Source organism: Bacillus methanolicus PB1, from assembly GCF_000262755.1.
In the GTDB taxonomy this organism is placed as follows: Bacteria; Bacillota; Bacilli; order Bacillales; family Cytobacillaceae; genus Bacillus_Z; species Bacillus_Z methanolicus.
In genome coordinates this window covers 1-115343 of record NZ_AFEU01000001.1, presented here as the reverse complement: position 1 = coordinate 115343, position 115343 = coordinate 1, and the positions used below count along the sequence as shown (strand labels likewise).

General features: G+C 36.9%; 91 protein-coding genes and 10 pseudogenes (1 of these 101 running past the window's edge). 75 read left to right on the top strand and 26 right to left on the bottom strand.

The genetic code is table 11. The annotated features are described in order from the left end of the window. The 6 genes from PB1_RS00450 to PB1_RS00425 all read left to right on the top strand — a co-directional run. Positions 1-386, top strand: partial view of a Dph6-related ATP pyrophosphatase gene (locus tag PB1_RS00450; RefSeq protein ID WP_003350061.1) — the 3' portion only. It extends 295 nt beyond the left edge of the window; only the last 386 of its 681 coding nucleotides appear in the window; its start codon lies beyond the left edge, outside the window; it ends in the stop codon at positions 384-386. Between the two features lie 66 nt (positions 387-452). Then, on the top strand, positions 453-890 hold the full coding sequence (locus tag PB1_RS00445; RefSeq protein ID WP_003350060.1) for a DMT family transporter: 438 nt from the start codon (positions 453-455) through the stop codon (positions 888-890). 42 nt (positions 891-932) lie between these two features. Then, complete coding sequence (gene coaW / locus PB1_RS00440; RefSeq protein ID WP_003350059.1) at positions 933-1742, top strand: type II pantothenate kinase; 810 nt, start codon at positions 933-935, stop codon at positions 1740-1742. Between the two features lie 124 nt (positions 1743-1866). Beyond that, entirely contained in the window at positions 1867-3747 is a 1881-nt protein-coding gene (selB, locus tag PB1_RS00435) for a selenocysteine-specific translation elongation factor (RefSeq protein ID WP_155816359.1), read from the top strand. Positions 3748-4055: 308 nt separating this feature from the next. After that, entirely contained in the window at positions 4056-4919 is an 864-nt protein-coding gene (locus PB1_RS00430; RefSeq protein WP_003350057.1) for an SDR family oxidoreductase, read from the top strand. Between the two features lie 140 nt (positions 4920-5059). Further along, positions 5060-6055, top strand: coding sequence for an LLM class flavin-dependent oxidoreductase (locus tag PB1_RS00425; RefSeq protein ID WP_003350056.1), 996 nt, complete (start codon positions 5060-5062; stop codon positions 6053-6055). A 224-nt stretch (positions 6056-6279) separates the two neighbouring features. On the opposite strand, the gene hxlB is transcribed toward PB1_RS00425, so the two are convergent. Then, a complete protein-coding gene (gene hxlB / locus PB1_RS00420; protein ID WP_003350055.1) occupies positions 6280-6834 on the bottom strand; it encodes a 6-phospho-3-hexuloisomerase in 555 nt (184 codons plus the stop codon). 5 nt (positions 6835-6839) lie between these two features. Further along, complete coding sequence (gene hxlA / locus PB1_RS00415; RefSeq protein ID WP_003350054.1) at positions 6840-7475, bottom strand: 3-hexulose-6-phosphate synthase; 636 nt, start codon at positions 7473-7475, stop codon at positions 6840-6842. A gap of 371 nt (positions 7476-7846) precedes the next feature. Here hxlA and zwf point away from each other — a divergent pair, with 371 nt between their 5' ends. From zwf to PB1_RS00390, 5 genes are all read left to right on the top strand, one after another. Next, positions 7847-9301 (top strand): glucose-6-phosphate dehydrogenase, encoded by a 1455-nt coding sequence (gene zwf, locus PB1_RS00410; RefSeq protein ID WP_003350053.1) that lies wholly within the window; start codon positions 7847-7849, stop codon positions 9299-9301. Between the two features lie 186 nt (positions 9302-9487). After that, positions 9488-10975, top strand: coding sequence for a spore germination protein (locus PB1_RS00405; RefSeq protein ID WP_003350051.1), 1488 nt, complete (start codon positions 9488-9490; stop codon positions 10973-10975). A 4-nt stretch (positions 10976-10979) separates the two neighbouring features. After that, on the top strand, positions 10980-12095 hold the full coding sequence (locus tag PB1_RS00400; RefSeq protein ID WP_003350050.1) for a GerAB/ArcD/ProY family transporter: 1116 nt from the start codon (positions 10980-10982) through the stop codon (positions 12093-12095). A 2-nt stretch (positions 12096-12097) separates the two neighbouring features. Next, the gene (locus PB1_RS00395) at positions 12098-13183 is read left to right on the top strand and encodes a Ger(x)C family spore germination protein (protein ID WP_003350049.1); all 1086 of its coding nucleotides are present in this window, start codon (positions 12098-12100) and stop codon (positions 13181-13183) included. A gap of 314 nt (positions 13184-13497) precedes the next feature. Beyond that, positions 13498-13899 (top strand): IDEAL domain-containing protein, encoded by a 402-nt coding sequence (locus PB1_RS00390; protein ID WP_003350048.1) that lies wholly within the window; start codon positions 13498-13500, stop codon positions 13897-13899. Between the two features lie 164 nt (positions 13900-14063). Here the strand turns inward: PB1_RS00390 and PB1_RS00385 are convergent, their stop codons facing one another. The 3 genes from PB1_RS00385 to PB1_RS00375 form a co-directional block, all read right to left on the bottom strand. Next, positions 14064-14534: a hypothetical protein gene (locus PB1_RS00385; RefSeq protein ID WP_003350047.1), complete on the bottom strand. Its 471-nt coding sequence runs from the start codon at positions 14532-14534 to the stop codon at positions 14064-14066. A 75-nt stretch (positions 14535-14609) separates the two neighbouring features. Continuing rightward, positions 14610-15173 carry a hypothetical protein gene (locus PB1_RS16510; RefSeq protein ID WP_003350046.1) on the bottom strand — a complete coding sequence of 188 codons (564 nt, stop codon included), beginning with the start codon at positions 15171-15173 and terminating at the stop codon, positions 14610-14612. 339 nt (positions 15174-15512) lie between these two features. Further along, on the bottom strand, positions 15513-16505 hold the full coding sequence (locus PB1_RS00375; RefSeq protein WP_003350045.1) for an NADPH:quinone oxidoreductase family protein: 993 nt from the start codon (positions 16503-16505) through the stop codon (positions 15513-15515). A gap of 207 nt (positions 16506-16712) precedes the next feature. Here PB1_RS00375 and PB1_RS00370 point away from each other — a divergent pair, with 207 nt between their 5' ends. The 8 genes and pseudogenes from PB1_RS00370 to PB1_RS00330 all read left to right on the top strand — a co-directional run bounded on the left by PB1_RS00370 (position 16713) and on the right by PB1_RS00330 (position 26270). Next, positions 16713-17024, top strand: a complete 312-nt coding sequence (locus PB1_RS00370) for a DUF3219 family protein (protein ID WP_003350044.1) — start codon at positions 16713-16715, stop codon at positions 17022-17024. A gap of 180 nt (positions 17025-17204) precedes the next feature. Further along, positions 17205-17515, top strand: a pseudogene (locus PB1_RS00365) (iron-sulfur cluster assembly accessory protein). Between the two features lie 351 nt (positions 17516-17866). Beyond that, positions 17867-19789: an oxidoreductase gene (locus tag PB1_RS00360; RefSeq protein WP_003350041.1), complete on the top strand. Its 1923-nt coding sequence runs from the start codon at positions 17867-17869 to the stop codon at positions 19787-19789. Positions 19790-20268: 479 nt separating this feature from the next. Next, positions 20269-21339 (top strand): 2,3-butanediol dehydrogenase, encoded by a 1071-nt coding sequence (locus tag PB1_RS00355; RefSeq protein WP_003350039.1) that lies wholly within the window; start codon positions 20269-20271, stop codon positions 21337-21339. A gap of 285 nt (positions 21340-21624) precedes the next feature. After that, positions 21625-22665, top strand: a complete 1041-nt coding sequence (locus PB1_RS00350) for a zinc-dependent alcohol dehydrogenase family protein (RefSeq protein ID WP_003350036.1) — start codon at positions 21625-21627, stop codon at positions 22663-22665. A 316-nt stretch (positions 22666-22981) separates the two neighbouring features. Continuing rightward, positions 22982-24337 (top strand): aspartate aminotransferase family protein, encoded by a 1356-nt coding sequence (locus tag PB1_RS00345; protein ID WP_034644696.1) that lies wholly within the window; start codon positions 22982-22984, stop codon positions 24335-24337. A gap of 249 nt (positions 24338-24586) precedes the next feature. Continuing rightward, positions 24587-25363, top strand: coding sequence for a TraR/DksA C4-type zinc finger protein (locus PB1_RS00340; RefSeq protein WP_003350034.1), 777 nt, complete (start codon positions 24587-24589; stop codon positions 25361-25363). A 604-nt stretch (positions 25364-25967) separates the two neighbouring features. Then, entirely contained in the window at positions 25968-26270 is a 303-nt protein-coding gene (locus PB1_RS00330) for a hypothetical protein (RefSeq protein ID WP_003350032.1), read from the top strand. A gap of 397 nt (positions 26271-26667) precedes the next feature. On the opposite strand, the gene PB1_RS00325 is transcribed toward PB1_RS00330, so the two are convergent. Continuing rightward, the gene (locus PB1_RS00325) at positions 26668-26853 is read right to left on the bottom strand and encodes a hypothetical protein (RefSeq protein ID WP_003350031.1); all 186 of its coding nucleotides are present in this window, start codon (positions 26851-26853) and stop codon (positions 26668-26670) included. A 197-nt stretch (positions 26854-27050) separates the two neighbouring features. Here PB1_RS00325 and PB1_RS00320 point away from each other — a divergent pair, with 197 nt between their 5' ends. The 8 genes from PB1_RS00320 to PB1_RS00285 all read left to right on the top strand — a co-directional run bounded on the left by PB1_RS00320 (position 27051) and on the right by PB1_RS00285 (position 37588). Then, a complete protein-coding gene (locus PB1_RS00320; RefSeq protein ID WP_003350030.1) occupies positions 27051-27683 on the top strand; it encodes a LysE family translocator in 633 nt (210 codons plus the stop codon). 62 nt (positions 27684-27745) lie between these two features. Next, positions 27746-27979, top strand: coding sequence for a hypothetical protein (locus tag PB1_RS00315; RefSeq protein WP_003350029.1), 234 nt, complete (start codon positions 27746-27748; stop codon positions 27977-27979). 292 nt (positions 27980-28271) lie between these two features. Next, positions 28272-31694, top strand: coding sequence for a hypothetical protein (locus PB1_RS00310; protein WP_003350027.1), 3423 nt, complete (start codon positions 28272-28274; stop codon positions 31692-31694). Between the two features lie 344 nt (positions 31695-32038). Then, positions 32039-33421 carry a sugar phosphate nucleotidyltransferase gene (locus PB1_RS00305; protein WP_003350025.1) on the top strand — a complete coding sequence of 461 codons (1383 nt, stop codon included), beginning with the start codon at positions 32039-32041 and terminating at the stop codon, positions 33419-33421. 34 nt (positions 33422-33455) lie between these two features. Continuing rightward, the gene (locus PB1_RS00300; RefSeq protein ID WP_155816358.1) at positions 33456-34463 is read left to right on the top strand and encodes a glycosyltransferase; all 1008 of its coding nucleotides are present in this window, start codon (positions 33456-33458) and stop codon (positions 34461-34463) included. Between the two features lie 51 nt (positions 34464-34514). Beyond that, positions 34515-35642, top strand: a complete 1128-nt coding sequence (locus PB1_RS00295; protein ID WP_003350022.1) for a glycosyltransferase — start codon at positions 34515-34517, stop codon at positions 35640-35642. A gap of 60 nt (positions 35643-35702) precedes the next feature. Then, positions 35703-36668, top strand: coding sequence for a GDP-mannose 4,6-dehydratase (gene gmd / locus PB1_RS00290; protein WP_003350021.1), 966 nt, complete (start codon positions 35703-35705; stop codon positions 36666-36668). Continuing rightward, positions 36665-37588: a GDP-mannose 4,6-dehydratase gene (locus PB1_RS00285; RefSeq protein ID WP_003350020.1), complete on the top strand. Its 924-nt coding sequence runs from the start codon at positions 36665-36667 to the stop codon at positions 37586-37588. The genes gmd and PB1_RS00285 overlap by 4 nt, the downstream gene beginning before the upstream one ends. A gap of 78 nt (positions 37589-37666) precedes the next feature. On the opposite strand, the gene PB1_RS00280 is transcribed toward PB1_RS00285, so the two are convergent. From PB1_RS00280 to PB1_RS00270, 3 genes are all read right to left on the bottom strand, one after another. Then, a complete protein-coding gene (locus tag PB1_RS00280) occupies positions 37667-39358 on the bottom strand; it encodes a glycosyltransferase (RefSeq protein WP_003350019.1) in 1692 nt (563 codons plus the stop codon). Positions 39359-39468: 110 nt separating this feature from the next. Next, positions 39469-39792 (bottom strand): alpha-helical endospore appendage domain-containing protein, encoded by a 324-nt coding sequence (locus PB1_RS00275; RefSeq protein WP_003350018.1) that lies wholly within the window; start codon positions 39790-39792, stop codon positions 39469-39471. Positions 39793-39879: 87 nt separating this feature from the next. Continuing rightward, on the bottom strand, positions 39880-41073 hold the full coding sequence (locus PB1_RS00270) for a glycosyltransferase family 2 protein (protein WP_003350016.1): 1194 nt from the start codon (positions 41071-41073) through the stop codon (positions 39880-39882). Between the two features lie 151 nt (positions 41074-41224). Between PB1_RS00270 and PB1_RS00265 the strand changes: the two genes are divergently transcribed. The 9 genes from PB1_RS00265 to PB1_RS00225 all read left to right on the top strand — a co-directional run bounded on the left by PB1_RS00265 (position 41225) and on the right by PB1_RS00225 (position 49709). Further along, complete coding sequence (locus PB1_RS00265) at positions 41225-42667, top strand: glycosyltransferase (protein WP_003350014.1); 1443 nt, start codon at positions 41225-41227, stop codon at positions 42665-42667. A gap of 270 nt (positions 42668-42937) precedes the next feature. Next, on the top strand, positions 42938-43804 hold the full coding sequence (locus tag PB1_RS18370) for an alpha-helical endospore appendage domain-containing protein (protein WP_003350013.1): 867 nt from the start codon (positions 42938-42940) through the stop codon (positions 43802-43804). 253 nt (positions 43805-44057) lie between these two features. Continuing rightward, on the top strand, positions 44058-44456 hold the full coding sequence (locus PB1_RS00255) for an alpha-helical endospore appendage domain-containing protein (protein ID WP_003350012.1): 399 nt from the start codon (positions 44058-44060) through the stop codon (positions 44454-44456). A gap of 15 nt (positions 44457-44471) precedes the next feature. Further along, positions 44472-44912 carry a hypothetical protein gene (locus tag PB1_RS00250; RefSeq protein WP_003350011.1) on the top strand — a complete coding sequence of 147 codons (441 nt, stop codon included), beginning with the start codon at positions 44472-44474 and terminating at the stop codon, positions 44910-44912. A 311-nt stretch (positions 44913-45223) separates the two neighbouring features. Further along, the gene (locus PB1_RS00245; RefSeq protein ID WP_003350010.1) at positions 45224-46258 is read left to right on the top strand and encodes a coiled-coil domain-containing protein; all 1035 of its coding nucleotides are present in this window, start codon (positions 45224-45226) and stop codon (positions 46256-46258) included. A gap of 455 nt (positions 46259-46713) precedes the next feature. After that, positions 46714-47451: a sugar phosphate nucleotidyltransferase gene (locus tag PB1_RS00240; protein WP_003350009.1), complete on the top strand. Its 738-nt coding sequence runs from the start codon at positions 46714-46716 to the stop codon at positions 47449-47451. Beyond that, complete coding sequence (gene rfbB / locus PB1_RS00235; RefSeq protein WP_003350008.1) at positions 47448-48407, top strand: dTDP-glucose 4,6-dehydratase; 960 nt, start codon at positions 47448-47450, stop codon at positions 48405-48407. The genes PB1_RS00240 and rfbB overlap by 4 nt, the downstream gene beginning before the upstream one ends. Before the next feature lie 4 nt (positions 48408-48411). Further along, positions 48412-49254: a dTDP-4-dehydrorhamnose reductase gene (gene rfbD, locus PB1_RS00230; RefSeq protein ID WP_034644689.1), complete on the top strand. Its 843-nt coding sequence runs from the start codon at positions 48412-48414 to the stop codon at positions 49252-49254. After that, entirely contained in the window at positions 49251-49709 is a 459-nt protein-coding gene (locus PB1_RS00225; protein WP_003350006.1) for a dTDP-4-dehydrorhamnose 3,5-epimerase family protein, read from the top strand. The genes rfbD and PB1_RS00225 overlap by 4 nt, the downstream gene beginning before the upstream one ends. Before the next feature lie 298 nt (positions 49710-50007). Here PB1_RS00225 and PB1_RS00220 read toward each other — a convergent pair. Further along, positions 50008-50379: pseudogene (locus PB1_RS00220) on the bottom strand (ATP-binding protein); the annotation flags it as partial. A gap of 845 nt (positions 50380-51224) precedes the next feature. On the opposite strand from PB1_RS00220, the gene PB1_RS18475 reads away from it, so the two are divergent. The 11 genes and pseudogenes from PB1_RS18475 to PB1_RS18660 all read left to right on the top strand — a co-directional run bounded on the left by PB1_RS18475 (position 51225) and on the right by PB1_RS18660 (position 55792). Continuing rightward, complete coding sequence (locus tag PB1_RS18475) at positions 51225-51533, top strand: transposase (RefSeq protein ID WP_420796285.1); 309 nt, start codon at positions 51225-51227, stop codon at positions 51531-51533. A 133-nt stretch (positions 51534-51666) separates the two neighbouring features. Continuing rightward, the gene (locus tag PB1_RS18470) at positions 51667-51885 is read left to right on the top strand and encodes an IS3 family transposase (protein WP_420796284.1); all 219 of its coding nucleotides are present in this window, start codon (positions 51667-51669) and stop codon (positions 51883-51885) included. A gap of 29 nt (positions 51886-51914) precedes the next feature. Beyond that, a pseudogene (locus PB1_RS18465) lies at positions 51915-52112 on the top strand (DDE-type integrase/transposase/recombinase); the annotation flags it as partial. Positions 52113-52213: 101 nt separating this feature from the next. Next, a complete protein-coding gene (locus tag PB1_RS18460; protein WP_420796283.1) occupies positions 52214-52366 on the top strand; it encodes an IS3 family transposase in 153 nt (50 codons plus the stop codon). A 351-nt stretch (positions 52367-52717) separates the two neighbouring features. After that, positions 52718-53407 (top strand): class I SAM-dependent methyltransferase, encoded by a 690-nt coding sequence (locus PB1_RS00210; RefSeq protein ID WP_003350000.1) that lies wholly within the window; start codon positions 52718-52720, stop codon positions 53405-53407. Positions 53408-53736: 329 nt separating this feature from the next. Then, a pseudogene (locus PB1_RS18265) lies at positions 53737-53882 on the top strand (ATP-binding protein); the annotation flags it as partial. A gap of 438 nt (positions 53883-54320) precedes the next feature. Continuing rightward, complete coding sequence (gene tnpA, locus PB1_RS18455; RefSeq protein ID WP_081485576.1) at positions 54321-54599, top strand: IS66 family insertion sequence element accessory protein TnpA; 279 nt, start codon at positions 54321-54323, stop codon at positions 54597-54599. 59 nt (positions 54600-54658) lie between these two features. Further along, positions 54659-54952, top strand: a complete 294-nt coding sequence (gene tnpB, locus PB1_RS00205; RefSeq protein WP_081485575.1) for an IS66 family insertion sequence element accessory protein TnpB — start codon at positions 54659-54661, stop codon at positions 54950-54952. Between the two features lie 162 nt (positions 54953-55114). After that, a complete protein-coding gene (locus PB1_RS18670) occupies positions 55115-55291 on the top strand; it encodes an IS66 family transposase (protein ID WP_155816380.1) in 177 nt (58 codons plus the stop codon). An 84-nt stretch (positions 55292-55375) separates the two neighbouring features. Then, positions 55376-55453 (top strand): hypothetical protein, encoded by a 78-nt coding sequence (locus PB1_RS18665; RefSeq protein ID WP_337999015.1) that lies wholly within the window; start codon positions 55376-55378, stop codon positions 55451-55453. A gap of 54 nt (positions 55454-55507) precedes the next feature. Then, entirely contained in the window at positions 55508-55792 is a 285-nt protein-coding gene (locus PB1_RS18660; RefSeq protein WP_155816354.1) for an IS66 family transposase, read from the top strand. Here PB1_RS18660 and PB1_RS17635 read toward each other — a convergent pair. Continuing rightward, positions 55737-56000: a Mu transposase domain-containing protein gene (locus PB1_RS17635; RefSeq protein WP_050979081.1), complete on the bottom strand. Its 264-nt coding sequence runs from the start codon at positions 55998-56000 to the stop codon at positions 55737-55739. The genes PB1_RS18660 and PB1_RS17635 overlap by 56 nt on opposite strands. 1108 nt (positions 56001-57108) lie before the next feature. After that, positions 57109-57765 carry a glycosyltransferase family 2 protein gene (locus tag PB1_RS00195; protein ID WP_003349994.1) on the bottom strand — a complete coding sequence of 219 codons (657 nt, stop codon included), beginning with the start codon at positions 57763-57765 and terminating at the stop codon, positions 57109-57111. A gap of 328 nt (positions 57766-58093) precedes the next feature. Here PB1_RS00195 and PB1_RS18445 point away from each other — a divergent pair. The 4 genes and pseudogenes from PB1_RS18445 to PB1_RS18255 all read left to right on the top strand — a co-directional run. Beyond that, positions 58094-59106 (top strand): annotated as a pseudogene (locus PB1_RS18445) (transposase); the annotation flags it as partial. A 90-nt stretch (positions 59107-59196) separates the two neighbouring features. After that, positions 59197-59487 (top strand): transposase, encoded by a 291-nt coding sequence (locus PB1_RS00185; protein ID WP_003349991.1) that lies wholly within the window; start codon positions 59197-59199, stop codon positions 59485-59487. A 601-nt stretch (positions 59488-60088) separates the two neighbouring features. After that, a pseudogene (locus PB1_RS18260) lies at positions 60089-60202 on the top strand (transposase); the annotation flags it as partial. Positions 60203-60314: 112 nt separating this feature from the next. Continuing rightward, positions 60315-60431: pseudogene (locus tag PB1_RS18255) on the top strand (transposase); the annotation flags it as partial. Between the two features lie 388 nt (positions 60432-60819). On the opposite strand, the gene PB1_RS00180 reads toward PB1_RS18255, so the two are convergent. Next, the gene (locus PB1_RS00180; RefSeq protein ID WP_003349990.1) at positions 60820-62403 is read right to left on the bottom strand and encodes a glycosyltransferase; all 1584 of its coding nucleotides are present in this window, start codon (positions 62401-62403) and stop codon (positions 60820-60822) included. Between the two features lie 816 nt (positions 62404-63219). On the opposite strand from PB1_RS00180, the pseudogene PB1_RS17240 reads away from it, so the two are divergent. The 4 genes and pseudogenes from PB1_RS17240 to PB1_RS16500 form a co-directional block, all read left to right on the top strand. Beyond that, positions 63220-63297 (top strand): annotated as a pseudogene (locus PB1_RS17240) (sugar phosphate nucleotidyltransferase); the annotation flags it as partial. A 75-nt stretch (positions 63298-63372) separates the two neighbouring features. Continuing rightward, positions 63373-64482: a glycosyltransferase family 4 protein gene (locus PB1_RS00175; RefSeq protein ID WP_003349988.1), complete on the top strand. Its 1110-nt coding sequence runs from the start codon at positions 63373-63375 to the stop codon at positions 64480-64482. Between the two features lie 489 nt (positions 64483-64971). Beyond that, entirely contained in the window at positions 64972-66264 is a 1293-nt protein-coding gene (locus PB1_RS00170) for a glycosyltransferase (RefSeq protein WP_003349987.1), read from the top strand. A 107-nt stretch (positions 66265-66371) separates the two neighbouring features. Then, a complete protein-coding gene (locus tag PB1_RS16500; RefSeq protein ID WP_003349986.1) occupies positions 66372-66581 on the top strand; it encodes a hypothetical protein in 210 nt (69 codons plus the stop codon). A 615-nt stretch (positions 66582-67196) separates the two neighbouring features. Here PB1_RS16500 and PB1_RS00160 read toward each other — a convergent pair. From PB1_RS00160 to PB1_RS00145, 4 genes are all read right to left on the bottom strand, one after another. Continuing rightward, entirely contained in the window at positions 67197-68027 is an 831-nt protein-coding gene (locus PB1_RS00160; protein WP_003349985.1) for a glycosyltransferase family 2 protein, read from the bottom strand. A 131-nt stretch (positions 68028-68158) separates the two neighbouring features. Then, the gene (locus PB1_RS00155) at positions 68159-73861 is read right to left on the bottom strand and encodes a coiled-coil domain-containing protein (protein WP_003349984.1); all 5703 of its coding nucleotides are present in this window, start codon (positions 73859-73861) and stop codon (positions 68159-68161) included. 424 nt (positions 73862-74285) lie between these two features. Continuing rightward, entirely contained in the window at positions 74286-75566 is a 1281-nt protein-coding gene (locus PB1_RS00150) for an IS110 family RNA-guided transposase (RefSeq protein ID WP_003349981.1), read from the bottom strand. Positions 75567-75902: 336 nt separating this feature from the next. Then, complete coding sequence (locus tag PB1_RS00145; RefSeq protein ID WP_003349979.1) at positions 75903-76784, bottom strand: glycosyltransferase family 2 protein; 882 nt, start codon at positions 76782-76784, stop codon at positions 75903-75905. A gap of 229 nt (positions 76785-77013) precedes the next feature. Here PB1_RS00145 and PB1_RS16490 point away from each other — a divergent pair, with 229 nt between their 5' ends. Next, the gene (locus tag PB1_RS16490) at positions 77014-78225 is read left to right on the top strand and encodes a hypothetical protein (protein ID WP_003349978.1); all 1212 of its coding nucleotides are present in this window, start codon (positions 77014-77016) and stop codon (positions 78223-78225) included. Positions 78226-78307: 82 nt separating this feature from the next. Further along, complete coding sequence (locus PB1_RS00135) at positions 78308-79057, top strand: GT-D fold domain-containing protein (RefSeq protein ID WP_003349977.1); 750 nt, start codon at positions 78308-78310, stop codon at positions 79055-79057. Between the two features lie 170 nt (positions 79058-79227). Here PB1_RS00135 and PB1_RS00130 read toward each other — a convergent pair whose 3' ends face one another. Further along, a complete protein-coding gene (locus PB1_RS00130) occupies positions 79228-79617 on the bottom strand; it encodes a M67 family metallopeptidase (RefSeq protein WP_003349976.1) in 390 nt (129 codons plus the stop codon). A 482-nt stretch (positions 79618-80099) separates the two neighbouring features. Further along, complete coding sequence (locus PB1_RS16485; protein WP_155816347.1) at positions 80100-81188, bottom strand: BMQ_0737 family morphogenetic spore coat protein; 1089 nt, start codon at positions 81186-81188, stop codon at positions 80100-80102. Positions 81189-81697: 509 nt separating this feature from the next. Here PB1_RS16485 and PB1_RS00115 point away from each other — a divergent pair. Continuing rightward, positions 81698-82504, top strand: a complete 807-nt coding sequence (locus tag PB1_RS00115; RefSeq protein WP_003349973.1) for a CsxC family protein — start codon at positions 81698-81700, stop codon at positions 82502-82504. Between the two features lie 135 nt (positions 82505-82639). On the opposite strand, the gene PB1_RS00110 is transcribed toward PB1_RS00115, so the two are convergent. The 3 genes from PB1_RS00110 to PB1_RS00100 form a co-directional block, all read right to left on the bottom strand. After that, positions 82640-84703 (bottom strand): hypothetical protein, encoded by a 2064-nt coding sequence (locus tag PB1_RS00110; RefSeq protein ID WP_034644682.1) that lies wholly within the window; start codon positions 84701-84703, stop codon positions 82640-82642. A gap of 175 nt (positions 84704-84878) precedes the next feature. Further along, positions 84879-85670: a CsxC family protein gene (locus PB1_RS00105; protein WP_003349971.1), complete on the bottom strand. Its 792-nt coding sequence runs from the start codon at positions 85668-85670 to the stop codon at positions 84879-84881. A gap of 341 nt (positions 85671-86011) precedes the next feature. Further along, a complete protein-coding gene (locus PB1_RS00100) occupies positions 86012-86797 on the bottom strand; it encodes a CsxC family protein (protein ID WP_003349970.1) in 786 nt (261 codons plus the stop codon). A gap of 217 nt (positions 86798-87014) precedes the next feature. Here PB1_RS00100 and PB1_RS00095 point away from each other — a divergent pair, with 217 nt between their 5' ends. The 4 genes from PB1_RS00095 (at position 87015) to PB1_RS00080 (ending at position 91338) form a co-directional block, all read left to right on the top strand. Further along, the gene (locus PB1_RS00095; RefSeq protein WP_003349969.1) at positions 87015-88205 is read left to right on the top strand and encodes a ParM/StbA family protein; all 1191 of its coding nucleotides are present in this window, start codon (positions 87015-87017) and stop codon (positions 88203-88205) included. Positions 88206-88210: 5 nt separating this feature from the next. Further along, on the top strand, positions 88211-88582 hold the full coding sequence (locus PB1_RS00090; protein WP_003349968.1) for a hypothetical protein: 372 nt from the start codon (positions 88211-88213) through the stop codon (positions 88580-88582). 356 nt (positions 88583-88938) lie between these two features. After that, positions 88939-90126, top strand: a complete 1188-nt coding sequence (locus PB1_RS00085; RefSeq protein WP_003349966.1) for a glycine C-acetyltransferase — start codon at positions 88939-88941, stop codon at positions 90124-90126. 261 nt (positions 90127-90387) lie between these two features. Beyond that, positions 90388-91338: an L-threonine 3-dehydrogenase gene (locus PB1_RS00080; RefSeq protein WP_003349965.1), complete on the top strand. Its 951-nt coding sequence runs from the start codon at positions 90388-90390 to the stop codon at positions 91336-91338. A gap of 663 nt (positions 91339-92001) precedes the next feature. Here PB1_RS00080 and selD read toward each other — a convergent pair. Then, positions 92002-93054: a selenide, water dikinase SelD gene (gene selD / locus PB1_RS00075; RefSeq protein WP_081485574.1), complete on the bottom strand. Its 1053-nt coding sequence runs from the start codon at positions 93052-93054 to the stop codon at positions 92002-92004. Positions 93055-93271: 217 nt separating this feature from the next. Here selD and PB1_RS16640 point away from each other — a divergent pair. Beyond that, a pseudogene (locus PB1_RS16640) lies at positions 93272-93454 on the top strand (Rdx family protein); the annotation flags it as partial. 167 nt (positions 93455-93621) lie between these two features. On the opposite strand, the gene PB1_RS00070 reads toward PB1_RS16640, so the two are convergent. Continuing rightward, the gene (locus PB1_RS00070; protein ID WP_003349962.1) at positions 93622-94011 is read right to left on the bottom strand and encodes an Hsp20/alpha crystallin family protein; all 390 of its coding nucleotides are present in this window, start codon (positions 94009-94011) and stop codon (positions 93622-93624) included. Positions 94012-94121: 110 nt separating this feature from the next. Between PB1_RS00070 and selA the strand changes: the two genes are divergently transcribed. Next, positions 94122-95528, top strand: a complete 1407-nt coding sequence (gene selA, locus PB1_RS00065; protein ID WP_003349960.1) for an L-seryl-tRNA(Sec) selenium transferase — start codon at positions 94122-94124, stop codon at positions 95526-95528. Positions 95529-95872: 344 nt separating this feature from the next. Here the strand turns inward: selA and PB1_RS00060 are convergent, their stop codons facing one another. Then, complete coding sequence (locus PB1_RS00060) at positions 95873-96016, bottom strand: small acid-soluble spore protein P (RefSeq protein WP_003349659.1); 144 nt, start codon at positions 96014-96016, stop codon at positions 95873-95875. A 112-nt stretch (positions 96017-96128) separates the two neighbouring features. Between PB1_RS00060 and PB1_RS00055 the strand changes: the two genes are divergently transcribed. Continuing rightward, positions 96129-96392 (top strand): hypothetical protein, encoded by a 264-nt coding sequence (locus PB1_RS00055; protein ID WP_003349957.1) that lies wholly within the window; start codon positions 96129-96131, stop codon positions 96390-96392. 115 nt (positions 96393-96507) lie between these two features. Here the strand turns inward: PB1_RS00055 and sspO are convergent, their stop codons facing one another. Then, entirely contained in the window at positions 96508-96657 is a 150-nt protein-coding gene (gene sspO / locus PB1_RS00050; protein ID WP_003349956.1) for a small acid-soluble spore protein O, read from the bottom strand. 331 nt (positions 96658-96988) lie between these two features. On the opposite strand from sspO, the gene acnA reads away from it, so the two are divergent. The 10 genes and pseudogenes from acnA (at position 96989) to brxL (ending at position 114572) form a co-directional block, all read left to right on the top strand. Beyond that, a complete protein-coding gene (gene acnA, locus PB1_RS00045; RefSeq protein WP_003349955.1) occupies positions 96989-99697 on the top strand; it encodes an aconitate hydratase AcnA in 2709 nt (902 codons plus the stop codon). Positions 99698-99845: 148 nt separating this feature from the next. Then, positions 99846-101200, top strand: a pseudogene (locus PB1_RS00040) (IS1182 family transposase). Positions 101201-101285: 85 nt separating this feature from the next. After that, positions 101286-101561 (top strand): TIGR04540 family protein, encoded by a 276-nt coding sequence (locus PB1_RS00035; protein ID WP_003349954.1) that lies wholly within the window; start codon positions 101286-101288, stop codon positions 101559-101561. Positions 101562-101589: 28 nt separating this feature from the next. After that, the gene (locus PB1_RS00030; RefSeq protein ID WP_034644786.1) at positions 101590-102189 is read left to right on the top strand and encodes a DUF1819 family protein; all 600 of its coding nucleotides are present in this window, start codon (positions 101590-101592) and stop codon (positions 102187-102189) included. Then, positions 102190-102756, top strand: coding sequence for a DUF1788 domain-containing protein (locus PB1_RS00025; RefSeq protein WP_003349952.1), 567 nt, complete (start codon positions 102190-102192; stop codon positions 102754-102756). Between the two features lie 21 nt (positions 102757-102777). Further along, complete coding sequence (locus PB1_RS17930; RefSeq protein WP_238533071.1) at positions 102778-103083, top strand: DUF6079 family protein; 306 nt, start codon at positions 102778-102780, stop codon at positions 103081-103083. After that, complete coding sequence (brxC, locus tag PB1_RS00020) at positions 103055-106315, top strand: BREX system P-loop protein BrxC (protein WP_238533070.1); 3261 nt, start codon at positions 103055-103057, stop codon at positions 106313-106315. The genes PB1_RS17930 and brxC overlap by 29 nt, the downstream gene beginning before the upstream one ends. Before the next feature lie 14 nt (positions 106316-106329). Continuing rightward, positions 106330-109863 carry a BREX-1 system adenine-specific DNA-methyltransferase PglX gene (gene pglX, locus PB1_RS00015; RefSeq protein ID WP_003349951.1) on the top strand — a complete coding sequence of 1178 codons (3534 nt, stop codon included), beginning with the start codon at positions 106330-106332 and terminating at the stop codon, positions 109861-109863. Positions 109864-109937: 74 nt separating this feature from the next. Then, on the top strand, positions 109938-112496 hold the full coding sequence (pglZ, locus tag PB1_RS00010) for a BREX-1 system phosphatase PglZ type A (RefSeq protein ID WP_003349950.1): 2559 nt from the start codon (positions 109938-109940) through the stop codon (positions 112494-112496). A gap of 21 nt (positions 112497-112517) precedes the next feature. Then, positions 112518-114572, top strand: a complete 2055-nt coding sequence (brxL, locus tag PB1_RS00005) for a protease Lon-related BREX system protein BrxL (RefSeq protein WP_003349949.1) — start codon at positions 112518-112520, stop codon at positions 114570-114572. Positions 114573-115343 lie beyond the last annotated feature (771 nt).

Sequence of the window (115343 nt, the reverse complement as noted above, 5' to 3'; positions counted from 1 at the left end):
TTTATTTGGATGAACACCGCGAGTGGGGGGGAAAAACGGCGAACGCAAGCGGTTTAGAGCCGATCTATCCGTTGTGGATGAAACAATCGGAAGCGCTTCATGCTTTAGAAGCATTTATACATTCAGGCTATAAAGCAAAAGTGATCAGAGTGCGGAAAGATATGCTGGAAGATTCTTGGCTCGGAAGAGAGGTAAATGACCGGTTCCTCCATGACATCGTGAAGAAGAATGTTTGCCCGATGGGGGAAGCGGGTGAATATCATACGTTTGTTTATGATGGTCCGTTATTTAAGAAAAAAATCAAAGTAAGAGATGGAGAAGTCATTTCTCACGACCATTCGACCAGGCTTGAATTAGAAGATGGAGTCTTAATATATAAAAATTGAATATAAGCATTTAACGGGGGCTGTGTTAATGAGCGGACTTTGTATGAAAAAGGGGAGAAATCATAAATGAAATGGCTGTTTTCATTTTTTGCACTGCTTGGGGGAATCGCAATCGGTTTGCAAGCTGTCATTAATGGCGGACTTGGGAAAAAAGTCGGCGCAGTTGAAGGGGCATTTATTTCTTTTGTAATCGGTACCCTCGCATTATTTTTTGTCGTGATTTTTTTCGGAAAAGGGAATATCTCTGCCGTATCTAATGTTCCAAAATGGCAGCTGGTCGGCGGTTTACTTGGGGCTTTATATGTTTTTATCATGGTTCTTGTTGTTCCAAAAATAGGCGTGGCGCCGGCATTGATTACTGTCATAGCAGGACAGCTGCTGATTGGTGCGGTTATTGACCATTTCGGCTTGTTCGGCGGTATCAAAATGCCGCTTGATTTTAAAAAGATACTCGCTATTTTCATGCTTTTCGGATCTATATTGTTATTTCATTTCAATAAATAAATAATTATAATGTAAGGGATTTTACCATCTAGGGGGACAAGAATGAATATCAAAAAAGTTGGGATTGATGCCGGTGGTTCTTTAGTGAAAATCACTTATGAAGAAAGCGGCGTCTTTCATTACAATAAATATCCGATTAGAGAGCTTGCATCTGCTCTCGAATGGCTGAAAATAGTTGCGCCAAATGCAGCAGTGGCTTTGACAGGGGGAAAAGCCGCTATTATGAAGGATCAATTTTTCCCTGAAGGCAAGATTGTTCCCGAATTCGATTCAACTTGTGAGGGAGCCATGTTCTTATTAAAAGAGGCCGAAATCGATACTACCAAGAAATTGATTATTGTAAATATCGGAACAGGAACTTCATGGTTTGTCGCAGAAAAAAACAATTACACTCGGATTTTTGGGAGTGGAATCGGCGGCGGAACGTTGATGGGACTTGGTGCTTTGCTCACAGGCGAAACGGATTTTTCCAAACTGGTTGAATTAGCGTCTAATGGAAATAAAGGGAATGTTGATTTATTAGTCAAAGACATTTATTTTCCGCAGGAACCGCCAATTGACGGAAACTTAACTGCAAGCAATTTTGCGAAGGGTGTTATCAATCCAAATAGTTCTAAAGAGGATAAGGCAGCTGCTGTTATCAACATAATCGGGGAAACCCTTGTTTTATTGAGCATGCAGGCAGTATCAGCCCATGGTGCGGATCGCCTTGTTTATATCGGGAGCACTCTCGCTGGGAATGAACCGCTAAAACAATGCCTTTCTTCCTACAAAAAGATGGTGGGAATCGATCATGTGTTTTTGGATCATGGCGAATATGCCGGTTCGCTCGGTGCGCTCTTGCAATTGTAAATCTTTTTGTTAGATTAGTGCGGTGAATGCTATAATAGTGTGTATTGAACATGATGAAATACTTAAAAGGCGATCTTTTCGAGATCGTCTTATTTTTTCAGAAAAAATAAAGAAGGTGGAGCCATTGAATAAAAGGTTTTTTACAATTGGAATGGCAGGGCATATCGATCACGGCAAAACATCACTAACGAAAGCTCTTACAAACGTTGACACCGACCGTCTGAAAGAGGAAAAAGAGCGGCAAATCTCCATTGAACTTGGTTTTGCACCTTTATATGATGATGGAGAAATTCAAATATCCGTTATCGATGTTCCCGGTCATGAGCGGTTTATCCGCCAAATGATCGCCGGGGTTGCCGGGATTGATTTAGTTATCCTTGTTGTGGCAGCTGATGAAGGCGTCATGCCGCAAACGCAGGAGCATTTGGATATACTTGGTTTTCTCGGAATCAGCAATGGGATTGTTGCGATCACCAAAATTGACCGGGTTGAGGAAGAGTTTATTGACCTTGTCAAAGATGATATTTTAGAAGAGTTAAAAGGGACTGTTTTTGAAAATTTTCCGTTCGTATTGGTTGACAGCCTGTCGAAAAAAGGGATTGATGAGCTGAAAAGTTTGATAATTCATACGTTAAAAAAACAAGAAACAAGGGATGCAAAAGGATCTTTCCGCCTTCCTATTGACCAGGTTTTTACCGTAAAAGGCCAGGGAACGGTGGTAAGGGGTACGGTTTATGAAGGCACTGTTGAAGAAGGACAGTCTTTAATAATTCTGCCGAAGGGAATTGAAGTTCGCGCCCGCCAGATTCAAGTGCATCACCAGCCTGCCGAAAAAGTATTTGCAGGGCAGCGTGCGGCCATTAACCTTTCCGGGGTCTCAAAGGAAGATTTAGAACGGGGAGATGTTCTTGTAACTTCAGAGCATTTCACCGTGACAAAAACGATTGATGTGGCGATTCGAATTGTGGAAAACCTTGAATATGAAGTGAAGCAAAGAACACTGATCAAATGCCATATCTGTACGGCTGAAGTAATGGGACGAATTGTTTTCTTTGACCGGAACGAACTAAAGGAGGAAAAAGGCGAAGTTCTTTGTCAACTACTGCTAGATGAAGAGATTGTTGCGAAACGGGGCGACCGATTTATTTTAAGGCGGCCGAGCCCGCAGGAAACAATCGGCGGCGGCTGGGTCATTGATCCAAACGGGAAACAGTATCGGTTTAGAATGAAAACAGTTGAAGAGCTTGAAAAAAAGAAGGAAGGAACTCCTAAAGAACGAGTAATAAGAGTTTTAACCGAGTCAATAAGTGCCGGGTTACAGGAGCTTTTGAAGGAGACTTCCCTTGATGAAGAAACGTTAATACATGTGCTGGAAGACGAAACATTTGTCATTTATAACGGAAAAGAATATACGTTAGCGTCATTTGTCAATGCAATTGAAGATGAAATTTACGGCCGTTTGAAAGAATTTCACGCAGTGTCTCCGATGAAGCAAGGGGTAAATAAAGCTGAATTGCTGCATATGCTGCAAAAAACTTATCCTCGTACATTAATAAAGCATGTGCTGGAAAGGGGAGTTGAAAGCGGTTTGTTCGGCCGCCGCGGGCAATTTGTATTTCTCGGAGAGTTCGTACCTCATATACCGGAAAATTGGCAAAATCGGGTAGAGAATATGCTTGAGGAATTGAAAACTGATGGCTTAAAGGTTCGTTATTTAACGGATTATATTGCGGGAGCCGGCATTCCTGACAGCCTTGCTGAAGACTTGAAAAAGCACTTAGAAGAACAGGGGTTTATCGTACCGCTCGATGATCATTATTATTGGCATAGCGGTCATTTCAAAGAAGCAGTAAAAAGGCTTAAAGAACACACCGGAACAGATTTTGAAATAGGAGATGCGAAAGAAGTATTAAATTTATCGCGGAAATATATGATTCCATTCCTTGAACGCCTCGACGCACTCGGATTCACAAAACGAGTCGAGAACAAACGAATATGGCAATAAGAAAGGGGTCTGGCCCCCTTATTAGTTTAACGCGTTAAAGCGATGCGGGTCAGGCCCTCAATCTTTTAACGCGTTAAAGCGATGCGGGCCTAACCCTCATTCGATTAATGCGTTAAAGTATTAAAGCGGCGGGCGAATGACCCCCTAATGTATTTTCCTTGACTTTCTTTTTCTGTTGAAACTATAATGGTTACATCGAGAAGGGAAATGAGTAGTAATTAGCTGCTCAATATTTTTTTTATATGGTTGTAACTGATTGTGTTACAGCTAAAACTTCTTGAGAATTTATTTGAAAGGAAGGATAATCTATGTCAATGGTTGTGACAGGAGCTACAGGCATTTTAGGAGGTCTTGTTATTGAACATCTTCTTAAAAAAGTGCCTGCGAATGAAATTATTGCAAGTGTTCGAAATGTGGAGAAAGCTTCAAAACTTGCCGATCTTGGCGTGGAAGTTCGCCATGGGGATTATATGGATATGGAGTCTATGAAGAAATCGTTTGAAGGAGCTTCAAAGGTGCTCTTTATCTCAAGCCCGGATTCTGATAATACCCTTCGTGTCCGCCAACATGCGAATGTCGTTCAAGCAGCAAGAGATGCGGGGATAAAATATATTGCCTATACTGGGTATGCCTTTGGTGAACAATCTCAAGTGCCTCTTGCATTCGTCCATATGGCTACGGAATATGCAATTCGTACGACGAATATTCCTTATACATTCTTGCGTAATTCCCTTTATACTGAAGTTTTTGTCAATCCTGGGCTCAATGCAGCAATAGAGAGTGGAGAATTAGTTACTAATGCAGGAAATGGAAGACTTAATGCTGTGACTCGGAATGATCTTGCACGTGCTGCTGCAACTGTTCTCACTGAGGAAGGTCATGAAAACAAAAACTACAACCTCGTAAACCCAAAGCCTTGGAGCTTCGATGAACTTGCACAAATACTCACTGAAGTTACTGGCAAAAAGGTTGTGCATCGATCTATTGCATTTGATGAAATGAAGGAATACCTCGTAAAAGCCGGACTGCCGGAACCTGTCGCTGAGCTTTCTGCAAGTATTTATGATGCAGTATCAGAAGGTGAGACGGCAAAAACATCCGATGATCTAACTAATCTAATTGGAACCCCGACTTCGCTTAAAGAAGTTGTGAAACAAACGTTTCAAGGATAAAATAACATTATTCTGTAAAAGAGGCTGACTTAATTGTAAAGGGCCTGACCCCTTCAATAGAGTCAGCCCCTTTTCTGCAGGTACTTCTGCACTTAAAAAAATGTAAAGTTCGTTATCATTCAGAAAGAAGGAATTACACAATGAAATTAAGTATTTTAGATCAATCCCCAATCTCTTCCGGAACAACAGCCGCGCAAGCATTGCAAGAATCATTGAAACTTGCGCAAATTGGAGAAAAATTAGGCTTTACTCGTTACTGGATAGCTGAGCACCATGATCTCCCTGGACTTGCTTGTTCAGCCCCTGAAGTCATGTTAGGATACATAGGGGCAAACACAGAAAAAATTCGTATTGGAGCTGGAGCTGTATTACTCCCTCATTATAAACCTTATAAGATTGCCGAAACTTTTAATATGCTTGCAACCTTATTTCCGGGTCGCATTGACTTAGGGATTGGCAGAGCTCCGGGAGGATCTGCTGAAGCTACGATGGCTCTTTCAGATAACTTTTTGGAACAAGTTCGGAACATGCCTGATTCTTTCAATAATCTCCTCCAATTTTTACAAAATGATTTTCCTTCTGATCATATGTTTTCAAAAATTTCTGCTTCCCCGAAACCCGAGATCTCGCCTGAACCTTGGATTCTCGGAACGAGTGAAAAAAGTGCAGTACTTGCAGCAGAAACCGGAACTGCGTATGCATTCGGCCACTTTATGAGTGAAAAAGAAGGACCGAGCATCATGAAAAACTATATGAATAATTTTAAAGCAAATGACAGGCTGCAACGGCCTAAATCAATTGTTGCAGTTTCTGCCATTTGTTCCGAAACAACAGAAAGAGCAGAGGAAATAGCCTTAAGTAATCTTTTGTGGGAAATACAACTTGAAAAAGGTGAAGGAAGACAAGGGGTACCTTCAATAGAAGAAGCAAAACGGTATTCTTTAAATAGCGATGAAAAAAAGAAAATCAAAAATATGAGAAAAAAAATGGTGATTGGTAATCCGCGCGAAGTTAAGCAACAGCTTATCGAATTACAAACTTTATACGAAGCGGACGAAATCATGATTATTACCATTACACATAGTTATGAAGAGCGTATTCAATCTTATAAACTGATTGCTAATGAAGTTTTATAGAACTTTGAGCCGTTATTCAAGTTAACGAGTCTTTAATTTGATATATGAGCCTTATTTCTGATTTATGAGCTTTTATGTCGATATATTAGCCCTCTTTCCTATATATGATTTATAAGCTTTCGCTCCAATACATGAGCCTTCAGAAAAAACTCCGCACATTTTTATAAAAATAAAAAGGAAAGACCGCGAAGTTTTTCGGGTCTTTCCTTTTCTTAATTCCAGGCCTACTCAAGATTTGCATGTCTTCCATACATTGTTTTTGTATCCAAGCCCTTTTTTTCCATGAATCTCAAAATGACTGCATCATAGAACAATAATAATGTTTGCTCGAAAAGGGATCCCATTGGTTGAATAGTTTCCCTTGCTTCTGATTTGTCTTTAGGCGAACCTGGCATTTTAATAACGATATCAGCCAATTGCCCAATGGTTGATTCAGGGTTAATAGTAACAGCCGCGATGGTTCCGCCAATGCTTTTTGCTTTTTGAGCCATGGAAACGAGGCCTTTTGTTTCTCCTGAGCCGGATCCAATAATTAAAATGTCCTCTTTTTCATAGTTAGGAGTTACGGTTTCGCCAACGACATAGGCATCAATTCCCATGTGCATCATCCGCATCGCAAAGGATTTAGCCATAAAACCGGATCTTCCTGCACCGGCAACAAATACTTTTTTTGATTGAAGAATCCCGTTTACCAGTGCTTCGGCTTCTTCATCGGCGATTTGGTTAACCGAACTATTTAATTCTTTTACGATTTCAGATAAAAATTCAGTTGTCAGCATGCTGATCATAACCCTTGTTTAACTAATTTATTAATTTTTTCAGCTGCTGCTTTTTTATCAGTTTGGTTAGCAATACCGCCGCCAACAATGACAAGATCCGGTTCTGCTTTGATAACTTCAGGTAATGTTTCTAATTTGATTCCGCCTGCAATAGCAGTTTTTGCATTTTTCACGACAGCTTTAATTCTCTTAAGATCTTCTAGAGGGTTTTTACCTACTGCTTGAAGATCGTATCCAGCGTGCACGCAAATGTAGTCTACGCCCATTTCATCCACTTGTTTTGCACGCTCTTCTAGGTTTTTAATTGCGATCATGTCAACAAGGATTTTTTTGCCAAGTTTTTTCGCTTCTTCTACAGCACCTTTAATTGATACATCTTCAGCTGCTGCAAGAATTGTTACGATATCAGCGCCATGCTCAGCTGCTTTAGCAACTTCATATGCTGCAGCATCCATAGTTTTCATGTCAGCTAAAACTTGTAAATGAGGGAATGCGTCTTTAACCGCTTTTACAGCTTGAAGACCCCAAATTTTAATAACCGGAGTTCCGATTTCCACGATATCGACATACTCCTGTACCTCACTTACTACTTGCTTTGCTTCTTCGATGTTTACCAAATCTAGAGCTAATTGTAGTTGCATAAATTATACACTCCTTTTCAAAATTTTTAGTTTTTTTATGTTACGTTTATGTAACTTATAATGTACAAGCAATTGTGTATTCTATACCTTCTTTTGCCTGCACACTGTTAATATACTATCTAATATTTTATTTAAAAAGTACGCACTTTATTAACACATAGTATAAAAAGTATACTATTAGGAGCAAATATCAATGGAAAATGTAAACAATACCTGGATCATCCATCATTTTCCATAGATTTTATTAGTATATTATTTATACTATATATATATTTGTAACTATAAGATTAATAAGTGCGTACTTACAAATAAAAAATATACATATTATACTAATATTTGCCGTAACATATGTTTATTTGGAGGTATGAATAGTGGATTCGATGACCTTTGTCTTGTTTGGCGCGACAGGGGATTTAGCTAAAAGGAAAATCTATCCTGCATTGTATAATTTATTTCTGGATCAAAAAATGCCTCAATCATTTTCCGTCATTGGCTTAGGGCGAAGAGATTGGTCGAATGATGAATTTCAGAGGCGCATAGAGCAATCAATAAGGACATTTTCCAGACGTTTCATCATTGATTCATCCAAAATGGAAGAGTTTCTGAGTGCATTTCGTTTCTTCCGACTAGATGTAAATAATGCTGAAGGGTTTAAAAATTTGTTGGAACTTGTTAAACAACGCGAAGAAGAATTGAATATTCCGGAAAATCGAATGTTTTACCTTTCTGTTGCTCCAGAATTTATTGGTGTGATTGCCTCGAACATCAAAAAAAGCGGATTGGGCGCCACAAAAGGGTGGAAACGTCTTGTGATCGAAAAACCGTTCGGGAATGATTTGAAATCTGCGCAAGAATTAAACGAAACACTTAGAAAAGTTTTTGAAGAAGATGAAATTTATCGGATTGACCATTATCTCGGTAAACCGATGGTGCAAAACTTGGAAGCCCTGGAGTTTGCCAATCCTGTGCTTCAAGCAATATGGAACAACAAATACATTGCCAATATACAAATTACGGCCAGTGAGACGGTCGGGGTTGAAGAGAGAGCGGGTTATTATGACCAAGCAGGTGCAATTCGCGATATGTTTCAAAATCATATGCTGCAATTGTTGATGATGACAGCCATGAAAATGCCTGAACAAATCAGTTCTAAAGACATTAGAAATGAGAAGATAAGAGTCATGGAATATCTTCGGCCATTATTGAAAGAAGATGTAGCAAAGCATATTGTTCGCGGTCAATATGGCCCGGGGGAGGTCAATGGTGAACCAGTTGTTGGATACAGAGAAGAACCAGGAGTTGAAGCTCTTTCAACGACCGATACTTTCGTGGCTTCCCGATTATGGATTGATGTTCCCTTTTGGAGCGGTGTGCCATTCTATATCCGTACGGGAAAAAGAATGAGGGAAAAGTGTACAAAAATTGTGATTGAATTCAAGAATCCGATGAAGGAATTATATATTAATGAAAACATGAAAACGGTTCCAAATCTTTTAATCATCGAAATCAATCCTAACGAAAGAGTTTCTTTCCAATTAAATAGCAAGAATCCATTAGATGGAAAAATTGAACCTGTTCAAGTCGACTTTTCGGCTAGCCGGAAAGATGCCCCCGAAGCCTATGAGATTTTACTATACGATGCTTTGCGCGGCGACTCAACATACTTTGCCCACTGGAAAGAAGTTGAATTATCTTGGAAGTGGGTTCAGCCTATTTTAGAAGCATTTGAAGAAAATACCGTTCCTCTCCATCATTATTCATCAGGTTCGATGGGACCGGAGGCTTCGCATAAATTATTGGAAGAGGACGGATTTAATTGGTGGTAGAAAAATCATAAATAAGGATCCTCGTTTTTTAATCGGGGATCCTTTATTTATTCAAAATAATAATATTATGTAAACTAAAAGAAAGTGGATCGAGAAACAAATCTGATACTGAGTAAATAAAGTTCAGCTGAGCATAATAAAAGTTGAAAATTGTATCAACTAAACGAATTTAGGTGAAGTATATTTATGTTTTGGAAAAAACGTAAAACTGGAATCGGTCAAAAGAATAATAATCATCATCAAAAGATGCAAAATATTGCTGTAACGACAGAAGCCATAAAAAATATGCTAGACAACATGAATGATGCAGAAATTATTGAACGCCAATCCGCAAAAGGTCAGAAAGTAACTCTTGTATACATAAAAACGCTAATTGACCAAGAGCGTTTAAATGAAACAATAATCGAGCCGTTAATGCAGGGGTATAATGACACGGTAATTGAATGTATTGCTGCCTCCAAAATAATGAAAATTTCCACATTAGAGGAGGCGCAAAGACAACTTATGTTTGGTTCCGTTCTTATAAAAGACCCTATACACAATCAATGGTGGGCCGTTTTTCTCGGAAATCCATTAAGTCGTGCCATCGAAACATCTGAACAGGAAACCATTTTATACGGAGCAAAAGACAGCTTCAGTGAACAATTAGAGCAGAATATCACATTAATTCGCAGGCGCCTTCCTATAACTGAACTGAAAGCGGAGAAATTTACTGTCGGTTCTTTAAGCGAAACAACTGTTGTACTTATGTACATCGAAGGATTGACCAATCCTGAATATATATCTATTGCAAAAAAGAAAATCTCCGAAATTAATTATGATGTTTTTTTTGATTCGTCTCAACTTGCCGCTTTTATGGAAGATCATCATTATAGCGTGTTTCCTCAGTTTCAACAAACCGATCGCCCGGATGTATGTGCTTTCTCATTAAGTCTCGGTAAAATTACAATTTTGGTAGGCAATACACCGTTTGCATTAGTTGCTCCAATCACTTTGTTTCATCTGTTTCAATCTCCCGAGGATTATATCAATCGATGGCTTGTTGCAAGTTTTTTGCGTTTAATTCGGTATGTCAGCTTTTTTCTTTCTGTGGTGTTGATCCCGGTCTATGTAGCTGCAACGACTCATCATTATCAGGTAATGCCGCTGCAAGTTCTTTCTGTTTTAGTTGAATCGAGAAGCAAATTGCCTTTTAGTCCATTTTGGGAAGCGTTTTTTATGTTATTAACGATCGAAATTATTAAAGAAGCAAGTCTAAGGATGCCGACAAAATCAAGTCAAACATTGGGAATGATCGGCGGCATTGTTATTGGACAAGCTGCGGTAGAAGCCGGTTTTGCAAGCAAACTGTTAATTGTTCTAATGGGTATTTCGGCCATTGTTTCGTTTTTGGTACCTAACTATTTAATGACGAAAGCAAACACGTTAATTCAATTTGCTTTTCTTCTGCTTTCATCTTTGTTGGGGATTCCCGGAATCGCGCTTGGGATGATTGTCATTTTTGCCCATCTGAATGGTCTTACTTCATTGAAACAACCTTATTTTGCACCGATAGCTCCATTTTACTGGAAGGATTGGATTGATCTTTTTATTCGCGGTCCATTAACTTGGATGAAAACCCGGCCTGACCATTTACATCCCCTGCAGAAATGGCGTTACGGCCAAAGGAGATGATGGAGTGAAAGCATTTTTGTTATTTGATCGTGCTTCAACCTTTGACGGCATTTATGTTATGTTCATGGTAAACCGAATGCAAATGCTTTATTTTTTCTTACTCATGCCTTTGTTTTTGGTTCATCCATATATGATTTGGGGCATAATTGCCGTCGGGTATTTATCTCAAATCATTCTCATCATGCTATCCAAATGGTTGGCTTCAGATTTTTCCGCAAAAGGTTATCAAGGATTTGTACAACTTTTTGGTGAGCGAATGGTTCGTTTTTTGGCTATTGTCGGACTATTTTTCATTTTGATCAAAATAACCGTCATTACACTTGGATATGCGGAAATGGTTCATCAATTTATATTCCCTTCGATGAATCCAACTTGGATGATAGTTTTTCTATTTTTCGTTAGCTTGTATGTAGCCGTACAAGGAATAGGGAATATGATACGCTTGTTCGTGATCGCATTTTTTTGTACGATTTGGACCATTTTTTTATATATTCCTTTTTTCTTTCCGCCTAACGCTTCTCTTTATGATTTATATCCTTTAATTCCGGCTGAGTGGCCGATGGATTCCTGGAAAGGGCTGCTGCTGCTTTTATCATCTTTGTCAGGACCGGAGTATTTGATATGTGTGGCTCCTTGGTTAAGACCGCAGCCAAAGGTACTGAAATATTTGACGATAGGGAATGCGATTTCTGTTCTGGAATACTTGATTGTGTTTATTGCATCGTTGCTCTTTTTTGGTTCAAATTACTTGAGCAAAAGTAATTTTCCTGTGATCAACATGATTCGATATTTGCAATCACCCTTCATTGAACGAATCGATATCATTTTGCTTTCTATATATATGTTTCATTTTGTCATCGTGATTTCGATTCTTATCTTATTCTTTTATGGAGCCGCTCGAATTATTTTTCGGAGATTACAAGAACAAACAACTCGAATCGGTTTTTTGGCGAGCTTTATGACGGTTTTTGTATGTATCGTCCTTGCAAATGAATGGTTTTGGAAAATAGAAGAAAAGCGGAGCATCTTGCTTGACCTTCAAATATGGTCAGGGTCATTAACGTATTTGTTAGTTCCGGCATTCCTTTTAATTGCCGGTAAAATAAAGGGGCGTGTCTGAATATGGGACAAATAAAACGGATTCTGTTTATGGCTTTATTTATTAGTATGATGTTGGCGGCAGGATGTTCCCCTTTTTTAGAAAACAATATAATCGAAGAAATAGCTCCTATCACGTTTTGGTACACGAAAGAGGGGGAAGATGGAGAGTTGAATATGACCACGTTAATGCCGCCGCTCTTGAAAGAAAACAAACGTCCAATTACACTTAAAGCCGACCTTGTGAGAAAAGGGGCGCAGGACTTTAATTATAAATATTTTCGTGAATTAAAAGCCGGGCAAATTCGACTGTTGTTCATCGATGAAAACTATGCGAAAAAAGGGATCATGCCGCTGATTAATATGTTAATGATAGAGCCTGATATTTCTTCGCGCCTTTATATCGCCATCGTGAAAGGAGATTTTGAAGACTATATAAAACATCAAGTGCACGAGCAAGAAAACCTTGATTATTTTCTTTATCTTATGTTTAAACACTATGAGAAGAAAAGACAAGGTGAAATGACGATCATTAACATCCACCAATTTATGAAAAATTTATACTCTCCATATTCCGATCCGATTCTGCCGGTCTTCAAGGCTGACAAAGAAAATTTCACATACGCAGGAACGGCGCTTTTTAGCGATGACAAATTAATTGCAACTGTTAGAAACATAGATGAGCATATTTTCCAACTAATTAACAATGACCACTACCTGAAAATTCTTCCAATAAAAACATTATCTGTTGTCTTAGGAGAAGTTCGCTCAAGTGTTCATATGCATTGGAAACGAAAATTTTCTTCATTAACAATCAAAGTTGAGCTGAGTAGCGGAATTAAGGAGTACCAGGGAGATAAAAATATATACGATGAAGATGAATTTGCAGATCTTAATAACGAAATTGAGTCGTATCTGGAAAAACAAACTACTGAATTTATGAAGAACCTGCAAAAGTGGAGAGTGGACCCGTTTCAAATCGGAAAACGCTCACTGACTCCGTTTGCGAAACCGCTTAGTGAAAAGCAATGGTTAAACCATTGGGAACAATTGGAAATTAATGTTGATTATAAACTTTCTATTCAGCCTTTGCTAGAAAAGGAAAAATAATTATGTGAATTTTTTTAAAACAAAAGCAGATTCTATGCACAGATCTGCTTTTTTCGTTATAATTTAAATATAACATGATTTGTCCGTTATTAGTTCTTGATCGATATTGGATAATTTTTTCAATCAAAAATGGTTCCTTTTATGAGTAACTTTTGTTGACAATATTAACTGTAAACAATAAAATTACAATTACTTTCTGAAGAAACACAGATTTTTTCTTTCATTTTCATAGTTTGCTATTTTGGTTCGATGTACGGTACTAAGAACTTTTTGCGAAGACATTAATAATATATAGTAAGGGACGGTGAAAAGTAATGTTAATTGTGCCCGACAACAATCAATTTGAAAGCGGAGATTGGGTCAAAGGGAAAACGAGAAACGGTGAACTGATTCGCGGTTATATTGAAAGCATAGATTTTTTACAAGGGATAGTAAAAGTACATGTTGTTGAATCTGATAATAAAAAAACGATCGGAAAACAGGTCGGTGTGTTAATCAATTGGATTGAAAAGTTACCTGTTTCAACGGAAATTAATGAGGAACAAATTTTACAATTAATTGACCTGGCGTTATTAACAAAAGATGAACAGTGGTTTAATGATTTATCTGTGAAATTGGATTCACATAAAAAAGCTTCCAAGGAGAATGCAAAAAAAAATCATGATAACCCAATCAACAATAACAGAATTGGGAAATTTGACGCAAAAGGCTGCTAACGAAAAGCAGCCTTTTGAAGTTTTTTAGATTCAAAAATTTTCATGCTTTTGCAGCGGTTAAACGAAATGCGGCCTTTTGAAGTTTTTTAGATTCAAAAATTTCGGTATGGCAGCGTTAGCCTAACAGGGAACAGGCTTCAGGCTTTTCTTTATGCACGTATTCGTTAACGTTTTGTTTCCTGGTCAACATCACTACTAGAAGTAGTATCGTCTAAAGCTTTATCCTTCTTACTTGATTGACTTTTATCCTGGGCGATAGCACTACTAATAGCATTTTCTACTGCATTGCTGTCTTTTAGAGCAACCGCCGATCGCTGTACATCATTAATGGTAGTTTGCTCTGGGTTTTGATTTTGAGTGATTGTAAGATAAAGGTTAATTTGAATAGGGAACTCGGCTAACCTTTCGGTAATTTCTTCGCAGATTTTTTTGCTTAATGATTGATGCCACGACGGAGCTCTATTTGACGACTCATCTGCCGGCTCAGAAAACTTCTGAAGTGGCGACCCCGGAAGCCTTTTGAGAATATTTGTGCTGCTATCGGACTCCCGCCTGCGTACATGACGTCTGTGAGGACGACCGTGCCTCAATTCCTTTGTAATCTTTTTATATTCAATTTCATAGTCTTTACCCAACTCGATTCACCTCTTTCCCCTTTATGTATGCACCATCCCCACCAAACATGGCGGCAAGGATGGGCAGTGCATCCGTTAATCCTCTAGACCGACTTCCTGGTCATTAACAAAATTTCCTTCAGCAGCATTACTTTTATCTTTTGCAAAAGCAGATTCTTCACTTGCCTTGCTGCGATCTTGAGCAGTGGCACTGTCATCATTATCCTGGGCAATATTGCTGCCATCATCAGCATTTGCGTTGGAAGTGTCAGTGTTAGTGCTGCCTTCAGTTGCAGCGCTGTCATATTGAGCAATTGCACTGTTCTCATTATCTTGAGCAATAGCACCTTTGCTAATTGCATTGTCAACTTCAGTGCTATTTTCAGTTGCATTGCTATATTCTTGTGCAACTGCGCTGTGATCATTGTTCGTTGCAGCATTACTACTATCGTCTGCAATTGAACTGTTTTCAATATCGTTATACAGAATTTGTGAAGGATTTTGAGTTTGGGTTTTTACATCCTTCCAGCTTTCACAGCAATCTTTCTTGTGATCATCCTTCTTGTGCTTGTCCTTGTCCTTCTTGCAATCGTCCTTCATGTAATCCTCTTTCTCGTAATCGTCTTTGTGATCATCTTTCCATTTGTGATTTTTAGACAATTTGGATTACCCCTTTCTTTTAATGTAATATATCCTATTGCTGCTAATATGGATATGTTTGGACAATCCCCAGACAATGACAAAAAAAGGCTAATATTTGATTCTGTTTTTTGAATTAGTCTTACTTTTGCTACAGCTACACGGCCAATAAAAAATCCCCCTCCAAAAGGAGAAGGGATCAAAAGATATTTAGGTTGACTAAATAATGGTGAAGTTCTTTATCTTAACTTAAACATATGAGAGGAATACATATGAAATGGCAGGAATTTTCCGGGATGGGTTAGAGTCTCAAAAAGTAAAAGGCTGCTGGATGACAGCAGCCCTTTTACTCATTATGATTTATAATTTTACAATGATTCTTCCTCGTGCTTGTCCCTTTAAGATCGTAGGAAGTGTTTCAGGCAATTGTTCAAGTGAAATTTCTTTTTGAATATGATCTGAAAGAGGAGCCGGTTTTAAGTCGGTTGCCATCCGACTCCAAAGCTCTTTTCGGATTTCCATCGGGCAATAAACAGAATCGATTCCAAGCAAACTGACGCCGCGAAGAATAAATGGAAACACAGTCGCCGGTACGTTTGATCCGCCTGTTAATCCACTTACGGCGACAGATCCGCCGTATTGTATTTTACTTAATATAGAAGCAAGCTGTTCTCCTCCTACCGGATCAATGGCAGCAGCCCACAGCTGCTTATCCAACGGTTTCATTTTTCCGCTATACACATCTTCCCGAGAAAGGATCTCTTTAGCACCAAGCTTATGTAAAAAATCATGCTCTGAAGCTTTTCCGGTGCTTGCAGCGACATTGTAGCCTCGTTTTGCAAGCATCGAAACAGCTAAACTTCCGACTCCACCGGTAGCTCCTGTGACAAGAACCTTGCCTTTATCAGGGGATAATCCATTTTCTTCTAACCTATGAATGGAGAGGGCTGCTGTAAATCCGGCCGTTCCCAATACCATTGCTTCTTTCAATGTCAAGCCTTTCGGCAAAGGTACAATCCAATCTCCGGGAATGCGGGCATATTCACTATAGCTGCCGTAATGGGAAACACCGATTTCATAACTCGTTGCAATAACTTCATCGCCCTCGCGGAAGCGTGGATCTTGAGAAGACACGACTACTCCCGCCAGATCAATACCGGGGACAAAAGGATAAGATTTTACAATTTTTCCATTAGGAATACTTGCTAAACCATCTTTGTAATTGATGCCTGAATATGCAACTTTGATTAAAACATCGGCATCCGGCAAGTCATTTAAAGAAATCGTTTTAATGTTAACCGAAAAATCATCTTCAGTCTTATTTACCATCAATGCTTTAAATGATTCAGTCATGCAAATAACTCCTTTTCTTTCTTAACAGAATTCGAAAGCATACACTTTGAAAACGGAACATGTAATACGCTTTCAAACACATTTTACTACATTTTCAAAAATACTGCTTGAACGGGGTCTGGCCCCCGATGAGAGCAGTTTATTGGTGATTGTGTTTTAATCGTGATATGATTCACATTATCAACAACCATTAAGGGAGATGTTCATATGGTTAATGAGGTCATTTTGAATAATATTACGTTTAAAGTAACTGACTATAAAGAGGAAATTGTAAAAAATAAAAATATGGGTAATGATTTAAGAAAAGTAAGTTTTGACTTTAAAGTCAAAGGTGGAAATGAATACCACGAAGTTACAAAATTTTTATATGAAAATACATTCGATGTAAAAATTCCTGAAAAAAAATTAGAATTTAGAGGAACCATTAATAAGTATTTTACCTCCCGAGGAGATTTTTCAGATGAAAATTCTGTTGCAGACTTTAGATTAGAGTTAATTGAGGTTGACACAGAAAAGTAGAAGCCTTTGTCCCAAAAAAAGTCACTCGCCAAATAGGAGTGACTTTTTTTTAATTACAGACTGCTTAACGTAATTTCACCAAATGATGACAAAATTCACCATATTGAGGCAAGATTTTTTATTTTTTGCTGAAATCATGGAATAATAATGAAGAAAAAATTTGAACAGGAGAAGTATGCCATGAAGTGTAAAATTAATCGAAACGCAGCAAAAGTTTTATTTTAAAACAGATGTTGAGCAGTGAAGAAGCGGAAGGGAAAATGATTCGTGTATACGTAACAGTAAACCACGGGGATCACGCTCATTACGATATAAAACTTGATACCCCTACTGAACACGATGAAATCGTGAAAACAGACAAAGACATTGATATTCTGTTAGATAAACGGGAAGATTTTTTAGATGGCGTTTGGATTCAATATTTTTATGTGCCTGAAGAAGGATTTGTCATCATCAATCCATCAAAAGAAAGTCACGTCCACAGCCATTAAGAAAAGCTTTCTTAAGTATTTAAGACAAAAAGCGGGCCAGACCCGCGCCACGTTAACGCGTTAATGCATTGAGGGTGTTCGTGAAATAGAGCGAAATCCTTTTCTATCAAGGGTTTCGCTCTTTTCTTTTTCATTTAAATTGTGAAAATTATTGGTAAGAATTATGAATTAATTGTGAATTCAATTGTCTTGATCGAAAAATGGGAGTATATTTTATAGTAGAGAAAGATAGTGAAAGACTTCACAAAGTTTGCTATCTTTCTTACATATACGGGCTCAATTAATTTCGCTAAAATTTTTTTATCACATTTTGTGAAAATGTTCACAAAACAATTGGAGGGGAAAGCTACTATGTTGGAAAAACTATTTGAACCTATAAAGATTAGGGAGTTGGAAGTAAAAAACAGGCTGGTAGTGCCTGCAATGGTTATGAACTATTGCAATACTGACGGAACAGCTACAGAAAGGTATATAGCGTACCATGAAGCAAGAGCTGAAGGCGGCTGGGGATTAATTATTACTGAAGCTACTGCAATAGATGAGCATGGTAAAGGATTCCATAATATGGCGGGACTTTGGTCTGACGATCAAATCGAAAGTCATGCAAAGCTGGCAGAAAGAGTACATCAACACGGAGGGAAGATCGCTGTTCAACTTTATCATGCCGGCAGACAAACCGGAAGCCAGATAACAGGAGTGCAGCCAATAGCGCCTTCTCCAATAAAAGATCCTACAATCGATGAAATTCCGCATGAGTTGACGAAAGCAGAAATTAAGGAATTAATTGAAAAGTATGGAGATGCAGCGTTAAGAGCGAAAAAAGCAGGGTATGATGCGGCAGAAATCCATGGAGGCCACGGTTATTTAATCAATCAGTTTTTATCGCCGTTTTCCAATAAAAGAACAGATGAATACGGCGGAACAATCATGAATAGAACGCGTTTTGCAGTAGAAATTGTTGAAAATGTACGAAAAAAGGTTGGAAATGATTTTCCGATCTTATTCAGAATATCGATGGAAGAATTCGTTGAGGGCGGCCTTACAATCGAAGATACAAAAGTGATCGCAAGAATTCTCGAACAAGCAGGAGTTGATGCGATAAATTGTTCCGCCGGTGTATATAAGACCATGCAGTATGTGATTCAACCGGCTGCTGTACCTCATGCGTTTATGGTCGACCTTGCTGCAGAAATTAAGAAGGTCGTAACGATTCCGGTTATAGCAGTTGGAAGAATTAATGATCCGTTTATTGCTGAATCAGTACTTTTATCAGAAAAAGCAGATTTGATAGCCATGGGTAGAGCATCTTTAGCCGATCCTGATTTTCCGAATAAAGTAAAAGAAGGAAAGCTTGATGAAATCATTCAATGCATAGGCTGTGTGCAAGGCTGCATCGGAAGACTTATTAAAGGGTTGGATGTAAAATGTTTAGTAAATCCTTTAACAGGAAAAGAAAATGAATTTACGGTAAAACCGGCAAATGAAAAGAAAAAGGTATTTGTGGCAGGAGGCGGCATCGCTGGAATGCAATCAGCGATCATTGCTGCTAGACGAGGCCATGAAGTCCATTTGTATGAAAAAGATGACAATTTAGGCGGACAGTGGTTATTAGCAGCCGTTCCACCAAACAAAGCGGAGTTAAATACATTTACGATCTGGCAAAAAAATCAGCTGGATAAATGGGGAGTACATTTCCATCTGAAATCAGAATTAAATGAAAACATTGTAGAAAATGAAAAACCTGATGCTGTCATTATTGCTACAGGCGCGAAACCGTTTGTACCAAATATCCCCGGAGTTCATTTACCAGAAGTGGTGATTGCTCAGGACGTACTGTCAGGCAAAAAGGATGTAGGCCAGTCAGTCGTTGTTGTAGGAGGCGGATTGGTTGGTGCAGAGACAGCAGCGCATCTGGCAAATCACGGAAAGAAAGTTGTTATTATTGAAATGCTAAATGAAATCGTAAAAGACGGTGAACCGTCAGTTAAGCATTTCCTATTTAAAGATTTACAAGAACATAATGTAGAAATAATTACATCTGCCAAAGTGAAAGAAATTAAACAAGGTTCAATTACAATTGAAAAAGATAATGACTTGAGAGAAATTGGCAATATTGACAGCGTTGTGATTGCTGTAGGATCAAAATCCGAAAATGCACTGAAAGAAAAACTCCAAGGTAAGGTAGATAACATCATTACCGTAGGCGACGCCATAAAAGTTAGAAAAGCAATTGAAGCTGTGGAAGAGGGTTACGAAGCAGGATTGGCAGTATAAAGCATCAAAACGTGAAGTTGGGCTAACTCATAAAGGTCTGACTTCCTCCGATAAAGATATTGTTTGGAGGGGTCTGATCCTTTACTTATGAGTCGGCCCCTTTTTAATTTTTCCCTAATTGTTTTTAAAGTTCTTTTTCTTTTTTACAAGTTAAAAATTGTGAAAGAGTGTGAGGAAAGATTGTCATGATTTAAATACAGGTTACGGAGGGATATAGTGAAAAATTTCACAAACTCAAAACCGTTTTTCTATAGTTGACAGATTTCTTTAAAGTAATAATATTTTTAATTTTTTTGAACTATCTCAAAATAACAAAAACGTAGATATTTATAGAAAATAGTGGAAACTTGGGAAGGAACAATATATAATAATTGTTGTTATAGTTATAAAACTTTTCATTATGAAAAATATGAAAAGTATATTTTTATTAAACTTAATATTTTATAAAAATAATAATTTCAAAGGGTGGGAGAAAGAACATGAAAGCAGCTTTATGGCACAATGCAAAAGATATTCGCGTCGAAAATATCGCGGAGCCTGCAGTCGGAAAAGACGAAGTAAAAATTAAAGTCGCTTATTGTGGAATTTGCGGTTCGGATTTACATGAATATCTTGCAGGACCAATTTTTATTCCGGTAAACGAACCTCATCCGCTATCTAAAGATAAAGCACCTATTGTAATGGGTCATGAATTTGCCGGTGAGGTTGTAGAAGTTGGTGAAGCTGTTACCGACGTGAAAGTAGGAGATCGGGTAACTGTGGAACCTATTTATAGCTGCGGTAAATGTGCTGCTTGTCAAAAAGGTCATTATAACGTATGTGAACATTTAGGATTTGTTGGGTTATCCGGTGGTTACGGCGGATTTGCTGAATACAGCGTTGTACCATCTAAAATGGTTCATAAAATCCCGGATCATATGACTTTTGAACAAGCTGCTTTGGTGGAGCCAACAGCTGTTGCGGTTCATGCTGTTCGTCAAAGCGGATTACAAATTGGAGATTCTGCAGCTGTATTTGGGACAGGTCCTATCGGATTATTGGTGATTCAAGCAGCTAAAGCTGCAGGAGCAAGTAAAATAATTGCAGTTGAAGTTTCTCCGGAACGTCAAGAAATCGCAAAACGTGTCGGTGCAAACGTTGTGGTCAATCCAATAGAAGTTGATGCTGTTCAAACGATAAAAGAACATACAAATGGCCTTGGTGTTGATGTGGCATTTGAGGTGGCCGGAATTGAACCCACTATTAATGCGGCTGTTCAATCTACTCGTTCAGAAGGCAACGTGGTAAACGTAAGTATATGGGAAAAACCAGCTAACATTCATTTGAATAACTTTATCTTAACTGAACGCAGGATGACTAGCATCATTGGTTATCGAAATATTTTCCCACAAGTTATTCAACTAATCGCAAACGGCCAAATCCAAGCATCAGAATTAGTCACAAAGCGAATAGGATTAAATGATATTGTCTTTGAAGGATTTGAAGCATTAACACAAAGCAAGAGCCAAATTAAAATCTTGGTAAATCCGTCTCTCTTAAAAGTTTTTTGAAGATCACTTTTTAGAAGTAAGCCATAGTATAACAAAAGTTGAACTGCAATAAGTGAAACAAATGATTAGTTTCTGTCAACCCCGAGTTTTTGTCGAACGGGGGCGACAGAAACTTTTCTTTTTATGCTCATGTATTAAGAGGATAATAAAGATTATAATATGAATGGTCAATAAAGTCCGTTTTTGTCATGAAAAAAAGACAAAAAATCCGGAAAGGAAGAAATATAAAGCAATTTTTTGTCATAATGGAAGAAAAGACTTAAAATTTTTTTGAGGAGGTACAAAATGAAAGCTGTTACATTTCTAGGACCAAGAAAAATAGAAGTAATGGAAAAACCTAAGCCGATAATTGAAAAAGAGACGGATGTCATTATAAGAGTTACAAAAACAACTATTTGCGGTACGGATTTACATATTCTTGCAGGACATGTTCCCACTGTAGAAGAAGGTCGAATATTAGGCCATGAAGGTGTAGGGGTTGTTGAAGAAGTCGGTTCAGGTGTAAAAAATTTCAAGAAAGGCGACAGAGTGTTGATTTCTTGTATTACCTCCTGTGGAAAATGCGAAAATTGCAAACAAGGGTTGTATGCTCATTGTGAAGATGGGGGTTGGATATTAGGCCACCTAATTGATGGAACCCAAACAGAGTATGTAAGAATTCCATACGCCGATAACAGTCTTTACCATATTCCGGAAGGTGTAGATGAAGAGGCTCTTGTGATGCTTAGCGATATTCTTCCAACAGGCTTTGAAATTGGCGTGTTAAACGGAAAGGTTCAACCAGGGCAGACAGTAGCAATTGTAGGTGCCGGTCCCGTAGGAATGGCAGCACTATTAACTGCTCAATTTTATTCACCTGCAGAGTTAATAATGGTTGATTTGGACGATAACCGATTAGAAGTTGCGAAAAAATTTGGTGCAACGCAAGTGGTCAACAGCGGCGACGGCAATGCTGTTGAAAAAATTATGGAATTAACCGGTGGAAAAGGAGTAGACGTTGCGATAGAAGCAGTCGGACTTCCTGTAACTTTTGATATTTGCCAAGAAATTTTAAAACCGGGCGGCCGTATAGCCAATGTAGGTGTCCATGGGCAAAGTGTTGATCTTCATATTGAAAAATTATGGACATTAAACATTACATTGACAACCGGGCTTGTCAGCACAACTTCTACACCTATGTTATTAAAAACCGTTCAGGCAAAAAAATTGCATCCGGAACAATTAATTACTCACCGCTTTCCTTTTTCAGATATAATAAAGGCTTATGATGTATTTCGTAATGCAGCAAAAGAAAAAGCAATAAAAGTCATTATTTCCAATGATTGATTAAGTTTTTAATAAATCGATCCGGCCTTGACCTTTAAAACCTGTTTCATAAAATGATTCAGGTTTTTTTTATGAAAAATATCTTGTTCGTTCATCATGAATTTAGACTTTTAACCATATTAATGTAGAAAAAGAGGCTGTCTCAAAAGCCTAAGGGTCAGACCCCATAACACAATATATAGGATATAATGTTGGATAAATATGCTATATATTGATAATGCACATGGGGTCAGACCCTTATGAGACAGCCCCTTTTCAACTATAAAGACAGTACACATACATCGTGTCTTGATTTCAATATCAAGGGGGCATTGACATGGTGAAAAAAAACCATTCACTACAATCTTTGAAGAATCAGGATGAAAGATTTATCTGGCACTCCATGAAGCCTTATAATCCGGATAAAACTATTGTAGTTACAAAGGCAGAAGGATCCTGGATCACGACAAGCGACGGGAAAAAGTATTTAGATGCGATGGCAGGGCTTTGGTGCGTAAATGTCGGCTACGGCAGAAAAGAACTCGCCGATGCTGCCTATGAACAAATGATGGAAATGGCATACTATCCGCTTACCCAAAGTCATGTTCCAGCAATTCAGCTAGCAGAAAAACTGAATGATCTATTAGAAGACGAATATGTAATATTCTTTTCCAACAGCGGCTCTGAAGCAAATGAAGCAGCATTTAAAATAGCCCGTCAATACCATCAGCAAAAGGGAGATCATAATCGCTATAAAATTGTTGCGAGATACCGCGCCTACCACGGTAATTCGATAGGAGCTCTTGCTGCAACCGGGCAGGCCCAGCGAAAATACAAATATGAACCGCTGGCATTTGGATTTGTCCATGTAGCTCCACCTGACAGTTACCGGGATGAGACAAATGTCAGCGATCCAAGCCAGTTGTCCGCTGTCAAGGAAATTGACCGAGTGATGACATGGGAATTGAGCGAAACGATTGCAGCGATGATTATGGAACCGATTATAACGGGAGGAGGAATTCTTGTTCCGCCGGAAGGCTATATGAAAGCGGCAAAAGAGGTTTGTGAGAAACATGGAGCTCTCTTGATTGTTGACGAAGTAATTTGCGGTTTCGGCCGTACAGGAAAGCCGTTCGGTTTTATGAATTATGGTGTAAAACCTGATATCATCACAATGGCGAAAGGAATAACAAGTGCCTATTTGCCGCTTTCGGCAACTGCTGTGAAAAAAGAAATTTACGATGCCTTCAAGGGTGAAGACGAATATGAATTTTTCCGCCATGTGAACACGTTTGGGGGCAGCCCAGCCGCATGCGCTCTTGCCATCAAAAACATTCAAATATTGGAAGAGGAAAAGTTGTTTGATCGATCCGGGGATATGGGTGAAAAGGTTTTAACCGAGCTGCAAAATTTACTCCGGGATCATCCTTATGTCGGTGACGTACGCGGAAAAGGGCTATTAATCGGGATCGAACTTGTAAAAGATAAACAAACGAAAGAACCACTGAATACGAGCAAAGTAGATGAAGTAATTGCTCTTTGTAAACAGGAAGGCCTGTTAATTGGCAAAAATGGAATGACTGTTGCAGGATATAACAATGTCCTGACACTTTCCCCTCCATTAAATATTCCGGAAACTGACTTAGATTTTCTTATAAAAGTTCTTACTGCTTCGCTTGAAAAAATCAAGTAAATCGTACCCGCAGATGCATTCGCATTTCGCGGGTTATTTATATTCCCAAGTATGTAAACAATTTATTGAATATATTAACCATTTTTCATGGTATAACGACCAGTTTTTATGATTTATCCACAATAATATTATTGGAAAATGAATTTTCTTCACATAATTGATTTTGTTCTTCGAATAATAGTAGTGTATTCAAAAATTTTATTTTCAATACATGATCCAAAATAACCGATTTTGGAAGGGGTGTCTCCTGTGCTCACAAATAAGCAACTATCTGCCTTCCGTCAATTGCTGCAGGAACAGAAGCAAGATTTAAAGCGGTACCGGGAAAATGATCATTTTGGTTTAACCAGAGGGCATGATCACGAATCAATGGGAGAGCTGTCAAGCTACGATAATCATCCAGCAGACGATGGTACGGAATTATTTGAAAGAGAAAAAGACATAGCTTTAAATGAACATTACAAACTTGAACTAAAAAACATAGAAAAAGCATTAAATGCAATTGATAAAGGGACATATGGAAAATGCGAAGTTTGCGGAAAAGACATTCCGGTTGAGCGGCTGGAAGCTTTGCCGACAACAACATTTTGTAAAGAACATAGTCCTGAACAGGTTGTATCTCGTCAAAGGCCGATTGAGGAAGGAGTTTTAATGCCTCCGTTTGGTAAATTTGATTTGGATGAGCAAGATGAGTCAGTTGCTTATGATGCTGAGGATTCATGGCAGGAAGTAGCAGAGTGGGGAACGTCTGAAACTCCGTCAGACTATATTGAACCGGCGGATCATTATAACGATGTAAACATTGAATCATATGAAAATATTGGATATGTCGAGGATTATGAAAATTTTATCGGTACCGATATGGAAGGAAAAAACATCATCGTTTATCCTAATCCCCAACATAAAAGGTACGAAGAAGAATTAGATGAAGAAGGAATTATGACGTCGTTCGGGGACTTGCCGGCATATGAACATGACCCTTATGTTGAAAAAATAACGAAAAATAAGAAACAAAGCCGCAATTGAGATCAACTGATCCATTGCGGCTTTTTTAACACTTTAAAGCGATGAGGGCCAGACCCGCACTGCGTTAACGCTTTAAAGTAACAGGGGCCAGACCCGCACTGCGTTAACGCTTTAAAGCAACAGGGGCCAGACCCGCACTACGTTAACGCTTTAAAGTAACAGGGGCCAGACCCGCACTGCGTTAACGCTTTAAAGCAACAAGGGCCAGCCCCCCAACATTTTAAAAAATCAGTGTTTTGACCGGAAATATTTCATGACTGCATGCATATTGTATACATGAAAATATAAGAAACATGTTGATTATTTTTAAAAAAGTACGGGTATAAGCATCCGCAGGAAGAAGCAGTACCCAATCGCTGCAATTGCTTGCGCATGTGCTTGTACTTGGAACGCTTGTCCTTGATGGATCTTCCGTTGAAGAACAAGGATTTTCCAAGTATCTAGTGGATGAAACGAACATAAAGAAAGAAGGGAAAAGGAGCGAATGTCGGATGCTTGAGGCGGCAGAAACCGCCCCGTATCCGAAGCACATTCCTTCCCGCCCTATTGAGGATTGGGCCTCCTTCGCTGACTAGATGAAATAAAGTAGAAATGGGGGATTAAGATGACCAGGACGGAAAAATTTCATCAACAGCCGAAATCATTTTTTTGGAAAAGAATATATCTGTATGTCATTTTCAGTGCTGCGATCGTCACCGCCCTTTACTTTTTTTCACAAAGCCTGATTAAAGTTGAAGCCCCGAAAAAAGATTACGGCCGGAAAGTGATCATCCAGCTTCCGAACGGAAATGAAGTGTTAACATATGAGAATTTGATTGTAAAAGAAGATGGGAAAATGTTTTATAAAGGCGAAAACAACAAAATAGACTTAACAGGCGGAAACATTGTGTATGAGGATTGGAAATAGAATAAGAGAAAGATAGCCTTCATAATTATCTTTATTTATATAAGAAGCAATGTCTGGGATTCAGACATGCTCTTTTTTTGAAAAAAAGTTATTTTTGCCTATACAAAAAAGAAAAATAGGCATTTTATCACCTGTTTTAACCTATCTGTAATATATATTTAATAGTTCTTAATCCCTTGAACCTAAAACGGTGATATAGTATTCTTTGAAACTACCAAAACTGGGCCATCACATGCCGGAATCTAACTCGGAAACAATAAGTTGATCCATTGCCGCTCTTCAACAGGAGTAACCATAAGCGATATGAATTCATCATATTGGAAACTGCGTTATATCGTGGGAAAACAGCATTTTAAGAGAAAGAAGGCCACCGTTAACGAAGCCTTCTTTTTATAAGCTATTTTCTACTTATTAGTTCTTTAACTCCCGTGTACAGAAGGGCAAAAGAGAACACGATCATAGCAACAACACCTACGAAATCAAAAAATGGTGTCAGTCCTGAGAGAAAAGATGTTGCAGGAAGATTTAATAATGTGTAACCTGCTAAAACGCTGGCTAAATATATCCAAACAATTCCATTCATTTTGTGATCCCTCCTTTTACAGCAGTATATGTTTATAAAAGAGAGGAGGTCTGGGTAATAGCCTACATTAATGTAAGGGTTTTCAATTATTTTTTTGGTTGTAAGATAAGGAAAAATATGTTAGATTAGATTCAATTAACTGATAATTAATACTATACGTAAACCAGATTCAGTATGCAGGGAGAACGGTTAAAATCATGAATGTTTTAAGCTACATCATATTAGGGCTTTCACTTTCTATACCCGTTGGACCTATTAATATAGAAATGATAAAGCGGGGTATAAAGAACGGATTTTGGCACTCTTGGGCTGTTGGTCTAGGTGGAATGTCAGCTGACGTCGTGTTAATGTTATTAATTTACTTCGGAATATCTAATTATTTGACTACGCCAATCGCCCAGTCAATCATGTGGATTTTTGGATTCCTCATTTTAGTCTTTTTAGGATTCGAAAGCATAAGAGATGCATTTAAAGAAGTTACTATATCTGATGAAGTACAAAAAGAAAGCAAATCTAAATCATTTTTATCGGGATTTTTAATCGCCATTTCCAATCCGCTTAATATTATTTTTTGGATCGGAATTTATGGTTCTGTTCTTACAACTACTTTAAATACTGTACATCAAGGACAAGCTTTGCTTTTTAGCAGTGCTATTTTTATAGGAATTGCTCTTTGGGATTTATCTGTTGCATCTACAATCCATTTCGGGAGAAAATTTGCAAGTCAGCGGTTCTTAAAATGGTTATCTGTCATTGCTGGATTCGTATTAATCGGATTTGGTATAAGCTTTGGTTATCGAGCATACAAAAGCTTGCTAATTATATTCTAATAGAGTGCTTTCAAAGATCCAGGATCAATAGCTCTTACAACGAATTTACGAGGAGGAATGAAATGGGTACGTGCAATATTGACCATAGCCATGAAGATGTTAGAAAAAAATATGAAGCTCAAGCTGAATTCCTTCCGGGGGGAATTAATGATTTATTCGAAACATTTTTCAAAAAAGAACAAACCCAAGAAATTCTGAACGAAGTGTTCCATTTGCTGAAAAAATACGACTTAGCAGATGAAAAGGAAAAAGCGGAACGCAACCGCAGGCTGGAATTCATTATAAAAAACGTTTGAATACTCCTTACCATAGGGAAGAATTGCGAGGCTGTCTCATAAGGGTCTGACCCTTAGGCTTTGAGACTGCCTCGATTTTTTTAAAAATAAAGCAATTTAGCATATTTTAACGCTTTAAAGCATCGCGGGCCTGGCCCTCAGTACTTTAAAGTGTTAAAGCAACAGGATACTTGTTCCCCACTAAGGTTACCATCTATAGAATTGTAATTTAAGAAGTTCTGAAAATATGATTTTTGTTGTAAAATTAATCTAAATAAAACTAATATTTCCTAATTGTGTTAGGGGGATGAGTGTGGATACTTTTTCGAGGGAAGATCGAAAACGAATTTTTGAACATGAACTAACCTTGCTTAAAGAGGGGGAGTATATTTCAACTGACCAGTCTGACGCCGTATCGAAAGCTCATCAACAGTATTATTCAGATTTGCTTTTGCGGGAAAAACAGCTCGAGAAGGAGAATTTGGTTCAAGAAAAAGATTTGACGAAGATAAATGAAGTAATTGAAGAAAAGGCTTTTCCGGTAAAAAGAAAGCTCTTACCGGAAGAAATACGGGAAAGGAACATAACCTGGTCATTAAACCTGGGTGTTCTCTTACTCTTAATTGGGGGATTATTTGTAGCAACAAGTAATTGGGAGACGATGGAAAATTGGATGAAAAGCGGGTTGATTGCACTTGTTTCTGCCCTTTTTTATGCAATTGCTTATGTTTCCAATCGTTTCATAAAAATTCAAAAGACCGCTTTTGCTTTCATGGTATTGGGTAGTTTGTTTTTACCGATCTTCATTTTATCTCTGGGCTGGTTTGAACTCCTTGGATCTTATTTATCGTTTTATGGAAAAGGCCGTCACGTTTTAGGAACGCTCGGGGCATTGGTGCTTCTTCCAGTTTATTTCCTTCTTGCGCGAAAAATGAAATCACGCCTCTTTGTCTGGTTCACTTTCATAACAGCGACGATTGGAATGGGATTTTTTTTAGCATCATTGAATCTTCATGCAGATGCTTTTTATTTAGGTATCATGCTGTTTAATGCTCTTTTAATATTTGAATTCCACAAATTGAATAAATCAGATTTTTTTGCATTGTTTACGAAGGAATTTGTTGTTTTTTCACAGGTAAATCTTATCTTATCCACCTTATTCATGCTTTTATTTTATCATCAGCCGCTTTTTTATGGTTTTAATCTTATAGTAACGGCAATCATTTATTTATCCATGGTCTATGTAACGAAGAAAAAAGAGTTTCATTTTGTTTTTACGGCAATGATTGTGTACGGATTATATCAAGTTATTGAACATAGTATTCTTGTTTCTTTCGATGCAATCTTTTACGCTTTTGCCGGAATGGCATTTCTTGCTGTCCCAAAATTTCTCGATGACAAATTTCCATGGGAAAAAGTGTTCCAGATCACAAGTGCTGTTGTTTCCGGCCTTGCATTTCTATTTATCAGTTTCGAAGGAATTCTCTTAAGGATGAATGAACCATCATTTGTATTAATGATTGCCTATCTCATCATTGCCGGTAATTTTCTGTACTTGGCGAACGTTAATAAAAACAAATTATTTAACTATTTAAGCCCGATTTTCCTTTTAGCTGCTTTTTATGAAGCAGTGTTAAAACTTGATTTCATTTTTCATTTCGATACGTTTATTTTGCCTGTTTTCTTTATAGGTTTTCTTCTGTTTATTATTTTTGGAACATTCATGAAAATACCTCAGCTCGACGTGATTAAGGAAAGCTCAAGGGACGTGGGGCTGGCCGTCATGTCTTTAGCGATTGTGGTATCTATCGGTATTTTTTACTGGCTCGAGTTAGGGATCATGCTTCTTGCATTATCCATCATCGCCTATATTTTATTAAAAATAGAACAGCGGAAAGATTTTTTGGAAGCCGCTCCATGGGTTTTGCCGCTATCACTCGGATTTGCTTTTACAGCATTTGGTGAAGAACTTCGATTGCACTTGGATTATTACCAAAATAACCTTGGCGTTTCAACGAATTTCGTTCTTGGAAGCATGATTGTTTTGGTTAGCTGCATAATTTGGAAGAAGCTTTCACAGCAAGATCTCGTGCGAAATTCATTTTATGTTTCACAAGGTCTGCATACGGTTGCGATTATTTCTGCTTTATCGTTTCATGTCAATGATTTGTGGGTAAGACCACTGATCCTTTTCGCGGGAATTGTGATGTATTTTGCCTTGTTCAAGAAAATTGGAGATAGATTGTTAACCTATTTGGTAAGCTTATTATCATTAATCTGGTATTTTTCTATTATTTATGCGCTCCATTTAAAAATAACATTTACGCCGCTGATGAATTCTTTATTCTTTACTGCAGGTGCCATTTTCTTGTTTGCAGTTGCCGTATCACTTCGAAAAAAAGAATCTGAGCTTGCCGCCGGATTTGCAGTCACAGGCCACAGTTATTTGCCGATTGCATTAATCATTTCCTTTATCTTATATAGGGAAGATTCCATGTGGAGCTTTATTGCTGCGCTAGTGGTATATGCGGTAAGTACTGCAGCTGCCGGCAAAGAGTGGAAAAAGAAAATCTTTTTATATGGTGCCTTTACTTCTTTATTTTTCACAATATCAATATGGGTTGACAATCATTACGATGGAAATTACGAACATGTTGCATATTTCATGACAAGCATCCTGATCGGGATGTTCTGGTTCATTGCAAAAAATGAATATAAAAAGAGAACCGTTTATTTTCTGATTCCATTTTCATTAATTGTAATTTCTGCCTTCATAACGGTCTATCCATATGAATGGGAATTATTTATCGCTACACTTTTTTATGCTGCATTTGTTTTAGTGTTTCTTCATTTAGCAAAATGGGATCAAATTGCCTTTTTGCCGATATTGCTGGCATACTTTGGGACTGTTCAGTTTTTGGCATTAACGGCTTTAGAGAGCATGTTCAAAGTTCTCATTTTGCTTGGAATTGGGCTATTTCTCCTTTTCACAGGTTCATATTTTTATAAAAAATTATTTGAAGAAAAAGAAGGACAAAAGATTATTCAGTATGACAGTTATACATTAACGGCTTTCCTGTTTTTTTGTTCAGCCTATTATTTTTCAACCGATCACGCATTTGTCAAATTATTACCCGGGCTTTTAATATCCGGTGCTCTTTGGCTGCAGCGGAACCGGGTTCCCAAAGATTGGGCTTTTCTTCCTGCCTTTCTCGCAGGTGCCTATTTATTGCAGCCATATTATTCGGCCGTTGACGAATTCAACGTTCCGGATTTATGGGAGCGTGAAGTCATTGTATTGCCTTGGATAGCCGTAGTCATTTATCTTCGCAGATGCTTACAAGGGAAATACAAAAAATACACCAATTATGCCCAATGGGGAGTCCTGTTTCTCGTTTCGATCCTGCTCGTTCAAGACGGCCTGGCAAGTTCAACGGTATATGACGCATTAATTTTAGGTTCGTTATCACTTATATCCATCCTTGCTGGCATGTTTTTTAAAATAAAATCGTATTTCTTCGTTGGATCTGGAGTCTTGCTTTTGAATGTCCTTTTGCAAACCCGGCCTTACTGGGGAAACCTGCCGTGGTGGGCTTATCTCCTCATTGCAGGCTCTATCCTTATCTCAGCAGCCAGCTATAATGAATGGCATAAACAGAAAAAAGAAAAAGGTGAAAGAACTTTGCTGACTAACATGAAAGAAAAAATTATCAGCACGTTAAAACGGTGGGAATAACCTCTTTATTGGAAACAAAAGATTACTCATTCTTAACTCAAATTAGATGTAAAATCTACTAAATACTTATTTAGCCAATATCAAAAACGCTCGGCGATTAAAACCTGTTCCATCAATAAAAAGGGACAGGTTTTGTGCTGTTTTTGGCTATACCACTTTAACGCTGTACAGTATCGCGGGCCTGGCCCTCAGTACTTTAACGCGGTACAGCATTGAGGGCCAGACCCCCGAAAAAAGTGCATTCTTTATGGCTTTTACCCATTTCACAATCCTTGTACCTTCATATGATATTAAATCGAGGAACGAAGAGAGCAATATAAAATATCACATCGAGGTGCATGAATATGAAGCTTATTCTGTTATCAGGGGGTTCGGGGAAACGATTATGGCCGCTTTCCAATGAATCCAGATCAAAACAGTTTCTAAAGATATTACCACGTTCAGACGAAGAGTTAGAATCGATGGTTCAGAGGATTTGGAGGCAATTAGATGCCAATCAATTAGTGGATGATGCATATATTTCGACTAGTAAAGCACAAGCGGATATCATTCAAAGTCAATTGGGAACTGAAGTACCGCTTATCATTGAGCCGGAGCGAAGAGATACTTTTCCGGCAATCGCATTAGCCTCAACGTATTTATATTCAACCATTGGCGCTCATCCAGATGAAGTTATCACCGTAATGCCTGTCGATCCATTCGTGGAAAATCAGTTTTTTAATAAGGTAAAAGATTTAGAGGATGTTATTGGCCAAACTGATGTGGATATCGCATTAATTGGAGTAAATCCGACTTATCCTTCAACGAAATATGGTTATATCATTCCTGACAAAGATGAAACAAACTACGAGCAGCAGCAAACATATATAAAAGTAAAAAGTTTTAAGGAAAAACCGACAGAAGAACAGGCACAGCGGTTAATTAAACAACATGCTTTATGGAACTGCGGTGTTTTTGCTTTTAAACTGGGCTATATAATAAAGCAACTTGAAAAAAAAGGGCTGCCTGCTCGATTTGATGAGCTTATTCAGCATTATGATAGGCTTCCGAAAATTAGCTTCGATTATGAAATCGTGGAAAAGGCTGACCGGATTAAAGTTATTCCGTATAACGGCTACTGGAAAGACTTGGGGACTTGGAATACGTTAACCGAGGAAATGGAAACCAATATGATCGGCAGCGGCTCAATGAGTGAGGATTGCAGCAATACGCATTTAATAAACGAATTAGATATTCCCGTCATTGTATTAGGTGCTTCAAATATGGTTGTAGCAACAAGTCCAGATGGCATTTTAGTTACAGATAAAGCGAAAAGCCACCTAATCAAAGAGTTTGTAAACGATTACGATCAACGTCCGATGTTTGAAGAACGCCGCTGGGGGTGGTACCGTGTCTTGGATTATAAAGAGTCCGCCGAAGGAACGAAAGTATTGACAAAACGATTATGTGTATATGCAGGAAAAAATATCAGCTATCAATACCACCATAAACGCAGTGAAGTATGGGTAGTCGTAGCCGGTGAAGGCGAATTTGTGCTGGACGGAGCCTTGTCTATTGTAAAACCCGGTGATGTATTGAACATACCTGTTGGCGCAAAACATGGCATCAAAGCGCTGAAAGATCTTGAAATTATTGAAGTTCAGATGGGGAGCCAACTTGTTGAAAATGATATTGTTCGTCTTTTTATGTCATGGGAAGAAATGAAAAAATCAATCGGGAATGAGTAAGTGTTTCACCTTTGTGATAAATAGAGAGAAAGATGTGAAAACCATGCGTATTTTATATTTATCGGTACATGAAGTATTGGAATATGATGAGTTGAAAATATTTACTGAATTAGGACATGAATGTTTCTCGCACGGAGCCTATTGCCGTCCGCATATAGGCAGTTCACTTCGCCCTCCAATACCTGAAATGTCATTTGATCCCCATTTTGCGGATTTGGTTGACCGCTTTCCAAAAAATAATCTTCCTCCTGAATTGATTGAAGACAAGGACATCATCATTATTATGCATACACCTTCATTGGTCATTGATAATTGGGAAAAGATCAAGCATAAACGGGTGATTTGGCGTTCAATCGGCCAATCGGTTCCAGAGGTTGAGAGAATGCTTCTCCCTTATCGAGAGCAAGGGTTGGAAATTGTCCGCTACTCTCCAAGGGAAAAAATGATTCCAAATTATATTGGGGCAGACGCGGTAATCCGATTCTATAAAGATCCTAAAGAGTATGATGGATGGGTCGGCAATAATCGTCAAATTATGGCTTTAAATCAATCGATGAAACAAAGGTGGTTAGAATGCAATTACCCTATATTTCATCACGCATGTAAAGGATATCCGGTTAAATTGTTCGGTCCGGATAATGAGGGGTTGCCTGAAAATTCGGGTATATTGACATATGAACAAATAAAACAAGAGATGAGAGAAAATCGGGCCTTTTTCTATACCGGAACAAGAGTGACGAGTTATACGCTTGGTTTCATAGAAGCATTTATGACAGGTATTCCAATTGTTTCTGTTGGAGAAACACAAGGGAACCATCCGTCTTTTGAACAGCGTACATTCGAGATTCATGAGATCATTGAAAATGGAAAGGAAGGGTTCGTCTCTGATAATGTTTTGGAACTGAGGATATATTTGAATGAATTGCTGAACGACCACGAATTTGCAAAAGGGATCAGTGAGAACGCAAGGAAGAAAGCAATTCGGTTGTTTGGAAAAGAAAATATAAAAGAACAATGGAAAAGATATTTGGACAAAGGATAAATAAATATCATTCTAGGAACTTTCGATTATCTTAAAAAGGAGAATGATAATATGGTTCAGCCTTCAGGCATTTTGTGGGTAGGGCCCGTTGGTGATATTGGGGGATATGGCAATGCTTCTAGGAACCTTTTAAGAGCTTTGCAGCATATTGAACTTCCCTTATACGTGTTGAATATTGGACAAATCGATGCAGAAATTGGGGAAGAAGATATCGATTTGCTGCTTAATATTATGTTGTCAAGAAGGGATCTGGGTGATCACCCTGTTCTTATCATTCATAGCACACCTGAGACCTTTGTCGGTATAAAAAAAGACGGTTTTATAAAAAAAATCGGAATTACTGTATTTGAAACTGACCGGATTCCTTTGCATTGGGCAAGTATGTGCAATGATATGGACGAGGTTTGGGTGCCCTCTCAATTTAATTATCGGACGTTTACGGAATCCGGTGTCGATCCTTCAAAAGTACATGTCATTCATTATCCAATTGATGTTGGACAATACGTTCAGCCATTTGATCCTTATCCATTTCCTTCAGAAGTGAAATCCTTTAAGTTTTTGTACACTTTAGCGTTTGATTTCCGCAAGGGACTCGATTTGCTTATTCCAAGCTATTGTGAAGAATTTTCAAATGCCGAAGATGTCAGCCTCATTGTAAAAATTTACGTTCCGGGCGGGATTAGTCAAGAAAGTGTTTCTGAATTGGTATCTTCTTATATACCGGACAAAGAAAATAATCCCCATATCCATTTCATCCTTGAAAAAACGCCACGAAAAGATCTTTTGTCTTTATATTCAAGCAGCAGCTGTTATGTTTCTACTGAAAGGGCCTGCGGATGGGGAATGCCGCAGATCGAGATGATGGCGATGGGAAAACCGGTCATATCCGTTAATTGGGGAGGGGGCACTGAATTTATGAATGACAAAAACGCTTTTCTGATCGAACCAGAACCGGAATTGGAATGGGTGAACTCCGAGTTGCAGCGGGCGAGGCCGGTTCACTATTTTAGGCATAAATGGGCAAAAGTATCGAAACAAAATGTTATGAAAACCATGCGGGAAGCGTTTGAAAACCATAAAAAAAGAGAGGAAATTGCTTTACAGGCAAAACTGGATATAGCAAATAAATTCTCTACACAAATGATTGCAGAACAAATAAAGGCAAGATTATTTGTTTAATAGGTAGATTTGCTCAAGCTTAAAGGATATTTAGATCGAAAAAAAGACTGGGAGGGCATCATGAAAAGAGCGTTAATAACAGGTATCACCGGTCAGGATGGCTCATATTTGGCGGAACTTCTTCTTGCAAAAGGATATAAAGTTTATGGATTAAAAAGGAGAACGTCCACGCAAAATTATGAAAATATTAACCATATATTAAATGAAATTGAATTAATTTCGGGTGACTTATCCGATTTGTCTTCATTGATACAAGCCGTTAAACTCTCTTTGCCGGATGAAGTTTATAACCTTGGTGCACAATCATTTGTAGCCGATTCATGGACGCAGCCTGTTTTTACTGGAGAAGTCACGGGTCTTGGTGCATTGAACATGTTGGAAGCCATAAGGCATGTTAAACCGGATGCTCGATTTTACCAAGCTTCAAGCTCAGAAATGTTCGGAAAGGTTGTAGAAACCCCTCAAAATGAAAAAACACCGTTTTATCCTCGAAGCCCTTATGGAGTTGCTAAAGTATTCGCGCACTGGATTACAGTTAATTATCGTGAGAGCTTTGATTTATTTGCATGTTCGGGAATATTATTCAATCATGAATCACCGCGAAGGGGAATTCAATTTGTCACACGTAAAATAACGGACGCTGCTGCAAGAATTAAATGCGGTCTCCAAAAAGAACTTCGGCTCGGCAATCTTGATGCAAAAAGGGACTGGGGCTTTGCAGGGGACTATGTCAAAGCGATGTGGCTAATGCTTCAGCAGAAAGAGCCGGATGATTATGTTGTGGCAACAGGTGAGACCCATACGGTTCGTCGTTTTGTTGAACTTGCCTTTGATTATGTCGGATTGAATTGGGAGGATTATGTCATTCAAGATCCGAAATTCATGAGGCCGGCAGAAGTGGATTTGCTTTTAGGCGACCCGAAAAAAGCAAAAGAAAAATTAGGCTGGGAGCCGGAAGTTTCTTTTGAAAATTTAATAAAAATGATGGTTGAACATGATCTGAAAAAGTACAGAGGAATGAAATGAAGGCGCTCATTACAGGGATAACAGGATTTGTCGGAAAACATCTTGAAGCCTTTTTGCAGGATAAAGCAGAGGTATATGGCACGTCAAGGAACAGCAGGAGCAATAACCATATTTTTCAACTAGATCTATTGTCCGAGACCGAAACTTTTCATTTGATTAAAAAAATAAAACCTACACATATTTTTCATCTGGCCGGATTAAGCAATGTAAAAGACTCATGGGAACATAAAGCAGATTTCATTCAGGCAAATGTGATCGGAACCGTTCATTTATTAGAAGCAGTAAGACAAGCAGATGACCAAATTAAGGTAATGACGGTAGGATCTTCAGAAGAATATGGAATCGTTCCTGAAGGAGCAGGAAAAATCCGGGAAGAAGCTCCATTGCATCCGATAAGTCCATATGGCTTAAGCAAATGTGCAATAAGTATGCTTGTGAAATTGTATTATAAATCGTATGGATTGAACGTAACACATGCCAGACCCTTTAATCATATCGGCCCCGGACAGAGGTTAGGATTCGTATCAACGGATTTTGCACACCAAATAGCCCTAATCAATAAAGGAATTGTTGAAGAAAATAAAATAAAAATAGGTAATTTACAAACTGTAAGGGATTTTACAGATGTAAGGGATATCGTTGAAGCATATTACGAAATCGGGCGTTATGGCAAAGCAGGGGAAGTTTATAATGTGTGTACTGGCGAAGGAGTTGCGATTCAGAATCTATTAGAGATTCTATTATCTTTTTCAAACAAAAAAATTGAACCAATCGTTGATCCGAATAGAATGAGAGCGGCAGAAATCCCAAGATTGGTAGGAGATCCTGAGAAATTGATTAAGCTAACGGGATGGAAACCTAAACGAAAACTTGAGGATACATTAAGAGACATTTACAATAATTGGTTATATAAATTGTGAAAAGAAGGAGTTTTCAAACTTAGTTAAAAAACAAGAGTGGAGATGCATTTCTCCACTCTTGTTTTGCAAAATATTCCATTATTTATAATAATACTTTACTAATTCATCCATCCTCTGATAAATTTGTTGTCCGATCGTCATATTGGAAAATCTGGGAAATAAATCTTTCCTTGCTTTTATTCCTTTTTGCTTTGCTTTTTCAGGATGATTGTAGACATGCCTCATCAGGCTTTTGAGATGATCCACACTTGGTTCAGCCCATTGATGGCCGTGAAAATGCGCCGGCATATTGTTTGCATCAACGGGAATCAACCCCTCAATATTAATTAGATAGCTGTTGTCTTCGTTCATAAATGCTTGTTGGCCGCTCCATTTTGTACCGATTGTCGGCAGTTCCATGGCCATAGCCTCCATATATGGGCGTCCCCACCCTTCACCCCGGGAAGGCAATACAAAGCAATCAACCGCTGCATATAATCGAGTCATATCTTCCTGGGACAAAGTTTCTTGAATGATATGAACTCGCGGTAATTTTGTTAAACCTAGCTTTTTTGTTAACTCTTTTATTTTCATATATGGATTTGAATTCGGTTCGTTAATTTTTGACACCTTCAATATGAGGGAAACATCTTCATCTTCTTTAAATTCCTCAAAATATGCCCGAAGCAGGATTTCCCATCCTTTGCGAATACTCCAATCAAATACGGACAAAAATTTAAAAGAGGCAGTTTCTTTTAACGGGTAAGGAAGCACTTTGTGCGGGTCATATTTGTTCTCATCTAATGGTGAAGGTATGATTTTCATTCGTTCAAGCTTGACACCCGCCGAAGCAAACGTTTCTCGATTAAATTCAGATGGAACCCAAACCTCAGTCATTTCATTCAATATGTCTACCCATGTTGCAGGCAAAGAATCTGTTTCAAACATCGTTCTCCCGATCGAAATTGGTGCATTTGGAAACGAAAAGAAACTCGCCGGTGCCGCTTGATAATGAATCAAAGGTGATTGGATTTGTTGTTTCTGCAATGTTAACAAATATGTTTTCATGTCAGAAGGATATAAATCAAGTGACGGCATACGATCCATGGGGTGAATTTTTACCTTTAAAGGGAATGGCCGGATTCCGTCTAAGAAATGTTTTTGTTCTTCGGCATACCCTGATGAATCAAATAACGGACTTTGCCACAAAATCTCGTAATTCGTACTTTCAATACGTTTCTTTGTACGATTGATGCGTTCATTTACCAGTTCGAGGGCTTCTGCTGCAGCCGTTTGATCACTTCCGAATTCAAGGGCTTTTCGATACGCTTTTTCAGCCTGGAAATCATTGCCCATTTCCAAATAACAGTCCCCTATTTCATGATATAATTCCGGCAATAATATTGTTGATCCTTGTATACACTTCTTAAGATAGAATATTTCTCGAGATCGAAATGAAGGATTGATTGCTGCTGCTTTTTTAAATGCATCTAAGCCCGCTTGAAAATCTTGATTTTGAGAATAACAAATTCCGAGAAGACTCCAAACATCCGCTTGAAAACTTTCAGACTCAGCGTCCATGATATTCGTAATAAAAAGAAGATGTTTGATGGCGTTTAAATAATCGTTCATTTTCATATAAACAAGTGCTGTATTATAGTGGGTTTCCAAAGAATCCGGATAATCTGAAAGAATGGTAAGAAAGAGTTTGATTGCATCTTCGCATCGATTTGCATGATAAAGCTGCTTACCGAAAAGTAATCGAAGATATAAATCTCCTTTATGATTCAACCACTCTCACCTCCTGGATGAGATTTACTTTTTCTTAGTAAAAGAAGGACAGTAGTAGGGGGGACAAAAAGTCCCCCCTCATAAGAGAAATACTAGAATAATAAGATTTTCTAAGGCAGCGGAGTGATCGCGATCAAATCAAGGATGTTTTCAAATTTGAATTGAAGCAGCATTTCTTTTTTGATAACGTCACGAAGAGTTCTTTGGACATTCGCATCAAGAGCAATAAGATCGGATAAAGAAACATCTGCTGGAGTAAATGTTGTTGAAGTTGGTAATGAACCTAGAACAAATTGAAGCTTTTCTGCTTCAGCATTGATGATATGTGCTAAAGCCAGTTCCTCAAGGGCAATAGAAGCCAAGAGCAGCGGAATCGTCTGCTCAGTAGTAACCGAAATAAGCGGGGTAATATTAGGTATATTCGCTTGAGACATCAATTTCACCTCTTTCTTTTGACTTATTTCTAGTATATTTTGCCGGGCTTGCAAGTGACTTTCCTATTTTTCAAGCTGACGCGCCTGTTATACTATTTCTTTAGACAATACCCTGGTAATTAATGCTTCATTATCACAGTCTTCCGGCAAGTCTCCAAATATGTCTGGATGTTCTGCCGTCAACTTACGGAGAGCATCTACAGGGGAAACGAATGTTTGTGAAAGGCTTGCAGCTTGTGCATAGGCTTTCGCAGCTTCCTCTATTTGCCCAAGCTTTTCGTTGCAGCACCCTTTATAGTACAATGCTTGAAAGCTGCCAACTCCTTTTAAGGTTAGATGCTGTAAATTTTCTTCTCCCAATTCAAGGCAGTGTTCAAACACCTCCAAAGCTTCTTTGAACGAATCTTTGGCATATAAGATTATACCTTTGTAAAAATGTAAATCTACATAATCCGGATAGAGGGAAACCGCTCTGTCGATACCGGGCCATGCTCCGTCAATGCTGCCTGAGCTGATTAATATTGAATACTTTAATCGATATAGCAGGGAAGGCGGCGTTTTTAGCTGCTTCAAAAAACCCATTATGGCACGATTGACATAATCGAAGGCCTTGGTGTATTGTTTTGCACGGTAATATTCACTTGCAATATGGTATTCGATCCATGGACTGTAATCTTTTTGTTCAAGCTCCTTTTCGAGCATGCTGAGATTCCGTTCAAACTTCTTTTTTGTTTCATTCACAGGATCTAAATACCCATAATGATAGATTTTAATAGGAACAGTCTTGATTTCCGGGCTCTTATCCGATGCAGCAAAAACTTCATTTACATTAAGCGTTTCATGGATCTTATTCTTGAATTTAAATCCTTTATGATTTTGGAAAAGGCGGGTGTGGGCAATGTCGAACGTTTTGTTTGGGTCCGGACGGTCACCATAATAATTAATTAAATGAACATTCAGAAGATCATCATCAGAATAGAGGATATCTCTCAGTCTGTACACATCAGAAGCGTCTACCTCTTCATCCGCATCTAGCCATAAAATCCAGTCCCCGGTTGCACGCTCCAACCCATAGTTACGGGCGTCTGAAAAACTCTCGTTCCAAGGAAAGTTGAACACTTTAGCGCCGAATGATTCACAAATTTCAACGGTGCGGTCTGAAGATCCCGTATCTACAATAATCATTTCATCTACAACACTCTTTACACTGCTCAAGCAGCGGTTAATGCAGTCCTCTTCATCTTTAACAATCATACAAAGCGACAATCGGCGAAAATTCATAACTTCTTTTCCTCCTTCTTATCGTAATTGGTCTTTATTTAATATATTTTTCCACATGGTAAAAGTGATTTTTTGTAACCTTATTTCGCAGCCATCAATATAATATGTGAGGAAAAAACAAACTCTACAATTAAGCCCTAGGAGGATACTGTTGAATATAGATACAATAAAAATTAACTGGATTGGTTCTCAGTTTGCCGGCCATAGCTTTGCGATCGTCAATCGAAATATTTGCAACATTCTTCAACAGGATCATCAGATTGATCTTAGAAAAGGGATACCTGAGTCAGAAAAAATATTATCCCGCCTTTCAACAGAAGCGGAGAGGAATAAAGACGAATTTTCACTTTTTACCAAACCGGATTTGACAGTTGATCATCAGTGGCCGCCCGATTGGTCAATCCGAAAAGAGGGCCGATGGGTCTGTATGCAGCCGTGGGAATATGGCGCGATTCCAAGAAAATGGTATATCCCTATGAAATATTGGGTGGATGAAATCTGGGTTAACAGTTCATACACGAAAGAATGCTACGTCCGCTCCGGAATTCCGGAAAACAAAATTTATGTTTTCCCGCTCGGTGTCAGTGAAAACGTATTCAACCCCAACGTTGATGCTATGGATTTGGAACCTTCCGCTTTTCGTTTCTTATTCGTCGGGGGAACCATTGGACGAAAAGGAATCGATGTCCTGCTTCAGGCCTATCTGAATGAGTTTACAGCGGATGATGATGTATGTTTATTCATAAAAGACACGGGAACTCAATCTTTTTATAAAGGAATAACGTTGGAGAAGATGATTCTTGAAGCAATGTCAAATCCAAAAAATCCAAGGATCGTATACTTGGATAAACAATTTTCCGAGGCAGAGCTGGCGGGATTGTATAAAGCGTGTGATTGCCTCGTTCATCCGTACAGAGGAGAAGGATTCGGATTGCCTATTGCCGAGGCGATGGCCTGCGGAATTCCTGTGATTGTGCCGGATAAAGGATCTTGCAGGGATTTTTGCAGCGAGGAAACAGCGTTCTTTGTACCATCAAAGGAAGTGGCTTTATCAGAGAAAAAAGTAGGTAATCTTGATACGGTCGATTATCCATGGTGGCTGTCGATTGATACAAATGATTTGCAGAAGGTCATGCGGTTTGCCTTTGAGAATCAAACTTTAGTGAAGGAAAAAGGACAGAAAGCGAGCCGGCAGATTTTATCCTCACTTACTTGGAACAAATCCGCCCAGCAAGTATTTGACAGGATCAACCAATTAGTTCAAAAGGAACCGAGTCCGAAATTAGCCGATGAGGATATTATTGAATTAGAACTGGAACATGCGAAAGAACTATATAAGAACAATCTTATTGAAGAGGCGTTAGAGACATATTTGAACATTTTGGCGATATATCCTTTATCGCTTATGGCAAGATATAACACAGCAATCGTTTATATAATGAAAAAAAACTACCACAAGGCGATTGAGCATATCACTTATATTGCTAATAATATGGGAGAACAAAGCAAGGACTTTCAAGAGAATATTTGGCATTTGTTAAGATTTTGTTATTCGAAAGAGGGTCTGGCGCCTTCCGACAATGACAATAGATAAGGATTTTTTTATTGGTCTATATGTTGTCTTGGAGGGGTCAGACCCTCCGGTTTTGAGCCAGCCCCTTCTATTTCTTTGAAATTAGTAGAACTATAGGATAGATGGACAGCTTATATCAGTTAAAAATTTTCTTAAAATCAGCATTTAGAAAAAATCAACGTTTCTATTAGGACAAGCACACAGACTGTGAAAAAGTTGTTGAATAAGATATAGAGAACAATCGGTCGCAAGGCCTTTGTTCAAAAAAAAAACTAGAAAGGAGAATGCATTTTGTCTTTCCCGAATATTCCTAATATTACACCGCTCATTTCGGTAACTACAGAACAATCGATTCCGCTGCTTTTGTCTTCCATCGCCCTTGAAGAATTATCTTTAGCTCACATAACCAATGCTGAAGCGGAGAAGCTGCAATTCGTTTTAGGTACATTACCGACAAATGGTATTACCTTTACTCCGGCAGAAGTTTCGTTATCCGATCTTCTTACTCTCGACGCAAGTGTTCAAAGAACCCTTCGTGACGTCATCAAAAAGGAAATGTTATTGGAGTTCAAATTTGAAAATGTTCTTGATTTAATCGGAACATTACCGGAAGCATGTACTCCGACAACGGGAGCTACGTTCAGCAATACTCAAGCCATCACAAATATCGATCTTGTTCCTGGCACCAACCCATATCCATCCAACATCGTCGTCTCAGGTTTACAAGGTACTATTACTGATGTGACAGTTACAATTCACAACTTCGTCGACCCAGGTTCAGGTCCTCCAGGCCCAGGGCATCTTGATCTCTTAGTTGTCGCTCCGGATGGAGTTACAAGTGTTCTTATCGTAGGAAATCCAGGAAATGGAGCTGCTGCTACTACTCCGGTTACCTTTACGATTTCCGACAATGCAGCAACCCAAATTCCTTCAAACGGACCGATTCCAAACGGTACATTCCTGCCGACCGTGACAGACAACTCAAATACTTTCCCTGCCCCTGCACCAGGACCGGCACCATATCCTGCATCATTAAGCAATTTCAATGGTCTAAACCCGAATGGAACATGGAGCCTTTACGCCATTGACCAATTTGGCGGACATGGAATGGCAATCAATGGTGGATGGTCATTGACGATTTCTACAACTTGTCCTTAGAGCATTAGGAAGATTCTTTACAAAAAATTAAGTCAATAAGCCTGAAAAAAGTTGGCATAGAGGCTGTCTCAAAGCCAAAGGGTCAGACCCTTATGAGACAGCCTCTCTTTTTAATAATCCCCAAAAAAATCAACCTCGATATGGGCTGACACAATTTGATAACAGGCTTGGTTGAATGTCACAAACAATGAGATCAAGAAATAAATTATATTGTATAAATGGATAAGTCTTAAATAAGGAGGATCAAGTTAATATGAGTATGCCTACAATTCCTGAGGAACCGCATCGACCGAATGAGAAGGAAGTTATAATAGATTTATTAGAATCTATCGCTTTAGAGGAGATTGCTCTTTCCCACTTACTAAAGGCAGAGGCAGAAAAAGTTCAGGCTTTTGTCGGAAAAAAGTTTGACTTTCCAACTCGTCCATCAAATAAAGACATTATTAAATTTAATAAAGGAGTTAATCGGTTCCTTGATAAGATTGTCATGAAGGAATGGCTGCTTCTAACGAAATTGGAGAATGTTTTGGAACTGATCGATAAAGATCATTGCAAGAAAAAACATGATCACGATCATCATGGTGATGAATCTAAAAACGAGTCAAGCAGTGACGAGTCCCGTGAGGATTCCTCTAATGAAAGCAATGATTAAAAAGGAATGTTCTTTATGAAACACGAAGATATGTACGAATTGAGCCTTTATAGCATTCGATCTGTTTTTTACTTTGAATCAGCACTCATCCGATTCCTTAATTCTCTAACCATCCTTTTAAAACACCTGAAAAAAACAGATTGCGATGAAAACGTTCTAGACACCGTTTATCATGTATTAGAACAAACGAATGAGCTTCAGAAACAGATGAACAAAAAGATCATTCTTTTTTCTGATCGATTTACCAAAACAGAAGTTTATTCTGTATACCAGACGCATGAGGAATATGATTTTCTTTCTCAGGAATCTTTTCCTGATGTGGTAAAACAATTGCACAAATTATCCAAACGTTTCTCTTCAGGCAACTACAAGAAAGACTTAATAGATGATGAAGTAAATCAATCTTTCCTTTTATATAAAAAAAGAAAGAGATTATTGAAACAGTTCAAAAAGTAGTCAAAATGAGACAAACATATCTTAAATTTAAAATAAGGCCTCAATTCATCTCGAAAAATTGAATTGGGGCTTTTATGTTTGATTCTATAACCACTTGAATCAATTCACCGGCTTGAGTAAATAAAAACCTTTAAATTAAAGGCTCTGTATTGTTGTTAAGGGATTGTTACCATAAAAAACATTGAATTACTATCCATTTTCAACAATCAGTAGCCAATTTGCCTAATTTAACATAATTATATATATCAGGTCGATTAACATATTTCCTAAGGTAAATTGTATTTATATAGAGAGGCAGGTGCATCTTGTATATGAAACTTAAGCATGTTGTATTTATTGAACAAGAAAAAGAAAAGATTTCAAGATACAAAAAAAGAAACAGAAAAGAATCGTTAGATGAGTTGGAAGAAGATTTTTTACAACAAATTCAAGAAGAAAGGGACTCTTATAAAGAATTGGTCCAACAAAAAAATGATTATATAGCAAAACTCGAAAATCAAATCAGTGTTGAAGTTTCAAGGCTTGACGAATTGGAACAAGAGAAAATAATTATTGCTACAATGAACGAAAATTTAAAACGTGAAAACGATAGCCTTTTGCAACAAATTGCTGAACTATCTGAGAAGGTACAACATTATGAAACGACTTTTCAATTAAACAAGTCTGAATATGAGAATGCCATGACTGAAAATAATAAGTTAACAGTGGAAGTTGTTGAGTTAAGAAAACAGTTTTCTTTAATTAGCGAAGAAAAACAGCAATTATTGAACGAGAATAAAGAATTATTAGATAAACTTCAGTCGAGGGAAGAATCCTTTACCACCTTAGAAAAAAAATATGCTTCACTACTAGCCGAAAAGGAGGATTTACTCGAAGCCAATCGCGACCTTGAAAAAAAGAACTTTCTGATTCAACAGGAAAAAGAAAAGGTTGAGTATGCTAAAGAAATCTTATCAAAGTCATTATCTGATTACAAAAAGTTGCTTGACTTCTATAAAAATATGAAAAAAGAATTGGAAGAAATAAAGGAAGAATGGTCAGTACAATATAATCAAAGAATTGACATGGCTGAACAATTGCTAAACGACCATAAAAACATTTTGGATCAAATTACTTTAACGATGGAAGAGCACGAAAAACATTGGAATCAGTGTTTACTTGAGTTGACAAGGATACAGAATGAAAATCAGATTGGTTCAAACGAACTGGAGAAAACAACAAAGGAAATCGCAGAAATCCAACGAAAATTGAATGACTTCATTAGTGAAGTAAAGGATTTTATATCGAAAAGCAAGGCATCAAACTACGAATATAGAATAGTAAAACATGGAAAAGGGAACAATTAGGCTTTAATAGAAAAAAACTGTAATGATTAAGGAGATATCTCGCCAGATTAGACTATGTTGGAAAAGACTTACTGTTCTTAGAAGGAAAGTGCTGTCTCATAAGTCAAGATGAGCAGCCTTTTTTTATAAGCGAGAGATAAATTCTAAGAGCAAAGACCGTATAATGTTTGATTTAATAAACACTTGAATCAATTCATCGCTTCTAATGAGTTTCCAAATTTTTCGAGTTATTTTCTCTTGTTCGACGCATTTGATGAAACATTCATGTTATTGATGATTCGAAATAAAGAGATAATGCGGACATATGACTAAAGGCATATTCATTAATTTGTTTCAGTTAGAATAAACTTTGTTCCAAAAAATGCTGTCACACATATAGTATAAAGAAAAATAAATGTAAAAATTTTCAGGTTTAGACTTCTGAGTATGACTATGTGAAGGTGGTATTTCATTACATGAAAGGGGTTATTCTTGCAGGTGGTACAGGTTCTCGTCTAAAGCCATTGACAAAATTTCTAAATAAGCATCTCTTGCCAGTAGGACCATATCCAATGATCTATTGGCCAATTCTAAAATTAAGGGACGCTGGAATACATGAGATTTTAATCATAACAAATCAACATCACCTCAGTTCCTTCATAGAGCTGTTAGGGCTGGGGGAGGAATTGAATGTAAAGATTCAATATAAAATACAAATAAATGAAGGCGGTGGTATTGCCGATGCCCTTATGAGCGCCAAAGATTTTATCAATGAAGATAAATTTGTCGTAATACTGGGTGATAATATTTTTGAAGATTCATTAACTCCTTACATCCAATCATTTCAACAACAGGACGCCGGCGCAAGAGTATTGCTAAAGGAAGTGAATGATCCTGCCCGATATGGAGTTCCACGGTTAGATAAAACCAATAATAAAATTATCTCCATCATTGAAAAGCCAAAGTTTCCTCCTTCTTCTTATTGTGTGACGGGAATTTATTTGTATGATCAAAACGTTTTTCAATTTATAGAAGCGATCAAACCATCAAACCGAAACGAGTTGGAAATCACAGATGTTAACAATATATATATTAATAACAATCAACTTCAGTATGATATTCTTAAGGGATGGTGGATTGATGCAGGAACACATGAGTCCCTTTATAAAGCGAATCAATGTGTTTACAAAAAAATAAAGGAGGATACAAAGTGAGTAAACACCTCCTTGTAACAGGCGGAGCAGGTTTTATCGGTGCAAATTTCATATCCCATTTACTAAATCACTCAAATTACTTTATTACAAATGTCGATTCCTTGACCTATGCCGGAAATAATGAAAATATAAAGCCATTTGAAAAATCAAATCGATACCGTTTTATAAAATGTGATATTGGTAATGAACAAGAGTTGCAATTCGTATTTGATCAAGAATATGAAGCGATTATAAACTTTGCTGCTGAATCACATGTAGACCGCAGCATCTTGAATGCCGCCCCGTTCATTCATACAAATATAATTGGTACGTTTAACCTTTTACAGGCTGTATTATCCGGGAAAGCCCGTAAGATGATCCAGATCTCAACAGACGAAGTATATGGCTCTCTCAAGCCGCAAGATCCTCCATTTACGGAAGAAACCCCGCTTGCTCCAAATAATCCGTATTCTGCAAGTAAAGCAAGTGCCGATTTACTCGTCAGATCTTTTTATAAAACACATCAACTGCCGCTTATCATCACAAGATGCAGTAATAATTATGGACCAATGCAACATCCGGAGAAGTTCATCCCTAAAATTATTACGAATGCACTTAACAATGAAGAAATTCCCTTATATGGTGATGGATTCAATATTCGTGATTGGATTTATGTAGAGGATCATTGCCGGGCCATCCATATGGTGCTTGAGAAGGGAGTTCCCGGCGAAGTTTATAATATCGGAGGAGCTGAAGAAAAAACGAATCTTGAAGTTATTCGATTTATTCTAAAGCAATTAGGAAAAGACGAACATTTAATCAAGCATATAGAAGACCGAAAAGGACATGATCGCCGGTATGCGATGAATTCAACGAAATTATCTAGGGAATTGGGCTGGAAACCTCTTGTTTCTTTTCATGAAGGCATTCAAAAAACCATAGAATGGTATAAACATAGGCGGCATGAGAATAGGTGAGAGTATGGATATATTAATTACCGGTGGTAATGGACAATTAGGAAAAGAACTGGAGAGACAATTGAGCATTGCACATTCTGTTATTAGTCTTGGAAAACAAGATTTAGACATCACATCAAAAGAAGATGTGGAAAAAATCATATCCAACATGAAGCCGCAAATCATCATCCATGCTGCTGCTTTTACTGCAGTGGACCAATGTGAAACAGATCGTAAAAGAGCGTTCGAAGTAAATAGTCTTGGAGCTTTCTATGTTGCTCAAGCAGCAAGCAAAGTTGGTGCACGGATGTTTTATCTTAGTTCTGACTATGTGTTCGATGGAAATAAACATTCTCCTTATGTAGAGGAAGATGAACCAAATCCACAATCAATTTATGGAATGAGTAAATGGCTGGGTGAAAAATTAGTTCTTCTATTCGATCATGTAACCGTTATCCGTACATCTTGGCTTTACGGTCACGATGGAAAAAATTTTGTGAAAACGATGTTGGAACTGGCTAAAAAAAATAGAGAATTTAAGGTAGTAAATGATCAAATTGGCTCTCCCACGTATGTGTACGATCTCACTGAAACAATTATTCATTTATTTGATAAAAAAAATGGCATCTATCATGTGAGCAATTCAGGATCGTGCACATGGTATGTATTCGCAAAAACCATTTTCGAAGAAGCGGGATTCAATCCGAAGAACGTAATGCCCACAACGACGGAGGAATATGGGGCGCTTGCACCGAGGCCCCGATATTCAGTATTAGGACATAATGCACTGCTTAGAGAGAACGTTAACCTGCCCAGGCCATGGAAAGAAGCGTTAAAGGATTTTCTTCGAAAGGAGACAGGTCAATGATAGAAGGAGTCAAGGTGAAGAAACTCATTAAACATTGTGATGACCGCGGCTTTTTCGCAGAGCTTATCCGTGATGATGAACCTGAATTGTTATCGAGATTTGGCCAAGCATCATGGTCGATGACCTACCCGGGTGTCATTAAAGCTTTTCATTATCACGAAAAGCAGGATGATTTGTGGTTTTTCCCTTCCGGCAACGCCCAAGTTGTCCTTTATGATCTGAGAGAGGATTCGCCTACTAAAGGTGAAACCGACGTTTATTATATGGGAGAGGAAAATCCGATTATGCTGCTCATTCCCAAAGGAGTTGCTCATGGGTATAGGGTACTTGGACAAAAACCTGCGACGATCATTTACTTTACAACCGAATCATACGATAGAGAAAATCCGGATGAGAAACGAATCAATTGGAATGATCCTGATATTGGATTTTCTTGGGAGACACAGAACCGATAGATCATTCAGGAAATAATTGAAGAGAAAAATATATATCAAGAGATTAATAAATGGCTTTAGTCAGGATTTTTATTTAAGGTTCACTAGGTTATCTGTTATGTTATTTCTTACAAAAGGGAAGGCTATTGAAGTTAGGGATAATGAAAGAAATTTTGAAAGAGACCAGCTGTGTTGCTGGTTTTTAATTTGATTGAATGTGTTTTGCAAGTAAAAAATCCAGCGTTTTGCAAGATTTTTTTCCAGCACCTTGCTCTTCATTTTATAGGTTCATATAGGAATTTTTTAATCGATAAATTGGTCAGGTAAATGAAAGTAAATAACTGTGATGAACGAGTCTGTCAATTATTGCCGTTGTCATTCTTTCATCATGAAAAATACTGTTCCATTTGCTAAATTCAAGATTTGTTGTAATAATAATACTTCTTCTTTCATAACACGATGCAACCACCTGGAAAAGAAGCTGCGCTCCTTCTCGGCTAACTGGAATATAGCCCCATTCATCACATATTAAGAGATCCGCCTTTTCTAAATGGCTGATTGTTTTGTATAAGGTACCTGCCTGTTTTGATTCAATTAATTCATTCACCAATGATGCACTTCGATAGAACTTTACGACTTTTCCTTGATTACACGCTTCCACTTCAAGAGCCGTCGCCAGATGAGTTTTTCCTTTATGTAAAGCTTTACATAAAGGAAATTATTCGAAGTAATCACTTATGTAAAGTTGATGGCTGAAATACAAATAAATTCTACATGGAAGTTATAAATTCTTTACATAATACCTCAAAATGTTAAGGTGCCACAGGCATTAATATTTTTGAGGAGGATTTTTGTATGCAATCTAAAAAAACAATTTAAGAACTGGTTTCCAGTGTATTACAGGAACTAGAGAGGCTAAACTATGCAGAAAATACCCGCATTAGCTATCGGACGTTTTATAAGAGGTTAATAAAATTTGCAAAAAGCAAAGAAGAGGAATTTTATTCAGAGGAACTTGGTTTTAACTTTCTTAAGAATTATTATAATTTCTCATTAAGTGGTTACCAAAAAGCAGTACCACGTAATTTGAGAGGCCCTGTAAGGATTATTCGTGTACTTGGCGATTATCAACTTCACGGATCAATAATACGTCGTCATTCAAAAAAACAACCCCCTATTTATCCGGAACACTATGTTAATGTACTTAAGTCTTTTGAACAAGAATGTGAATTATGCTGCTACTCGCCACGGTCGATGCGTACACGTATGAATCGTTTAAGGTCTTTTGTTGACTATCTTGTTGATCAAAACGTATCGTCTTGCGATAAAATTTATGGAATTCCAAAAAGATAGAGATCATACAACAAAAGACAGCTCAGTCTGTAACCTTCCCATCTTGGAAGATATCGGTTGGGCTATTATTGATTATCTTAAAAATGGACGGCTTAAAACATCATCCCCATATCTTTTTGTCCGTCATAATGCCCTTTAAGAACCATTCGGAATGGATGCTAACCTGCATAACATCATTACGAAATACACAAGACTTGCAGGGGTGAAAATACCATATGGCGGTACGAGGAAGATTTTAAGCGTCAAACTGTTCGTTATATTTTGGAGGAAGCGATATCCGTTGCACAAGTAGCTCGTGAGCTAAAAATTAATGAAAATACTCTTCACGGTTGGGTGAAAAAGTATAAGCAAGAAACAGAAATATTAGAAACCCAAACTTTTCGATCTGAAGACCACGAAGTTCGTGAATTGAAGAAACGTATTCGGGATCTGGAGGAGGAAAACTCCATCTTAAAAAAGGCGATGCACTTCTTCGCGAAAGACCATCGGTAAAATATTCATTTATTCATGAACATCGCTTCGATTACCGATTGGAGAAGATGTGCAAAGTATTGAAAGTTTCTCGAAGTGGTTATTATTAATGGCGTGATCGTCCCAAAAGTGCCAGACAAGAGCGCCGGGAAGAATTGACGCAGGAAGTGCGTCGTGTGTATTTCGAATCCCACCAACTGTATGGGATCCAAAGGTTACCAAAAAGCTCAATCATGAAGGAATTAAAGTTTCACAGAAGACGGTTTCCCGTATAATGAAAGAAGAGGGAATGAAGTCTCGTACCGTAAAAAAGCATAAGGCAGCAACCACTAACTTAAAACATAACCATTTCCGGTCCACGAAAATGTCTTAAACCAAAATTTTACTGTTACAAAACCAAATGAGGTATGGGTAGCTGATATCACATACGTTCCAACGGATGAAGGTTGGCTTTATCTAGCTAGTATTATGGATTTATATTCAAGGAAAATAGTCGGCTGGCATATAGACTGTACAATGAAAAAGGAAGCTAGTGTTGAGCTCATTAAAGCAAGCCTTTCAGCGTCAACAACCACAAGGATCTATCCTCCATCACTCTGATCGAGGGAGTCAATATGCTTAAATGACTATCAAGCTATGCTGATTGAATACGGTATGAAATGTAGCATGAGCCGCAAAGGAATTGTTAGGACAACACTTGTATTGAATCATTTCAGTGGATCATAAAAAAAGAACTAATCTATCAGACTCGTTATAAAACAAGGGAAGAAGCAAAAAAGAGCATATTTGAGTATATAGAAATATTTTACAATAATAAACGTATTCACTCAGACAGAGTATTTTTCACCACCTGAATACGAACGTATGTACTATAAAAAGGGGGCTTATATTATAGAAAAGTGAGACCCGAAAATTTACTTTTTAAAAATAATTAGGACAACGTCGTAATTATTTTTAAAAGGCCACCAAGCAATAGCGCGGTAGCTGCTAAAAATTTATAAATTTTTGTGTCTACTTTATTGACCTAATATTAACATTCAGATGGCAGCGGGATTAAACAGAGAATCCCTAGATATTCGGAGAAAAGTGTTTAATCTATACGCTTTTTGACTCCAGTCAGGACATTAATAATGGTTTCTTTTAGTAACAATTCACATTTAATTACATAGAATACAAATGACAATAAAAAAGATAAGGAGTATGCTATGAGAATTACAGGGGAAAGATTTATACCTAATAGTGGTTTTTTTGGTCCAGAAACAGAAATTAGACACCTTCAAAGATATTATTCTGTATTGAATTTAGTGAAAGAAAACGTCGTATTGGATATTGCTTGTGGTGAAGGGTATGGCTCTGATCTGATTGCAAATCATGCAAAATTTGTTTATGGGATTGACATTGATCAGGAAACGGTTGAACATGCTTCAAATAAATATAAAAGAGACAACCTACAATTTAAAAATGCTTCTGTAGTAAAAATCCCACTAAAAGATCATTCGTTGGATGTTGTTGTATCCTTTGAAACAATTGAACATGTAAATGAACATGAACAACACCTATTTTTAAAAGAAGTAAAAAGGTTACTGAAAAATGATGGAATCTTTATCATATCTACACCAGATAAACGAATGTATTCAGACATACCAAACTATAAAAATCCATTCCATGTCAAAGAATTTTATGAAGATGAATTTTTGAATTTCTTAAAAACATATTTTTCTTATGTTGATTTATACTACCAAAAAAACCAGATGACCTATATTTTAAGCAACTATAAAAACACTAATTTTACATCACTCCCTATTAACACAGACTCAGAACAAAATGGAAGATATTTAATTGCAGTTTGCAGCAACAATAAAGTTAAACATAACTTAAATTCTATTGTTATATAGAAAATGCAAATTTTTTCAAAGAAATAGCTTTTTCGGCTATCTCTTTTAATTATAGCCTATTTATAGCTTTCTTGATCTCTTGTTAAATTGTGCGTGACTCTTTTCTCATAAAGTTTCCGTCCATTACGATGAGCACCTGATCTATTGTCGCGAGACAGTAAGCGGGCTTGACGGGTAATAAAGAAAGAGTTCCTGTTTTTGCAAGTAAAAAATGTATCAAATGGCAATCTAAAAATGTACCACTTGCCACTCCCATTTTATTTATTGTGTAAGTTTGTCTCTTAACCGACGGCTATCACCATTAAAGAACAATAAATGTGAATGGTAGATTAAACCTATTGATAATAGATGAACTGGGATATATTCCTCTGCATAAGCAAGGTACAGAATTGTTGTTTCAGATCATTTTCGTGTGTTATGAAACCAGAAGTTTGATTGTGTGACTACCAATCTACAATTCGGGCAGTGGATTCATCCTGACAGAAGCTTTTATTCCGGTTCCAACCCCGCCATAAAAGATTAGTTTCTTTTATTTTTCTAAAAATTCACCCTGTAACACACATATTCTCTATTTTATCCTGGGGCCATCTGAATGTCTTCCCATTCAAATGGCTTTCCAGCGACCTTTGGCAAATATCTTGTTGAAGCAATAAGTTAATTTTTCGTTCCTCTCTCTGCTGGATTTCATATTCAACCAGCTTAAGTAATTACTCTTCATACGTAGCTGCTTTAATAGTTTTATAGTTTAATGGGATCCAACTGAGCTTTAATCTTTTTGCGTATGTAAGAGTCAATTAGCCTCAACCTATTACCCTAGTTAATTATGTGAGATAATCTTCTCAAATCAAGGTTTGAGGAGTTTTTTTATGTCCAAACATCCAAATTTAGAAAAAGAAAAGAATGGGAACGGCGAATCGCTGAATTTAAAGATAGTGGTCTAACCCAATCAGATTGGTGTAAGACAAATGACCTAAGTATTCACCAACTAAAATATTGGCTAATAAGAATTGATGGTTCAAAATCAATTCAAAAAACTAGTACCCAATGGGTTCCAATAACTTTGGAAGAATCACCATCACAGGAAACTGATTCATTACAAATAAAAATAGGAGCTGTTTCTACAGAGGTTAAAACTAATTTTAATCCAACGCTATTTGCAGATGTCGTAAAGGTGCTGAAAACCATATGTTAAATGAAATTTCATCTGATCGTGTTTATCTCGCTAGAGGCAGCACGGATTTATGAAAGTCTATCGATGGATTAGCTGCTCTTGTAAGCGAGGGATTTAACCTAGATCCGTTTTCTCCAAGTTTATTTGTTTATTGTAACAGACAAAGAGATAAGTTGAAAAACCTTTATTGGGATCAAAATGGTTTTTGGCTCTACTACGGTCGATTAGAGAAAGGGAAATTCCAATGGCCATCAGATCACAAGGATTCAGCTCCATTAAAAGTAACTCGTCGCCAACTTCGTTGGTTACTTGATGGATTATCTTTAGAACCAAGACAAGCACAACCGGAAGTTCGTGCAGGAACTGTAATTTAATTGAGATAATTCTTTCAATCTTCCAAACCCAACCCCTACAATTGAAGAACTTCTAGAACGCTGCGCGCTTCTCGAAAACAAAACGAAGAACTTCAGGCGAAGCTGGAAAATGAAAAACAAGAAATGGAAGCAAAATTATTCTGGCTTTAAGAACAACTTCGTCTGCATCAATTAAAACGTTTTGGTACTCCCAGTGAAAAAACGAATCCAAATCAGCTAGAATTCGATCTTTTTAACGAAGTAGAAAAAAAAGCAAATCTTGAATTACCAGAACCTACTCTGGAAACAATCACCTATCAACGTTGCAAAAAACAACGTGGTCAACGTAAGTTGATTTAAGAAAACTTGCTTGTGGAAACGATTGAGTATCGTTTGCCTGAAGATGAGCAAGTTTGTTCGTGTTGCGGTGGAAAATTGCATGAAATGAGTACAGCCACTCGCCAAGAGTTAATATACATTCCAGCAGAAATTAAGGTCGTTAAACATGTATGTCATGTTTAATCATGCCGTCATTGTGAACGAAATGAGATTGAAACACCGATTGAAACTGCATCAATGCCCAATCCTCTTATTTCAGGAAGTTTAGCTTCCCCTTCCATTATGGCTCATATTATGACTCAAAAATATGTTGAAAGGCTACCTTTATATCGTCAAGAAAAACAATTTAAAAGAATAGGGCTTGCATTATCTCACCAAACCATTGCCAACTGGATGATTAAAGGAGCAGAACAGTGGCTATGTTCACTTTATGATCGGATGCATGACCTTCTATTAAAACAAGATATTATTCATATGAGATCCTTGCCAAAACCATTTTTTTGGCAAACCGAGGGGAAGTAGAATAAAGTTTATTGTCCACCCGGATATAACCATATTTATCTGCCTTCACCTGTTCATACTGAACACATTCAAATTCCTTTGCCGGCAATTGCAGGAAGTGCTCTTTATCTTCCGTATATAATTCGGCAATCAATGTTCCCTTTTGATAATGAGGGCGAAGCCGGTCATTTTCAGCCTTCTCCCATAAAGAGCTATTAAAGGACTCCAAGTCAAGAATTGTTAACTCCTGGAGGAGAAAGTTGTTACGTACATAATTAACCATGGATTTTACGTGGCCTTTTTCATTCCCACTTGCCGGATTGCAGAATTCATATTCAAATCCATAATGTAAACAAAGCGTTGAAATTCATCCGTTAACTCACGTTCCCCATTTGGGAGTACCTTTTTCACCGCAAGTGAATAAATTATCAAACCCGGATTACCTTTGGGACTCCGCCTATGTACTGTAAGATTCGCTTTAATCCTTCCAAAAAGCATTCTCTATTTTGAGCAGGAAAAACTTAAAAATAAGATTCTTCACCACATTTAGTGAAATAGACAAAAAATAAGAAAACATTCACGAATTCCTGGCAATAATGTTAGCTAGCACATAAACATTAGGAGGTTTCGTAAATGTTTTCTGTACCACTAAAATTGCCAGAATTTGAGGTTATTAAACAGGATTTTCATTCAAAGCAGCTGACTCACTTTCCTCCAATAATTCTTTCTTTCGTTTTTTTACACATAGAGCCTTATAGAGGTCAGATCCTGTAAAGCTATATTATTCCTTAAGCAACTCATACTTTCTTTTTGCCGTTCTTCTAAACTTTTTTCTTCTTTTTTAAGTCCTCCTGAATCCATTTATCTAAAATTGGTTTAATAGGATCCATTACCCCGGCTATTCTTGTTTGCTTTACTGTCTGAGTTGAACTAAAATCTTCCATCTCTGAATACTTTTTTACTGTTCTTGGATCTCTTTTAATTCTGGCAATGTCGGAATAAGAACAGTCTTTTTAGTTTGCTTCATGTCTGATATAATTGATTTCAGCCAATGCTAACATCTCCTTAATTACCTCCCGTTGAAATGTTGTCCAACTAGGAGGGTATGGTATTAAGGGATTGTTGGCAAGTGGTTTTTTTAATTTGTGCAATCCCTAAGGCCTACACAAATTAATTGCCAAACACTACATTAATAAATTGCCACAAACTGAGTTCCAGCATTTTGAACATAAAGCACAAAATAACTGTTGGCAGGCTGACACCCAGTACAATTTATTTTATTTCCAGGTTGCCTCAAAAATTTTTTGAGGAAATTTCTTTCTTGCTGAAGTAAAAAGCTACTGGTTAAATGGGGTTTTATACTTTTCTTTTCCACTAGGACCTCCCCATTTTATTTGATAATATTGTGCATAAAGAGAAAATGTCGCCTGCGTCAATTGTAACCTTTTCGGATCTGATTTTATAGAAGAACTTCCTCCATTATGATGTATAATCTTATCTCCAAATTCCGTATTAATCCTTTCATACCCTAATAGATCCATTCTATGATTATAGTCTACATCAGAATGATAATCCCTGAATATAGTATCAAACTCACCTATTTCTTTTTGTGCATTCACATTGTATGCAGCAAGTGTATCATAATTTGTATAAATCACCCCCCATTTTCTTCCTTCATTTTGTATTTTTTTTATCGTTTCAAGAAAGGCTTCTGCTACTCCTGGATGTGCCTCTGCGTCACTATGCATATATATCCATATTTCACAATTATTTTCTATTGCTTTTTTTATGAAAAAATTTATTGATTGAGTAAGTGTTAAAGGAACTGGAGGAAAATAAACTTGAACTTTTGATGAGATGTCATGATTCCGAAGATCCTGATACTCAGAATTATCAATTATAACCGTATTTGACCAATATGGCTTTATGCTATCAACAGCTCTTTGTAATAAATCCGGGCGATTAACATAGGGAATACCAACTATAAAATTCATTAACAATCTCCTTCCATTATTGTTTGTTTTTCTTCCCTCCAATGTATTTACATAGAAAAAAATTTTTTGATGTTTAATTCACTTAATGTATTATATGCGATAAAAATTCTTACTGTTATAAGTGAAGAGTCCAATTTAATATCACGTTGAAAAGTTGCCTAACTTGTCGGGGCTGACCCAAAAGGAACCAAAAATTTCCTTTGAAAGGTCGCTTCTCTTATTTATAAAAATATAAAAGAGAATCGCTCTATTTGGTAAAATTAAAAACAACCACCAAAGGAGCGATTCTCTTATGAAACATAATAATATTTCTTTCATTTAATATAACATGGATCAACTTATTCTACCACTAGATTTAGCATTCCTCATCCCTGAACATCATCTCGCACGTGTTGTGAATGAAGCGGTTGAAAAGCTGGACGATTCTATTTTTCTCCCACTTTAAAAAGGCGGTGGTCCCAGCAGTTATCACCCGAAAATGATGTTGAGGATTTTAGTTTATGCCTATGCCGAAAAAATTTATTCTGCTCGAAAAATGGCTAAGTAATTGAAAGAAAACATTTACTTCATGTGGCTGAGTGGGAACCAACGACCGGATTTCCGTACCATCAATTGTTATCAATTGTTTCCGATCCGAACGCATGACGCCCATCATCTATGAAGTCTTCTTCTCAGTAGTTGAACTCCTAAGGCAAAAAGGGGCTTGTTCGACTCGAAAATTACTATTTGGATGGGACCAAAATCGAAGCCAATGCCAATCGATATTCGTTTGTGTGGATAAAGGCTGTCAACAAATTTGATGATAAACTGAATGAGAAATATTGAAAAATCGCCTATGACATTGAACGGGTTCTCGAAGGAGAATTCTAACAAGAGTCATTGGATTTAGACGAGCAATTAGAATTAAAGCCCGTTACCTCCAAAGAGATTCAAGAAACCAAGAAGAAAGTGGATGAGCATTTAAAAAAAGATCCGACAAATAAAACGCTAAAGAAAGCGAAGAAACAGTTAAGTGAATACCTTCTCCTACGGAAGCAAAAATATGAGTAACAACGAAAAATTACTCTAGAACGAAACAGTTTTTCTACAACAGATCATTATGCAACCTTCATACGAATGAAAGAAGATCACATGAAAAATGGGCAATTGAAACCAGGAAATAATGTACAAATGGGAACAGAAGGTCAATTTATCATTGGGTATTCTCTTCATCAACGGACAGGAGACACACGGTGTTTCATCCAGAATCTGGAACATATAAAACAATACATTTCCCTCCCTTCAAATATCATTGCCGATTCTAGATACGGGAGAGAGGAGAACTATGCATACTTTGAAGAATAGGGCAAACAAGCATATACTTTTGGTGTTAGACTAAAAAGTAGACACAGATTATTATAGTAATAATAGACTGAAAAATGAGGTGTCTACATGACTAATAAACAAAGGCGGTACGAGGAAGACTTTAAGCTTCAAACAGTTCGTTATATTTTGGAGGAAGCGAAATCCGTTGCACAAGTGGCTCGTGAGCTCAAAATTAACGAAAATACTCTTCACGGTTGGGTGAAAAAGTATAAGCAAGAACCAGAAATATCAGAAACTCAAACATTTCGATCCGAAGACCACGAAGTTCGTGAACTGAAGAAACGTATTCGGGATCTGGAGGAGGAAAACTCCATCTTAAAAAAGGCGAAGCACTTCTTCGCGAAAGACCATCGGTAAAATATTCATTTATCCATGAACATCGCTTCGATTACCGATTGGAGAAGACGTGTGAGGTATTGAAAGTTTCTCGAAGCGGTTATTATAAATGGCGTGATCGTCCCAAAAGTGCCAGACAAGAGAATAGAGAAGAATTGACGCAGGAAGTGCGTCGTGTGTATTTCGAATCCCACCAACTGTATGGGATCCAAAGGTTACCAAAAAGCTCAATCATGAAGGAATTAAAGTTTCACAGAAGACGGTTTCCCGTAAAACATACGAACGTATGTACTATAAAAAGGGGGCTTAATGAGCATATTATAGAATAGTGAGACCCGAAAATTTATCTTTTAAAAATAATTAGGACAACGTCGTAATTATTTTTAAAAGGCCACCAAGCGATAGCGCGGTAGCTGCTAAAAATTTATAAATTTTTGTGTATACTTTATTGACCTAATATCACTTTCAATACGTTTGACCAAGAGCAAAAAGAACATGGAAGAAACGGATCGAACGAGTCGAGAACATGGAATATGATGAGGAATTAGATGAATTCATTTGTGTGAATGGAGAACGTTTCACTTTTTAATATGAAACAAAGAAGGAATCAGCCCAAGGATACATATCAATCAAACGTCGATATCGATGCAATCAGTGTCAAGATTGTCCATTCCAGAGCACTTGTGCAAAAGGAAAAGCGTATCGTACCATCACGATAGCATTAAAGAATCAGATTCAAAGAAAGGAAGTAAAAGAGCGATTACTTTCTAAAGAAGGAAAAGAAAAATATCTGACGTCGAAAGACCTGATGTGGAAAGTGGGTACGGTCAAATCAAGCGAATCTAGACTATCGACATTTTCATTTAAGAGGCCTCTCCAAAACGACTCTGGAATGGGGTCTAGTTTGCGTTGCACACAATTTTAAAAAGTGGCAAAAGATAAGGGTTCTTCAACAAGGGGTATAAGATAATCCCCCAATCAAATGAAATTAGCCTGAAAAACACCATGAAATTAACAATAAATACCAAGGTTATACAAAAAAGTTGACTCATGAGGCTGTCTGAAAAGCCCAAGGGTCAGACCCCATAACACAATATATAGGACATAATTTTGGATAAATGTGCTATATATTGATAAATGCGCATGGGGTCAGACCCTTATGAGACAGCCTCTTTGAGTCAGCCTCGGATTTTAGCATTTTAGGAAAAAAGTTTGTCGGTACAATCTAACCAGTATACGAAAAGGAAACTAAGATCCAGTTGATTTTGATGGGGTTATAATGTATGGCCACTCCATGTAAAGTGCAGATCACTAACCGTTTACTTTAACGCGAGCGAAATTTGTTTTTGTTACTCAACGGTGCATCAATTCTTTAAATTCAGTGCTGTTTATAATACTTACTAATAATAAAATTTTTGAATTTTCATCAGTAAGTTTTAAGTTATATAATTCTAATTCACTTAAACTCGGCTTTCGATTTAAAAACTCTTCATATGAAGCAGAAATAAATTCTTTATTGTTATAGCTTAACATTGTAGCTATTTTAGACAAGATCGTATGATTATTGATCTGAATAAAATAAGTATTAGAAAAAAGTAACTTTGCTTCTTCACTTAACAAAACTTTCGATAGCAAAGTAATCTTTGATATGCCTTTTGACAAATTATACATATGTCGTTCAAACCCATACTGATCTGGTTCTCTATTCAAAATTTCTTTATATAATGCATACAAGAAATCTTTATTATTTAGCTTTATTAAGTCAGAAACCGTTTCATAAATTTTTTTCTCCTTTATATAGATATGATTAATAGAACTATCCTTATGTGTTACAAATTTTTTATTAATTGTTATTTGTTCAAGCTGGTTAAAAGCATTGATAACTCTACGGCCAACACTCTCCCAGTTATACTTCTTTACATTTTGTAATCCTAAACTTTTTAATTTTTTTCTTAACTGTTGGTTTGTCAATAAAATTTCTAGTCCAGTCGAAATTTCTTCGACATTTTCTGGGTTTACTGTATATGCTGCTTCACCTGCTATTTCTTTTAAAGATGAATTATTTGAAGTTAACACGGGAACTCCACATGCCATTGCTTCTAGGACAGGCAGACCAAATCCTTCATAAAGGGAAGGAAATGCAAAAAGTTCTGCACTATTATAAATATCAATTAATTCATCTATTGATAAAAACCCAGTTATAACGATATTTTCCTTAATATTATATTCGGCAGCAAGATTATTAATTTGTAAGATTTCAAAATTATTAAGATGATTAAAGAACACGATTTGATAACGATTAATTAAATGTGGTAGTTTCGCAAAAGCCTCAAGAAATCTTCTAAGGTTTTTCCTGAATTCAATTCCTCCAGAAAATAGAATATAGGGTTTCGTTATTCCATATTTATTATTAAGTAAATTTAATTTGAAATTTTTCTTTACCCTAAATTTTTCGCTAATACCTCCCATAATAACTACTATTTTTTGTGGATCAATATTTGCATAAGTAATGGCATCATTTTTAGTTGTTTCAGAGATAGCGAACACCAATTCACAAGATCTTATAAAATTTAAGGTCTTCATATAATTTTCCTTTGTCTCATTAGTTAGGTAAATATTTGAGTATAAAAGTGGGATTAGGTCATAGAGGGTAACTACAACTTTTATTTCATTGAACCTATAGATTTGAGGATAAGAATTGGCAATAAATTCAAAAGGGCTGGTTATATGAAAAATGTCAATTGAATTTTTATCTAAAAAGTAGTTTAAGTGACCCTCTATGGACGTATTCTCTTGATTTATACTTGGATAGAAATAAAAGTAGGAATTTTGATTATCAAGTTTTGTTATAGTCTCAATTAAATTTCTAGTATATTCTCCTATCCCTCTTTTATCAGAAGCTGATTGAGTAAAACTCATGTCAAAAGCAATGTTCATCTCTAATCACCTCGTATCTTAGTAGCAGTCTCTCGAAAATTAGCTTTCTTTGATAGGGGCTGTCTCAAAAGCCTAAGGGTCAGACCCCATAACACAATATATAGGATATAATGTTGGATAAATATGCTATATATTGATAATGCACATGGGGTCAGACCCTTATGAGACAGCCCCTTTTGTTTATGGTTACGTCCAATAAATAGGATATGATCACAAAATGATTTTCAATTCCTCATTTTTTTCTTGACATATTACTACTAGGCTACACCACTGGAAAACAATGGTACTGAAAACCATTATTGGAACTATTTATAAAATATTAAAGCCATTATCTCAATAAATAATTTTCAGTATAGTGGTTCTTGAATACCATCTTAATTTATGCTGTTTTGTGCAAGAAAGTTAAGGGATAAAAATGAAATAAGATAATACTGTAAAAGAAGTTACAAAATAACTAAGTTTCTTCATAATCGAGAATCCTTATGGTGGTCCGTGTCATGAACAATTTTATAAGACGGGGCAGGATCCTTACTTAAGTATTTGCATTTTGAGCAAAAGATGTTCTTATAGAAGTTAGAGTGGCAGTCTTTAAAGCTGGATTTTTTTGTTTAGAAAAGAAAAGAGTACGGATAAATGACACAAGCATATTGATTAATTTGATTAAGATCGCCGCAATTTTGTTACAAAAAAAGGCTATTATACATATAGTATATAGAAAATTTAATGTAAAAATTCAGTTATAATTTACTAACTAGAGAGTTATCAATTTAAAATTTCTAAGCTTTATTTATTAATGTAAAGGTGGTTTTTCAATTCATGAAAGGGGTTATTCTTGCTGGTGCCACTGGGTCTCATCTAGACCCATTAACAAAATATATAAATAAACATCTCTTGCAGTAGGACCGATACAAATATTGGCTTTTCCTGGGAAAACTAAATACCGATAACAGATAGCAAGGGTGGGTAAATGTGGAGAAAGGTGTTAACTTAATTGGTTACGCAAGAGCAGAATTTGGATTAGGAGAGTCGTGCCGTTTAGCGGCCAAATCTTTGAATTCCGTCGGAATTCCTTTTTGTATTGTGAACTTTCCAAATTGTCCTTCAAGACAAAATGATCTAACTTGGCAACATAAGGAAGTAAATGAACCAATTTATAAAACGAACATCTTTTTTATAAATGCTGACCAACTATATTACAATTATAGGAAAAACAAAATTAAAAGAATATGGTTCTTACATCGGTATAATATTGGTTATTGGCATTGGGAATTACCGGAATTTCCAACCAAGTGGACTAAGAGCGTTCATTTAGTGAATGAAATTTGGGTTCCATCTAATTTTACATTTCAATCAATTTCTAAGAAAATTTCCAAACCAGTTGTCACTATTCCACACGGTATTACTGTTGAAACACCTCTTCACTTTAATCGCAATGACTTTGGGCTCCCCGAAAATCGTTTTCTATTTTTAACTATGTATGACATACACAGTACATCCTTTAGAAAAAATCCGATAGGAGTTATCCATGCATTTAAGCAAGCTTTTAATAAAGAAGATCATTCTGTTGGTTTAGTTGTTAAGATTAATAACGCATCTCATGCTCCACAAGAAGTTGAAATGCTAAAGCAAAAAATTGCCGGCTATCAAAATATATTTCTTATTGATAAAGTTTTAAGTCGGCAAGAGGTTGACGGATTAATGAATTCAATTGACTGCTTTGTATCCCTTCACCGATCAGAGGGGTTTGGTTTGCCGTTAGCTGAAGCCATGTTTTTAGGGAAACCAGTCATCGCCACAAATTGGTCGGGGAACATTGACTTTATAAATGAACAAAATGCATGTGTCGTCGATTTTACATTAAAAAAAATCGGTCAAAATTATGGACCATATACTGCAAATCAATATTGGGCGGAACCTTATATAGATCAAGCTGCTAATTTTATGAAAAAATTAGTTGAAGACAAAGAGTATGGTAATCGAATTGGAAAACTTGGGAAAGAAACAATAATGAACCAATATTCGCCCCAGATGGTTGGAAACATGTATAAATCCCGTCTACAACAACTAGGGTTGCTTTAATGTTTTTTGACCTTACTTTATAGAGCAAATTATTTAACTACAAAAAGAAGAGCCAGATGCTACTGGTGAAACACATTCGATGAAAGAGCTAGTAGAAACCGATTTTCAATAAGTCGGTTTACGCTACCAGGATTATGTCGTTCAAGACCCGCAATTTAAGCGTCCTGCTAAAGTAGATATTTTATTTGGGATCCTTCAATAGCAAAACACAAGTTAGGGTGGGAACTAAAAATATCCTATGCTGATTTGGTAAAATTGATGGTCGACTCTGACTTATCTAATAATAAAGGAAAATGAACATCACATAACAGTTACAGTTCTTTTATTTTTCAAATTCATGTTAAAATCCAATCTTTAGAATTAATCATTCAGTCTTTCACTTGTAGCAATAAGATGAAACCGACTTTAAGGAAAATAAAAAGCCATAAATCAAGACTGCACGAAAGATGTGGTTTTTCTATTTTAAACGGTTCATAAGGAGGATGTGAAATGATTCCAATCGTATCGGTTATTTTAACGAGTTATAACAAACCGAAAACCATTGGTAATGCCATTGAGAGTGTGCTTAATCAAACATTTGGGAATTGGGAACTTTTCATAATGGACGATCACTCCCAAAAAGAAACAGTTGAAATCATAAAACGATACATAAACGACCCAAGAATTCACTATTTTAATAGTTATATACAAGACAGTGAAAGATACAAAACAACAAGGTACGCTACATTAATAAATGAAGCAATACCGAAGACGAAAGGAAAATATATTACTTATTTAACTGACGATAATATTTTTTTGCCAGAACGTTTAGAAACAATGGCAAGAGTGCTGAACCAAAATCCTGATATAGAAATCGTTTATTCCCAGCAATTGGTGAAAACAATTGATGAGAATGGAAAAGTTGAACGTGAAAAGATCCGTAAAACATACGGAGTATTAAAAAATCCTATCGGGCTGGTTGATCATTGTTCAATCATGCATACAAGAAGCATCGCAGATAAAATATACAAGGAATATGGAAGCTATTGGGAAGATGATCCAGCTTATTGGTTTAATGGTGATGCAGCTTTTTGGACTCGATTAACGAATTTCAAACCCTTTTATCCTATCCCCAAAACTTTAGATATTGCATTAAAAGACGCTCAATCTTTTCAACGACTTTATCATCATTTGCCCAAAAATATTCCAAACGGAACTCTTGTGAGAAGCCCATCATCCGATACTTATATTATTGACAACCAAGAACGTAGAAAAATAGACCCGGAAGTTTTTGGAAAGTTAAAATATGACGTAGACAAAATTGTCACAATTCCGGATCCGTTTCTTTTTAAATACAAAGAGGGAGTATCCGTTGACAATCAGGTTTTTTTTGATTATTCCCTTTTCCCGGATCAAAGGCTTATTATTTCTCCTAATAATCCAGCTGTATTTTATTTTCAGAACGGTAAAAAGCACCATGTAAAAAATGAAAAAGCATTTTCAGATTTTAAATTCCAATGGGATAAAATTGTAATCGTTAGTGACAACTTATTAAACCAAATACCCAGTGGTAACTTTATTGAAGAGTTATCCATGAACATTACTTTTCTACCTGATGGAGTTTTATTCAATTGTGATAATAACTTTTATATTAGCTTAAATAATCATCTTCATCCAATAGAAAAACGTGTGGCAACAAAACTGAATCTTCCCGTTGCCAATCCTGTGAGAATTAATCGAAATATTGTTGCTAAATTTAAACAAGGAGAGCCTTTTAAATGGCAAATACCTTTTATAAACTAAAGAAACCATTGAAATTATTTAATGGCACCTTTAAAATTCGTTGATCATACTATAAATGACAAATAATTGTTTCTCGTTGTTTAACGAGTTTAAAGGGGAGCATAGGTTTGAAAAATATTTTTTCATTTATATATAATCGAAATATTTGGGGGAGTTCTGAGTCTGTATCCGGTCCTGGATCATCAATTGCACAGACGAAAACAATTATTCAGGAGTTGCCCATTTTAATTAAAAAGCTACAGATCAGAAAAATCTTGGATGCGCCCTGCGGTGATTTTAATTGGATGAAGGAAATTCAAAAGAACATAGAAACATAAATCGGAATTGATATTGTAGATGAATTGATTGAAAAAAACAAAAAATTTATTCAGCAGATAATGTTCAATTCTTTCAGGGTGACATTACCAAAGATTCCCTTCCGAAAGCAGATTTAATCCTTTACCGTGATTGTCTTGTACATTTTTCATTTTCTGATATAGAATTAGCAATAAAAAATATGAAAGCCAGCAAATCAAAGTATCTATTAACGACTACGTTTACGAATCGCAAAAGAAATATGAATATTAAAACAGGGAACTGGCGTCCTCTTAATCTTGAAATTGAGCCTATTCATTTTCCAAAACCAATCTTGTTAATAAGTGAAAACTGTACGGAAGGGAATATGGCCTATACTGATAAATCCCTAGGGTTATGGGAATTGGATAAACTTAATATTTAAAGCTCTGTTATTTTAATCGGTCTTCTTTTTCATTACTTTATAGCCTTAATCCTTGAAATATAACTTTTTTTTGAGATATTTTTCTTGGTTTTCTCATTGTATATATAAAATGGGGCTGTCTCATAAGGGTCTGACCCTTAGGCTTTTGAGACAGCCCCTTTTTAATTTTATAAAATCGTTCTTTCTAATTAAGAGATTAGCATTTCTTAACTCTTCAAAAGGGAATGTAATGACGCTCCCGATTGAAAGGCTTTTCGCGTTTCACGACTTCACTTATTTCATTCAAATCATCCATCTTCCACTTCTGAAAAAACTTTCTTCTGCTTTCTTGAATGATTTTTGTTTGCAAAGCTCTATTTACGCTAAAGCTGCCGCTTCCATAGTGATGAATAAAAACGTCATTTGCTACCCATAATTTCTTTCCGCATATTAGAGCTCTAATACTAAAATCTGTGTCTTCAAAATAGCCGGGGTAAAACCGTTCATCAAGCCCGCCAATCATATCAATCAGGTTTCTTTTGAAGACCATACAAAGACCGCTCAGATGATCAACTTCATACCCTTGCCGATCATGCTTTGTTGTCCAGTCCATTGCGAAATTTTGCATTTCGTCCATTGTTTTATACGGAACAGGTATGATTGCTTGATGGGAGACTACAATATTTGACCTGGGGCCCACTATCCCAATTGGAGGATTGTTGTTCAGCCACCATATCAACCGACTTAGCCATTGTTTTGTTACAACTGTATCATTGTTAAGTAGTACAATATTTTCTCCTTTTGCAACCTTTAGACCTTGGTTACAACCACCGGAAAATCCCTTGTTTGTTTTATTAGCTATTACTGTGGTTTTAGGGAGGTTTTTTAAAAATTCCAGAGTACCATCTGTGGACCCATTGTCAACGAGGATTAATTCAAAGTTTCCATCTGTGTTCATAAACACACTGTTTATACATTTTTTCGTAAAAGAGAGCCCATTATGAGTAAGAATGATAATGGATGTCGACTGAGATTTTTCTGTCAGGTAATCATTATTTATCGTCATTTTGTTCACCCTTCCGGTTATGAAGCGAAAAGACCTTCAAAAAATAAACAGGAATACCCCTGCACATTTTCATAAAAAATGGGGGAGGGGGATTCCATATGTGCATTGTTCATGCATTATTTTATAGTTTTTTATCGTTTTCTGAAATTTCTAAAAGGATCAATAGCTGTTTTGTTCTGTCCTGATAAATTTTTTAAAAAAGGATGTTTTTCATAAAACTTATCTAGTGAGCTTATTTGAACGTTGTCAGTTTTTGTTGGCAAATTGTCATTTTTCTGATTGATTGAAACGATGCCGGTAGTCATATGTTTTGAGTAGATAGTGAAGTTATCTTGTTGTTCCTTAAGTTGATTTAGTCGGGAAGTGTTTAGGGTGTCAGATTGGGTATTATTAAGGGAGTTTAGATGCTGCTTCTTTTTGTCCATTTGCTTGTGAGTAAATCGGAAATGAGATGTTTGATCTTTCATATTTTTTGGTAAGTTTTGCTGGTTGTTTTGTTCATTATTTTGTGGAGGGTTGATCAAGTAGTGCTGCTGCTTTTTTGTCTTTCTTGAAGACTTTTCCACTTTATTTGGTTCTTTTTGGCTTTCTTTTTCTTTTTCGTTAAATTCTTTGATTGTTTTATTTAACTTATCTATTTCACTCTTATATTGTTTTTCTTTTTCTGTAAACTCGGACAATGTATTCTTCAATGCTTCAATTTCCTTTTTTAAGCTAATTTCATTATCACTATATTCTAAAATTGTATTATTTAATTCTTCAATTTTTTGTTTATGGTTATTTTCAACTTCAGTAAAGTCTGTTATTGTTTTATTTAACTTATCGATTTCGTTTTTTAGTTGATTTTCTTTTTCTGTTTTGACAGAAATAGTATTGTTTAACTCTACGATAAGATTTGAATTTTGATTGTCTTTCTCAGTAAGTTCAGTTATTCTTTTATTTAGATTTTCAATATTTTGTTTATATTCACTTTCCTTTTCCTCGAAAAGGGCGGTCATCTTATTTAATTGCTCCAGCTCTGTTTTTAAATTTTGTTCTTTTTTAGAAAGCTCAGTGATTGTGTTGTTTAGATTTTCAATTTCTTGTATAAAGTTGTTTTTCTCTTTTTCGAACAGCTTGGCTGTAGTATATAACATTTCCATCTCTGTTTTTAAATTCCTTTCTTTTTCAGACAGCTCGTTGATCGATTCATAAAGAAACTCGATTTCTTGTTTATTATGATTTTCTTTTTCATCGAAAAGAGCTGCTGATTTATATAACTTTTCCAGTTCGGTTATTAAATTACGTTCTTTCTCATAAAGCTCAGTTATTGTGTTATTCAGCATATTAATTTCTTGTTTATAATCGTTTTCTTTCTCGTGAAACTGTGTGGATGAATTAGATAACTGCTCCAACTCTGATTTTAGGTTCATTTCCTGTTCGGAAAGCTCAGAAATTGTGTTTTTGAGAATATCAATTTCTTGTTTATAATGATTTTCTTTCTCTTCAAACTCGTCAGCTGATTGGTATAACTGCTCCAACTCAAATTTTAAGTCCCTTTTTTGTTCAGAAAGCTCCGTGATTGTTTTATTAAGATTCTCGATTTCATGTTTATAACTGACTTCTTTTTCTTCGAAAAGAGCGGCAGAATTGTTTAATTGCTCCAGTTCCGCTTTTAAATTTTGTTCTTTTTCCGAAAGTTCAGTGATCGTGTTATTTAGCTGCTCAATCTCAGTAATTAAAACTTGTTCTTTTTCCGAAAACTTAGTAATTTTTTTATTAAGATTCTCGATTTCATGTTTATAATTGACTTCTTTTTCCTGGAAAAGGGAAGCAGAAATATTTAGCTGTTCAAGTTCCATCTTTAAATTTTGTTCTTTTTCAGAGAGTTCCGTGATTGTGTTTTTCAGAGTATTGATTTCTTCAATATAATAACTTTTCTCTTCCTCAAATAGGGCAGCTGAATGATTAAATTGTTCCAGTTCCGCTTTTAAATTCTTTTCTTTTTCCGAAAGTTCAGTGATCGTGTTATTTAGCTGCTTAATCTCAGTTATTAAAACTTGTTCTTTTTCAGAAAGCTCAGTAATTGTTTTATTAAGACTTTCGATTTCGTGCTTATAATTGATTTCTTTTTCCTCGAAAAGAGCGGCGGAATTATTTAGCTGCTCAAGTTCAGCTAATAAGTTCCGTTCTTTTTCAGAAATCTCCGTGATCGTGTTTTTCAGATTCTCGATTTCTTCAATATAATAGCTTTTTTCTTCCTCAAAAAGGGAAACTGAATGATTAAACTGCTCGAGTTCTGTTTTTAAGTGTTGTTCTTTTTCTAAAAGATTGGTAATTGTTTTATTAAGATTCTCAATTTCGTGTTTATAACTGACTTCCTTTTCCTCAAAAAGGGCAGAAGACTTATTTAATTGCTCCAATTCAGCTTTTAAGCTCTGTTCTTTTTCCGAAAGCTCGGTAATTGTTTTATTAAGACTTTCGATTTTTTGTTTATAATTGATTTCTTTTTCCTCGATTAGAGCAGTAGAATTATTTAGTTGCTCTAATTCCGCTTTTAAATTCCGTTCTTTTTCCAAAAGTTTGGTAATCGTGTTTTTCAGAGTTTCGATTTCTTCAATATAATAAGTTTTTTCTTCCTCAAAAAGGGCAGCTGAATGATTAAATTGCTCCAGTTCCGCTTTTAAATTCTGTTCTTTTTCCGAAAGATCGGTGATTTTGTTTTTCAGATTCTCGATTTCTTCAATATAATAGCTTTTTTCTTCCTCAAAAAGGGAAACTGAATGATTAAACTGCTCGAGTTCTGTTTTTAAGTGTTGTTCTTTTTCTAAAAGATTGGTAATTGTTTTATTAAGATTCTCAATTTCGTGTTTATAACTGACTTCCTTTTCCTCAAAAAGGGCTGAAGACTTATTTAATTGCTCCAATTCAGCTTTTAAGCTCTGTTCTTTTTCCGAAAGCTCGGTAATTGTTTTATTAAGACTTTCGATTTCGTGCTTATAATTGATTTCTTTTTCCTCGAAAAGAGCGGTGGAATTATTTAGCTGCTCAAGTTCAGCTAATAAGTTCCGTTCTTTTTCAGAAAGCTCCGTGATCGTGTTTTTCAGATTCTCAATTTCTTCAATATAATAGCTTTTTTCTTCCTCTAAAAGGGCAACTGAATGATTAAACTGCTCCAGTTCTGCTTTTAAATTCTGTTCTTTTTCCGAAAGCTCCGTGATCGTGTTTTTCAGAGTGTCGATTTCTTCAATATAATAGCTTTTTTCTTCCTCTAAAATGGAAACTGAATGATTAAACTGCTCGAGTTCTGTTTTTAAGTGTTGTTCTTTTTCTAAAAGATTGGTAATTGTTTTATTAAGATTCTCAATTTCGTGTTTATAACTGACTTCCTTTTCCTCAAAAAGGGCAGAAGACTTATTTAATTGCTCCAATTCAGCTTTTAAGCTCTGTTCTTTTTCCGAAAGCTCGGTAATTGTTTTGCTAAGATTCTCGATTTCTTGTTTATAATTAACTTCTTTTTCCTGGAAAAGGGCAGAAGAATTATTTAATTGTTCGAGTTCTGTTTTTAAGTGCTGTTCTTTTTCTAAAAGCTTGGTAATTGTTTTATGAAGACTTTCGATTTCTTGTTTATAATTGACTTCTTTTTCCTGGAAAAGGGCGGCAGAATTATTTAGCTGCTCAAGTTCAGCTAATAAGTTCCGTTCTTTTTCCGAAAGCTCCGTGATCGTGTTTTTCAGATTCTCGATTTCTTCAATATAATAGCTTTTCTCTTCCTCGAAAAGTACAGCTGAATGATTAAACTGCTCCAATTCCGCTTGTAAGTTTCGTTCATTTTCCGAAAGCTCCGAGATTGTGTTTAACAGAGTTTCGATTTCTAGTATATATCTGCTTTTCTCTTCCTCGAAAAGGGCGGCAGAATGATTTAATTGTTCCAGTTCAGCTTTTAAGCTCTTTTCTTTTTCCGAAAGCTCAATGATTGTTTTATTAAGATTCTCGATTTCGTGTTTATAACCGACTTCTTTTTCCTCAAAAAGAGCAGCAGAATTTTTTAGCTGCTCAAGCTCTGTCTTTAAATTCCGTTCTTTTTCAGAAAGCTCTGTGACAGTTTTATTGAGATTCTCGATCTCTTTTATATAATTTCTTTTTTCTTCCTCGAAAAGGCCAGCTGTATGATAAAACTGCTCCAGTTCTGCTTTTAAATTTCGTTCTTTCTCAGAAAGCTCCGCAATTGTGCTGTTGAGATCTTCGATTTCTTGAAGATAGACATTTTTCTCATCATTTAGAAGAGTGACAGTAGAATAAAACTGCTCAAGCTCCTTCTTAAGCTTTTTTTCTTTTTCATAAAGTTCAGTAATTGTGTCATTGAGATTCTCGATTTCTTGTAGATAGTTGTTTTTTTCTTCATCGAATACAATAACCGAGTCATTTAACTGTTCCATCTCTTCCTTTAAATTCAGAAGCTCGGTGATGGTTTGATTCAGATCTTCGATTTCTTGTATATAATTACTTTCCTTTTCCTCGAAAAGGTCAGCTGAATTCTTTAACTTCTCCAATTCATTCTTTAAATTCTGTTCTTTTTCAGAAAGCTCGGAAATTGTTTTATTGAGATTTTCGATTTTATATTTATATTCGTTTTCTTTTTCTTCGAAAAGGTCAGCTGAATTCTCTAACTTCTCCAACTCTTTCTTTAAATTCTGTTCTTTCTCAGAAAGCTCAGAAATTGTTTTATTTAGATTTTCGATTTCTTGTTTATATTCGTTTTCTTTTTCCTCAAAAAGGAGGGCTGAATGGTTTAAATGTTCCAGTTCCGTTTTTAGATTGTTTTCCTTTTCAGTAAGTTCGGCGATTTTATTATTAAGACGATTGATTTCTAGTTTATAATTGTTTTCGTTTTCTTTAAAAAATACAGTTGATTCATTTAACTGTTCAAGATCAGTTATTAATTTTCTTTCTTTTTCGGTAAGCTCACTAATCGTTTGATTAAGATTCTCGATTTCGTGCTTATACCGAACTTCCTTTTCAGTCAGCGCGCTGACCGTTTGATAAAGCTCTTCAATCTCCTTTTTATATTTGTTTTCCTTCTCATAAAACTGTCCCATTGTTTCATTTAAATTTTCTATTTCTTCTCTATAACTATTTTCTTTTTCATTTAGAAAGACAATCGTTTCATTTAAATCTTCAATACTTTGTTTGTATTCATTTTCTTTTTCAATAAAATGAGATATTGTTTCATTTAATTTTTGAATTTCAGAATGTAAAGATTCCGTTTCTTTATTGTTGGTGATAGGAGATAGTATGGATATCATTTCAGAAATTTTACTTTCAAGGTTTTGAACATGAATATAATCTTCGTTTTGCATTTTTGTTTCGAACATTTGTTTTTGCTTTTCAGCTTCAGACTTGTAGAATTCTATTTCATTTTCCAATTTGCTGTATTTATTTTGAATTTCTTTAATAGTTGATTCGTAGTTTGCAATTTTTCTTTGAAATTCATCAATATCCAGAAGGAGTGATTTGTTTTTCTGTTCAAGTTGTTTGATCATCTCGTTTTTCTTTTTTAAGTCCGTTTCGTATTTTGTATTAGCTTCTTTTAATTGCGATTTATATGATTTTAATTCTTCCTCTAGTTTGGTAATTTTCTTTTGAATATTTTGTTTCTCGCTCTCTTTTATTTGGATAAGCTTTTGAAATTCTTCCAGTTCATTTAATAACTTGGCATTTGCAGTTTTCAGGTTTTTGAGTTGATTTTTATTATAATCTGTTTCATATTCTTTAAGTTTAAACTTATATTTAGAAACTTCAGATTTTAGATGAATAATCATTTGTTGAAGCTGTATTGGGGTTAATTTCTCCATTTTTCTATCCTCCCTCTATATACTTTAATTTTCTCCCGAATACTCCCGTTTTCTCTAAATTTCATTAACACCTAATAGTTGATCCACCGAAAATCATGGTTATAAATTGAATTTCTTTAAATTCCTTACAGATGGGGGGCCATCCTATCAACCAAACTGGTATTGTTTGGTAATAACAGTTATGACCGTGCGCAAAATCTCCACTCATCTCACGGTCGCTAACCCTCCCATGTATCACCGGATTGGGATCCATACATTCCTTCGTCCTGCGTATCCATGAGGTGGAGGTCGGATAAGCTCCTCGGCTGGGTCATAAGCCCGTATGGTAAAAATAAACTCCGACTCGGCACTATTGGTGTTTGTCTTTAGAAATACTTGAAGTATTCGATAGTAATTTGGTTAATAAGTTGGTTAATAAATCGGTTTAAGCAGCTTGTAATGTAATTTGAGGCAATCCTCGCAATAATTTTGAACCATCAAATTCACACTGTTTTTGACCAATGACAAATAAGACACGTAATAGCTTACAACACAGGGCGATGAGGGACTGTTGCTTTTTTAAAGGCCTTTCAGATCGTTTTGTATAGTATTGATGTAAAGCTTTAAAAGTTGGATTATGGGCAACGAGTGGCCGAATCGCTAAGTACAGAGCTTTACGCAGCCTACTTCGTCCCCGTTTCGTTATTCTGGTTTGTCCTTTAAATTTTCCAGAACTATGCTCACGTAATGAAAGGCCTGCCAGATTAACTAATTGCTGAGGGTGACTGTACTTTGTGAGATCACCCACTTCAGCGAAGAATAGAGCGACTGTTGTAACACCTAACCCAGGAATATTCATCATTTGCTTAGCACCTGGGATCGTTTCTACAAGAGCTTCTAGCTCCTGATCCAACTCTTCCAACTGCGTTTGATAAAGCTCATATTGGTCAATCAGATATTCCATTTCACGTTTGGCAAACTGAATCCCGATTTGAATTCCAATGCTCTTTTTGGCCGTTTCTACTAGTTTCGTTGCTCGCTTTATTCCAACTGCTCGTTGTACAAATGGCTTCCACTTTGAGAGAACCTCTTCAGGTGTCATTTCTTTAATTTGAGAAGGAAATGGAAACAGTTTTAGCGTGCAAAGAGCTGCTTTTCCTTCCCAATCCCCGAAAACATCGAAAAACTCCGGAAAATAACGTTGAATCAAATTCTGAATACGCCCTTCTGTGATGGCAAGCTGTTGAGTGAGCTGATCTCTTATTTTGACGCCTTCTCTTAGTTCCGCGTAAATGCCGTCTAAGAGATTTGGTACGGAGTATCGGCCGTCTTTAATCAGCTGTGCAATCACTCTGGCGTCTTTTGTATCGTTTTTTGTTGGAGAATTGTCATCAAACTCTTTGCTTTTCTTTACATGCATTGGATTGACTAATACAAAGTCGTAGCCCTTTGCGGTAAGAAAATAAGCGAGATTTAACCAGTAAGGCCCGGTTGGTTCAACCCCAAAAATCACATGATTCTTATCATTTTCTTTTTGGTGTCGCTTCACCCAATCTAAAAGCATTTGGAAACCATGTATGCGGTTTTCAAAGATCAAGCGTTTTCCAAATTCAATTCCTCGATCATCTTGTGCTCGTGCAACGTGCTTGTCTTTTGCAATATCAATGCCGATAATTAATGTTGATGGTGTGATTTGCGAGATTTTTTGATTTTGCGTATAATTCATATCGAGTCCTCCTTGGTAACTTATTAATTCGGGGTCAATGCATTGACACCCTGTACTATACCAAGAGGGCTCTTTTTGTTTCAAACCTCAAATTTCTTCATTACAGGAATGCTCCTTGCCCTTTATTTTTCCCCTTTCTTCATCTCGTATATTTGAAGACACGTAAAACCACTTCCTTTTATTCTTTTCGATTTTAAAATTTTATGTTCATGGTTTTACCAACTTTTTCGCACCCATAATAGTTTCATAATAGTTATATGGAACAATTTGCTTTTAGGTGATTGACCATCTGAAAAAAAAAATCATAGTTTCTGCTCAAGAAGAAAAGGTGAATCGTTAAAAATCAATATTAAATTTTTTGAAATACCAGTCATCATCATATTTTCTTTTTAGAAAATAGGCGGCTCGCTGTTTTTTGACACCGTCTTTTCGTACTTGTGATTCGATCGTACTTGATTTGTCAGGCATAATCATTTTTTTGCATTTTTTTATGCGAAAAGAATTGAAATGAGAAAATGCCAACCTTAATAAATTATAACTAAAGTCTTCATAGCTCACTTTATAGGGATGTGCTTTTCGAAATAAGTGTAATATTTTAACATTAGGATGAACATGACAGCGATATCCAAAAAGCCACAACTTTATTGATAGCTCAATATCTTCATACCCCCAGGTTTTAAAACCTGTCTCAAATCCGCCGACATCTTCAAACACTGCTTTTGGGATGGCAATGCATGCTCCTGGAAGGACAGCTGTTTCGAAAAGATTATTTTGTATTTCATTCCATTTAATGCGAAGGTTTGGTTTAAGAGTTTGACCGTAACCAATAAATTCGGGGTTCCCTATTGAACCAATAGCAGGAATTACTGCATCTGTTTTTCCGCTAACCAAACATTTTATTAATTGATCGATCCACATATTTTCAAACTCTAAATGAGCATCACAAAAAATTAAAAATTCTCCTGAAGCATTTTTTGCCCCCAGGTTCCTAGCATTAGCAGCACCAATTCCGTTTGATTGGATCAATTTCACATGATTTTTTTTATCGTAATTTGTAAGAAAATCACAACAACTGTCCGTCGAGCCATCGTCTACCACAATTACTTCAATAGGATAGTTCGTTTCAAATGAAAATAATGAATCAAGAGTTTTTTTTACATTTTCGCCTTCATTTTTAACCGGAAAAATAATTGAAACAACCGGATTCGTATTCACCATTTATGATCGCCCCTCTTGGAAAAAAATTTTTTTATTATCCTATGAACATCAAGGATAAAATTTACTTAAGCTTTTCATACATATCTTAAAAATTACAAATATCGAATCATTTTTTCCTGTATGCAGAAATATACATTTAAAAGTGTGTATGGTACTTTCTTGATAACCGAATTTTGATTCAGCAAATTAAGTTCCTCAAAAAAATCAAATATGAAAAGGGGGACACAAAATGGATATGAAAATAGGATTAGGTGGTCGGGATGTAGGAACAATTCGTTATAATTCACTCCCGGCTTTTTATTACGTTTTCCGTGAGTTAGGCTTTCAGGTTCATTTAGACAGCAAAAATCAAAAAGTACAGTTAAAGTCTGGATTAGACGGTAAACAAATTTGGATCTCGGCAGATCACGATTCCGGACAGGAAGCATTTCGAAAAGCAAAGTTAGAAAGGACCGTTCTCGAGCACATAAAAAATTTCCTTACATCATGTGGTGCAGAAGTTCTTTTAAATGGAGAAATGGGTTATGCCGAAAAAATAGATCTGCATCTCAAACTGGCATTATATGAAATCCCGTCCATAAATGAACCGATCCTGGAATTAACATATAATTTTAGCCAAGATGACAAGAAGTGGGTTGAGCATTTCCAACATGAATGCAGATTAGCCGGAACAAAATTTTGCGTTAATGAAGCAACCGCCAACGGAAATTCATCCATTATGAAGATACACATTATGTATCCGGAAATCATGGAGGATTTATTTTGGAACAAGTTTGGAGAAAATCATGCAATGATTATCACAACGGGAATCCTTTCTCGATTAATTGGGAGTTCAACTTTATCAATCTTTTCATTGGTTCCTTTAGAGCTTTTCCAAATTCATGAGGCTTCAGCTGAAAAAAACAAAGTGAATGATGCTGCGGAAAAGCAGAAACAGGAGAAATTTCTTGAAACTAAGCGGGAGGAAGCAGAAGTTTATTTTGATTACCATCTCTTTTTAGATGACAATGAGGATATAAAAATAAAGATTTTTGGCAATTTGCATATAAAAAATTCGGGAACGGAAATACTGCGAAATCCTGTTATTTGCATTCGCTCTACTCCTCTAGAGAGTATTAAGATTACAGGGCAAATACTCCCCCCAAATGTAACACAAACTTTAGGGGTAATGAATAATGATGGAGCAAAAGGATGGAAATTTATGAATGATAATTGGATTGAAGAAGCTGAGGAGAAGGGCGAGACGTGGATATGTCCAATCCAGCCTTTAAATATTATGCCAGGGGAAATTGAATCTTTATCGAACTTACAAATAAGTGTAATAAAGCCTGACGAAAAAAATATTCGAGTAGAAGCTTTTGTCTACTTTAACGAACAAGGATTGGAATTCCATGCTAACAATAAAATTTCTTTAATGTTATCACAGAAAAAAAAGCAATAAATCTCATATGAATTTTTTACACATAAGAGGATCATTCAGCAGGATTATCATTGGGGTTATTTTCTTAAAGAGGAGATTAAATATGGCTTATCAGGATTATTGCTTTGAACATTCTCTTTTGGATAACCAAAAAGTGATTAGAATCATAGATCAAGCAATCGAGAAGAAGGTTGGCTTTTCTCTTGCACGGTTTGGTATAGGGGAAATTACGTATTTAAGCTGGCCGGCCAATCCATTATTATTAGAGCAATTTAAACGGTATGCATCCTACGCAGGGGTAACCAGTTCCCCTGAGATAATAAAAAATGAATTAGTTACGGCTTTACGAACTGTGGATATGGCTGGTTTGATTACACCCCAAAGACTGGATTTTTGGGCAAAAACAACCCGACTGGTGCTTGAACAAATGGCATTTTTACCCTCAAACATTTGCTGCGCCTGGATTATGCATGATTTAGTGAACGAGGGAAAACTTTGGAGATGGCTGAATAAAAAAAAGGTCTTCCTTGTGGGACGCCGTTCCCACGAGGCTTATTCTATTTTTAAGAAACAGGGAGTACATGTCACTGGCTTCATACAGTTAAATCACTTTGATGAGATAGACATTGTTCATGATTATGTATTAAAAGATTCGAAATGGGAAATAGTCTTAATTTCCGCAGGAATTCCGGCAACTATTTTAGCTCCCAGAATTGCTAAATCTTCAGGAAGGGTAGCAATCGATTTTGGACATGCACTTGATTTGATTATTGATGGAAAAAGTTTCGACCATTCAATGCTTGTAAAAAAATGGAACGATCAAGACTCTCTGTCAAAAGAAAATGAAATTTAAGCGTTCTTGCTGTCCTTCTATCTTTAGAATTAAGGTAACCAATTCATTAATATATACTCGCAAATTCGACCTTTTAGGATAAGGAGGAACGTGCGAGTATATCAAAATGAAAAGAAAATTTCTTTGGTCAGAGGCAAGCATTGGAATGCAAATCATAATTTTTCTTATCTTTAAATTACAATTTCCAGGGATATTGGTATTATCCTGTTCTCTATTATTTGGAAACAATTCACTACTGGAGTCTGCCTTGAAAGCGAAACAATAATATGCCCGACATCTGGGTAGTTATTGAAGGCAATATCGCCTTTGGAAGGATAGGCTTCCCCGGTGGGATGGGAATGATAAATTCCAACCAGATCCTCCTGTCTTTTGTCAATTAGGTTAAAAACTAAGCGAATTTGTTCTATGTCCATTGAGAAGGAAACAGAACTTCTGTATATGTTTTCCATTGGCCAGAAAGTCTCCGCTTTTCCATTTTTCCCTGAAAGAAGCCCACATGCTTCATAAGGAAGTTCTTTTTTACAATGGGTAATTATCTTATCATATACATTTTTTGACATAAAAAAGGTACTAAATGAAAAACAAAGATTATTTGCTTCTCCCGCAGCAGCCCTTTGTACGGACTGGCTGTGCCTGTATGCTGGGGAATATGCTTTTTGGCTTAACGGATGGTGTTGGGGATGATATTCCTAATTTTTTCCTAATTTTTCTTCGCAGCCGATCAGATGCCATTTTATCATCTCTCCTTTTGAAGCTAAGATATGTGATATAAATATGATGGTTTCAATCGAATGGTAACGACTAGAATGGGAAATGGGTAGCCTAAAATGAATAGATTTGGTTTAAAGGTGAACAAAAGAAAAAAACTTGCTTAAGTCCATTTCCGATGAACACCCTTAAAGGGAAAGATTATTACTTCTGTGCAGGAGTCAACCAAGTTCTCTTATACAATCTCTGTTTAAAAGACCCAAAAGAAAACCAGGAGAAGATGTTTCTTCTCCTAGTTCCTATAATAATCTTGTTATTGGAGAATTGACCATAATCAGGTTAATTGCTCGCAATTTCCGACGTTAATCGAAGCTTCCGGTACAAGTAAAGCAGCGATACTAGCAACCATAAATCCGTTTACAAAGATATTAAGTGTTACTGTGTTAGTTGCATCATCCAAAATTGCTAAGAACGTCGCATCTTGCTCTGCCTGGCCTGCCTGTTGATAAACCCCAGCACCAGCAACAGTAAGTGTTGTAACAACACCCAAAAGATCTGGAACACATGTAGGAGGATTAAATTGTGTTGCTCTAAACGTAAAGCTTTGATCAATAGCGTCTTCTCCTGGTGATGGACTCGGCTGTGGAAAGTCAGTAAAATCAGCTTCTAATCGGCTGTTTGCAAGACTACATTGGTCGCAAATCAGCGCAGTAAGATCAAGGCTTCCTGATACAGCAGTAGGAGCTCCTGTACCTCCTCCACTTACAAGAATTGTAGCAACAAAGTCTTCAAGGTCAACTTCACCTTGGCATTCGCAGTTATCTGGCGGGAATAAATCCGGACATTGTTGAGGGAACGTTGGACTTGGACAAGTAATGCCATCCTCCTCAATTGGGATAACTGGTCTTGGTCCACAGAACTTCGCTTCTACCTCAAGTTTTACCTCTGCTTCTACCTGAACATCCTTACACATAATGACGTCAATAACAACCATATTGCCAAGCATTTGATTTAGAAGGACGGAGCACTGTACATCAAAGATGTTACAGTTAATTTCTGTTCCTTCTGGAAAGCAGAGGATAACATCGTCTACAAAGCTTACTGGTACGACAAAATTACAGCCTGGAAGAGGTGAGCCGTTACAGAAGAATTGAATACGGATATGGACATGGAAAGCAAGTGTAACAATTTGAGCACCCGGCACACCTATATTTGCTGGTGTTGAGCCTACGAAATCGCAGCTGCGAGTTCCTGGTACTTCTGTACATGAAGCCGTTACAGTATTGCCTTGATGGCGGCAGTTTTCAATTTGAGCGAAGCACTCTTCCGGAATGGGAACTTTATTCCGATCGCGATTTGTAAGGACGACCCAGTCATATACTTTTGTAACACGAATACATTCAGGTCCTGGAAGATTCGGCAATAATTGCTGACCTTGAATGGATTTGATGTCCTTTTTCATATAGTCATCTTTCCTTTCGTTTATTTAGTTCTTATTACTAATGCATTAATATAGTATGGAAGTACCCATGGTTGCGTACACAATTCTTGCAAAAATAGGCTCTTAAAAATACTCAGAAGTACAAGCTTATGAAATTATTAAGGACATTTGAGTTTTGGTTTTATAAAGTTGAAAAAATACTATATTAATGAAGCAATTATTTTGGAAGGGACAAATGCTTGTTGCAACTTATTATTTTATACAATCTGAAAAGGTTGTATTCTCGACCGGTATTTCGGGTTTTTTTTTGATATCAATTAAACATATTTGATTAGATTAAAAATATGCGGAAGTCTACTACCAATTGTCCATGCAGGTTTGGTCTTTGAAACATATAAAATAGTAAGTCAAAAGAAAAGCAGTAAATAACCTTACTTTGGTTAAATTTTTTGCTTTCTTTTGATTTACAAAAATTCAAAGGAGTGAAATAAATGAGAAGAAATACTAGTTGCGGTTGTAACGATCACAAGTGTCCCCCAGCTAAACCTTGTGATAAAGCCAAAGTAAAGAGAGTCGACTGTTTTAGTGATTCATTTGAGCCTGAGGTATTTCATCCACAGGATTTTCCAGTCATTGATGTTCCGGTTGTGCTTGCGGAAGTAGAACTAGAAGCAAATATTGAATCGGACATTAAACTGCCTACGCCGGCAAGAGAAATCAAAAATATTCGCAAAAATGTTTCGTTGAAACAATGTAAAGCAATTGCAGTTCCTAAGTTTCCTAATTCATCATCAAAATTAGTAAAAGTATTTATCACTGGCGTTTTGCACAAAAATATTGAATATGTTGAGGACTGCAGCGGCGTTGTTAAGCACTTTAGCACAGATGTTGAATTTACTTGTAATGAAACAGTCAAAGTTTTCAACAAACCAGTGCAATTTTTTAGTATAAAAAATAGTGTTGATGAAATAAGATTTCTTGATAAAAAAGGCCATGGAGCAGATCGTTGCACGTTTGGACAATTTACAGATGAAGATTATAATGAACCAATTGAATGTAAACCTATTTTCACAGAAGTTCTTGAGTTAGACTTATTAAAAGATTTTGACAGGTTCGGTCGTTTCAACAAGATCACAGAGAAAGTTGAAGTTTTCCTTCTCTTCAAATTATTGCAAACTCAGCAATTCGACCCAACATTGTTCTGCCCGCCACATGATCATGATGGTGACGACCATCAAATAAATGCATCAACAAGTAACACTAATCCAAATCGGTACAGACGGTCAAGAAATATATAATTTTCACAATGTAAAATCAGGGTGTCTCATTTCATGTGACACCCTTTATTTAGTAACAGAAGTATTGATCCCATTATGAATGATGAGACAGTCCAAATGGTAATTAAGCTCAATCTTTTTTCTATTTTTTCAGACTCAGATTGAATGAAGGTCAATATACTGTTGTTGTAAGAGATCGATACATAATCTTGCTCTGCCTTGAATAAAAAGTTTTAAGGTGTCAGTATTTGTACTAACTTCTTCACTCCATACGAAATTCAGACTACGCAAATCATGATAAATTGGATGAGCAAACTGCTCTTGATATTCGCGGTGATTGCTGATCTCCTCGCGATCATTTGATTGGAAGGTATATTCCACATGATTGTTGTCGGGCATTACTGGTTGGTGAAGCCAGTCGATTTTTGTTATTTTTTTCCATGGTACTTGAAGTTTGAACGTATGAAAAGAATTTGATTGATTCTCATTTACATATTCGATATCGGCAACCAGCATGCCTTTTAAAAATACAGTGTTTGAAGGAAGAACAGTTCGAACTTTTAAAGAATGACAGGTCCAGTCGATTTTTCGGATTTTTGTAATTGGTATTAACAAATCATATGAATCAAAAATATCGACATCAATGTTTATTGCAGCAAGCAATACAGGCAATTTTACAATAGGGAGAGGTTCATTACATTGGAATTTATTTTGGTATTTTTTCTTTTTATCTGCTTTCTCAAGAATCTCTTTTTCCGAGCACTCTTGCAGGGAAGAAGAATCCTCAAGTATGGTAGTAACTTTCTCTCGCAATGATTCTTCTTGGATAGTTGAAGCCTCTTTCTTTATTGATGAAGAAGGCTTCTCATCAGTTGACGTAGGTTCATCCAGTGAAGAGGATAACTCCTCTTGTATTGATGAAGATTCATCCGGTAAAGAGGAAGATTCCTCCTGTATTGATGAAGATTCTTCCGTTAATGAGGGAGACTCCTCTTGTATTAATGAAGATTCATCCAGAGAAGAAGATTCCTCTTCCACCTTAGAAGAAGATTCTTCCGTAGACGATGAAGACTTCTCTTGCACTGATGAAGCTTCATCCAGAGAAGAAGACTCCTCTTCCACCATTGAAAAGGAATCATCCGGTGTAGAGAACTCCTCTTCGATCATAGCTGAAGATTCATCCAATGATGAGGATGACTCCTCCAGCATTGAAGAAGATTCTTCCGTAGACGATGAAGACTCCTCCTGCATTGATGAAAAATCTTCCATTGATGAGGCTGATTCTTCATGGATAGGTGAAGATTCTTCGGTTGATGATGATTCCTCTTGTACAGATGAAGATTCATCCAGAGAAGAAGTTTCCTCTTCCACCATTGTTAAAGATTCATCCGGTAAAGATAAATCTTCTTCGTACATAGATGTAGATTCATACGGTGAAGATGATTCCTCTTCGACGATAGATGAAGATTCATCCGGTGAAGAGAACTCCTCTTCGACCATAGAAGAAGATTCATCCGTAGACGATGATGACTCCTCTTGTACAGATGAAAATTCATCCGGTGAAGATGATTTCTCAGTTATTGATCGAGATTCTTCCTTTGATAAAGATGTCTCATCATGTGAAAAAGAAGGCTCTTCCGAAAATGAAGCAGGTTCTTCTGAAATGGGCTTCTCATTAAGGCCTGTTGCTCCAGAAAGGGATTCGTTATTATTCTTTAGATCCGTTGAAATGCTTTCTTCGAATCCATTAGTTTCTTCGGCTGATAAAACTTCATGATCAGTGGGATGAACTGTTTGTTGAATATGAGATGGTTTCTCTAAGGCATCCGCAGAATCTTTTTCAATTTGATTTTCGTCTGTGTCCTTAATTTCTGTTGAAGATATTAGTTCTGTAGATTTTTCCTCATGTTCATTACTGGAGACTTTCACTTTTTTTCTTATTACTTGGCTTCCAACAATTTTAGGAGGAGGCAAAATAAAAGGAACAGAGGCTTTTTCTTTATTTGTTCTGACGGGTGAGGAAACATGCTTTTTTGAATCTGTTTTAACAGATGGACTCTGAAAATGATTTGAATTGAGATTTTCTCCGCGGCTCCTCGTTCTATTGCCAAATCTGGAAAAGTCTTGTTGTGTGCGGGTGCTATGAATGTCAGGTGATCTATTTTGATTCGCACTATGGAATGAGTTTAACTGTTGAAAAGCTATCTTCTCATCGTTCATTTCGCCATGAAAGGTGCCGGTTACAGAAGCATCCTTTCCACTTACCTCCTTTCATTCATTTCTTCATAGAAATGCGATATGAATGATTCCTGATTAACTCTTTCATAATTAAAGGGAAAACGGGATTATACAAAAAGGGTTGTATAATCCCCTGGGGTAAATTCAAGAGAATCTCTTATTTATCGCAGTCGTAGTCATAATCGCAGTCATGATCCCAATCATCATCATTCGTTGTTGAACAAACGCGAATTTGTTGATTTTGAAGTACCTTTATCGTAAGATCTAGAACCATTTTTTCTTCTATTTTTGAAAAATAACCTTCTCCAATTGGTGAAGAGTTAGGGAGAGGCTGTCTATCGGTTGCTTCGTCCCATTCAATAATCTTACTGGAAATCAGTTCACAAAATGGCAGTTCATTATAAAATTGGGTACTTTCTTGATGAAACTGGGATAGGTCGCTTGTTAGTAATTCATCTTTTTCCGGATGGCCTGTTGGCAGCGGCTTCGAAACAAAGAAATCAAATTCATGGCGTTTGTTTATTTCCGGCATGACAGGCTTAGTTAAGAAGTGTCTGATTTCTGTAATACATTGAAACGGAATGTCAACGGTAAATGAATGCAAATCAGAAGATATTGTTGATGAAGTGCTTGGTTCGATTTCCTGGCATGGACTTGCATATTGAATATTCTTTCTTACAAAACCCTTAATAAATAATTTGTTCGTTGGCAGCAGCAGGCGGCACTGAGTCAATTTTACTCTCTTCTTAATATCTTTGATTTCTAAAACTGGTTCCGGGAAATTAATTATTGTGTCGACATGAGTCTGAATGGTAAGCTCAGCCAGAACGACTGGAACCTTTGTAACAATTTTTCCGATGGAAACATTTGGGTAATGATGGTGAGTTGCCTTACAATCGCCATTTTTACAATCATGATGTTCTTTTCTATTTTTATGAAAATCTGACATACTAGCTCCTCCTTAGAGTCAAGATAGTTTATCGTATGCGGTACAAATGACTAGGTATGGGTATCCGCCCATGGGCATTCGCTGATTTCACTACATAAGAATTTGAAATCTAAAAAAATAAAGGGCCTTGTTATTCATGAAGACAAAAAAATTTAAAATTTTAATCCTGTTATGATGTACAATCTCAACTTGCTTTAAATTGAATATGTATAAAATAAGTCAGAAAAATATTTATGGACAAAAGAAAAAGCATTATCATGACATTGGAATAAAATGTCATGATAATGCCTTGATTGAATGCTATCCCACTTTCATAAGCTGGCAGTTTTTGAATTTTTCAATTAATCAGCGCGAACACGAACTTGCTGATTTTGCATTACTTTAACAACAAATTGTAAGAATATTTTTTCAACTATTCTTGTAAATGTTCCTTCCTCGAAAGGACCATGGTTAGGTAATGGCTCACGGTCAACGGCTTCATCAAATTCTACAATTCTACTTGAAATAAGCTCACAGAAAGGAAGCTGATTGTAGAATTGGGTGCTCACTTGATGGAATTGAGAAAGATCGCTTGAAAGCAATTGATCCTTTTCAGGGAAGCCTTTTCCTAAATCTTGAGTTCTAAAGAAATCGAATTCGTCCCGAGTATTCAGTATTGGCAACTGAGGTGGAGTAAATGGTGAGACAAAATCGGATGCCGGTATTGTTGTTACACATTCCCAAGGAATATCCACTGTAAGAGATCGTATATCAGAAGATACACATGAATCTGAAGAATCCGGGCACGGAGTTGCGTATTGAATATTTTTACGGACAAAACCTTTCAAGAATAACTGTAAATCGATTGCAGGAAAGAGATCATCAGAAGTTGCCGGAATTCCTGGAGTCAGCAGACGGCATTGAACAACTTTTACTCTTTTTTTGATATCTTTGATCTCAAGAACAGGTTCCGGAAAATTAATATTCGCAACAATGCTGGTGTTAACAACTCTTTCCGCCAGTGTAACCGGAACTCTCAATATTCTTAGTCCTGCTGGAGTGGTGGGAGGGCCGCCGGTAGAAAAACTTTCACATTCACCAATCGTTGCAGACTCATTGACATCTATACAATCTTTATCCTTTCTCATTAGTATTCCTCCTTTTTAATTGGTCGTTCAATTTATCGTATGCGTTTGAAGATATTAAGCATAGATGAATGAAGCAGTATAATCGTGGATTTTGTGGGTTTTTATATAGAAAAACAATAAAAAAATGAGGAAAATATATTTAGTTTTAAGAATTATGTTTAGGTACTTGCACACAGAATCTCCCTACGTGCATAGGATTCAAAAGGAGGAGGATAACATGGAGAGACATAATTTTTTTGCCGTTGATATAGGGAACAGCTGGTACAAAGTACTAGCCTCTGATCATGGAACGGTATTTGAATACCAAATGCCTAATGCAATCGCTTTGTTTGATGATGAATTCTATGAAAAACCGTATGATGAGGAAGACGTGGTTCTTGAGGAAAATCTAATTGTTGAAGTGAAGAGTCAGGCTTTCAAAGATAATAGAGAAATTTATTATATAGGAAAATCTGCAACGAGGCAGCGGAACGTAAGTCTGACCTCTTTTAATAATCAAAAAGCAGAAGAGGATCGAACTTATATTCTTCTTTTTGGAATTGCAGCCTACCATGCGCTTTTGGCAAATCCCAATGACACTGAGATTTTTTATGAAATCGATCAATTGGCTGTTTCATTGCCAACCACCCAATATAAGGAGAAAAAAGAACTGTTAAAACAGCGCTTAATAGGGACGCATACAATTATCGTTCATAAGGTGCCGGGAATCCCTGAACCTAAAGAAATAGTTGTAAAAATCGATGTAAATGATGTGATCGTAGGTGCAGAAGGAGCATGTGCCTATTTAGGGCTGACTCGTGACCAGGAAACATTAGCAATTAAAGATGATTCCCTTGTTAAAGATTCACGGAAAGGCATCATCATCGGTGACTTGGGTGGAGACTCCGTTGATTTTGTTGGGATTAAGAATAATAAACCTGTTGCTTCGGTAGAAGGAGAACCATTCGGGATCAACCAATTTCTTGATAATATCATTCAAAAAGTTAGTAAAAATGAATTGTATAAATTTGACTCCCGATCCGAACTGGAGGAAAAATTAGCTGCAGGCCCTTCGGAATGGTACGTTGAACCTTTCGCAGGTGTCAGAAAGGATATTAGTAAGTATATCATTCCGCAGTTAAAATTAATGGCCATCAAATACCTTGAACATTTTGATCGGGTACGCAGCAGTTCGAATGAAATAAAGGGTGCAGTTAAATATATTGCTGTTGGAGGAGCCGCTAAACTAGCCAAAAGACAAATTCAGGAAGCGGCAGTTAAATGGGCTGAAAGAGGACGCCCGATTGAACTAATGTTCCCTGAAGACTTGGAAAAATTAAATGTACTTGGACTCATGATTCTAGCGAAAATGAATCATTTAAAGAAACAACACGGGACATTTGCTGAGTTAGTTTCAACTAAAGGATGATTGATATGCTGAAAACTTATACCGATTATATCAATAAAATTGCAATATCGATTCCTGATAAATTCATTGATGTAAAAACAGGTGAGACACATTCTGTTTCCCAAAAACTTCAGGAACAAATTGAATACCATGCAAATAACAGTACACTTATTCATCTTGTTTTTTCAGCATTAAATCAATATCTAAAACCAAAAGCGGCCAATGGAGTGACTGAGGAAATTTTACATGAACTATCGGAAATTAAGAGGATGATTGAACATGGCTACATTCCTATGAATCATTCACCACAATCTTTTGATTCTAATAATCAAAATTTGACACCTAAATCTGTTGATTTAAAAGAAGTTGAGGACGTTCTTGAAGCATTTGGAGGATAACGAAATGAGTCAACAAAGGCTAAGGTTTACATTATTGTAAGTCATCTTGTAAAAACTGTTGTAATCTGTCCGATAGTCTTTCATATGTATATAAAAAAGCCCAGTCGTTGCCGCTGGGCTTCTGATTTTAACCTATAAACTGGAGTTGGTTTTTATGTACGAAATTGAAATTCTTGGATACGAAATTAAAGAACGAACTTTTGAATTGTGTCCTCTATATATGCACAAAGTAAAAAATATGATATAGTAATATGACAGAAATCTTTATTAGTAAAGTGTTACATAACAAAATATTGTCCACTCTAAAAATACATTTGTATTTTTTGCGGCGGCAATAAAGATAGGAGGTTTATTGCGTGTCAATTAAATTGGAACAATTTTTGAAAGAAAATTTAGAAGATCTAAAAACCAGAGGCCTATACAACGTCATTGATCCTCTTGAAAGTCCAAACGGGCCGATGATTACAATTAATGGGAAGGAACTTGTCAATCTTTCTTCAAATAACTACTTAGGCTTGGCAACAGATGAAAGGTTAAAAGGCGCAGCTATCGATGCTATTAATCGTTACGGTGTGGGGGCAGGAGCCGTCCGGACGATTAATGGAACGTTGGAACTTCATGTAAAGCTTGAAGAAAAGCTGGCTGAATTCAAAGGTACAGAGGCGGCCATCGCCTATCAATCCGGATTTAATTGTAATATGGCGGCCATTTCGGCTGTGATGGATAAAAATGATGCGATCCTTTCTGATGAATTGAACCATGCTTCAATTATCGACGGATGCCGTTTGTCAAAAGCGAAAATTATCCGATTTAACCATTCGGATATGGACGATTTGCGCGCAAAAGCAAAAGAGGCTAAGGAATCGGGTCAATATAATAAGATTATGGTCATAACAGACGGTGTTTTCTCGATGGACGGAGACATTGCAAAGCTTCCTGAGATCGTCGAAATTGCTGAAGAGTTCGATTTGATTACGTATGTTGATGATGCTCATGGCTCAGGGGTGTTGGGAAAAGGAGCCGGAACGGTAAAACATTTTGGACTTCAAAATAAAATTGATTTCCAAATTGGAACTCTTTCGAAGGCAATCGGAGTCGTCGGCGGATATGTTGCCGGCAAAAAAGAATTAATTGATTGGTTAAAAGTTCGAAGCCGTCCATTCTTGTTCTCTACTTCTTTGACACCGGCAGATGTTGCGGCATCCATCCGCTCAATTGAAATTTTGATGGACAGCACAGAGCTGAATGAGCGCCTTTGGGAAAAAGCTAATTATTTGAAAAAAGGATTAAAAGATTTAGGATTTGATATCGGAAACAGTGAAACACCGATTACTCCTTGTATTATTGGAGACGAAGTGAGGACACAGGAATTCAGCAAACGGCTGAATGAAGAGGGTGTTTATGCAAAATCAATCGTGTTCCCGACAGTGCCAAGAGGAACGGGAAGAGTGCGCAATATGCCTTCTGCCGCTCATACAAAAGAAATGCTCGACCGAGCGATTGCAGTATATGAAAAAGTCGGCAAGGAAATGGGTATTATTTAATTTTTGGCTCTTTTCGCAGATATTGTTGCTAATGTAATACAAGAACATTTGTTCTATGAAAAATATGGAAATCTATAGGATTTCCGTTTTGCTGTGAATGCACGCTGCGCTTGATGGGAACAGACATTAAGCAACTCACGGTTTTTCTAAATGCAACAAGCTTTTAGAAAAGAGCGTTTCAAAGATAGAGAATTAGAATTTTGTACCAACTCATTTTTTTTGCCAGATTTGATTTAACGGGAGATAGACGGAGGAGACAGCATGAAACGTATTTTTATAACAGGCGCCTTAGGACAAATCGGATCTGAGTTAACGGTCATGTTAAGAGAAAGTTACGGCACTGATAATGTAATGGCTACCGATATTCGAAAGAATGACAGTGAGGCAGCACAAAACGGTCCATTTGCGGTCGTCGATGTAACAGATGGAAGAAAAATGGCTGAAACGGCAAAACAGTTTAAAGCGGACACGATCATTCATATGGCTGCTATATTATCGGCAACAGCAGAGTACAACCCCGTATTTGCCTGGAATTTGAATATGGGGGGATTAATGAATGCGCTTGAAACAGCACGAGAGCTAGGCTGTCAATTCTTTACCCCGAGTTCGATCGGGGCTTTCGGGCCGTCTACTCCTAAAAATAATACCCCTCAGGATACAGTACAGAGGCCGACAACGATGTACGGCATAAATAAAGTCGCAGGGGAATTGTTAGCGGATTATTACTTCCACCGTTTCGGTTTAGATACGAGGGGTTTGAGGTTTCCCGGCCTCATCTCTTATGTAACGACGCCGGGCGGAGGAACGACGGATTATGCAGTTGAAATTTATTACGAAGCAATCAAGAACGGCAAGTATACTTCTTATATTAATAAAGGAACATATATGGATATGATGTACATGCCGGATGCGTTAAACGCGATTATCACTTTAATGGAGGCTGACGGGTCCAAGTTAAAGCACCGAAATTCGTTTAACGTGACAGCAATGAGCGTTGATCCGGAAGAAATTGCTGCTGAGATACGAAAGCATATTCCCGGATTTGAGATAACATACGACGTTGATCCTGTCCGCCAAAGTATTGCAGACAGCTGGCCAAACTCTTTGGATGCGTCTGCCGCTGCGGAAGAATGGGGCTTTAAAGCAGAATACGATCTAGCAAAAATGACGGAAGATATGCTTCAGAAATTAAGACAGATATTAGTAGTATGATGATGAAGTCCGGGCTTAAGGCCAGGTTCTTTTATAGTTAATTATAAGAGTGAAAGCTAAATATATCGGGATGACGGCTTATTTATCGGGCTTACGGTTTATAAATCGGTGTGAAGGGGCATAAATCGGGGTGACGGCTCATAAATCGGGACGAAGGCACATAAATCGGAGTGAAGGCACAGAAATCGGGTGAAGGCACAGAAATCGGGTGAAGGCACAGAAATCGGGTGAAGGCACAGAAATCGGGACGAAGGCGCATGAATCGGAGTGAAGGCACAGAAATCGGGACGAAGGCGCATGAATCGGAGTGAAGGCACAGAAATCGGGTTAAGGCCATAAATCGTGGTGAAGGGTCATAAGTCAGGATGAAGGCCACAAATCAGGCTGACGGCTCATAAATCAGGATAAGGGCTGATAAATCGAGATGAAGACTCATATATTAGAATGAAAGCTCATAAATCAAAATCAAGACTCATAAAATCAAATGAAGGCTCATATATCAAAATAAAGGCTCATAAGTCAGAATAAAGGCTCATATCCTACCTTTTATTATGATTCAGAGCGGGCAAACCCGCATCTTTAAGTTAAAAAACGGCTTTTTTTCGAAAAAAATCCATGAAAATAACGAAATGTCAAATGGAAAAAGGTGAAATCGCAGCGATTTCACCTTTTTACGTAAATAAGTTTGTCTTTTCTTTCTGTAACTTGTCCAATAATGCCCGCTGAAATCAGGCCATGTTTATGAAGCTCAACAACATATTTTTCGGCTTCTTCTTTTTCAAGAGAAACGAGGAGTCCGCCTGATGTGATGGCATCACATAACACAATTTGTTCTTCAAGTGAAAGATCCTCATATTGAACATCATTTTGCAGCCATTTATGGTTGGATTTTGACCCGCCCGGTACGACGCCTTTTTCAGCTAATTCATATGTACCTTCAAGAACAGGTACATATGATAGGGTAATCTCAAAGCTGACATTGCTGCCCTTTGCCATTTCACTTGCATGGCCGAGAAGCCCGAAACCTGTTACATCTGTAACGGAATGAGGATGAAACGATTTTAATACGGCTGCCGCTTCTTTGTTCAGCATCGCCATCCATTTTGTTACTTCTTCTTCTTGTTTAGCAGTTACGGCAGACCTTTTAATTCCGGTCGTGATAATCCCGACTCCGATCGGTTTCGTTAATACAAGAACATCTCCCGGCTTCGCCCCGACGTTTTTCCATATATGATCAGGGTGGGCGATTCCTGTGACAGACAATCCGAATTTTGGCTCCTGGTCATCAATGGAGTGGCCTCCTACAGTGATCGCACCCGCTTCTTTAACCTTATCTGCAGCACCTCTTAATATTTCGGACAACATTTCGGGTCCGAGCTTTTTAATTGGATAACCCACTAAATTTAAGACGGTTTTCGGTTCTCCGCCCATCGCATATACATCACTAAGTGCATTCGCAGCAGCGATTTGGCCGAACATATAAGGATCATCAACAATTGGTGTAAAATAATCAATTGTTTGTATTAAAGCGATTGAATCAGTCAAACGATAAACACCTGCATCATCTGATGTTTCATGGCCGACTAAAAGTTCAGGAACAGGTTCCTGTGCCGGTAAACGGCGCAAAACTTGCGCCAGGTCCTCAGGACCAATTTTGCATCCTCAGCCAGCTTTCGTTGAAAGAGATGTTAACCGGATTTTTTCATGTTCACTCAACTTATTCCACCTCCCATAATCATTATACCTTTTAAGGCGCTTTAAAGCCTAATTAGAACGTTTTGGGTTTGCACATGAATAGTGCTTGTAATAAAATATAACTATTCACATATTGGAAAATTCACGAAATTTAAAAAGCGATCTTTAACGAGGAGGATTATTGATGAAAAAGTATCAAGTAAGTGTCGAGTTTTGCATGAAATGAAATTACGCGCCGAAAGCCGCGAGTTTCGCGGAAGAACTGTTTAACCATTTCCGTTCTGACATTGAAAAAATGGAGTTAATTCCAAGTTCAGGCGGGGCATTTGAAGTAACTGTAAACGGTGAGAAAATTTACTCCAAACTTGATACCGGAGTTTTTCCAAATGCCAGTGAAATCATTGAAAAAATGAAGGAATAAATCATTTGAGACCTCTTTGCATGTTGGAAAGGGGTCTTGTTTTTTCTTGTAAGATAATAAATATATATGAAAACAACTTTAAATAATAGATTTCTTATTTACAAGAGAACAATAACAATTTTATGTAAATAAACAAAATAAGAAAAGACGAACAGCCTTTTCTTTACTTAATCAATCGTTATTTTTCGATTTTTTCCTGTACCGGGTGTTGTTTTTGACAAAAAAACTTCCAGGATTCCGTTTTGAAAAACCGCATGGATGTGTTTGTTAATGATTGAACAAGGGAATTCCATTTTGCGGATACGGGTACGATCGATATTGGCTGGCTGATTATTTGCAGAAATGGTAAGAGAATTGTCTTCGACATAAACGCTTAAATGGGATGGCTCATAGCCGGGGAGCAGTGCTTCTACAATGATTTCTGTTTCTGTTTCAAAAATATCGACGCGAAACGCTGTCTGATCCAAATAGCTCGTTAATGGATCAAGAAAGAAGTTTTCCAGCCATTTTTCCATAGCTTCTAAATCGTAAGGCTGCATCTCATTCTTATCAGCCATCGTTCTTACCCCCTTGTTTCCATTATCTTATTCACACTTATCTTCTTTGTGAAAGAAATAAAGAAAATGGTATAATGAACCAGCAAACCTTGTTGTGGAGGGATACGGAAGTGAAACACTTTCTGCGCTTCATACCTCCCGTTCATGAATTCCAAAGAGATGGTCGTTTTGTCAAAATGATGAGCGAGAACGGGATTGATTTGAATCATGCAACGAACCTTTTAAAGGAAGTCATTAAAGAGGTCAGGGAAAAACTAATAAATGAAACGTGGGCGGGTCATTTGCCGGGAACTGCGGAATTTTCCAATTCTGTATTTGAACTTCTTGAAAAGAAGTTTCAGAAGCAATACAGCTATACATTAGTTCGAGTAATAAACGCAACCGGAACCATTTTACATACGAATCTGGGAAGAGCCAGATTGAGTGACGAAGCAGCGAGACATGTTCTGGAAATCGCGATGAATTATTCCAATCTCGAGTACAGTATTGAAGAGGGAGAAAGAGGTTCACGGCACAGCCATGCTGAATCGCTTATCAAAAAAATTACCGGTGCCGAGGCAGCAATGGTTGTAAATAACAATGCAGCAGCTGTTTATTTAATTTTAAGGGCGTTAGCAAATGAGAAAGAAGTCATCGTATCCCGTGGCCAGCTTGTGGAAATCGGCGGTTCGTTTCGAATATCTTCTATAATGGAAGAAAGTGGTGCAAAGCTGATTGAGGTTGGGACGACGAATAAGACCCATTTGTATGATTACGAAAAAGCCATTTCCGAGAATACCGCCATGATTTTAAAAGTACATACAAGCAATTTTAAAGTGATTGGTTTTACAAAATCAGTGGAAACAGAGGAGCTCGCCTCGTTAAAAAAACAATATCCCGGAGTGATCTTTTATGAAGATTTAGGAAGCGGTGCGCTATATGATTTTCAAAAGCATGGAATCGGGGAAGAACCTGTCGTAAGCGAAGTATTAAAAATGGGTGCTGATCTCGTTTCTTTTAGCGGAGATAAGCTTCTCGGCGGCCCTCAAGCAGGCATTATTGCAGGAAAAAAAGAATTGATCGACCGGTTGAAAAAACACCAACTGGCCCGGGTCGTTCGTGTGGATAAAATGACGTTAGCTGCACTGGAAGGGACGTTGATGGAATATTTAAAGGGTGAGGACCGTTTGAAACAGATCCCTGTTGTAAGAGATTTGCTCATACCGATGGATGTTCTTGAAAAAAGAGCGAAACGCTTCCTTGACCGTCTTTTTGATTTATCAGAAGATTTTTCCGGAAAAATTACCGACGGAACAATTCAAGTCGGGGGAGGGACTATGCCGGATGTAGAGCAGCCTACAAAGGTTATAACCTTAACTCATTCACGGCTTTCGGCAGAGTCGGTTGCTCGAAAACTTCGAATGGAAAGTACTCCGCCCATCATTGTAAGAATTCAAAAGGATGAAATTCATTTAGATTTAAGAACCGTTACCGAAGAAGAAGAAACTGTTATTCTAAATGTATTAGCTGATATTTAAAGCGATGTAAGGCTGTTGGCTCTTTAGAAGTCAACAGCCTATTCATGTTGTTTGATCATTGTGATGAGTGGAACATTACAGTTCTGTGGTTATGAACCATTTTTTGTGGTTTATCGACCAGTTTTCCGGATTTATCGACCGGTTTACGTAATTTATCGACAAGTTTTCTGGATTTATCGACCAGATTAAGATGTATATCAACCACTCTTAGATGTTTATCGACCAGTTTCTCTAATTTATCGACCACTTTTCGAGTTTAACGATCATTCTTAGGTTTATGAAACTTGCCAGTATTATAATTTTTTCAAATTTACCGACCACTTTTCAAATATCCACTTTTCTTGCTACATATCATGATGTGATTTAGATTTCTGTCCTGTATGGTTCCGGTTTTTTACTTTATGTGATCCGCTTAAAGGTGCAGGTTGGCTTGGCTGGTCACCTTTAGGAGCATTTTTTCTCATATCTTTGCCGTTATTTTTATTCATATTCATCCCTCCTCGTAATTAGGATAGGAAAAGCGGCTGTTTTTATTCCGAATATTTTTTAAAGAACTGCACACTTTAACGGTACAAAGTTATTACAACAGGAGTGAAAATCATGCCTTATCATAAAAACAAACAACAAGCCTTTCAAGCGGCCCAGCAAGGGGTAGAAGATGCACAAGAACTCTATTATGAAATTGTCCGAGACAGTGCAAACTACGGACACCAATTGAAACATCTGAAACAGGAAGTGAACGAAGCATACCAACAAATTGAAAATGCACTTGAAGTTGCTTCTGAACAGCAGCGGTCGCAATTAAGAAAATTCCAGCAGGATTTGCAAAATATCGTAAATGATGTCAATAACACTGAATCTTAATAATGTTATACTAGTCCCAATGCCTATAAGTCGGCATTGGGTTTTTAACGCTTTAAAGCATCGCGGGCCAGTCCCTCATCGCTTTAAAGCGATGAGGGACTGGCTCCGCAATCGGTTATTGGTTCTTTTTGCGTTTTTTGTTGTTTTGCCTTTGGGCTTCTGTCAAAGGTTCATTTGAAATTTCTTCATTGTATCCAGCACCTTTACCTTGACCTCCGGCATCGTTCATTCCGGGACGAATATGATTGGCTTTTCTTTGCACCATATGATCACCTCCATTTCTGTTTATTTTTTACATATGAAGTGCAGACATACATGAAAAATACTTTTGTACCATAACGACAACTCCAGTCCATTTTTTTACAAGACAAACCAAATACTTTTATAAATAAAGGGTTATTACCATTAAAAACTTAAAATCTGTTTTTATTATAAGAATTTCTTATCATAAACAATAACTTTCTTGTTATTTACTTAAAGAAATGGTTGTATTAAGATAGAATTGTGTGAAAAGTTAAGAGGCGCTGCAAAATTCAAACTTTTCGACATTTACAGTGATTTCGTATTTGCTGAATACGAAAGAGGGGGTTTTACATTTGGTTAAAAACGACGTATTTCAAGCTCGTTCGAGTTATGAAATCAACGGAAAACGCTTTCATTACTACCGTTTAGCTGCACTCGAAGAAGCAGGTATTGGGAAAGTTTCAAAACTTCCATATTCGATCAAGGTGTTGCTTGAATCTGTTCTTCGCCAGCTTGACGGCCGTGTGATCACAAAAGAACACGTTGAAAATCTTGCAAAATGGGGAACTAGCGACGTAAAAGAAATTGATGTTCCATTTAAGCCTTCACGTGTTATTCTTCAAGACTTTACAGGTGTTCCTGCAGTCGTTGACCTCGCTTCACTTCGGAAAGCAATGGCTGACATGGGCGGAGACCCTGATAAAATTAATCCTGAAAAGCCAGTTGACCTGGTTATTGACCATTCTGTACAAGTTGACAAATACGGTACGCCAAATGCATTGGAAGCAAACATGGAGCTTGAATTTGAACGCAATGCAGAACGTTACCAATTTTTAAGCTGGGCGCAAAAGGCATTTAATAACTATCGTGCTGTACCGCCTGCAACTGGTATTGTTCACCAAGTAAACCTTGAATACCTTGCAAGTGTTGTTCATGCGATCGAAACTCCGGATGGAGACTATGAAACATTCCCTGATACACTTGTCGGTACCGATTCCCATACAACGATGATTAATGGTCTCGGAGTTCTTGGATGGGGTGTTGGTGGTATCGAAGCAGAAGCGGGAATGTTGGGGCAGCCTTCATACTTCCCGGTACCAGAAGTGGTTGGTGTGAAACTTGTCGGTAAACTTCCGGAAGGTTCAACAGCGACAGACCTTGCATTAAAAGTAACTCAAGTGTTGCGCCAGAAAGGTGTAGTTGGCAAGTTTGTAGAGTTCTTCGGACCAGGTGTTTCAACTTTGCCGCTTGCTGACCGTGCAACGGTTGCAAATATGGCGCCGGAATATGGAGCAACTTGCGGATTCTTCCCTGTTGATTCTGAATCTCTGGATTATTTACGCTTAACAGGCCGTCCTGAAGAACACATCAAAGTTGTTGAAACATATTGCCGTGAAAATGGACTATTCTTCGATCCAAACGTAGATCCAGTCTACACAGATGTGGTTGAAATTGATCTTTCAGAAATTCATGCAAATCTTTCCGGTCCAAAACGCCCGCAAGATTTAATCCCGCTGACAGAAATGCAAAAAGCTTTCCGCGAAGCTTTGACTGCGCCGGTGGGCAACCAGGGCTTTGGTTTGGATCAATCTGAAATTAACAAAGAAGTTACTGTGAATTTCCATAACGGTGATTCTACGACAATGAAAACCGGTGCAGTCGCTATCGCAGCGATTACAAGCTGTACAAACACGTCGAACCCGTTTGTTCTTGTCGGCGCCGGATTGGTCGCGAAAAAAGCGGTTGAACTCGGCCTTCAAGTACCAAAATATGTAAAAACATCATTGGCTCCAGGGTCAAAAGTTGTTACAGGATATCTTCGTGATTCAGGATTGCTACCATATCTTGAGCAGCTCGGATTTAACCTTGTCGGATATGGCTGTACAACATGTATCGGTAACTCCGGCCCGTTAAAAGACGAAATTGAAAAAGCGATTGCCGAAAACGATCTTCTCGTTACATCGGTTCTTTCCGGTAACCGCAACTTTGAAGGGCGGATCCATCCACTTGTAAAAGCAAACTATCTGGCATCACCGCCGCTTGTCGTTGCTTACGCTTTAGCAGGTACAGTGGATATCGATCTTTTAAATGATCCAATCGGAAAAGATAAAAACGGAAACGACGTCTTCTTCAAAGATATTTGGCCAACAACAGATGAAGTAAACGAAATTGTAAAGCAAACAGTAACACCTGAATTGTTCCGTAAAGAATATGAGCGTGTCTTCGATGATAACGAACGCTGGAACCAAATCCAAACAAGCAACGAGCCGCTATACACATGGGATGAGGATTCAACATACATTCAAAATCCTCCATTCTTTGAAAGCTTGAAGCCTGATCCTGATGAAGTGAAGCCATTAACAGGCTTGCGCGTTGTAGGAAAATTCGGCGACTCTGTGACAACAGACCATATTTCTCCGGCCGGTGCAATCGGCAAAGACACACCTGCAGGAAAATACTTGCGTGAAAAAGGCGTTGAGCCGCGCGACTTTAACTCTTACGGTTCACGCCGCGGAAACCATGAAGTCATGATGCGCGGTACATTCGCGAATATCCGTATCCGCAACCAAATCGCTCCTGGTACAGAAGGCGGATTTACAACATACTGGCCGACTGGTGAAGTGACAACCATTTATGATGCTTGCATGCGTTATAAAAAAGATGGTACTGGTCTTGTCGTTCTTGCCGGTAAAGATTACGGAATGGGTTCATCCCGTGACTGGGCAGCGAAAGGTACAAACCTTTTAGGCATTAAAACTGTTATCGCAGAAAGCTTCGAGCGTATCCACCGTTCTAACCTTGTATTAATGGGCGTACTTCCATTACAATTCAAGGAAGGCGAAAACGCTGACGTACTAGGCCTAACAGGAAAAGAAGTCATCGACGTTCATATCGATGAAAATGTAAGACCTCGCGACCTTGTAAAAGTCACAGCAACTGATGAAAATGGCAACAAAAAGACATTTGAAGTTCTTGTCCGCTTTGACTCTGAAGTGGAAATTGACTATTACCGTCACGGCGGTATCCTTCAAATGGTTCTTCGCGATAAACTTAAAGGCTAATCAATAAAGTAGAAAAACACCATGCGCTCTGCATGGTGTTCCAGCTTGTCGACAATGTCGACAAGCTTTTTTATTATATTTAAGGAATAGTAAGTTGTATTGAGGGGAGAAAAATATTTCAATGACAAGATAAGAATAACGTTATTCGATGATCGTTGTTTCTTTCGATGAGTTAGTACCACAAGACCAACATGTCCGTAAAATCAATGTTGCCATTGATTTTTAATTCATCCATGATTAAGTGAAAGATTTGTATTCGAATGACTATTGGTACCCACGTATTGATCCTGTGGTTCTGATTAAAATTTCATTGATATATTACTTAATTGGGATTCGTTCCATGCAACAAACCATTAGAGAAATTGAAACCAACGTGGCTTATCGTTAGTTTTTAGGATTCGACTTGCATGATTCCATTTCTCAATTCTCTATGTTTGTTAAAAAATATGTACGTCGTTTCAAAGATTCGAATCAATTTGAACAGATTTTCTCCCATATTCTTTTTCAAGCCATCGATCATGGATTCGTCAATACCGAATACATGTATGCGGACTCGACCCATGTCAATGCAAATACGAATAAACGAAAGTTTAAGAAAGAAATCGTGGAAGTGGAGGCAAAAGCGAATCTGTCTCAATTTGAAAAAGAAATCAATGAAGTTCGAGTGGAAAAAAAGCCTCTTTCTCTTAAATCTTCATCAGAGGTTCGGGAGCTTAAAGTCAGTACTACCGATCTAGAGAGTGGACTATTTGTCAAAAATGAAAGAGAACGAGTATTTGCCTATTCGTTTAATACGAGGTTGATGATAACGGATTTATCTTACATACGATGGTAAAGGCAAGTAATATCCATGACAGTCAAGGCCTTCTTGAGCTTTTTCATCTAGTCAAAGAAAAAGTGGGGAAACCATCGGCACTTGCGTTAGATGCTGGTTACAAAACGCCAGCCGTGGCGAAACAGATGATCGATGAAAAAGCTCGTCCGGTTCTTCCATATACTCGTCCAAAAACGAAAAAAGGTTATTTCCGAAAGCAAGATTATGTATACGATGAAGCGAATGACTGTTACCTTAGTACGAACCACCAAGTGTTAACGTACTCAACTACGAATCGAAAGGGACTACGTGAATACAAGTTGAATCCAATGATTTGCCGAGAATGCCCGTTTCTCTCTCAATGCACTCAAAGTAAAACCACACAAAGATCGTGACCTTCATATTTGTCAAGGCTATTATGAAGAAGCCGAACATTTAAGGCATACCCAAGAAAACAAAGAAATCTACGCTCGAAGAAAAGAAACGATTGAACGAGTGTATGTAGATATGAAAGAGATCTGAGTTGGACAGCCTATCGTGAGCTAGAAAAAGTTTCAATGCAGGCGATGCTTGATTGTGCTGCCTTGAATTTGAAAAAACTAGCCACATGGTTATGGAGGGCGAGTTATGACTCTAATTACACAGCTGTTCTGAATATGGAAATGAAAGTTGAAACTGGGGCCAATTAAATTGGTCCCTTTAGTTTTTTTCTCAATTGGTTAATAGTTTTCATTGTTCACTATCAAAAGTAAGAATAAAATAAGAGTTAAGTAAATGTTGAACAAGAATATTAATATTAAGGTGATCCTCTTGCAGTTAAAAATGTTTTATCGAACACAAAGAGATTTGGCAACCGCAATTAATAAAACCGTAGATGCTTATTGGAATGATGAAATAGAAGAGAAACAATTAGTAAAGACTATTCGAGCGTTACATAAAAACAATCCCAACAAACTACTTAAGGAAGAAAAGTTTACAACCGTTATTCAACAGCACTGTGGGAAACGGAGATTGGAAGTTGTAAAACGTATTTTGGACATAAATTGGTAAAATAGTCTTGTTTGAAAGGTTTGATTATATGAAAATAGATTTAGAATACAGTTCTGCTTTGACTGGAGCATCGTTCTTATTTTTTGAAATGAAAAAAGTTGTAGAGCTTTCCATTCAGGAGTTATCAGAAAAGGAAATTCGAAAAAAAGTAATTGACGAGAACTTGTTTGAGTATAAGCACACTTCAAGTTTAAAGCGTAGTCTTCCATCTCTTTTACGACGTGTGAATGCTTTGGATTACGTCCTTAAACAAAGATTGTTAGAAGATTCCTTAGAAACAGGGAAAATAATAAATCTTTATGCCATTATGAAAACGGATCGCTTGTTTTTTGAGTTCATGAACGAGGTCATTAGTGAAAAGCTAGCAGATCAAGATTTTCAATTGGAGAAAAAAGATATTAACCTTTATTTTTCATCAAAAGCTGAACAAAGTCCTGTTGTAGCCAAGTTTACTGAACAAACGGTTCGGAAACTTCAACAAGTCCACCAACGTATTTTGCAAGAGGCAGGAATTTTAGTGGATCCAAAGTCAGGAAAGCTTGCGTACCCAATCATTGATACAGACTTACAATATTACCTACGGTCAATTGGTGATGAAGCATATCTGAAAGCAATGGGGGTGGAGTAATTGGAAAATATATATAGCCGGTTAGAAAAAATCATACCAAAAATGAAGGAAGATAAGTTCCTTCAAGGGAGAGGTCTCGGCAACGAGATCAGCTTTTACATATTCGATTATGAACCAGAATATGAGCTATTAGTTAGAGATTATGTTCAATATATCCAGAAAGAATTCAACTATGAAGATTCGGATCGCAAAGTGTTGGTTTTTGACCTGTATGACACGTTGCTTGAAATAGCTGAAGATAAAGGAATTTATAAGCGAATATTTGAGCTTGAGGAACGACAAGGGAAAGATGCTCTATTTAAAGCGATGACAACCTTTGCTCAACCGAAAATCTTCTTGGATAAGCTATCCGAAAAATTGCAAGGCTACGATGTTATTCTCATTACAGGGGTGGGAAAGGTATATCCTTTTATTCGTTCCCACAATATTTTAAACAACCTTCAAGAAGTGGTAGATCAAACACCTGTCATTATGTTTTTTCCAGGGCAATATGATGGTCTATCGCTTCGCTTATTCAATAAATTCCAAGATGATAATTATTATCGGGCATTTCGATTAGTGGATTGAGAAAATGGGGGAAAAGTTGGTATGCAAATTCGTGAGATCTTTGAGAAGGACATTGAAAGAAGTCTGAAGGGCGTTATTAAAGTTGCCCAAACAGATGAGGACAATATCTATCAAGAGTTGGATGAATATGTCGTTACAAGAGAACTTCAAAAGCACTTCAGCAAATTTTACGAGAACTATCAAAAAGGAATTGACGGCATTACTGATAAGATGGGCGTATGGATTTCGGGCTTCTTTGGCTCTGGTAAATCCCATTTCCTTAAGATCCTATCTTACCTGTTAGAAAACAAGCCTGTAAATGGGAAAAGAGCCATCGACTTTTTTTGAGGACAAAATTCAAGATCCTCTTTTGTTAGCGAATATGAAACGCACTGCGGATGTTGATACAGAAGTAATTCTCTTTAATATCGATTCAAAAAGCTCGATAGATGGAAAATCAAAAGACGATGCCATTTTAAAAGTTTTCATGAAGGTGTTTTATGAGCATCGGGGCTATTTTGGAGACATTCCAGGCGTTGCGGAAATGGAAAAATATTTGGATCAAAAGGGCGTTTACGAAGCGTTCAAAGCTGAATTTAAGGCTTTAGCAGGAGAAGATTGGGTAGACCGCCGCAATACGTTCTATTTTGACGCTGACTACGTCATTGGGGCATTAACAAAAGTAACAGATATGACAGAAGAATCAGCTCGCAATTGGTTTGAAAATGGGGTAAACAACTTTGAAATCAGTATTGAAAAGTTCGCCAAAGACGTAAAAGAGTATGTTGATAGCAAGGGGAACAACTTTCATTTAGTGTTCTTGGTTGATGAGATTGGACAATACATTGGCGATAGCCGCCAGCTTATGTTGAACCTTCAAACTGTTGCAGAAGATCTTGGTACATATGGAGTCGGCAAAGTATGGATTATTGTGACAGCACAGGAAAGCATTGACAGCCTAATTAAAGTGAAAGGCGATGACTTCTCTCGCATACAAGGTCGTTTTGATACCCGTCTATCGCTTTCTTCCATCTCTGTAGATGAAGTTATTAAAAAACGTATTCTTAGCAAAAAGGACTTTGCTCGTGATGCATTAAAATTGCTCTACCACGATGAAAGTGCCACATTAAAGAATCTGATAAGCTTTAAAGATAGTACAGCAGAATTGCGTGGCTATGATGACGAGAATGAGTTTGCTGATGTATATCCGTTTGTCCCATATCAGTTTAAGTTACTACAAAAAATCTTTGAACAGATTCGTAAGCATGGAAGCTCTGGTAAGCATTTGTCTGAAGGGGAACGTTCTATGTTATCGGCTTTCCAAGAGTCAGCAATACAATTTAAGGATGCAGAAAAAGGTGCATTAATTCCATTATATGCTTTCTACGAAACGATTCGTGAGTTTTTAACACCATCTGTTGCTCGTGTTATTGAAGGGGCATATGACAATCGGGCATTAAGCGATGATCCGTTTAACGTGGATGTATTGAAAGTGTTATTCATGATTAAGTACATCGATACCCTACCTGCCAACATCGATAACATTGCAACTTTAATGGTGACTCATATAAATGAAGACAAGCTTGCACTGAAGGAACGAATTAAAGAAGCTCTGCGAAAACTCATGTCTCAAACGCTTATTCAAAAGAACGGTGATGTGTACATTTTCTTAACGGATGATGAGCAAGACATTAACCGAGATATTAAGGAAGTAAAAGTAGATGAAGATTTAATAAAAAGAGAATTAAGAACCTATATCTATGAAGATATTTATTCCGAAAAAAAATTTAAATATAAAGACGATTATTCTTTTTCGTATAACAAGAAAATGGATGAAAAACATCACGGAAATCAAACAGCAACGATCGGTATCAATATTCTCTCACCACTGTCTGACTTCTATGACTTAACTGAACAGGAACTTCTGCCAAAGACATATGATTCGGGCGAACTATGGGTGAAATTGCAAGGATCCGAATTATATATTGAAGAAATGGAAGAGGCCCTAAAAATTGAAGAATATCGCAAAAAGAAAAACATTAGTCAACTGCCTGAAAACATTCAAAACATCTTAAACAATAAACAGGTAGAAGCAAAACAACGCCGCAGAAGAGTACGAGAGTTCTTAGAAGATGCGATAAAAAACGCAGAGTTTTATGTAAATGGAGAAAAATTGGACGTAAAAGGTACTTCTGTTAGAGAGAAACTTAATACTGCTATGACATATCTTGTAGAAAATGTATTTACAAAGCTCGGATATGTGAAAAAACATTTTAGTGAAGATGATGTTAAGGCAGTATTAAGAAACTCAGAAACTCAAATATCTTTTGAAGGTATGAAAGATAATTCTAATGAGATAGCAAAAAAGGAAATAATAGACTTTATTAAACTACAAGAAGAATTACAAAAACAAGTTCGAATGAAAACCATCTTGGATCGTTTTACTGACAAGCCGTACGGTTGGTTAGAGATGGATATTGCGGGATTAACAGCAGAACTGTTCAAGGAACAGCAAATCCGTATTCGTTATAATGGAGAGTATTTGGATCCACAAAACAAATCTACGTTTACTGTTTTAACGAAAACATCGGAAGCAGACAAAGCGATTATTGTGAAACGGGTTGTTGTTGACGAAAAACTGCTACGCAAAGCTCGTACCATTACAAAAGAAGTATTTAATAAGATGGATCTTCCAGAAGATGAAGACGGCTTAGTGAAGGTAATTAAAGAATTAATTGACGCAAAAATTCAAGAAATTGAACTGTACAAAGCAAAATATAATGGCAAGAAGTATCCAGGCTATAGCCTTCTCGAAAAAGGAATGGAATACTTCACGCAATTTACAAACCGTTTGGACAATGTAGCCTTTTTCAAAAAGTTAGAGGAGCTTGAAGAAAACCTCTTAGATTGGGAAGAAGATTTTGATTATGTAGAACGCTTCTTCAGCAATCAACGAGAGTTTTTTGATCAAGGCCTTGAAGTGATAAAGCTTTATGACGACAACCAAATGTATCTGCAAAATACGAAAGCGGCTGCAAGTGCCGAAAAGCTAAGGGATATTTTATCTGATCCGATTCCATATAACCGTATTAAAGATATTCCTGAATATGTGGAAGCTATTCAAAGTGAAATTGATGCGGTAATCAAGGAGAAGAAAGAACAGACAAAGCTGGATGTTCAAGCAACGTATGATCATTTAGTGCTTCGCTGCAAAGAGTATGGAGTAAAAGAGATAACGAAAAATCAAATTGTTTCTGCTTTTGACACACTGCTTAAAAATATCGAGTCTTATGAAGACATTTACAAGATTGATGCGAGCATTACTCAAGCTAATGCATTAAAAGATCGATTTGAGAAACAAATTCAACGGGATATTGTTGAAGCTCAATCGGACGATAATGATGATCCGGAAATTATAGCTGATCCGCCGCAAAAACAAGTGGAAAAGGTAAAGGTTACAGATATAATTTCTACTCGTAAGCTAACATCTGAAGAAGATGTTGATCGCTTTGTGAATACATTAGCGAGCCGATTAAAGAAGCTTCTTCAACAAAACAAAGATATCGAGTTTATTGATTAAGGTGGTGACATATTTTGAATAAATCAGCGTTGAAAAACTTTGCGACAAATGCCCGTCGTGAATTGCTTGAAAAAATTAAAACAAAAGCAAATTTAATAGGGATTACAGAAACAGCGATTAAAAAAGCGGAAATTGAAAGTTCGGATGCCATCTTTATAGATGGCAAACCACTTTCAAGCTCTGAAAAAGCAAAACGGAATAAACTGATTCAGCGTATTCAACAGTTAAGTGTGGGAAGAACTCAAGAAGATGCTTACAAAATGGTCATGGAAGAAGTGGCATATACTTGGTTTAACCGTTTTACAGCTCTTCGCTTCATGGAAGTGAATGAATATTTACCTTCAAAAGTGCGTGTTCTTTCTTCTTATAATCCAGACAATCATGAGCCTGACATTGTGACTGAAGCATTAAGTGTTGATTTAGATATTGATAAGGATTATGTTGCAGAGTTAAAGCTGAACAATAAAACAGAAGAACTGTTCAAGTACATGATCATTAAGCAATGTAACGATTTGAACAAATACCTTCCGTTCATGTTTGAAAAAATTGATGATTATACTGAAATTCTGTTTCCGGATGGACTGCTCAATAAAGATTCCTTTATCCGCAAAATGACGGATACAAATATTATTCCAGAGGAAGATTGGAAACAAGTCGAAATTATTGGATGGCTTTATCAATATTACATTGCGGAAGAAAAAGATCGTGTCATTAAAGCGAAAAAAAAATATAAGACTGAAGAAATTCCATACGCTACACAATTGTTCACCCCTGATTGGATTGTCCGTTACATGGTGCAAAACTCTTTAGGACGTTATTGGATAGAATCACATCCAGAACATCGGGATTTACTGAAAAATTGGGAGTTTTTTTTGGAGAACCCAAATCCAGAGCCTGACTTTGAGGAAAAACTTGTACCATATATTAACAAAGAAATGAAAGTAGAAGAAATTAAGTGTTTTGACCCTGCAATGGGCTCTGGTCATATTCTTGTATATATGTTCGATGTGCTGTATGAAATTTATAGAAGATGTGGATACATGGAGCGGGAAATCCCTCGACTTATTATTGAAAAAAACCTATACGGCTTAGATATTGATGATCGGGCCTATCAATTGGCGAGTTTCTCTCTCGTTATGAAAGCATTAGAGTATAATAAGCGTTTCTTGAGAAGTGTAGAAAGAGATGGGCTTACACTCAACTTGGCATCTATCCAAGAAACGAATATCCTGACGGATGAGGATATTGCTTATCTTGCGGGAGAGGATTACGGAAAGAAATACGAAAAAACAAAACTGTTTATGGAACAGTTTCAAGATGCAAAGACAATAGGCTCTCTCCTTAAAGTGACGGTACATGACACAACTTTTTTACAGGAAAGACTGGAAGCTATTAAAATAACTCCAGAAACCGATCTTTTTGAAACAGAAAAAAGAGAAAAAATATTGTCATTGCTTCCGAAGTTGATTAAGCAAGCCTACGTCATGGGTCACATATTTGATGTTTTGGTAACGAACCCACCGTATATGGGTTCAGGAAATATGAATGCAGTTCTATCCAGCTTTTTGAAAGAGCACTATCCAGATTCGAAATCGGATTTATTTGGAGCTTTTATGGAACTGGATCACTACCTAAAAAAGAATGGTTTTTATGCCAGCATTAATCAACACTCGTGGATGTTTTTATCCAGCTTTGAAAAATTGAGGAAAAAAATAATTCAAAACAAATTGATTGAAAACATGTTGCATTTAGGACCAAGAGCATTCGAGGAAATAGGTGGAGAAGTAGTACAGTCTACAGCATTTGTATTGAGAAATGCATATATTCCAAGTATAAAAGGTACGTATGTTCGCTTGATTGATGAAAGAACAGCGAGAGAAAAAAATGAAAAAGCAATTGAAGCTGTTCAAAATCCATTCGTTTCTTATAGGTATTCATTTAACCAAAAAAACTTCAACAAAATCCCAGGAAGTCCAATTGCTTTTTGGGTTAGCAAAAAATTCATTGGAAGTTTTGTGCAGGGTAAACAATTCGGTGAGTTTGGAGTAACAAAAAAAGGAATATTAACTGGTAATGATAAAAGATTTATAAGACTGTGGTACGAAGTTAATGTTAATAAAATTGGATTTAATACATCAAATTATGAAGAAATGAAAAAAAGTAATAATAAATGGTTTCCAATTACTGCTGGAGGACTTTTTAGAAAGTGGTATGGGAATTTTGAAAGTGTAGTTAATTTAGAAAATGATGCTTATGAAGTAAAATTTGATAACAAAAATAATTTTCGTTTGAGAGAAAATAGTTACTATTTTCTTGAGGGCTTAACATGGACGGAAGTTTCCAGTAAACTTTTTTCCTTAAGATATGTACCCCAAGGGATTTTATTTGGTAATGGTGGCCCTACTTGTTTTGTGAAAGATGATATATATTATTTTATTGCGTTATTAAATTCCAAAGTAGCAAAAGAGATTCTGAGAATACTTGCCCCTACAATTAACTTTGGACCAGAACAAATAAAAAAAATCCCTTGTATTGTGGATGAGAAAAAAGAAGTTGAAGAGTTAAGTAAAAATTGTATTAATCTCTCAATGTTGGATTGGGACAATTTTGAAACATCTTGGGATTTTAAGAAGCATCCCTTGATGAAGTATCCTTCTCCAAAAATTGAATCAGCATTTAATAGTTGGAAACAGTTTTCGAAATCTCAATTCAATCAACTCAAGTCAAATGAAGAAGAGCTTAACCGCATTTTTATTGAGATATACGGCTTGCAAGACGAGTTAACTCCTGAAGTAGATGAAGCAGATGTGACGATTCGAAAAGCTGACTTGGAGCGAGATATAAAGAGTTTCATTTCCTATGCCATCGGATGTTCATTCGGTCGTTATTCGCTTGATGAAGATGGTCTTATTTATGCGGGTGGTGAGTTTGATGCTTCTCGATATAAGAAGTTCCCAGTGGTTCAAGATAACATCATGTCAATTTTACCAGGGGCGTATTTCGAGGATGACATCATATCGAGGTTTGTCAATTTTGTTAAAGTTACGTTTGGTGAAGAGAATTTGGCAGAGAACCTTGATTTTATTGCTAATACTCTTGGTAAGAAAAAAGGAGAGACAGCTAAAGAAACTATTAGACGTTATTTCTTAAATGATTTCTTCAAAGACCATGTTCAGACGTATAAGAAACGACCAATTTATTGGTTATTTACTTCTGGTAAGCAGAAGGCATTTAACTGTTTAATCTATATGCATCGTTATGATAAAACAACGTTATCAAGAATTAGAACGAATTATTTACATGAGCTTCAATTTCGTATGGATGCTGAGAAGAAATCACTGTTGTGTATTATCGAAGGGGACTCTACGGCAAAAGAAATCAGTAATGCGAAAAAAGAATTGAAAGCTCTTGAGAAAAAAATCGATGAACTGAAAGAATACGATGAGCTTCTTCATCATATGGCGGATCAGCAAATCGAGATTGACCTTGATGATGGAGTTGTCGTCAATTATGCGAAGTTTGAAGGATTAGTAGCTCCAATTAAATAAATTCGAACAAGAATGTACCAGGACTTTGTTCTGGTATATTCTTGTTTATAATGAGAGTAAGAGAGGTGAGAGTAATGGAATTGAAAGAAGTCCTTCAGTCTTTATCTGAGCTTTTTCAAAAGCCATTAAAAGACTTTGAAAAACGACACGTCGTTTTTTGGATTGATAAAGAAGCCGAATTTGCAGACGTGTTGGATGACATTCAGTTAGATAATGTGAAAATCCACCGTTGGACTGCCAACAATAATTTTTTTACGAAGTATTTGCTTGAAAAAGAAGACATACATAATCATTACCTAATTTATACAACTGAAGATGTGGACGATATTGACAACTGGTTGATGGATACAGTGCTTTATTCAAAGACTTTCTTTGCGGATAAACTGTCGTTAACTATGAAAGACCTCGGCATGGATTCTTCATTGCGTGGAGTTGTTAAGCAATATAAAAGGTTTTTTGATGATAAAAAACGTTATAGTAAGTTAAAGTCGTATGCAATTGAACAATACACAGAAGAAACATTTGAAATAGCGATGATGAGCGTTTTATGCAATCTTCGCACGCCAACATTGGAAGAAGTGTTACGCACGATTCTGATGGATACACTTGATGATAGTGAAAATAAATATTTGTCCCAAATTAATAAGTTACTCGGAAAACAAGTATTTTGGAAATATATGAACCACTACTATGGCTTTGACCAAGAACAGCCTTCATTGAAAAAATTGTTTATGCATCTAACGATTACAGCACTAAGCCACTCCATTGAGGCAAGACATTTAACAAACGTCAAGCAGTATATTGGCGAGCGTGGAAGAACAAATGCGTTAGTCTTTATTGATCATTGGATGCACCATCGTACCGATGCAGAACGTTATGACGAGTTCGTGAAGCAAATTGAAAAAGAAATTCGCTTACCTGAAATGATACAGCATTTATCAGTTGATGAATTCAAAAAAGTAGATGTGTTTCCATATTTTGATCAAGCTATTATTTTGTATATCTTCAATAGTCTCAAACAACACCATGAAGATTTTGAGACGTACAAGAACTTGATTCTCCTTCGTCGGGCAAAGCATTTCTATGGAGCAAATCGATATGTGTACGAAGCTTTGTACAATACAGTTGAAATAGTTGAATTTGCTAAAGGGTTTTCAAGAGGAGTACCTAAAGAGAGTATGAAGGATATGTATGCGAAGTATGTTCAGCACTACTATAAGATGGAGACTTATTATCGAAAGTTCTACGTTGCTTTTGATCAAGCTGAACAAACGGATCTGTTAAAAGAGCTTCGGACAATGGTGGAACATTACTACACGAATTGGTATATGGGTGAGTTGAGTACGCATTGGTCATGTGCCATTCAAGAGGAAGTAAAAGATCAATGGGGAATAGAAGGAGTTTTAAATCAGCGAGAATTTTACAAAACATATGTTGCACCTAAGATTAACAAAGGAGAACGAGTCTTTGTCATTATTTCCGATGCACTTCGGTATGACATCGGTGTTGAGATTACGAATCGTTTAAATTCCGAGACAATGGGTAGCAGTGAAATTCATTCGGTGTTAAGTGTGATTCCTTCTATTACAAAGCTTGGAATGGCGGCGTTACTTCCGCATCGGAATATAGAGTTCAATGATAAGGGGCAGATAATCGTAGACGGTATGGCTTCACAAGGGATTGAGAATCGGATGGAAATCCTTCGAAAAGCTTCTGAAGATAGCATTGCTATTTCATATATGGAATTTATGGCAATGAATAAACCTGCCAGACGGGAACGGTTTAAAGGAAAGAAACTAATTTACATTTATCACAATAGTATTGATGCAACAGGGGATCATGCGTCTACAGAAATGTATACCTTTGATGCGGTGGAACGTTCATTGGATGAGATTTATAACATCGTTAAAGCCATTAGGGATGATTTAAGTGGAACGAACATCCTGATTACAGCCGATCATGGCTTTATATATCAACGAAATCCACTAGAGGAAAGCGATAAAATCGAACGAGAGGACCTTTCATATCTTGAAGTCAAACGCCGTTATATATTGTCAAAAGAAGATAGAGACATTGACGGGTTGTTAAGAATTCCATTAAAAGGAATTATTTCAAACGGTGAAAATTTGACTGCTTATGTACCAAAATCGACGATACGTTTTAAAATGAAAGGACAAGGTGTCAACTTTGTTCATGGTGGGGCAAGCCTTCAAGAGGTGATTGTACCTGTTATCAGCTTCAAGAATGCTCGCAGAGGACAGGCGGTAGCGAGAGAAATAGAGCAGGTCGATATTAAATTGACGAATACGACACGTAAGATTACCAATAGTATCTTTAATTTGTCGTTCTTCCAGACCGAAAAAGTGGAAGAGAAAATGACACCTCGGACAGTTGTCATTCATATGGCTGATGAACAAGGACGAGTGATTTCCAATGAGGAAATTGTCATTGGTGATAAAACGGCTGATAAACCAGAAGAGCGTATTTTTAAGCTACAATTTGTGCTAAAGTCATTTAATTATGACCGTAATAAAGATTATTATTTGATGATTAAAGACATAGAAACAGGAGTGGTATTAGAAAAAATTCCATTCCGAATAAGTCTTGGGATTGTGAATGATTTCGATTTTTAATCGTAGAAGGGAGTGTATTTAATGGATGGATATAGCTCTTCAAGTTCTGTTGAGTTAGATGCTAAACTCAACCGAGTGTTCAGCGGGCGGGTTGTGCGAAAAGACTTAACCAAACTGATTAAAGAAGGAGCCAATGTTCCTGTTTATGTATTGGAGTATTTATTAGGCATGTATGCCGCCACAGACGACGAAGCAAGTATTCGTGAAGGTGTCGAACGAGTCAAAAAAATTTTATCGGATAACTTCGTTCGTCCTGACGAAGCAGAAAAGATAAAGTCGAAAATACGGGAGCTTGGACAATACTCGATCATAGATAAAATTACTGTTCGTTTAAATTCCAAAAAGGATACATATGAAGCCGAATTTTCGAATTTAGGATTAAAAGACGTACCAATTTCAGCCAACTATGTAAAAGAGTATGACAAGCTTTTAGCAGGCGGTATTTGGTGTATGCTGAAAATGGATTACTATTATGACGAAGAACAACGTAATATGAGTCCATTTAGCATAAGTAATTTAAAACCGATTCAAATGCCAAATATGGATTTAAATGAAATCATTGAAGGACGAAAACATTTCACAAAGGATGAATGGATTGATATTCTCATTCGTTCTACAGGTATGGAGCCTACGCAATTAGATGAACGAGTGAAGTGGCATTTATTGCTTCGTCTTGTACCTTTAGTTGAAAACAATTACAATATGTGCGAGCTTGGTCCTCGTGGTACAGGAAAATCACATGTATACAAAGAAATTTCCCCAAACTCTATTCTTGTTTCGGGTGGACAAACAACTGTTGCGAACCTATTTTACAATATGTCGAGCCGTCAAGTAGGACTTGTGGGAATGTGGGATACAGTTGCATTTGATGAGGTGGCAGGCATCAAGTTTAAAGATAAAGACGGTATCCAAATAATGAAAGACTATATGGCTTCAGGTTCCTTTGCAAGAGGAAAAGAGGAAAAAACAGCGTCAGCATCGATGGTATTCGTCGGAAATATTAATCAAAGTGTAGACTCTCTAATTAAAACTTCACATTTATTTGCTCCGTTCCCAGAAGGAATGAACAATGATACCGCCTTTTTTGATCGTATGCATTACTATTTGCCTGGCTGGGAAATTCCAAAGATGCGGCCAGAATTCTTCACAGACCGTTACGGCTTTATTGTTGATTATTTAGCGGAATACTTCCGAGAAATGAGAAAACGCTCATTTGGTGATGCTATTGATAGATTCTTTAAACTCGGTAATAATTTGAATCAACGTGATGTAATCGCTATTCGTAAAACTGTTTCGGGGTTAATGAAGCTATTATATCCGCACAATCAATATACGAAAGAAGATGTCGAAGAAGTCCTTCAATATGCGTTAGAAGGACGCCGCCGAGTTAAGGAACAGCTCAAGAAAATCGGCGGCATGGAATTTTACGATGTCATGTTTTCTTATATAGATAAAGAGTCGTTGCAAGAAGAATATGTATCCGTACCAGAGCAAGGTGGAGGAAAGCTGATTCCTGAAGGCATGGGTAAACCAGGTCACGTTTATACGGTTGGTTATGGCGAGTCGGGTATGATCGGGGTGTTTAAACTCGAAAATCAGGTCGTAAGCGGATCAGGAAAATTTGAAAAGTCTGGTGTCGGTTCGAATCGTGCAGTGAAAGAGAGCTTAGATACAGCCTATCGTTTCTTTTCGGCAAACAGTAAGAGCATCAGCGGTACAATTGCCATTAAGACAAAAGATTATCTCATGCACATTGCCGACTTACAAGGAATCGGGCTAACTCATCAGCTTGCCATTGCAGAACTCATTGGATTATGTTCAGCGGCATTAGAGAAGCCTGTACAGGAAAGCACTGTTGTATTAGGCAATATGACGGTTGGTGGGACAATTGAAAAGGTTGAACAGCTTGCGAATGTATTACAGGTTTGTGTAGATGCAGGGACTAAAAAGGTACTTATTCCTGCTTCATCTGTTGCAGATTTTCAAACTGTTCCTGCTGATTTGTTAATTAAAGTACAACCAATTTTCTACTCCGATCCGATTGATGCAGTTTATAAGGCGTTGGGGGTAAGTTGAAAAGCAAATATTAATCCTATCACTCTAAAATGAGTGATATAATGTAACATTAGCACAACACAAATAGAATCTATTTTCTTATAAAAGATTTGGGAAATGAGAAAAGTAAGTTGCATCGATGAATTGTGAAAATCCCAACTGGACTCCTTGGAAAATAGACATCATGATATTCACAACAAAAGGCAGTTCCTCTTCATAATTTGATGTAGGATACTGCCTTTTTATATGGTTAATTATTTTATTTGTAATATTGGTTAACAAAAATCAAGAGTAATTGGGTAATGATATCTTGAATTTGATGAGGAAGGTGTTGTTTGAAAGTTTAAACGAGTAAAGATCACTGAAATACGGAAATTTTTAGTTGCTATCTTTGAAGATGAACGGAAGATTCGCTTATCCAAAAGAAAATCATTATTTTCTTTTTGCCGTTGAATCATCGATTTAAGAATAGCGAAATGCTGCTTAATATAAGCAAAATCGTTTAGATTAAAAATAAGTGAAGAAAGTTTATTAACTCAATCAATAAATATATCGATTCGTAAATGATGGAGAAATTTTTAGAGTAGGCGTTTTAATTGAAGAACAAGATGTTCAAAAGGTTAAAGAAATAGGTTTTAGTGAACATCTACAGTTAGGTGAAATATTAATTCCCCTCCCAAAGGACGATTTACAAAACTTAATATAGAGGGGAAGGAAGAAATTCAAAGTGGATCTAAGTCAAATTTCCGGACACAAAAAAGTTAATTATTTCTTCAGCCATGCCCGATTAAA

What these genes read in the sequence shown, in the direction of transcription:
- PB1_RS00080 (WP_003349965.1), top strand. Translation starts at nt 90,388, where the DNA reads ATGAAACGTATTTTTATAACAGGCGCCTTAGGACAAATCGGATCTGAG.
- PB1_RS00270 (WP_003350016.1), bottom strand. Translation starts at nt 41,073, where the DNA reads ATGAATTTTCGCCGATTGTCGCTTTGTATGATTGTTAAAGATGAAGAG.
- brxL (WP_003349949.1), top strand. Translation starts at nt 112,518, where the DNA reads ATGGATGGATATAGCTCTTCAAGTTCTGTTGAGTTAGATGCTAAACTC.
- PB1_RS00445 (WP_003350060.1), top strand. Translation starts at nt 453, where the DNA reads ATGAAATGGCTGTTTTCATTTTTTGCACTGCTTGGGGGAATCGCAATC.
- PB1_RS00135 (WP_003349977.1), top strand. Translation starts at nt 78,308, where the DNA reads ATGGCTTATCAGGATTATTGCTTTGAACATTCTCTTTTGGATAACCAA.
- PB1_RS00110 (WP_034644682.1), bottom strand. Translation starts at nt 84,703, where the DNA reads ATGAACGATGAGAAGATAGCTTTTCAACAGTTAAACTCATTCCATAGT.
- PB1_RS00055 (WP_003349957.1), top strand. Translation starts at nt 96,129, where the DNA reads ATGCCTTATCATAAAAACAAACAACAAGCCTTTCAAGCGGCCCAGCAA.
- PB1_RS00115 (WP_003349973.1), top strand. Translation starts at nt 81,698, where the DNA reads ATGAGAAGAAATACTAGTTGCGGTTGTAACGATCACAAGTGTCCCCCA.
- rfbD (WP_034644689.1), top strand. Translation starts at nt 48,412, where the DNA reads ATGGATATATTAATTACCGGTGGTAATGGACAATTAGGAAAAGAACTG.
- PB1_RS00100 (WP_003349970.1), bottom strand. Translation starts at nt 86,797, where the DNA reads ATGAGAAAGGATAAAGATTGTATAGATGTCAATGAGTCTGCAACGATT.
- PB1_RS00305 (WP_003350025.1), top strand. Translation starts at nt 32,039, where the DNA reads ATGAAGCTTATTCTGTTATCAGGGGGTTCGGGGAAACGATTATGGCCG.
- PB1_RS00370 (WP_003350044.1), top strand. Translation starts at nt 16,713, where the DNA reads ATGGTTAATGAGGTCATTTTGAATAATATTACGTTTAAAGTAACTGAC.
- PB1_RS00375 (WP_003350045.1), bottom strand. Translation starts at nt 16,505, where the DNA reads ATGACTGAATCATTTAAAGCATTGATGGTAAATAAGACTGAAGATGAT.
- PB1_RS18660 (WP_155816354.1), top strand. Translation starts at nt 55,508, where the DNA reads ATGCCCAATCCTCTTATTTCAGGAAGTTTAGCTTCCCCTTCCATTATG.
- brxC (WP_238533070.1), top strand. Translation starts at nt 103,055, where the DNA reads ATGGGAAAAGAGCCATCGACTTTTTTTGAGGACAAAATTCAAGATCCT.
- PB1_RS17930 (WP_238533071.1), top strand. Translation starts at nt 102,778, where the DNA reads ATGCAAATTCGTGAGATCTTTGAGAAGGACATTGAAAGAAGTCTGAAG.
- PB1_RS00105 (WP_003349971.1), bottom strand. Translation starts at nt 85,670, where the DNA reads ATGTCAGATTTTCATAAAAATAGAAAAGAACATCATGATTGTAAAAAT.
- hxlB (WP_003350055.1), bottom strand. Translation starts at nt 6,834, where the DNA reads ATGCTGACAACTGAATTTTTATCTGAAATCGTAAAAGAATTAAATAGT.
- PB1_RS00185 (WP_003349991.1), top strand. Translation starts at nt 59,197, where the DNA reads ATGACTAATAAACAAAGGCGGTACGAGGAAGACTTTAAGCTTCAAACA.
- PB1_RS00030 (WP_034644786.1), top strand. Translation starts at nt 101,590, where the DNA reads ATGAAAATAGATTTAGAATACAGTTCTGCTTTGACTGGAGCATCGTTC.
- PB1_RS00250 (WP_003350011.1), top strand. Translation starts at nt 44,472, where the DNA reads ATGAAACACGAAGATATGTACGAATTGAGCCTTTATAGCATTCGATCT.
- PB1_RS00395 (WP_003350049.1), top strand. Translation starts at nt 12,098, where the DNA reads ATGGGACAAATAAAACGGATTCTGTTTATGGCTTTATTTATTAGTATG.
- PB1_RS00390 (WP_003350048.1), top strand. Translation starts at nt 13,498, where the DNA reads ATGTTAATTGTGCCCGACAACAATCAATTTGAAAGCGGAGATTGGGTC.
- PB1_RS00145 (WP_003349979.1), bottom strand. Translation starts at nt 76,784, where the DNA reads ATGGTGAATACGAATCCGGTTGTTTCAATTATTTTTCCGGTTAAAAAT.
- PB1_RS00255 (WP_003350012.1), top strand. Translation starts at nt 44,058, where the DNA reads ATGAGTATGCCTACAATTCCTGAGGAACCGCATCGACCGAATGAGAAG.
- PB1_RS00180 (WP_003349990.1), bottom strand. Translation starts at nt 62,403, where the DNA reads ATGAACATTGCTTTTGACATGAGTTTTACTCAATCAGCTTCTGATAAA.
- PB1_RS00405 (WP_003350051.1), top strand. Translation starts at nt 9,488, where the DNA reads ATGTTTTGGAAAAAACGTAAAACTGGAATCGGTCAAAAGAATAATAAT.
- PB1_RS00090 (WP_003349968.1), top strand. Translation starts at nt 88,211, where the DNA reads ATGCTGAAAACTTATACCGATTATATCAATAAAATTGCAATATCGATT.
- PB1_RS00325 (WP_003350031.1), bottom strand. Translation starts at nt 26,853, where the DNA reads ATGAATGGAATTGTTTGGATATATTTAGCCAGCGTTTTAGCAGGTTAC.
- PB1_RS00295 (WP_003350022.1), top strand. Translation starts at nt 34,515, where the DNA reads ATGGTTCAGCCTTCAGGCATTTTGTGGGTAGGGCCCGTTGGTGATATT.
- PB1_RS00425 (WP_003350056.1), top strand. Translation starts at nt 5,060, where the DNA reads ATGAAATTAAGTATTTTAGATCAATCCCCAATCTCTTCCGGAACAACA.
- PB1_RS00195 (WP_003349994.1), bottom strand. Translation starts at nt 57,765, where the DNA reads ATGAATTTTATAGTTGGTATTCCCTATGTTAATCGCCCGGATTTATTA.
- PB1_RS00170 (WP_003349987.1), top strand. Translation starts at nt 64,972, where the DNA reads ATGATTCCAATCGTATCGGTTATTTTAACGAGTTATAACAAACCGAAA.
- PB1_RS00130 (WP_003349976.1), bottom strand. Translation starts at nt 79,617, where the DNA reads ATGTCAAAAAATGTATATGATAAGATAATTACCCATTGTAAAAAAGAA.
- pglZ (WP_003349950.1), top strand. Translation starts at nt 109,938, where the DNA reads ATGGAATTGAAAGAAGTCCTTCAGTCTTTATCTGAGCTTTTTCAAAAG.
- PB1_RS00240 (WP_003350009.1), top strand. Translation starts at nt 46,714, where the DNA reads ATGAAAGGGGTTATTCTTGCAGGTGGTACAGGTTCTCGTCTAAAGCCA.
- PB1_RS00285 (WP_003350020.1), top strand. Translation starts at nt 36,665, where the DNA reads ATGAAGGCGCTCATTACAGGGATAACAGGATTTGTCGGAAAACATCTT.
- PB1_RS00315 (WP_003350029.1), top strand. Translation starts at nt 27,746, where the DNA reads ATGGGTACGTGCAATATTGACCATAGCCATGAAGATGTTAGAAAAAAA.
- PB1_RS00150 (WP_003349981.1), bottom strand. Translation starts at nt 75,566, where the DNA reads ATGAATTATACGCAAAATCAAAAAATCTCGCAAATCACACCATCAACA.
- PB1_RS18665 (WP_337999015.1), top strand. Translation starts at nt 55,376, where the DNA reads ATGAGTACAGCCACTCGCCAAGAGTTAATATACATTCCAGCAGAAATT.
- gmd (WP_003350021.1), top strand. Translation starts at nt 35,703, where the DNA reads ATGAAAAGAGCGTTAATAACAGGTATCACCGGTCAGGATGGCTCATAT.
- PB1_RS00330 (WP_003350032.1), top strand. Translation starts at nt 25,968, where the DNA reads ATGACCAGGACGGAAAAATTTCATCAACAGCCGAAATCATTTTTTTGG.
- PB1_RS00210 (WP_003350000.1), top strand. Translation starts at nt 52,718, where the DNA reads ATGAGAATTACAGGGGAAAGATTTATACCTAATAGTGGTTTTTTTGGT.
- PB1_RS00095 (WP_003349969.1), top strand. Translation starts at nt 87,015, where the DNA reads ATGGAGAGACATAATTTTTTTGCCGTTGATATAGGGAACAGCTGGTAC.
- PB1_RS00245 (WP_003350010.1), top strand. Translation starts at nt 45,224, where the DNA reads ATGAAACTTAAGCATGTTGTATTTATTGAACAAGAAAAAGAAAAGATT.
- coaW (WP_003350059.1), top strand. Translation starts at nt 933, where the DNA reads ATGAATATCAAAAAAGTTGGGATTGATGCCGGTGGTTCTTTAGTGAAA.
- PB1_RS00345 (WP_034644696.1), top strand. Translation starts at nt 22,982, where the DNA reads ATGGTGAAAAAAAACCATTCACTACAATCTTTGAAGAATCAGGATGAA.
- PB1_RS00225 (WP_003350006.1), top strand. Translation starts at nt 49,251, where the DNA reads ATGATAGAAGGAGTCAAGGTGAAGAAACTCATTAAACATTGTGATGAC.
- PB1_RS00060 (WP_003349659.1), bottom strand. Translation starts at nt 96,016, where the DNA reads ATGAATAAAAATAACGGCAAAGATATGAGAAAAAATGCTCCTAAAGGT.
- PB1_RS00070 (WP_003349962.1), bottom strand. Translation starts at nt 94,011, where the DNA reads ATGGCTGATAAGAATGAGATGCAGCCTTACGATTTAGAAGCTATGGAA.
- PB1_RS00160 (WP_003349985.1), bottom strand. Translation starts at nt 68,027, where the DNA reads ATGACGATAAATAATGATTACCTGACAGAAAAATCTCAGTCGACATCC.
- PB1_RS00430 (WP_003350057.1), top strand. Translation starts at nt 4,056, where the DNA reads ATGTCAATGGTTGTGACAGGAGCTACAGGCATTTTAGGAGGTCTTGTT.
- PB1_RS16490 (WP_003349978.1), top strand. Translation starts at nt 77,014, where the DNA reads ATGGATATGAAAATAGGATTAGGTGGTCGGGATGTAGGAACAATTCGT.
- PB1_RS00355 (WP_003350039.1), top strand. Translation starts at nt 20,269, where the DNA reads ATGAAAGCAGCTTTATGGCACAATGCAAAAGATATTCGCGTCGAAAAT.
- PB1_RS00155 (WP_003349984.1), bottom strand. Translation starts at nt 73,861, where the DNA reads ATGGAGAAATTAACCCCAATACAGCTTCAACAAATGATTATTCATCTA.
- PB1_RS00360 (WP_003350041.1), top strand. Translation starts at nt 17,867, where the DNA reads ATGTTGGAAAAACTATTTGAACCTATAAAGATTAGGGAGTTGGAAGTA.
- PB1_RS00035 (WP_003349954.1), top strand. Translation starts at nt 101,286, where the DNA reads ATGTTGAACAAGAATATTAATATTAAGGTGATCCTCTTGCAGTTAAAA.
- PB1_RS00350 (WP_003350036.1), top strand. Translation starts at nt 21,625, where the DNA reads ATGAAAGCTGTTACATTTCTAGGACCAAGAAAAATAGAAGTAATGGAA.
- PB1_RS00320 (WP_003350030.1), top strand. Translation starts at nt 27,051, where the DNA reads ATGAATGTTTTAAGCTACATCATATTAGGGCTTTCACTTTCTATACCC.
- PB1_RS00275 (WP_003350018.1), bottom strand. Translation starts at nt 39,792, where the DNA reads ATGTCTCAAGCGAATATACCTAATATTACCCCGCTTATTTCGGTTACT.
- hxlA (WP_003350054.1), bottom strand. Translation starts at nt 7,475, where the DNA reads ATGCAACTACAATTAGCTCTAGATTTGGTAAACATCGAAGAAGCAAAG.
- sspO (WP_003349956.1), bottom strand. Translation starts at nt 96,657, where the DNA reads ATGGTGCAAAGAAAAGCCAATCATATTCGTCCCGGAATGAACGATGCC.